Below are 115,343 nucleotides of genomic sequence, written 5' to 3' on the forward strand. Positions count from 1 at the left end.
AAGAGCAAGCGCTAGTAGGGAGAGGACGATAATGGGAAAAAGATTACTAGATAAGCTTTGGGAGAGACATGTAGTTGTAACGAATGAAAATGGATTGGATTTATTATATATCGATCTTCATCTCGTTCATGAAGTAACGTCACCGCAAGCCTTTGAAGGCTTGCGGCTGGCAAATCGAACTGTCCGCAGACCGGAATTAACGTTTGCAACGATGGATCATAATATTCCGACGATAGATGTTTGGAATATTACCGATCGTATTGCGAAGCAGCAATTGGATACACTTCGTGAGAACTGTAAACAATTTCAGGTGTCATTAGCTGATATTGGTGATGAAGAGCAAGGAATCGTTCACGTTATAGGACCAGAACTTGGGCTCACGCAGCCAGGGAAAACGATTGTTTGTGGTGATAGTCATACAGCCACCCACGGTGCTTTCGGAGCGTTAGCATTTGGTATTGGTACGAGTGAAGTAGAACATGTATTAGCAACGCAAACGTTGTGGCAACGAAAGCCGAAAGCGATGGGAATTGAATTAAAAGGAAAGTTACCAAAAGGCGTTTATGCAAAGGATATTATTTTGCATCTCCTTTCAAAGTACGGTGTAGCAGTTGGAACTGGATATGTAATGGAATTTTACGGTGAGACGATTCATGCTATGGAAATGGAAGAGAGGATGACACTTTGCAATATGGCAATTGAAGGGGGAGCGAAAGCTGGCATCATTGCACCAGATGAGAAAACATTTTCTTATGTAAAAGGGCGTGAATATGCACCGAAAGACTATGAAATGTTTACGGGAAAATGGTCGGAGCTTTATACAGATTCAGATGCAATTTATGATTTACATATTTCGGTAAATGTTACGGATTTAGCACCGTATGTCACTTGGGGAACAAATCCTAGTATGGGTGTTCGAATTGATGAAAAATTACCAGAAAAACATGATAAAAATGATGAAAGAGCATATTCGTATATGGGATTGAGTCCTGGACAAAGTACTTTTGAAATTCCAGTTCAGCATGTCTTCATTGGGTCTTGTACAAATTCTCGATTATCTGATTTGGAAATTGCAGCATCTGTTGTAAAAGGGAAAAAAGTGAAAGACGGTGTGCGAGCCCTCGTTGTGCCTGGTTCTAAAAGGATAAGAGAAGCAGCGATGCAAAAAGGATTACATCACATATTTGAAGAAGCGGGATTTGAATGGAGAGAGCCTGGATGTTCAATGTGTCTTGGAATGAATCCGGATCAAGTGCCTGAAGGGGAGCATTGTGCATCTACTTCAAATCGTAATTTTGAAGGAAGGCAAGGGAAAGGAGCACGAACACATTTAGTAAGCCCAGCTATGGCAGCAGCAGCTGCGTTATATGGTCATTTTGTTGATATTAGAAAGGAGAATTATGATGGAGCCATTTCGTATTCATAAAGGTACTGCCGCAGTACTTATGAATGATAACATTGATACAGATCAAATTATTCCGAAGCAATATTTAAAGAGAATTGAAAGGACGGGATTTGGAAAATATTTATTTGATGAGTGGCGTTACGATAATGAGCGCCATGAAAATCCTAATTTCCCTCTTAATGCGCAAGAACGGAAAGGAGCAAGTATATTAATTACGGGTGATAATTTTGGATGCGGTTCATCAAGAGAACATGCTCCGTGGGCGCTTGCTGATTATGGTTTTCGCGTTATTATCGCCGGGGGATTTGCAGATATTTTTTATATGAATTGCATGAAAAATGGTATGTTACCGATTGTAATGGATAAAGAAATGCGTGAACAACTTGCTAAAACGGATGCGAGAGAACAAATAGAAGTAGATTTAGAGAATGAGGTAATTACAACGAATACGCATAGGTTTCATTTTACAATCGAAAAAATGTGGAAAGAGAAATTATTAAATGGTCTAGATGAAATTAGCATTACGATGCAATACGAACGAGAAATTGGAGAGTATGAAAGAGAGATAGCCTTACATTAATAAATAACGGAATATTAAAAAATGTGTTTACATTCAGAATTAACTGTTATATACTATGTGAAAATCAGAGGAGAAAGGGAGTAAGTATTATGAATATCGTGCAATCTATTAAAATGCTTACACAACTACATCATCATACATGAAACCCTTGAACCTAACGTGAAAACGTGTAGGCACAAGGGTTATTCCCGTTGTACCTACACTCTACTAAAGAGCCTTGTAGGTATTTTTTCTACAAGGCTCTTTTTATTTTCGGTTTAGGTGAATGGAATGAGCATACATTAGAGAGGGAAAGGTGTGTGAAATGAGATGGCAAAGTGGAAGCGTGCAAATCCGAATGGAACGAGGGATTACTTATTCGAAGAATGTACGTTAATTGAAGAAGTGGAACAAAAATTAAGACGGACCTTTTTAGGCAGAGGTTATGAAGAAATAAGGACACCTACAATTGAATTTTACGATGTTTTTGCATTTCAAAATAGGCCAATAGATGAAGAAAAGATGTATAAATTTTTTGATGAAAAAGGGCGGATTATCGTTTTACGCCCAGATATGACAATTCCTTTAGCCAGAGTAATAGGAACGCAGAGATGGGACACTCCTCTTAAAGTGACATATAGTGGAAATGTATTTCGGGCAAATGAGTCGCTTTCTGGAAAATATAATGAAATGGTACAAAGTGGTATTGAAATTATCGGGATTGATAATGTAAGAGCGGAAATTGAGTGTGTCATAAGCGTAATTCAAGCACTTCAAAAATTGAAGGTACAATCTTTTACAATTGAGATTGGGCAAGTGCAGTTATATAAATGTATTGTAAAAAAACTCTCTATTCATGATGAAGAAGAGAAGTTACTTAGAACATATATTGAGAGTAAAAATTATGCCGGTCTCTCAAATTTTATCGAAGAAAAAAAATTAGATCGGTGTGATGAAACAGTAAGATTACTTGAGAAACTACCAAGGTTATTCGGGAGTTTAGATGTTATTGAGGAAGCAGAAAAACTCGCCTCAAGTAATGAAATGAAAATGGCCATTGCAAGAGTGAAAGAAATATATGAAACAATTGAACAGTTAGGATATGGCCCTTACATATCAATTGATTTAGGTATGGTTCAACATTTGGATTATTATACGGGTGTTATTTTCAAAGGGTATATATATGAAATTGGAGAAGAGATTGTTAGTGGCGGAAGGTATGATGAATTAATTGGAAATTTTGGAGAGATGATGCCAGCGGTTGGGCTCGCGGTGCAAGTAAATCAAATAGTTAAGGCACTTCAAGAGCAGCAAGAACCATATAAACGAAAGAGAATAGATATTATGATTCATTATGAGTTAAATAGATTAGCAGAAGCGGAAAGGTTACGAAATTTACTTCAAAAGGACGGGAAGAATGCCCAGTTATCTTTATTCTCTAATTTAAACGATACTTTTCAATTTGCAAACAAGAATAAAATAATGACAGTCGTTGAGGCGAAGAGTGAATCACTAGTGGAATATGTATGGAGAGAGAAATGGATCATCCAGAAAGAAGGAGAGGCTTCATGCGTAACATTCAAATTGCGTTAACGAAAGGAAGATTAGAAAAGCATGTTATTTCACTGTTTGAGAAAATTGGAATTGATTGTTCGGAGCTCAAAGATAAAGGAAGAAAACTTGTGTTTAAAAGTAAAAACACAAACATTTCATTTATTTTAGTGAAAGCGGTAGATGTTGCTACTTATGTAGAACATGGCGTAGCTGATATTGGAGTCGTTGGAAAAGATATATTAATGGAATTTGAGAAAGATATATATGAGATGGTGGATTTAGGAGTAGGCGTGTGTAAATTTTGTGTCGCTTCTATTCCTACGTATAATCCGAAGAGTTATCGAAAAAAACGAATTGCTACGAAATATCCGCACATTACTTCTACATATTTTCATGATAAAGGGGAGGATGTAGAAATTATTAAAATAGAAGGATCTGTAGAGATTGCTCCACTTCTAGGTTTGGCAGATGCAATTGTTGATATTGTTGAAACAGGAAAAACATTACAAGAAAACGGGTTAATTGTATTTGAGGAAATGTGCTCTATATCAGCTCGAATGATTGTGAATAAGGCTGCATTGAAAACTAAAAAAGACGAAATATTCGGTATTATAAATATGATGGAACAAGAAATTTTGTCAGGGAAATAGGGGGACTTTCAATGGAGATAGTTTGTGAAGATTTCCAAGAGGCTTTATCGAAAATAAAATTGCTACGAGAAAGCGCTAATTTAATAGAAGAAACTGTTCAAAGAAGTGTAAGCGAAATTGTTCAAAACGTAAGGGAGAGTAAAGATAAAGCTGTATCGTTCTATACAAAAAAGTTTGATGGTGTAGAGATAAAAGATTTTCGTGTAAGTGCAGAAGAAATAAAACAAGCAAGTAAGTTTGTAGAACAAGCTTTTTTAGAAGCGTTAGAAGAGGCAAAGAAAAACATTGTCTCGTATCACGAAAAGCAAACAAGACAATCTATGTTCGATTGCGTGAGTGAAGGGGTAATTAGAGGACAGCTCATTCGGCCGTTAGAAAATGTAGGTGTATATGTGCCGGGCGGGACAGCTTCGTATCCTTCATCAGTATTAATGAATGTATTGCCAGCAAAACTCGCAGGAGTGAAAAAAATTGTAATGGTAACACCGCCGAGGCAAGGAGGAATTGATCCGCATATTTTAGCTGCTGCAAGACTTGCAGGTGTAGATGAAATTTATATGGCCGGTGGTGCTCAAGCAATTGCTGCTCTAGCATATGGAACGGAATCGATTCCTAAAGTAGATAAAATAGTTGGACCTGGAAATTTATATGTTGCTCTAGCGAAGCGAGAAGTATATGGGATAGTCAATATCGATATGATTGCTGGACCATCAGAAATTGTAGTTATCGCAGATGAAACAGGAAATGCCGAATATATTGCTGCTGATTTATTATCACAAGCAGAGCATGATGAAAGAGCGACTGCTATTTGTATTACAACGAATGTACAGCTTGCTAAAGAAGTAGAAAGAGAAATAGAAAGACAGCTAGAGACGTTACCAAGAAGTGAAATAGCTCGTGAGTCAATAAAAAGAAATGGAGCAATTTTTATTGTCCCTTCTTTAGAAGAGGCGTTTCATTTATCAAATGAAATCGCTCCAGAACATTTAGAGTTACACATAAAAGAGCCAATGAATGCTCTAGCTTATGTAAAGCATGCTGGATCAATTTTTCTTGGGCCATATGCACCTGAACCGCTCGGAGATTATTTGGCGGGGCCGAATCACGTATTACCGACAAGTGGAACAGCAAGGTTTTTCTCTCCGTTATCCGTCGATGATTTTGTGAAAAAATCAAGCTTCGTTTCTTATACGGAAGAAGCGTTAAGAAGTGTACAGCATCATATTGTAGAACTTGCAAATAAAGAAGGTTTACATGCACACGCAAGAGCGATCCAAATTAGGTTTAAGGAGGAAGAATAATGCGCCAATCTAGTCAAGTACGTGAGACGACTGAAACAAAGATTAAATTAAGTTTGCAGCTCGATGAAAGTACGAATGTTTCTGTGCAAACGGGAGTTGGTTTTTTTGATCATATGCTAACTTTATTTGCTAGGCATGGAAGATTCGGTTTGCAAGTTGAAGCTGAAGGTGATGTATTCGTTGATGCGCATCATACGGTTGAAGATGTTGGAATTGTACTCGGAACTTGCTTGAAAGAAGCATTGCAAAATAAAGAAGGGATTAATCGTTACGGCTCAGCGTATGTACCGATGGATGAATCTTTAGGATTTGTCGCGATTGATATAAGCGGGCGCTCATATATTGTATTTCAAGGTGAATTAACAAATCCGAAGCTTGGAGATTTTGACACAGAATTAACGGAAGAATTTTTTAGAGCAGTTGCCCATGCTGCAAATATTACGTTACATGCTCGCATTTTATACGGAAGCAATACACATCACAAAATTGAAGCTCTATTTAAAGCATTTGGTCGAGCGCTTAGAGAGGCAGTCGATAAAAATGCCAACATTACTGGTGTAAATTCAACGAAAGGGATGTTGTAATTGATTACTATTATAGATTATGGAATGGGGAATATTCGCAGTGTGGAACAAGCATTAAAATATATTAGAGCAGAGTACATCGTAACGGATGACAAAGAAGAAATATTGAGAAGTGATGGCGTTATTTTACCGGGAGTAGGTGCATTTCCGAAGGCGATGGACATTTTAGAAGAAAAAGATTTAGTATGTGTGCTAAAAGAAGTTGGAAGTTCAGGAAAACCACTTCTAGGTATTTGCTTAGGAATGCAGCTTTTATTTGAAAAAAGTGAGGAACTACAAGACTGTAACGGATTAAATTTATTGCCAGGTGTCATTAGAAAGTTAAAAGTTCCTTATAAAATTCCACATATTGGGTGGAATAAGTTGAAGAAAGATGGAGAAATACCGCTTTGGAATGGAGTAGAGGACGGTTCTTTCGTATATTATGTCCACTCTTATTATGCAGATTGTCCAAATGAAATTGTGTATGGGGCAAGTGAGTATGGAGTGCAAGTACCTGGTTTTGTAGCAAAAGGAAATATATTTGGCGCACAGTTTCATCCTGAAAAAAGTGGTGAAATTGGAATGCAAATGTTAAAAAATTTCAAAGGAGTGGTAGAAGCATGGAAATCTTCCCAGCTATCGATGTAAAAGAAGGGCGATGCGTAAGGCTGTATCAAGGAGAGTTTAGTAAAGAAACGGTGATGAATGAAGACCCAGTCGCACAAGCAACAGTATTTGAAAAAATTGGAGCGAAAATACTACACGTTGTTGATTTAGATGGAGCAATTGCTGGGGAGTCAGTAAATTTACCTGTCATTGAAAAAATATGCAAGGCGGTATGTATTCCGGTGCAAGTTGGAGGAGGAGTTCGGTCACTCGCGGCAGTGGAGAAGTTGTTGTCAGTAGGTGTAGAAAAAGTGATATTAGGAACGGCTGCCCTTTACGATAAATCATTTTTAGAAGAAGCGGTTCGTCTATATAAGGAGAAAATCATAGTTGGAATTGATGCGAAAAATGGTTTCGTAGCAACAAGGGGGTGGCTCGATGTGTCTGAAATTTCGTACATCGATTTAGCGAAGCAAATGGAAAGTTTAGGTGTTCAAACGATTGTGTTTACGGACATTTCAAAAGATGGGACACTTGCAGGACCAAATTTTGAGCAATTGGAGTTACTGCAAAAAAGCGTGGGTATTCGTGTGATTGCATCTGGAGGTGTCGCATCTATTCAAGATGTGAAAAGATTAAATGATATGAATATATATGGTGTCATAATTGGAAAGGCACTTTACGAGAAAACGATTGATTTAGAAGAAGTGTTACAGGTAACAAAACTATGTTAGCGAAACGAATTATTCCATGTCTAGATGTGAAAGATGGGCGGGTCGTAAAGGGTGTAAATTTTATAGGGTTACAAGACGTCGGTGATCCTGTTGAAATAGCCGCATTATATAATGATGCGGGAGCAGATGAAATCGTATTTTTAGATATTACTGCGACGCATGAAGGGCGAAAAACGATTATAGATGTTGTAGAAAAAACTGCTTCAAAAGTATTCATTCCTCTCACAGTTGGCGGGGGGATTTCAAATGTGAGAGGAATGTACAATTTACTAAGAGCTGGAGCGGATAAAGTCTCAATAAACTCAGCGGCAGTGAGAAATCCGAAGTTAATCCAGGAAGGTGCAGAACATTTTGGCTCACAATGTATTGTCGTAGCAATTGATGCTAGAAAAGTAGCAGAAGATAAATGGAATGTATACGTAAATGGCGGAAGACTTAATACAGGGATGGATGCAATCGAATGGGCGAAGCGCGTTGTTGAGCTCGGAGCAGGAGAAATTTTGTTGACGAGTATGGATGCAGATGGAACGAAAAACGGATATGATCTTCGTTTAACAGAAGCAATTTCAAACAGCGTCTCTGTCCCAGTAATCGCATCAGGTGGATGTGGTCATGTGGATCACATTATAGAAGTATTTCAAAAGACAACAGTTGATGCAGCATTAGCAGCATCAATCTTTCATTATGGTGAAGCGACTGTACAGGATGTAAAGCGAAAATTAAGAGAAGCCAACGTTGAGGTGCGGTTATGAAACCTAACTTTGCAAAAGGGTTGATACCAGCTGTTGTTATCGAGGAAGATACGAAAGAAGTTTTAATGTTAGCTTATATGAATGAAGAAGCGTATGACAAGACGCTGGAAACGAAAAGAACATGGTTTTATTCCCGTTCGAGACAATCGTTATGGAATAAAGGAGGTACATCGGGAAATATCCAATATGTGCAATCACTTTATTTAGACTGTGATCAAGATTCAATCGTTGTTGTCGTAAAGCAAGTAGGGCCTGCTTGCCATACGGGAGAAAAAACGTGTTTTCACTATAAAATTATATAGGGGGATACATATGGAAGATATTCTTAAGTTATTATTTGAAACAATTGAAGAACGAAAGAAAAATCCACTTTCTGAATCATATACGAATTATTTATTTTCAAAAGGTGAAGATAAAATTTTAAAGAAAATTGGTGAGGAGTGCACAGAAGTAATTATCGCGTCTAAAAATAATGATAAAGAAGAACTAGTGAAAGAAATGGTTGATGTATTTTATCACTGTTTTGTTTTATTAGCCGAAAAAAATATATCATTAGAAGATGTTATGAAGGAAGTGAAAGAACGAAACGGAAAGCTTTCGAGAGTAGGGGACAGAAGAGAAATAGATACATTATAGGGGGGATATGTATGAAAGTGGACTATCATATTCATTTAGAAGAAGGACCGTATTCAATAGGTTGGCTTGCTAAAATAAATGAAGCACTACAATATTATGAACCGCTTAAAGAAGAAAAACATTCTATGGAGTGGCTTATAAAAACGCAAGAACGTTTGCAAAAACGTGTGAAGGAAGGGCCGTTTACAGCAAAATGGATTGATTTATATTTAGAAGAAGCTTTACGAAAAGGTATAAAAGAAGTTGGTATTGTTGATCATTTATATCGTTTTCGTGAGGCGCAAGGATATTATGAGAAATATGTAGATATTAGTCATTCAAAGCTTGGTCGTTTACAGAAGGAATGGTTAGATCAAGTAAGAGTAACGTCTATTTCTGAATTTACAAAGGCGATTGAAGATGCAAAAGAGCGATGGAGTAAACGGGGGATAACGCTTAAGCTTGGAATTGAAGCAGATTATTTTATCGGCGGGGAACAAGAGTTAAAAGGTTTGCTAGCACTAGGAGACTTTGATTATGTAATCGGTTCGGTCCATTTTATAGATGGATGGGGATTTGATAATCCAGATACGAAAGAGTATTTTGATACGCATGAGTTACATACTTTATATCATACGTTTTTCGCTACAGTTGAAAGTGCTGTTCGTTCTGAGCTCTTTGATATAATAGCTCATCTTGATAACATAAAAGTATTTAATTACCGATTAGATGAGAATGAACAGCTTTCTTATTATAAGGAAATTGCGCGTGCGTTAGTGGAAACAAATACCGCAACAGAAATAAATGCGGGATTGTACTATCGCTATCCTGTGCGCGAAATGTGTCCAAGTCCGCTTTATTTGCAAGTATTAGCTAAGTATGGAGTTCCGATTACTCTATCCTCAGATGCTCATTATCCGAATGATTTAGGAAAGTATGTGGAAGAGAATATAAAGACATTACGCAATCATGATATTTCTCACATAGCTACATTTACGAAACGAGTAAGAACGATGAGATTGCTTGAAGAAGAAGTAACAATTTCAAAATAAAACACGATTTTTTGATGAAAACGACCCTTTTTGTTCAAAATAAGAAAGAATGAAAAGGAGGGTGGAAAATGGCGAAACAACAAAATAAACAAAACGTACAAGCGGCAGATCAAGCTTATACTTCTGAAACGAATAATACAGCTAACTCAGTTATCGAGGAACAAATTAGTGATACAGTTGCAGAAGGAACAATAGATGCAAAGCTTGGGCAAGAATCGCAAGAGAAAGCGTAAGAAGAGGGGAGAGATGAATCTCCTCTTTTCTTATGGGTAAAAAAGTGTCGATTTTCAAAACTATAATCAAATTCCTTGGTTTTTACATGTGGATTTCTTACAATGAAATATAAGAGATATCTTATTTTGTATAGAAGAGGTGTTAGTAGTGGCGAAAATATTAGTTGCAGGGAAAATTCCAGAAATCGGATTAGAACTATTAAAAGATCATGATGTAGAAATGTACGATAAAGAGGAGTTAATTTCTTTAGATGAATTAACAGAGCGTGTAAAAGATAAAGATGCATTGTTAAGTTTACTTTCTACAAAGGTGCCGAAAGAAGTTATTGATGCAGCACCTAATTTAAAGATTGTTGCAAACTACGGTGCTGGTTACGACAATATTGATTTTACGTATGCAGGAGAAAAAGGAATTGCAGTATCGAATACACCGAAAGTATCAACTGAAGCGACAGCAGAATTAACATTTGCACTTCTTTTAGCAGCGGCACGTAGAATTCCTGAAGGGGATACGTTATGTCGTACAACTGGATTTAACGGCTGGGCACCATTATTTTTCTTGGGCCGCGAAGTGCACGGTAAGACAATTGGAATTATTGGCCTTGGAGAAATAGGGAAGGCAGTTGCAAAGCGTGCGAAAGCATTTGGAATGGATATTTTATATACAGGGCCAAATCGTAAGCCTGAAGCTGAAAGTGAACTGGGAGCAACATATGTAACATTGGAAGAATTATTACAAACAGCGGACTTTATTACAATTAACTGTGCTTATAATCCGAAATTACATCATATGATTGATGAAGAACAGTTTAAAATGATGAAGAAAACAGCATATATTATAAATGCTTCACGTGGACCAATTATGCATGAATTTGCACTTGCTCATGCACTAAAAACGAATGAAATTGAAGGTGCAGCTCTTGATGTATTTGAATTTGAACCGAAAATTACAGAAGAGCTAAAAGGATTAAAGAATGTGGTACTTGCGCCTCACGTAGGGAATGCAACGTTTGAAACGCGTGATGCGATGGCTGAAATGGCAGTAAGAAATATTTTAGCTGTATTAAACGGTGAAGAACCTGTAACACCTGTAAATCAAAAAGTATTGGTTACAAAATAAAAGAAACCTTCCAATTTCGGAAGGTTTCTTTTATTTTTCTTTATTTGCTTTTTTAGAAGGTCTTTGTCTAAGGAATTGAGATAGCATATACAAAATATATAGTGGAATGGCAATGAATAAGAAAACAGAAAAATTACCAAAACCTGTTTGGTACATTGTGATAATACTTCCAACTAAAAATAGTGTAATAATTATGCTATATCGTGGAATTGGTACATCTTTTAAACTTGGGATGCGAATTCGGCTCACCATTAAAAATGCGAACGTTACAAATACTGTAATAAGAACGATTTTTGGAATGGTATTTGAAAATAATGTTAGGAAAGCGACAAGCCCTCCAGCTGCAGTAATCGGAACTCCAGTGAAATATTTCATGGAAGTAGAAGATGGTGTTACATTAAATCGTGCTAAGCGATATGCTCCGAACAGTGGGAATAATCCCGCTATGTATAGTCCAATGATTCCGTAGTTGGAAAAAGATGTGTAATACATTAAAACAGCAGGTGCTGCGCCAAATGTTACAACATCTGCGAGTGAATCAAGCTCTTTTCCCATTTGTGAATCAACGCGTAATAAACGAGCAACACGACCATCAAGACTATCTAACATCATCCCGATAAGTACTAAAATAGCAGCTGATTTATAATATCCTAAAGATGCATAGCCGATTGACAAGAATCCGCTATATAAATTTCCGAGCGTAAATAAGTTTGGAATAGCTGCTCTATACAAAATCTGATCCCTTGCTTTCTGTTATAAATTCTTAATTAGTGTACGAAAGTTTACTTATTTTATCATACCATAAATTTCTTTTTCATACGAAAGAAATTCCCAATTTGTGAAAGATTTGAAGTGTAAGTAAAAAAGAAGCAACTTTTCACAAAGTTGCTTCCTACATTATTCAAATTTCGTTGTCATCGTTCCAGTTTTAAATCGATTGTTAGGATCGAATCGTAATAAATCTCCATAAATCAGTTTGTCAGAGAGTTTTAAATCTGTTTTTGCTTTTTCAATATACGGCTGACATAGTGCTACATCTGCCTCTTCACCTGAGCTTTTTTTGTAGCACATATTTTTTGTATACACATAATCCTCTGTTACAAAACTACCATCGCGCATTACCATAAGTGGATCTTTTTCTTTTATAAATAAGTCAGTTCCAAATTCAACTGATTGATTCGTTTTAATACCAAGTAAATGAAGCAGCGTTGGTTTAATATCAATTTGTCCTGATACTTTAGAGATAACTTTTCCTTCTTGACCAGGTACATGAATAATGAGGGGGACGCGTTGTAATTGCATAGAATCAAATGGTGTAATAGCGTCTTTCCCAAGGAACTGAGCCATAGCTGCATTATGGTTTTCGGAAATGCCGTAGTGATCCCCATAAATGACAATAACGGAATTGTCGTATAGTCCTTCTTCTTTTAATTGGTTAATGAATAATTTGAGAGCTTCATCCGTGTAGCGAACCGTTGGGAAATAGCGGTTTAGAACACCGCTTTCCGAATTAAACTCATCAACATATTGATCTTCTGGACTTAAGAGAAACGGAAAATGATTTGTTAAAGTAATAAATTTCGTATAGAACGGTTGCGGTAAAGATTTTAACTTTGGAATAGATTGTTCAAAGAACTCTTTATCTTTTAATCCCCAACCGACAGACATTTGTTCAGTGCCTACGTAATCATTTAAATTAAAATAACGATCATATCCAAGTGCAGGATACATTACATCACGATTCCAAAATGTTTTATCGTTTGAATGGAAGACAGCGGAAGAATATCCGTATTTCTTTAACTGTTCGGGTGTGGCAGTATATTCATTTGTTGCATGAGTAAAGAATACAGAACCACGGTCTAACGGATAAAGTGAGTTTTCAACGATAAATTCAGCATCGGAAGTTTTACCTTGTCCTGTTTGATGATAGAAGTTATCGAAGTAAAAACTATCTTTTATAAACTGATTTAAAAATGGAGTAATCTCTTTTCCATTTATTTTTTTATTAATAACAAAACTTTGTGTAGACTCCATTGAAATTAAAATTACATTTTTACCTTTTGCAGCTCCGAATAAGTTTTTATCAACTTGCTTATCTTTTGCGTCAGTATAATTTTTAATTTCGGAGAATCCGTCGCCACTTGCAAATACACGTTCAGCCGAAGATTTAGATTGAAGTGTAATATCGAATAGATGATATGTGTATAAACCTAAATTTTTCACGACAGTTTGACGATCAAATGAGCGTGAGAACATTTGTGGTTTATAAATAACTGAAACAGTAATTTGCAGTGCCAATAGCGCTGTTACACCACTAAAGAAAGTCCGTTTCTCAGAACGAGAAAGTGGCGTCCTGTCACAAAATGATGGGAATTTACGTGAAATAAACATTAAAATAATTGCATCTGCAAATAAAAGTAATGTCTTGTACGTAAAGAGCTCTTTAATGCTCGTTCCTAAGTCAGCCATATTATTTGTTTGGAATAAAACAGGAAAAGTAACAAAATCGTTATAGAACCCGTAAAACATTGCATTTCCAAATAAAATAAATGACAGTATAAAACTAATTCCAATAATAATTCGGTTTCGGTACTTAGATGCAAGTAAAGCTAAACCGAAAAATAAAAGTAATGAAGCTAGTGGATTAATAAAAAGCATAAATTCTTCAAAGAAATTATCAATTTTAATATCAAATGCTAGCTTGTACACAATATATGTTTTAATCCATAATAAAACGACTGCAACGAGTGCAAATCGTAATTTTGGAAACAGATGTTGTAGCATAATATACTCCTCTCTTAAAAGCATGACAGTTCCTGTGAGTTTGTTTGAAAATCGTCTCACTATATATATACGAACAGTCCTTTATTATTATGATTATTATACTATGAGTATCATTATACGAAAATAAAGGAGAGTTGTGGGCTTTTTTTGCAACAATTGAGTAGAAAAAGCGAAGTGGGAGACAATAAAATGGAATTTCTATGTATGATTATTATCATTCGTTAAACATGGAAAGTATCGCGTAATGATACGGAGGTTATGATGCGGAAATTATTATATTTTATAGTATGCATTAGTTTTATGCTTTTTGTTTCACCGAGTGTATCAGTAGCACAATATGATGCACCGCTCATGGAAGATGCTCTTTATTCTGTGTTATTTCCAAAAATGAATGAAGCGATTGAGAAACAATATGGAAAATTAAAACCGTTTGATTGTCCCAAAATTATTAGTCTAAAAAAACTTTATAGCGGTACATATTTATTTCAAGCAGTAATTGAAATAACGAAATATGAATCAGGAATAGGTGGAAAAGTACTTCCGCCGTTTGAGAAGATAAGTATGACGTTTAACAATGAAGAAGGAGAATGGACTGTTACAAAAATTTCTATAAAGCGCTTACCAAATGATACGAAATTAAACTGTAAAAAAACAATATAAAAAATTGTTTGACAAATAAAATGGTCCTTTGGTATTGTTAATAGCAACAATTAGATGTTTGAAAATTAAATAGACTTACCTCATCTACTCTCAAAGGTAGAGGCCGCGATAGGAAAGAGTAAGCTATGGGAGATTTAGTGGAATCTGTGATCATAGGTTGAAAGGGACTATTGCCGAAATATAAGAATGACCACGTTATTCATATATTGGGACTGCATTGAATAAATGTAGTACTGTCATAATATTTATTTTATGGAGAGCTATTTGGAGATGTTGATGCGGTTTCTTATTTTGAGAAGATAACAACTTGTTTATTTTTTCAATATATATTTTTCCTAATAAGAAACGCGTGTGAACATTGTTCCGCGCGTTTTTTGTCTATCTAAAAACGTGCTGCAATGAATAGAAGATTGGGGTTATGAGTTTTAGAGGAAATAAGGGAGGAATTCAAATGTATTTACACGGCACAAGCCGAATCAATGGGCAAGGACACTTAGAAATTGGAGGGTGCGATACGACGCAACTAGCAAAACAATACGGAACACCACTTTATGTATACGATGAAGAGTCTATTCGAGGGAAATGTCGTGCGTTTCATCGTGCTTTTAAAGAAAGTGGTTTCTCTTATCAAGTAGCATATGCTAGCAAGGCGTTCTTGTGCATGGAGATGTGCCGAGTAGCTCGTGAAGAAAATATGTCTTTAGACGTTGTCTCTGGAGGAGAATTATATACTGCACTCCAAGCAGGATTTCCGGCTTCGCGCATTCATTTTCACGGAAATAATAAAACAGAAGAAGAAATGATTATGGCTCTTCAGGCAAATATTGGTTGTTTTGTGGTAGATAATTTCTTAGAATTAGAAATTTTACATGATTTAGCAGTGCAACATGGGAAATTTGTGAACATATTAATCCGTGTAACGCCTGGAGTAGAGGCACATACACACGAATATATAACAACAGGTCAAGAGGATTCGAAGTTTGGATTTGGTGTTTCAAATGGTCAAGCGATGCAAGCAATTGAGCTAGCTTTGCAAAAATCAAATTATAATGTGCTAGGAATTCACTCGCACATCGGATCACAAATATTCGAAACGGCTGGTTTTGTTCGAGCAATTGAAGTACTACGTCAATTTTTAGAAGAAGTGAGAGAGCGAACAAACTATGTGGTGAAAGTATTAAATGTCGGCGGAGGTTTCGGTATACGTTATACGGAGTCTGATACACCGTTAACACTTGAAACGTATGTGCACGCTGTAACAAGTACGGTGAGAGAGCAGTTTACATTATGTGAATATCCGCTTCCTGAAATATGGATTGAGCCAGGACGTAGTATTGTAGGGGATGCGGGAACAACAATTTATACAGTCGGAGCGGTGAAAGAGATTCCAGGCATAAGAAAATATGTTTCAGTCGATGGTGGGATGACAGATAATTTAAGGCCGGCTCTATACGGAGCACGTTATGAGGCGATGTTGGCGAATCGAGGGAATGATGAAAATGAGGAACTTGTTTCGATTGCTGGGAAATGTTGTGAAAGTGGAGATATGCTGATTTGGGATATTAACCTCCCTAAAGTTGCTTCTTCTGATTTACTAGCGATTTCTTGTACAGGTGCATATGGGTACTCGATGGCTAATAATTATAATCGTATTCGTAGACCGGCTGTAGTCTTCGCAAAAGGCGGAACATCACAAATTGTTGTAGAACGTGAAACATATGAAAATATTATTGGGAACGATCGCATACGTATTAAAGAGCTGGTGTGAATGAGAAAGAAGGAGTTGTCTAGTAAAGGCAACTCCTTTCAAAAAAAGGAAAATAATTAAATATATCGGAAAACTAGGATTGAAAAAAATCTGAATTGTGATAAAATACAAATACAAAGCTTATCAAGAGAAGCTGAGGGAACTGGCCCTACGAAGCTCGGCAACCTGCTTATAGAAAGCAAGGTGCTAAATCCAGCAAAATGGAATCCATTTTGAAAGATAAGGTAAAATATATTACCGAACAGTCTTTTCGAAATGGGAAAGATTTTTTTTATGAATAAAAAGGGGGGCTGTTTGCGTGAGCGTACGGGAACATTTTGATGAAGTGTCCGAAAAAATTCAAACGATGCTTGCTGATATGAAATATGGTTCAATTACAATTGTGGTGCAAGATGGAAAAGTGATTCAATTAGAGAAAAGTGAAAAGGTCCGTTTAAAGTAAAAAGCGCTGACTAGAAAAACTAGAGGCGGTTTTAATCTATTTTATAGATTAAAACCGTCTTTTTGCTTTTACAGGGGGAAAAAACATGTTGACGTATGAAACGTGGGAAGAAAATGGTATTTCATTTTCAGAAGAAGATGAAACGAAAGGCGCGCTATCAGTATTAAGTTGGGCTTATAAAGAATATAAAGGTGAAATTGTATATGCATGTAGCTTTGGAGTGGAAGGGATGGTTTTATTGCATCTTATAAACCAAGTAAATCCATCTGCTAAAGTTGTATTTTTAGATACAAATGTTCACTTTCAAGAAACGTACGAATTAATTAAAAAGGTACGAGAGAGATTTCCTTCATTAAATATTATAGAAAAACAGCCAGCACTTACACTTGAAGAACAGGCGAAGCTTCATGGAGAAAAATTATGGGAAAGTAATCCGAATCTCTGTTGTAAGATCAGAAAAATTTTGCCGCTAGAAAAATCATTAGCAGCCGAAAAAGCGTGGATATCAGGCCTTAGAAGGGAACAATCAGAAACGCGTAAGCATACAAAATTTGTGAATCAAGATCATCGTTTTCGGTCTATTAAAATTTGTCCGCTCATTCATTGGACTTGGAAAGAAGTTTGGCGATATGTATACAAACATAGTTTGCCGTATAATCCGCTACATGATGTTGGCTATCCAAGTATTGGGTGTGAAAAATGTACATTGCCTGTAGGAGATGGTGGCGACTCAAGAGATGGAAGATGGGCTGGGAAAATGAAGACAGAATGCGGACTTCATTTTCAATAAGATAAATCTTGAAATAAAGCTAAGAGGGGATATAAAAAGATGAGTATAACAAATAAATTAGTAAACCGTATTGATGAAACATATGACATATCGAATATTGTAAAAGAAATTGAGCTAGACAAAATTGCGCTTAGTGATTTAGAACTTCTGGCGATAGGGGGATATAGTCCACTTACAGGATTTTTAGGGAAGAGAGATTATGACTCAGTTGTAGAAACACTGCGCTTAGTAAACGGTAGTGTTTGGAGTATACCGATTGCATTACCAGTAACAGAAGAAGAAGCGGATAGATTGAAAATTGGAGAAGAAGTAAAACTGGTTAAAGATGGAACTGTATATGGTGTTATTCAAATAGAAGATATTTTTGTACCGGATAAAGAAAAAGAAGCGTTACTCGTGTATAAAACGACGGATGAGGCTCATCCAGGTGTGAAAAAATTGTACGATCGACCGAACGTTTACGTTGGAGGAGCTATTATTCTAATACAACGCTCTGAAAATAATCAGTTTGCTTCTTATTATTTAGATCCAATCGAAACAAGAGAAGAATTTAAAAAACGGGGATGGAAAACAGTAGTTGGTTTCCAAACACGCAATCCTGTACATCGTGCACATGAATATATTCAAAAATCTGCACTTGAAATTGTAGATGGTCTCTTTTTAAACCCGCTCGTTGGTGAAACGAAATCAGATGATATTCCAGCTGATGTAAGGATGGAAAGTTATGAAGTATTACTGCAAAATTATTATCCAAAAGATCGCGTTTTTTTAGGGGTATTTCCCGCAGCGATGCGTTATGCAGGACCACGTGAAGCGATATTTCATGCGCTTGTAAGAAAAAATTTCGGCTGTACACATTTTATTGTAGGGCGGGATCACGCTGGAGTGGGAAATTATTACGGAACATATGAAGCGCAGGAAATCTTTACTGACTTTACGGTGGAAGAGTTAGGAATTACGCCGCTATTTTTTGAACATAGTTTTTATTGCGTTAAATGTGAGGCGATGGCTTCGACAAAAACGTGCCCACACGAGAAAGCGGACCATGTTATTTTGTCAGGTACGAAAGTAAGAGAAATGTTACGAAATGGAGAGATTCCACCAAGTGCATTTAGCCGTAAAGAAGTAGTGGAAGTGTTAATTAAAGGTTTGAAGAAAGAAGCAGTAACAGAATAGGGAGAGAACGAGATGGATACAAATATTACTTGGCATGCAGCGTCTGTTTCAAAGGAAGAGAGAAGAGTGAAGAATGGTCATCATAGTTTTGTAATTTGGTTTACAGGCTTATCAGCTTCGGGTAAATCAACAGTAGCAAATGCGGTGGCTCGGAAACTATTTGAAAACAATATCGGAAACTATGTATTAGATGGGGATAACATTCGTCACGGTTTAAATAAGGATTTAGGTTTTTCTGAAAGTGAACGTATGGAAAATATAAGGCGTATTGGTGAAGTGGCGAAGTTGTTTGTAGATGAAGGAACAGTTGTCCTTACAGCGTTTATTTCACCATATCGAGTAGATCGTAAACAAGTTAGAGACCTTTTGGCAGCAAATGAATTTATTGAAGTCTTTGTGAAGTGTCCGATTGAAGAATGTGAGAAACGTGATCCGAAAGGACTTTATAAAAAAGCGAGACAAGGTGATATTAAGCAGTTTACGGGCATTGATTCACCGTATGAGGAACCAGAACGAGAAGAATTAATTGTAGAAACGCACAAGTATTCTATTGAAGAATGTGCAGAACAAATTGTGAAGTACTTACAAGAGCGTAGTTTCATATAGGGGGATAAAAGATGAGTTATGAAAAAGTGTGGGCTAATACTGAAAAATTAAATCAAACAGAGAAAAAGAAATTAGAGAAAGACGGATTAGAAATCTTTAATGATATTCCTTACTATGCGGAGAATGGATTTGAATCTATTCCGAAAGAAGAGTGGGACGCCTTTAAATGGGCGGGATTGTATTTGCAACGACCGAAAGAAGCGGGCTATTTTATGATGCGTGTCAATATTCCTTCTGGGATTATTACAAATGCGCAGGCAGAGGTGCTAGCTTCCATCGCTGAAGATTATGGGCGTGATGTGTTAGATATTACGACAAGACAGGCGATTCAGTTTCATTGGTTAGAAATTGGGCAAATTCCGGATATTTTTAAAAGATTAGCGAGAGCTGGTTTATCTTCAGCAGGGGCATGCGGTGATATTACGCGTAATATTACAGGTAATCCACTTGCTGGAATTGATGCGAATGAACTATTTGATACAACATCGATTGTTAAAGAAATATACGATTACTTCCAACATAATGAAGAGTTTTCTAATCTACCACGTAAATTTAAAATGTCTATTAGTTCTAACATTTATAATTCAGCAAATGCAGAGATTAACTGTGTGGCATTTACACCTGCTACGAAAGAAATAGATGGTGAGAAAAAAGTTGGTTTTCACATAAAAGTAGGCGGAGGCTTATCAGCTCGTCCGTACTTAGCGGAAGAATTAGATGTATTCGTTTTACCAGAAGAAGTGAAGGCAGTATCGATTGCAATTGCTACTATATTCCGTGATTTTGGATATCGTGAAAAACGCCACTTAGCACGCTTGAAATTTCTTGTCGCTGACTGGGGCGCTGAGAAATTTAAAGAGAAATTAGTAGAATACACAGGCCTATTGCAAAGTAAAGGGGAAAGTGCTCTCAAAGGCTGGAATGCAGGATACTTTTATGGTGTTCAAGATCAAAAACAAGAAGGATTAAAGTATGTCGGCTTTAATGTACCAGTAGGACGTTTACATGCAGAGGAAATGTTTGAGATTGCTAGAATTGCAAAGCAATATGGAAACGGGCAAATTCGTACTTGTAACTCACAAAACTTCATTATTCCGAATGTTCCGCCAGAAAATGTTGCAGGATTATTAAGTGAACCTTTGTTTGAAGCAATTTCTGCAAATCCGAAATCATTTATTGGTCATGCGGTTTCATGTACTGGTATTGAGTATTGCAATCTTGCGTTAGTAGAAACGAAAGAAAGATTACGCAAAATCGCAGAGTACTTAGATACACAAATTGCACTCGATGTTCCAGTTCGAATTCATATGGTAGGATGCCCGAATTCCTGTGGTCAACGTCAAATTGCTGATATTGGTTTGCAAGGGATAAAACTGAAAACGAAGGAAAAGGGAATCGTTGAGGCGTTTGAAATATATGTGGGCGGAACGCTATTAGACGGAGGAGCATATAACGAAAAATTAAAAGGGAAAATAGATGGAGAAGATTTGCCGGATGTTCTCGTGTCCTTTTTAAGTTATTTCCAAAAGAATAAATTACTAGCCGAAACGTTTTATGATTTCGTAGGGCGTGTTGGAGTGGAAGAATTACAAATTGTACTAAATCGTGTATTAGAAGAAGTAATAGCGTCTTAGGAGGGACAATATGGATTTATATCGATTTGAAGCTGTAATAGCGAATAGTGTTGTTCCAATAGTCGTTGTTGCTCAAAGTGAAGAACAGGCATTTAAGCTTGCGGAGATTGAGCTTGAAAAGCATTTTTTACCGTTGCCAGAAGTAAAGGAGATTTCTTTGTTTGAAAAAAAGAAGATTCGAAAAGGTGCGGCATTTGTTGTTCATGAGTAAATAACATTGTAATACGAAAGTATTCTAACTTCCATTCATATAAAAGGATGGAAGTTTCACTTTAATAGTAGAAATGAGGAGAGATGATGGGGAAGGTTTATATCGTTGGAGCGGGTCCTGGCGATCCGGATTTAATCACTGTTAAAGGGTTGAAATGTATCGAGAAGGCAGATGTTATTTTATACGACCGCCTCGTGAATAAAGAGTTGCTTTCATACGCAAAGCCTGAAGCGGATTTAATTTATTGCGGGAAACTCCCGAATTATCACACGATGAAGCAAGAGACAATTAACACATTTCTTATTAAATATGCGAAGAAAGGAAAAGTTGTAACGAGACTAAAGGGCGGGGATCCATTTGTATTTGGAAGAGGTGGAGAAGAAGCCGAAGCGTTAGCCAAACAAGGTATCCCATTTGAAATTATTCCTGGTATTTCAGCTGGTATAGCCGCTCCTGCTTACGCTGGTATTCCAGTAACGCACCGCGATGCAAGTGCAAGTTTTGCTATTGTGACAGGACATAGAAAAGAGGATGCTGAAGAGGAAGTGAAGTGGGAAAATTTAGCGAAAGGTGTAGATACATTAGCTGTCTATATGGGGGTTAGTAATTTACCTTACATATGTGAACAACTAATAAAACATGGAAAAGATCAAAGCACACCTGCCGCTATTATTGAGTGGGGAACGACATCTATGCAGCGTACTGTTACAGCGACGTTAGGAACAATTGTAGATGTTGCTAAAAAAGAACAAATTCAAAATCCAAGTATGATTGTTATTGGAGAAGTTGTCCGTTTTAGAGAAAAGATACATTGGTTTGAGAAACAAGCGGAAAATGCATATCCAGTAAGCGGAGTATTGTAAAATGAAGGCTGTATTATATATATGTCATGGAAGCCGTTTGAAAGCAGCAAAAGAAGAAGCCGTTGCATTTATTACGTCATGTATGAACCGTGTAGAGGCAAATATTCAAGAAATTTGTTTTTTAGAGCTAGCGAGTCCTTCTATTGAAGAAGGATTTCGTACATGTGTGAAGCGTGGTGCTACAGAGATTGTCGCTATTCCTGTTTTTTTATTAGCGGCAGGACATGTAAAGAAAGATATTCCGCTTGAATTACGAAAGTTAAACGAGGAATATCCGGATATCAAAATAGTGTATGGTAATCCATTTGGTGTATCAGAAGTGCTTGTAAAAGCGGTATATAACGGAAGTGGCATTCAAGACTATGAAGAAGAAGTAACACTTTTGCTTGTTGCAAGAGGGAGTAGTGATCCGGAAACTTTACAAGACATAAATTGGATTTCTTCTTTATTTCAAAAAGAAGAGAACATTAAAGAGGTGGAAGTTTGTTATTTAGCAGCTGCAGAGCCGAAGTTTGATGAGAAGTTGAAAGAAATTGTAGAACAAAAAGAACGGAACATTGTTGTGTTACCTTACTTATTATTTACAGGCTTACTCATGAAACATGTTGAGAAAGAAGTGCGTCAATATGAGTCGGAAGAGATAAAAATAAGTCCATATTTAGGAAAGAATGTAGCGTTTCGAGAGATGTTAATTCAGAAAACAGAGGAAATATTGAAGGGAGATCAATATGTATCCACTTACAGTGCGAGTTGATAAGAAACGTGTTGTTGTCATTGGTGGAGGGAAAGTAGCAGGGTTTAAAATTATTCCTTTACTAAAACAAGGTGCGGATATTGTTGTGGTAAGTACAGAATTAGAAGCAAATTTAGTGAAACTTGTAGAAGAAAAGCAAATTCGTTGGTATCAAAGAGAGTATGAGAAAAGTGATATTAAAGATGCTTTTTTAGTAGTTGCAGCGACTAGCAATTCGGTACTAAATGAACAAATTGCTGAAGATGCCTCGGTAAATCAATTGGTAAATGTTATTACGAATCCGGAAAGTGGGAATGTTCATTTTCCAGCAGCGTTTCATCGTGGTTTGCTTAATGTAGCTGTTTCTACAGGAGGAGCAAGCCCGAAATTGGCGAAAAAAATTCGTGACGATATCGCAAATAAATATGATGAGACATATGAAACGTATCTTGATTTTTTATATGAAGTAAGAATAAAAGTGAAAGAATTACAAGTAGATAAGCGGCAGAGAAATATATTATTACAAGAAGTATTAAAGTCAGTATATGTTCTAAATGGAGAAAAAAGAGAATTGTTTTTACAAGAATTAGAGAGAAAGGTTCATATAGGATAATGAATAAATTGTGCTTTACAACTATAAGAATATAATTTATAATCACAAGTAACTTCAATAGATGAAATCGATGAGCAAGAAGAGTACGTATATTTGATGCGTTCAGAGAGCTGGGGTAAGGTGTGAGCCCGGTACGATAAAATATACAGAATGGGCTTGCGAGAGGTATGCTGAACATTGCAGTAGGCAACCCGGGTTCCGCCGTTAAAAGGATAGAGTATCGGAATTTTCCTGTACTTGAACAAGTGGGATTTATCAATCCAATTGAGGTGGTACCACGGTATTTATATTACATATATCGTCCTCTACATGCATATTTGCGTGTAGGGGACTTTTTTATTTTCTAAAGGAGGTGTGCGAGTATGAAATGAAAGTGTATAATTAATAAAAATCACAATATTCAGAAAAGGAGAAATTATAATGAAAGAAACACAGCAATGGACGTCGAAAATAGGCTTTGTACTCGCAGCAGCGGGAGCCGCAGTAGGTCTTGGGGCAATATGGAAGTTTCCATATGTTGCAGGTAATGGCGGGGGAGGCGCATTCTTCCTTGTATTCTTACTATTAACTATATTTATTGGTATGCCTCTTCTTGTAGCTGAATTTGTTATTGGCCGTAGTACTCAAAAAGAGGCAGTTACAGCTTATAAAGTATTAGTACCAAATAGCAAGTTATATCCTTGGATTGGTCGTATGGGGGTTGTTACTTGTTTTAGCGTACTATCTTTTTATAGTGTTGTAGGTGGATGGATTTTACTTTATTTATACTATAGTGTCACAGGTAGTTTCTGGAACGGAGTAGTCGATTATGGGCAATTGTTTGCTGAAACAATTGCAAATCCAGTAAGTGCGATTGGGGCGCAATTCATCTTTATGCTTTGTACCATTTTTGTTGTTAGTAAAGGTGTGGAAAAAGGCATAGAAAAGGCAAGTAAGTACATGATGCCGCTATTATTCATTTTATTTATTGCTATCATTATTCGTGCGTTAACACTTGATGGTGCTATGGCTGGGGTAGAGTTCTTCTTAAAACCAGATTTTTCAAAGCTTACAGCAGATACGATTTTATATGCGATGGGACAATCTTTCTTCTCACTAACGGTAGGTGCCTCGGTAATGGTAACGTATAGTTCGTATTTAAAGAAAGAAGAGCATTTAGCTAAATCAGCAACATCTATTGTAAGTTTAACTGTATTTGTTACAGTACTTGCAGGATTAGCGATTTTTCCGGCGATTTTCGCATTAGGAGTTAAACCGACAGAAGGACCAGGGCTACTGTTTATCGTTCTTCCTGCTGTCTTTGCGAAAATTCCATTTGGACAATTTTTCTTCATTATGTTTTTAGTTTTATTCTTCTTTGCGACTTTAACATCTGCGATTTCAATGCTTGAAATTGTAGTAGCATCTGTTGCGAAAGATAATGAGAAGAAGCGTCCGTCAGCTTCGTTATTAATTGGTATTCTTATTTTTGCAGTTGGAATTCCATCAGCGTTATCGTTTGGAATTATGAGTGATGTGAAAATATTTGGTAAGACATTCTTTGATTTCGTCGATTTTTCGGTGAGTAATGTGTTACTGCCGTTAGGGGTACTAGCCATTTCGCTATTCGTACCAAATAAAATGAGTAAAGAGTTATTAATGAAAGAATTAGAAGTTACGGAAACGAAAGGGAAAACATTATTTAACATTTGGTTCTTCTTACTTCGTTATGTTATTCCGGTAACTGTAATTATCGTATTTTTAAATGCGGTAGGCGTATTTAAAATGTTTGCATAATAAAAAGACGGAGATTTCTCCGTCTTTTTATTATGTTGTAGAAGTATTTAATAAGCGATTATATGCTTTATAAGCTGTGACAACTGCGATAAATGATCCAATTAAAAATAACGCTGAGCCGCCGAATGTAAATAACCGACCGATGTATGTTTCTCTAGCTTCTTCTATTTCTTCTTGTAATTGTGTATTCATATTTACCACCCCGCAAAATATAGGCATTTAGTTGTAGTTTATGTGAAATGCCTATAAAGTGTGAAATGGTAGTAAAAAAACTCGGTATGCACCGAGTTTTTATAGTCCGATATAAGGAGATGGATCGACAGCGTTTGTCTTACCGACATTCCATTCTCCAAGGTGAAGTTCGAAGTGTAAATGTTGTCCGAAAGATTGGCCAGTATTTCCCATAAACCCAAGTTGATCACCTTGTTTTACAGTTTGTCCATTAGATACAGAACGGCTACTCATATGTGCATATACAGTTGTATATGTTTTTCCGTTTATACGGTGAGATAAGTATACAACGTTTCCGTAACTAGATGATAATTCTGAACGGATAACGACGCCATCTGCAGCAGCCATGATTGGCACTGTCCCTGAAGCGGCAATATCGATTCCTTTATGGTTATCTAAAGAACGTGTACCAAATCCTGAAGTTTTCGATCCAGCTGCTGGTTTAATAAATCCACCTTTGTTCGTATCTTGTGGTGTTGGTGCGGATTGTGTGCTTTCTTTAGCAGAAGCGGCGGCTTGTTTTTTTGCTTCCTCAGCCTTGCGTGCCTCTTCAACTTTACGCGCTTCTTCTGCACGTTTTTCTTCTTCAATTGCTTTTTGAACAGCTTGACGCTGGTTTTCTAAAATGCCTTTTGACTCTTCTAATCCTTCAATCTCAGAATCTACTTTTGCTACTTTCGTATGTAGATCGTTAATAAAAGTTTGTTGCTGTTGTTGGTTATTTTGTAACTCTTGTTGTTTTTGTACTAATTTTTGCTCGGATTCTTTCAGTTGTTGCTCTTTTTTCTCAACAGCTTCTTTTTCTGTCGTCACAGCATTTTGATCACTTGTTTGCTTTTTCACAATATCTGTATCGTTATTTAAAATTAAACTTACAGAATACATATTATCAACAAGATCGGCAATATTTGCAGAACTTGTTATTACTTCTGTAATGATACTCGTACGAGGCTTTTCTTGCATAGATTGTAGTCGTTGTTTAATAACTTCCTGCCGTGTATCTATGTTCGTTTGTAATTGCTCTATATGTTTCTTTTTTTCAGTAATAACTTGTTGTGTGTTGCTAATTTCTTTTTTTGTATCGTTTAATTCAGCTTCGTTTTTATTAATAGAAGTAGTTAATTCGTCGATTTTCTTTTGTAATTCCTGGATTTCTTTTTCTATTTGTTCTTTCTCAGCTGATTTATTTTGTAAGTCATTTTGTTTGCCTTCTAATTCGGATTGAATATTAGATAATTTATTTTCATTCGTTTCAGCGTATACGGGTGAAAGTAACGGGGAAACGAAAATCGTTCCAGCTGCTAAAACACTAAATGCTGCAAATTTCTTTTTCATTGTTGTCTTGCTCCTTTCCCTATGAATGTATATATCATAAGAAGAAGAAGGGTGTCTATCGTTGTAATCATAATGTAAAGAAAACTTTATAAATTTGCTAAGTTTTGTCGGAATTTAGTATCTTTTCGTAGTGTTTGTCATAAAGTGAAATTTTTGCATGCATACAAAAATGCACCATTTTCTATTTTGTTCTAAAAAAAACATGGAAAATGATGGAGTTTTCGATGGTGAAACATTACTTTAAAAACCTATAAATCACTAGTGAGGAATCGTTCTCATGTTAGGTTTTCTGACATGGGTTTTATTTTTGTCAAGAAAATTATTTGCATTCGGGCAAACTTATTTTGTTGTCAGATTTTAAATTTTGATTTATGATTTTTAACAGGGACAAAATGTAGTGAATTGTCGAATAATATGTAATACTCTTAATTTCTTAGTTTTATAGAGATAGATAGAATGAGAGATAGATAGAGTGACACATCGAAGGGGGTTACAACAAGTATGAAAAGAATAGGACTTGCATGGCAAATATTAATTGGTCTTGCACTAGGTATTGCAGTTGGTGCGATTTTCTTTGATAATCCAGCAGTTGCGAAGTACTTACAACCAATTGGCGATATTTTCATCCGATTAATTAAAATGATCGTTGTGCCGATTGTTGTAGCAAGTATTGTTGTTGGGGTTGCTGGTGTTGGCGATGTTAAAAAACTAGGCCGACTAGGCGGAAAGACAATTCTTTACTTTGAAATTATTACAACAATTGCAATTGTTGTTGGTCTATTAATAGCGAACATTTTCCAACCTGGAAAAGGCGTTGATATGGAAAAATTAACAAAAACGGATATTTCTAAATATGCAGAAACAACAGAGCAAGTACAAAGTCATTCGTTTGCGGATACATTTGTAAATATTGTTCCGACGAACATTATGAAATCATTAGCTGAAGGTGATATGCTTGCTATTATCTTCTTCTCAGTATTATTTGGTTTAGGTGTAGCAGCAATTGGTGAGCGTGGTAAACCAGTGCTACAATTTTTCCAAGGTGTAGCAGACGCCATGTTTTACGTTACGAACCAAGTTATGAAATTTGCACCATTTGGTGTATTCGCATTAATTGGTGTTACAGTTTCTACATTTGGTCTTTCTTCATTAATTCCATTAGGAAAATTACTCATTGTAGTATACGGAGCAATGATCTTCTTCGTTGTAGTTGTATTAGGACTTACAGCGAAAATATTTGGAATTAACATTTTCCAATTCTTTAAGATTTTAAAAGACGAGCTGATCTTAGCGTACTCTACAGCAAGTTCAGAAACAGTTTTACCGAAAATCATGGAGAAAATGGAGAAATTTGGTTGCCCGAAAGCAATTACATCTTTCGTTATTCCGACAGGTTATTCATTTAACTTAGATGGATCAACTTTATATCAAGCAATTGCAGCAATTTTCTTAGCGCAAATGTACGGTATTGATTTATCCATTACGGAACAAATTACATTATTACTTGTATTAATGGTTACATCAAAAGGTATCGCGGGTGTACCGGGCGTATCATTCGTTGTATTATTAGCGACACTTGGTACAGTAGGTATTCCAGCTGAAGGTTTAGCGTTTATTGCAGGTATTGACCGTATTCTAGATATGGCTCGTACAGCAGTTAACGTTGTAGGTAACTCTTTAGCGGCTGTAGTTATGTCTAAGTGGGAAGGTCAATATGACGCTGAAAAAGGACAAGCCTATTTAAAAGAGATATCTGAAAAGGGTCAAGCGGCTTAATTAGGATTTGAAAAGCTCTCACATATTATGTGAGAGCTTTTCTGTATGTAGAAGAGGAGAGAAAGTTATGAAACGTAAGTACGGTGATGGTTCTACGTGGAAGCGATTAATAGAGAAGACATACACAGTAAAACAAGTTGAAGCAGGTATGTTAGGAATATTGGATATAAAAAAGGTGAGAGAGCCTAGTTATAAAGAATACAATAGTAAAGAGCTTTGCATTGCAGGTGATGGGTATACATGGATGCAATATTTTATAAACGGCAAAAACTTTGCAATTACAGCTATGTTAGACAATCAAAAACAATTAGTGCAATATTATATCGATGTGACGAAAGAATTTAAAATAGACGATCGTGGTTTACCTTATTTTGATGATTTATATTTAGATGTAGTATTGTTACCGAACGGTGAGGTCTATGTACTGGATGAAGACGAGTTAGAGGATGCTTACAAAATTGGTGATGTTACAAAGGAAGAATATGAGTTAGCATGGCATACAACAAAATGGATTATCGCGACGATAAAAAATAGAAAATTTTATTGGATCTCAATATTGGATAAAGAAGTTAAAAAGTTGAAATGATTGGTTTATTCACCTTTTTGTATAATTACCAAAAAAATCTATACAAAAAATAATTGACTTTTGTTTTGTAAGCGAGTAAAGTTAGGAAAGAAATTATTATTTAAAAATAAATATGAAACCTTCTTATAAAGAGAGGCGGAGGGACTGGCCCTACGATGCCTCGGCAGCGGACTCGATTTCAGAGTGCTGTGCCAAATCCAGCAAGCATGTGCTTGAAAGATGAGAAGAGTGTTTCTTATAGATGTATAAGACCTCTTCTCGTTGGAAGAGGTCTTTTGTTGTTCATTAGAAAAGGTTGAAAACTAGGGAGAGATGATACTTTGAAAGAAACGAGAGGAAATGGTTTAGCGTTATTACCACTTGGAATATTTTTGGCGCTATTTATTGGTTCTGGAATTATTACAGGTGATTTCTATAAATTACCGATACTTATAGCGATTTCAATTGCAGTAGGAATCGCATTAGCGATGAATCGTAAAGAAAGTTTTAATGTGAAAGTGGAACGATTTGCAAAAGGTGCAGGAAATCCAGATATTATGATTATGGTATTAATCTTTGTACTTGCAGGGGCGTTTTCTGAAACAGCAAAAGGAATGGGCGGAGTGGATTCAACTGTTAATTTAGCGTTATCTATTTTACCACAAGGATTTATCGTTGCTGGAATTTTTGTTATAGGGGCATTTATTTCATTAGCGATGGGAACCTCAATGGGAACTATTGCTGCATTAGCGCCAATTGCTGTAGGTATTAGTGGGCAAACTGATATTTCAATTGCACTAACGATGGCTACTGTTGTGGGCGGAGCGATGTTTGGTGATAATTTATCATTTATTTCTGATACAACAATTGCAGCTGTAAGGTCGCAAGGAACAGAAATGAAAGATAAGTTTAAAACGAACTTTTTAATTGTATTGCCAGCTGCAATCATTACAATTGTACTATTAGTAATGTTTACTTTAGGAAGTGATACAGAAATTAAAGCTCAAACATTTGATTGGGTGAAGATATTACCATATGCAGGTGTACTTGTTACAGCATTACTTGGCTGGAATGTACTCATTGTATTAACTGGTGGAACTGTACTATCTGGTGTTATCGGTCTTATAGATGGAAGTTATACGTTAGAGAGTTTCTTTAAAAGTGTAACGACTGGAATGGGCAGTATGATGGAATTAGTATTACTTGCCATTTTAATCGGTGGTATGGTTGAGCTTATTCAGTATAATGGTGGTATTCAATATTTAATGAATCTTTTAACACGTAATATTCGTTCGAAAAAAGGAGCAGAGTTCGGCATTGCTGGTTTAGTGAGTATGACGAATATCTGTACAGCGAATAATACGATTTCAATTATCTTTACAGGTCCGCTTGCAAAAAACATTGCAGATCAATATGAAATTGATCCCCGTAAATCAGCGAGTGTATTAGATCTTTTCTCTTGCTGTATACAAGGGTTAATCCCATATGGTGCTCAAATGTTAACAGCGGCAGGGTTTGCTGCGTTATCTCCGATCGAATTGTTACCATATGCATTTTATCCAATTTTAGTTGGCGTATGTGGAATCATTTCTATATTAATTGGTTTCCCCAGGTTTTCTAAAGTGGCGGAAAAGAAAGAGTATCATAAAACAGCATAATTAAATATGAATTTTATTCGTAGCAACAAAAAGCCGTACAGAGAATATTCTCTGTACGGCTTTTTCTGTGCGATAAAAGAGTGAGTTATCCTATCTTTCCTTATATTTTACAAAAGGCTGAATGGAACTCAGTCTTAAGTCTGAGTTAAAAACGGTTCTTAAGCTCGTTATGAAAAAATGAAAAAATAGTTAAGATAAGAGTATCAAATCGAAGGGAGGCAAGCACAAGATGAAACAATTTCTAGCGTTTATCGCAGCCGGTATTTTGGCTTTAATTGCTCTTGGTAGTCTTGCTGGTATTGTAGGATTCGCCATTGGAGCAGGAGTTGTGTACTGGAGCTATAAATCATTTGTGCGAGCTAAATCATTCTTTGGAAAGTTAGCTTGGGGTATTGTTGGTTTAATCGGTTTGTCCATTGCACTTTCTCATTCCCCAGCATTAATCGGTATCGCAGCATTAGTAGTTTTATACTACGGATACCGTGAGTGGAAAAAAGGAAAAAATGTAGTTGTTGATTCTGCTCCAGAAAGTGCTAAACCATATAGCAACTTTGAAGATGAGTGGAACAAGTTAATGAAAAACTAATATAAAATAAATCAAATTATAAAGTAGAAGAGAGGAAGATTATAATGAAACAATCTTTATTCGGACGTGTACGCGATGCAATTTTAGCTGATTTTCATAATGTGTTAGATGAGAAAGAAAGAAAAAATCCAATTGCTATGTTAAACCAATATTTACGCGATAGTGAGCGTGAAATAACAAAAATTGAGAAGTTAATTCAGCGTCATAAAACATTAAAATCTAACTTCGCTCGTGAGCTTGAGCAAGCACGTTATTTCGTTAATAAAAGATCAAAGCAAGCTATCATCGCACAAGAAGCAGGCGAATTGCAATTGCATGAACGTGCATTAGAAGAAGTGGCGTATTATGAAGGGCAAGTAACTCGCTTAGAAGAAATGTATGCTGGTGTTGTAGAGCAAATTGATGAGTTAGAGCGTCGTCTTTCAGAAATGAAAAATAAATTAAAAGAAATGAACGCAAAGCGTATGGAATTAATGGCACGCGAAAATATGGCGCATGCAAACCGCCGTATGAATACTGCTATGCATAAAATGGATGAAAATAATCCGTTCTTACGATTCGAAGAAATTGAAGATCACATTCGTGACATAGAGCTTCGTATAAATGAAGAGCATGAGCGTGATACATTTGATATGAAAATTGCAAAACTAGAGAGTGAAATGAAAGAGAAAAATGAAGTATCGTTAACGAAAGAAGTAACAAAATAATTGTAGTATATAATAAAACAGGCTTATGATATAGTGATAGGAGAAAAGGTGTTGGAAAGCAATGCCTTTTCTTCTATGTATATGTGACAAGGAGGGGGGAGCTGAAATGAAGAAGCAATTTTCAAAAACACAATTTATGGGGATGCTCCTCATCATATTTGGATTCGGTCTTTTTCTTGATATGATACTTGGACATTTTGAACCAGGTGGTCTAATATTTGCATTTATTATGATTATGTTTGGAAGACATTATCGAAAGAAGAACCGTTATGTAAGAGGGAATGTATTTTTATTTGTCGGTGGTATTGTCTTCTTATTCTTCTTATTTTCATCAGCGGCATTCGTACTTGTTGTGTTTGCTTGTTTAGCTTTAATTGGTTATCAACTTATTCAACAAGGACATCGGCAAAAAGCAATGAAAGTTGAAATTAAAGAAAAGGGATATATAAATGAAGAAAAACAAATATATCGTACAGAACCGTATATAAAAAATATGTTTGTAGGTAATGTACGAATGATGGATCATATTTATGAAATAGAGGATATTAACGTCCAATATGGTGCTTGTGACGTCGAGATTGATTTAACAACTGCTATGATTCCAGAGGGAGAAACGGTTATTGTGATTCGGGGCGTCATTGGTAATATTCGCTTATATGTACCATATGATATTGAATTGTCTTTAAATCATTCTGTTATTGTTGGGCGAGTGCTCCTGCCAGGACACGAAGAAACTGGATTTAACCGTAATGTTACGTTTAGAACAGAACAGTATAAAGAAGCCCCTCGTCGTATTAAAATTATTTCTTCGCTTGTCGTAGGCGATACGGAAGTGAGGAAAGTATAATGAAAAAACAAAGGAATATTTCGTGGATGTATATTCGTTATTCTATGTTGTCCTCTGTTAGTATCGCACTTATTTGTACAATTGTATATGTATGGAAAAGCGAGCAACAAGTTTATGATTTACTATGGAAAGAATCCATTGCTTCTGTTCCAATTGGCTTGTTTATTATGAGTACGAGTCTTCTTATCGGAGGAATTGTAGGATATGCAATCGGTTATTATATAGAACAGCGTATACAAGGATTAAATACTTTTCTATTTGAAGTAGAGCGAGGGAATTTTCCGAGTGATGTTTCATTTACTGCGGACGATGAATTTCATGAAGTGGAACGAAAAGTAATTGGTCTTGCTCGTCGCTTAGAGGAGCAAGCTGGGCTATTTCAAAAAGTAACGAATGAACGAGCCCATTGGAATGAAGAGATGAGACAAGAAGCGATTTCTCAAGAAAGGCATCGATTAGCGAGAGAGCTACATGATTCTGTAAGTCAGCAGCTTTTTGCAATGTCGATGATGATGTCAGCCATTAATGAGCAAGCAGCTGAAATTCCAGACACGACGAAAAAACAGTTGCAGCTTGTTGAGAATATGGTTGTAAATGCACAATCAGAAATGAGAGCATTGCTCCTTCATTTACGCCCAGTGCAGTTAGAAGGTAAGAAACTAACAGAGGGTATAGAAGAATTATTAACAGAACTGTCTAGAAAGCAACATATGAAAATTGAATGGTTAATTGAACCGATTCAATTAAAAAAAGGTGTAGAGGATCATTTATTCCGTATTGTACAAGAGGCGCTGTCTAATACTTTACGGCATGCGAAGGCAAAGAAAACCGAAGTACGCCTTCGGAAAATTGATCAATATGCGATTTTGAAAATTATTGATGACGGTGTTGGGTTTAAAGTTGGTGTTAATAAGGCTGGTTCATACGGTTTAAGGTCAATGCAAGAGCGAGTTCATGAAATTGGTGGTACATTAAAAGTTCTTAGTTTTCCGAATAAAGGTACGCAAATAGAAGTGAAAGTACCTATTATGATTGAGAGAGGGGGAGAATCATGATAAAAGTATTACTAGTTGATGATCATGAAATGGTTCGAATGGGTGTATCAGCATATTTATCAACGCAGCCAGATATTGAAGTAGTTGGAGAAGCTGAAAATGGAAGAAAAGGTTCAGAGTTAGCTTTGCAATTAAGACCGGATATTATTTTAATGGACCTTGTTATGGATGAGATGGATGGGGTTGAAGCGACACGTGCTATTATTCAAGAATGGCCAGAAGCGAAAATTGTAGTTGTCACGAGCTTTTTAGATGATGAAAAGTTATATCCTGTTATTGAGGCGGGGGCGACAAGTTATTTATTAAAAACATCAAGAGCGAGTGATATTGCAGATGCTGTAAGAGCTACTTATGATGGGGAAACGGTATTAGAGCCGAAAGTTACTGGAAAAATGATGTCTCGTATGCGTCAGAAGAAAGAACAACCTTTGCATGAGGAGTTAACAGAAAGAGAGTCTGAAATTTTGTTATTAATTGCAGAGGGGAAAAGTAATCAAGAGATTGCAGATGAGTTGTTTATTGCCCTTAAAACAGTAAAGACACATGTGAGTAATATATTAAATAAGCTAAATGTAAGTGACCGGACACAGGCGGTTATTTATGCGTTTAGACACCAATTGACGAAATAAGAAGGAAGCTTTGGCTATATATGGTCAAAGCTTTTTGTTGACGGTTAATTATGTAAGCGTTATCATTAAGGCGTTAACAGTACATACAAAGGGGAGAGAGTGTATGTTAGTTCAAACGATATTTGGAATGGATGAAACGAAAAAATTAGGTAACTATGTGAATGCGTTGCAAGCACTTTGTGAACAATATGATATTGAAACAGATCGTATTGCAATTATTGAGGCGACAGAAGAATATTATTTATTTCTAGTAAAACAAGAAGATTGCTATGATGTTGTAAAAGTAGAAACAGTGGATACGAATATTGATTACTATACGAAAGCTTATAAAGTAAGTAGCTTTAATCGTACTTCTTATCAAATGTAAAAAACTCCCAAAATGGGAGTTTTTTTATGATACTTTCGATTCAGGTGAATGATCCGTTAATGGTACTGCTTTGGCACCACTTAATTTTGCGATAGCAAAACCGATAATAGCCCCAATTAATGCTGGTACTAACCATCCAATTCCTTCATTATATAATGGAATAAACTCGAAATAAGATGTGATAGATGAAACAGGAATATTCCCTTGTTTTAAACCATCAAATACGCTCACAACTGCAGATCCAATTAACGCACCTACATAAACAGAACGATATCCACCGAAATATTTATGAAGTAATGATAGTAATACGAGTACAATCGCAATTGGATATACAACAAGTAAAATAGGAACAGAGATTGCGATAATTTTTGTTAAACCTAAGTTGGCAACTAATAATCCTAACGAGCAAATGACACTTGCTAACGTTTTATATGAAAATTTCGTTAATAATGTTGAGAAGTATTGACTGCATGCAGATACAAGTCCAATACATGTTGTTAAGCAAGCGAGTGTAACGATAAGAGATAATAGAATTAAACCATATGGACCGAGTAATTGTTGTACGATAACGGTAAGTAGCTGTCCGCCATTTGTTGCGTATCCGAGAGAGACACTAGTTGTACCGAGCCAGCCAAGTGCACCATATACAAGTACGAGACCGGTAGCGGCAATAAGTCCTGCTTTTGCTGTTGCGATGGCAATGGATTTACGGTCATTCACACCTTTTGAGCGAATTGTATTTACAACGATAATTCCAAATGCAAGTGCTGAAATGGTATCCATTGTTAAGTATCCTTCCATAAAACCTTTGAAAATTGGAGAAATTTGATACTCTTGCATTGCTGGTCCGGATTGCCCGAGGGGGGTAAATACACCCTTAACGAATAATAAGAAAATAGAGAGTAATAAAATAGGTGTTAATACGCTTCCGATACGATCGACGAGTTTAGAAGGATTTAAACTAAGCCAAAATACGATAGCAAAGAAGATGACTGTGTATAAAAATAGCGCTAGGCTGCTAGAGCGAATAGTTTCTGGTAAGAAAGAACTAACTCCCATTTCATAAGCGACATTAGCAACACGTGGGATGCCCATAGATGGACCGATTGCAATGTATACAACTACTGTAAAGAATATTCCGAATGATGGGTGAACATGACTTGCAAGTTGTTGCATTCCATTTCCTGATAGAGAAATGGCGATAACAGTAAGTAGCGGTAAGCCGACTCCTGTTAGTAAAAAACCAATCATTGCTGGCCAAAAGTTTTCACCAGCATTTTGTCCAAGCATTGGAGGGAAAATTAAATTACCTGCTCCAAAAAATAAAGAAAATAGCATAAGACCTGTGAAAAAAATATGTTTTTTTGATACAGTGTTCATTGTTTTTGCCTCCTTTTTTGTAAATTCATTGTAAGAACACAAAAAACTCGTCCCTTAAGAAAGGGACGAGTTATATTTACCCGCGATACCACCCTAATTTATACATGTAGAAATATATTTATATGTATACGGCTTACAACGTACAACATGATACGTGTTCCTTGTAACGGAGGACGACCGGTAAGAACTTACTTCAGCATTCGGTTCTACTTCTCGGAGATGATTTTCGGTTACGAACTGAGCATTGGCTTTCAGCAAAATACCAACTCTCTGGGGAACAGCCCTGTAACGTACTCGTTCTCGTCAATGAATTTTTATTTAAGTATTCTGACAATATTTTCACATGTTTTTTTTAGAAAGTCAACATATTTTTTGGGAAATACACTTTCCTGTAGAAATATAGCTGAGAATATAAGGGTTAATGCTGTTTGTAAAAATGCTGTAAAACATTATAGAGAATTGTAAAGTTTATGGAGAAAATCGATATTTATAGGAGTAAGGGAGGAATTATTTGAATTTACAGAGAATAATACAACAATCCACTTGCTGGAAAGAACAAACCAAAAGAGGTGACTGAAATGCTTGCGATGGGAGTATTATTTGGCATTATTGCTATAATTGGTTTTATGTGGTTATATTATTCGCGTTCGTTTAAACAAGCAGAAGTTTTACTCTTTCAAAAAGGTAGTTTGTTGACAAATCAGTCTAGATATTTAGTATGTCCGAAGTGTGGAAGTGCGCAGGCCAGGAGTGGAGGATATCAAGAGTGTTGCAAAACTAGATTATGAAAGAAGGAAGCCTCACATTATTTTGTGAGGCTTCCTTCCTTACAATTTCTTAGCGCTCCAAATTGTCCAATGATCTCTTTCGATGATAGGAGAGACGTTTTGTAATGCCGTTTGGATATGATGTAGAAGTTGAGAAAGTTCATTATCTGTTAATTCATATAGAATGGATCGTCCGGTTCGAGGAGATAAATCTTGCAGCAATGCTTCTACAGAATCATGTGTTTTTCGTACTTCCCAGTGTGCTTGAATGGGGAACACTTGAAGAGAATATTTTTGTAATTCTTGCTGTATAGTAGTGGTTTTTGGTCTTCTTTTTGATTCTATTTCAATGAGTTTTGGAAATACAGAGAAAAAGTATCCACGAATGTGTTCAGGACTTCCTGGAATTGTACAATCTTCAATAGTTCGGTCTTGTAAAATAAGTGTACCGTCCTGTTTTAATATGCGAGAAGCCTCTCGTATAAATGTAGGAACATCTTGTAAATGATGGATGACTGCGCGAGAAATGACAAGGTCGAATGATTCGTTAGGATATGGAATGTTATGCGCATCACCGTGAATGAATGAAATGTTTGGGAAGGCATTACAATTTTCTTTTGCGGCTTGTAATATTTCTTTTGAAAAATCAAGCCCAACAACATTTTTGGCTCCCATAAGAGCAAGTTCTTTCGTATAAATGCCTCCACCACAACCTATATCAATTACTTGTTTGTTTTGTACATCTACAATATTGTTTATTGTTTCCTGCCATGAAATATGTGCGTTACGATTTGCATACGTATACTTATTATTTGCATCATGAAAATTAATGGACATTGTAAAATCCTCCCTTCAGTGTATAGTATAGCTCATTCTATATAATGTAACGTTTTTGTTTTATGCATGAGGATTATAAGAATTTCTTATTGGAAAAGGAGAATCAATTTGAAAGGGAAATATTTAATGTTTTTATGTGTTATTTTACTCGCGTCGTGTGGTCAAGCCGAGCAAAAGAAGGAATCGAAACAAGTAGAGGAGACAGTGAATGAAGTGAAAGAACCATTACAAATAACTGTTATACAAAAAGGTAAAGAAGAAAAAAATTTAAAGAAAATGGATGCGGAGTTGGTGGTGGATATTATAAACAAAGCGGAAAAACAAGAAGTAACGGGTAGTTTTGGTGAACCGGAATATGAAATACAAATTAGTAGAGATGGGAAAATTGAAACATATTATGCATGGTTAAGAGGAGAAGATCGCCGAGGATGGATTCAATATAAGAAAGATATGTATATGCTGAACGAAAAAGATACTGAAAAACTTTTGGCTATATTTCCAAAGATTCCAGAACAAAAAGAAGATGAGATGCAAGTAGGGCCTTTAACGGAAGTAACGAAAAAAGATTTGCAGATTACCGCGTTTCATATTAAAGCAGGCGATCAAAAAATAAATTATACGGTACGTTATACGATTTCACAATCACTATATAATAAGTTAGCAAAGGAACAAGAATATTATTTGCAATTGATTTTCCCGGAAAAGGTTCAAAAATTAATTGGAGCAAAAGATAGTGAAATGATTTCAGCTGAAAAAGTAAAGGAAGGGTATAAACAGTATGAATTGAATGTTACTGTTCCGATAAAAGATGCTTCAGAATCACAATTAAAATCACTAGAAACCTATTATGATAATTACGATTTACAAATATTAAATAGTAAGAAAGAAAAAGTAGGAGCATTTCAAAACATTATTCAAATTGTTAAAGAGTATGGTGAAAAAATGAATTTACAAAGATAAAGTGAAACTTTAATCAATGGGGGGGAATCCCCCGCTGATTTTAGCACGACTCCCACCTAACTTCTTTGCTCCAGCTGAATTTTGAGGTGGGAGTCTTACTGCCCGCAAATAGCGGGATAAATATGAATCGTAAAGTCTATATGGCCTTTCCTAGGAAATGATAATAGAGGGGAAAGGTCCCCCTCTATTATTTTGCTTTTGCAGAGGGCTCATTCATTGATTTTCGTGTAATTAGAAAAGAAATCATAAGAGCAGAAAGAATAATAAGGGCTATAAATAAGTGATTTGGCAACCAATCTAATAACAATACGTAGCTGACGGTATAAAAAATAAGAGTTGAAGCTAAAAACGATAGAGCGCCTATCATAAGAGATTGTAATTTCATTTGTATTTACCTCCTTTTATTTTTATTTTTGGCTAAAAATGGATGAAATAAACATTATTTCTAACAATAGAAAAAAATATGTCATAATAGAGAAAAGAATAAGTTTTGATGAGTGTATATGACTCAGTAAAGCGAGATAAAGGAGAGGGAAATGAAAAATAATAAAAAAGGATTATGGGGAGTTATCGTTGCAATAGGGTTATTTTTACTGTCTAAGTTAAAATGGGTATTTGCCATTTTTAAGTTAGCAAAATTTTCAACTGTATTTAGTATGTTTTTATCGCTTGGTGCATACGCAGTCATATATGGTTGGAAGTTTGGGGTAGCACTCGTTTATTTGTTGTTTGTACATGAGATGGGGCATTTATGGGCAGCGCGAAAGAAAGGTATACCAACATCGCCAGCAATCTTCATACCTTTTATGGGGGCCCTTATTGGGATGAAAGAGATGCCGAAAAATGCAAAAGATGAAGCATACATTGCCTATATGGGACCTCTTTTCGGATTGCTTTCATTTTTACCCGCGATTCCACTTTATCTGGTAACGAAAGAGCCGTTTTGGGCGCTTATTATTTTACTTGGCAGTATGATTAATTTCTTTAACTTAATTCCAGTTTCTCCGTTAGATGGTGGACGAATAATTTCAGTTGTAAGTACGAAAATTTGGGGAGCAGGGCTAGTTTTACTACTCGGCTATTCTATTTACTATAAGAGTATTTTGGGAGGATTTATTGTTATTATCGGCTGCATGGAACTATATAGAGTAATAAAGAGAGATGAGCCGATTAAGGAATTAGGATATAGAATCGATGGAATGAAAGCATATGTTGCTAGGCTTGAAGAGGAATTAAAAGAAACTGGTGCGGTGCATCGAACGATTTATATGATTCACCATGAGATGAATGTATTAAGACAAAGAGAACGTGAAAAAGAATTAAAAACAGGAGAACTTCAAAAGATTGAAGTGCTAGAGTACCTTTTACCAAAGTTTGAGCCGCTTGATTATGTCCCATATGAAGATGAAAAAGAAATGCATACAATTCATATAAGAGAAGCATTTGAAATGTCAGAAAGAAAATTAAATGAATGGGAAACAGAAAAAGAACAACAAGAAAATTATTATAAAGTCGATACGAAAACGAAATGGACAGTATTTGCTTGTTATATCGGATTAATGGCTATACTCGGTTATACAGCTTATGAAGGTTATGTTGTTTTACAAGAGCATTTACCAAGGAGAAGTTTGTAGGGAAATAGTGTCGAAATGACAAGAAGGATTTAAACAGGAATTATATTTCTACGAGAGAATGTTACAAGTGTAACAGTACATTGTAATATTCATAGTAGAAAAGGGGTTCTGTATATGAAGAGATTGTTAAGTGTATTGGTAACTATTACTGTGATGGCAATAGCGAGCTATAGTCTTATGAAAGTACTATTATATTATGCGAATAAGTCTGCTGGAGTAAATACAGTAGCACAAATAGAAGAGGTACAAGAGAAGAAGAAGACACTCGATTTTGTTCGTACGACACATGAAAGTTATAATAATTTCTTGAATTATGGTAAGGCAGAGAAATATACAGATGGGGACTGGAAACATTTTAAACAATGGTTTCAAGAGCAAGAAGCCTCTTTAAAAAATATACATAAAGAAATAAAAAATGAAAAAATAAAACGCGATGTGAATAGAAGTTATGAAATTGTAAAAAAAGGTGTGGAGCTTCAGAATATGGAGTATGTAATCTATGCTCATCGCGTATACCATGACCTGGATATACTTGTGAATAAATATAAAGGTGAAACGAATATATGGGGGTATACAGAGTTTGGAGATGGGCAGAATATAAGAGTAATTGAACAAGCGATACAAACAAAGTAGTAGGCTAGCTAGAATTCTAGTTAGCTTTTTTTGAGCACAATTAATGAGGGCTAATTAAAATTTACTTAATATGTGCATTGTTCATATATTTTTCACAAAAACACCGTGTTAATAGTGATTAAAATCACAATATGTATTATACAATTCAGTTAAACTAAAAACAGTTAAGTAAATAGAGGAGTGGGATACAATGTTAAGTGCAAAAACAATTGAAATCGTAAAGTCAACAGTACCGTTATTACAGGAAAAAGGCGTTGAAATTACAACGAGATTTTATCAAATTTTATTTTCGGAACATCCGGAGTTATTGAATATTTTCAACCATACGAATCAGAAAAAGGGAAGACAACAACAAGCGTTAGCAAACGCTGTTTATGCAGCTGCAACGTACATTGATAATTTAGAAGCTATTATTCCAGTTGTAAAACAAATCGGTCATAAGCATAGAAGTTTAGGTATTAAAGCAGAGCATTATCCAATAGTAGGTACATGCTTACTACGAGCGATTAAAGAGGTCGCAGGAGCACCTGATGAAGTTTTAAATGCATGGGGAGAAGCGTATGGCGTCATTGCTGATGCATTCATTAGCATTGAAGCGGGTATGTATGAAGAAGCTGCACATAAAGAAGGTGGATGGAAAGATTTCCGCAACTTTGTGATTGTTAAAAAAGTGAAGGAAAGCGACGTTATTACATCATTTTATTTAAAACCTGAAGATGGCGGGAAAGTTTCTTCATTCATCCCAGGACAATATGTAACGATTCAAATAAATATTAAAGGTGAAACATATACACATAATCGTCAATATAGCTTGTCTGATGCTCCAGGAAAAGAATATTATCGTATTAGTGTAAAGAAAGAAAAAGGTGTAGATACACCAGATGGTAAAGTATCTAATTACTTACATGATCATGTAGGGGAAGGAGATGTCTTACCAGTAAGTGCACCAGCGGGAGATTTCGTATTAAATATGGATTCAACATTACCTGTTGTACTAATTAGTGGTGGGGTAGGGATTACACCGATGATGAGCATGTTAAATACGCTAATTGAACAAGAATCAAAGCGTAATGTATGCTTTGTTCATGCGGCGATAAATAGTAATACACATGCGATGAAAGAGCATGTTGAGACAGTAGAAAAAGAGTATGAACAAGTTAAAGCATATACTTGCTATTCTTCACCGACAGAGCAAGATGTGGAAATGAAGAATTTTGATAAAGAAGGATTCATTGAACGTGAATGGTTACAAACTATTATTCCAACAACTGAAGCAGAATTTTATTTCTGCGGTCCAGTACCATTTATGAAGCATATAAATGCTGCATTAATTGATTTGGGTGTTAAACAAGAGAACATTCATTATGAATTTTTCGGTCCCGCAGCAAGCTTACAATAGATTAATGTTGCCAAGCAAAAAACGAGGTATTATTTTACCTCGTTTTTTGCTTGTTCTCTTAATAAGCGATTAACTGTTTCGCGGCGTACACCTATGAGCTGACCAATTTCAGTTTGTGTTAATATTTCATAAATAGGGATGTCACCTAAATATAAGGTGAACCATTCTTGTAAACGATGAAGGCGCTCTTTAGGAGAGACAGTTGTCAATTGATCGATACGCTGTTGCATCATTCTTAACTTCGATTGTAATTGTATAGCGATATTTTCATATGATGCAGGATTTGCTTGAAGTTTGTCGTACCATTCATTGCTAATTATAGGCTCCACTTCTGTTTTCATTAAAGCGATAGCTGTACCATGATATTTCTTCGGTGAAATTAAAGAATGGTGAGGTATCGTTTCACCAGGAACGATAATATTAAATAAAAATGGTGTTCCGTTTTCTTCTAATCGAATAACTTTTAATAAACCTGTTTTTATAAAGTATAAAGGACCGTCCTCACCTTGACGGAATAATATATCTCCCTTATGTAGAATCAATGTTAGCCCCCCATTAAAATATTTCTATTTCTTATATTTTAGCGTATATGTATAAAGATAATATGCTTTTTAAACAGTAATTTCATTGACGAAATGTATGCTATTACAGTAGTATACTATTTAGTGTGTAATAGTACTAGCAATGAATACGCTGTAGGGGGTTTAGTATATTGTTAGATGCGATGAAGATGACGGATATGAGAATTCCGGCGAATGCTATCATTCATGTAGAAGAGATGAAAGGTGGAGTCGTTTTATCCGTTGAAATAGACGGCCAAATTATTTATACGATGGCTTATGATGAAGAAACAGATAGTTATGCTGAATTATATGATCGAAACGATAAGAGGGCGTGCCAAGTACATGAAGACTTTATGGGATGGTCACTTCTTCACTAAAAAGATGTCAATATGACATCTTTTTTTATTGAATCGATAGATTATACAAAGAAATGAAATATAAGGATAAAATTTGTAATAAATGATTTTGCATTGTTAGCACTTTGTAACTGTAAGATAACTGTTTTTTCGCTATCATAAAGATAACAGTCATAGCTATAGGAGTGATCAACTTGAAGAAAGTACATATTTCAAATTTTATGCTATTAAGTGTTTGTTTAGTTTTATTTGTTCTCCTAGGAGCCTTTTTATATTCATGTGTATAAGAAAAAACGCATTCTAGAAAGAACGCGTTATAAAAATGAAGTAATGATTAATCTAGTTCCAAGAATAATTAATGTGATACGTAATAAATTAATTACTGCATTACCACTTAATTTTGTGTTAATATAAGCCCCGATTTTTCCGCCAATCCATGCACCAGGAATAAGAATTAATGCATAAGCCCAGCTGACATTTCCTAGAGAGATGTGAGTTAAAGAACTTACAATTGCTGAGAGAAATACGATAAACATTGAAGTTGCTACAGCAATGTGTGCTGGGAACGCAAAAAGAAGCATCATCGCTGGCACAAGTAAGGCGCCACCACCGATTCCGAATAATCCGGATATAAATCCAACTATAAAGGCAATAAAGATAGCGAGAAATGGTGGGAATTGATAGTCTACAGTATTTCCTTCGTTATCTGTAAAAGATCGCTTAATTACAGTCATATTTGATAGGGAAAGAGGTTTCAATTTGTCTCGTAGTATAAGAAGAATGGAGACGAATATAAGAAAAATCCCAAAGTATAAAGAAAATGTATCTTGGTTTAAAAATTTGTTTGCCCATGATCCGATAATACCACCAGGGCCACTCCCGATAAATAAAATAAGTCCACTTTTATAATCTACCCGTTTATGTTTCATATAAGTAAGGGTAGAAGACAGCCCCGTAAAAACGACGGTTACCATAGAAGTTCCTACTGCGAGTTGTGGTGATAAACTGTGTAATCCAATTAATAACGGAACGATAATAATTCCGCCTCCAAGTCCGACTAGGCTCCCGACTGTCCCGGCGATTAATCCGATGAAAAGTAACATGATGTATTCCAAAATTGCCAACTCCTCTATATAACTTATCCATCAATCATTATACACGCTTTTTAATAAGAAATAGGCTTGTTCACAAAAAAGTCGTCTTCCTAGAAAAATAAGGAAGACGACTTTTGATTAAAAGATTAAGTGTAATAAGTAGTAAAATAATGCAGCTAAAGAAGCTGAAATAGGAAGTGTAATAACCCATGTAATTAACATGCGTTTTGCAGTTCCCCATTTTACACCTTTCACACGATGTGAAGCACCAACCCCTAAAATAGAAGAAGAGATAACGTGCGTTGTACTAACCGGTAAGTGAATGAATGTTGCACCGAAAATAACAAGTGATGATGATAAATCGGCAGCTACACCATTTACAGGACGAATTTTCATAATTTGTCCACCGACAGTTTTAATAATTTTCCATCCACCGACAGAAGTACCAAGACCCATTGCGATTGCACAACATAATTGTACCCAGAACGGGATGTCGTCAGAAGTATGATAGTTATTGGCCATAAGAGCCATCGTAATGATTCCCATTGCTTTTTGTGCATCATTCGTACCATGTGTGTAAGCTTGTAATGCTGCAGTGAAAATCTGGAATATACGGAAGTTCTTGTTCGTTTTCGTTAAGTTAAAGTTTTTAAAGACCACTTTAAAAATACTATATACGATGTAACCAATAACAAAAGCGATAATCGGTGAAATGATTAAAGCTTCAAGAATTTTTATAAACCCTTTATAGTTTAATGAGCTAATACCAGCAGCAGCAATTGCTGCACCAGCGATTGCGCCAATGATTGCATGCGAAGAACTACTTGGAATGCCATAGTACCAAGTGAGCAAATTCCAGACTATTGCCGCAAGCAAAGCAGCTAAAATTACAAGAGAACCATTTGGCAAGGCAAACGGGTCAACGATATCTTTTGTAATAGTTTTTGCTACACCTGTAAATGTCATCGCACCTAAAAAGTTCATAATAGCTGCCATAACAATTGCATGTCTAGGCTTTAGAGCTTTCGTTGAAACAGCCGTTGCAATAGCGTTTGCTGTATCGTGAAATCCATTGATAAAGTCAAAAGCTAAAGCGCAAATGACTACTAAAACGGTCAGTATCAAGAGTGTATCCATGATCAAACTCCTTACGCGTTCTTCATAATGATTGTTTCTAATACGTTTGCAACGCTTTGACAGCTATCAGCTACTTCTTCAAGCTCTTCGTAAATCTCTTTAAATTGAATAATCTTAATCGGATCTTTCTCACGAGAGAATAGATGCTTAATCGCATGACGGCGAATATCATCACATTGTGACTCGTAATCCTTAATCTTAATCGCATTTGTACGAATATCGACTAATTTCTTTTTAGACAGTAGTTCAACAGAATTTGCAATCTCAATTGCACATTGATTAATTGCTTCAACGAATTTAATCATGTATTCATCAGCTTCTGTAATAGAATACATTTCGAATAGACCAGCACTGTGATCTAATCCGTCTAATACATCATCCATACTCATTGCAAGCTGTAGGATGTCTTCACGTTCAATAGGAGTAATAAACGCTTTGTTTAGCTCCATAATGATTTCGTGAATGAATGAGTCACCTTTTGACTCATACTCTTTCATGCGCATAGAAAACTCTTTTAAATCGCTAGCATTTTTAATTTTATACTCCACGAAAAACTGCGCGCCTTCTTTTAAATTTTCGGAAACATTCATTAGCATTTCAGAAAATTTATCTTTCTTTGATTTAAAGACCATTATTGTTACCCCCACAAAAGTAATATATGTAAAATATATTGGCTAATCAATTCTAACAAAAAACTGTCGTTTTTTAAAACATTTTATCGAAAAGTTTACAAAAACTTAACATAACTCACATTGTTGTATTAATAATATTAATACTGAATAGTGAATATCTTACTTGTAGAATGTCCTTTTCTTGTGAAAAGTATGAATGTGAAAGAAAAGCTTTACACTATAGGAATGACTACGTTATTATAATAAATTTAAAAGGAGGTATATTCTTCCTTTTAAAAAAAAGAGTGTAAACAAATGAAGGAAGTGAACGAATGAAATTGAAGAACACTCATTTTAAAAAAATGCTTGAGTGGTTCAATAAGAGGAAGAAACTACGCAATTCATTAATTGTATTGGGAAGTTTACTTGCTACTCTATTTATTGTTGTAAATATAATAATTTCCATTCAAGATATATCTGAATTAAAACAAGCTGTTCCACAACCAACTTTAATTTATGATGCAAATAATGAAGTTGCGACTAAATTAGCTTCTTCTAAAACAGAAGGAGTTAAAAGGAAAGATATTCCTGATATTATGGTTCAAGCAATTGTTGCAGTAGAAGATAAGGAATTTTTTAGTCATCATGGTATTTACTATAGTGGAATCATAAGTGCTGTATTTAAGAACATTACAGCTGGTGAAGTTGTGGCAGGTGGTAGTACAATTACACAACAACTTGCAAAAAATGTATTTTTGACACAAGATCGCACATACTCACGTAAAATAAAGGAATACTTTTTAACAAAAAAAATAGAGCGTACTTATTCAAAAGATGAAATTATAGAAATGTATATGAATCAAATTTATTTTGGTGAAGGTGCTTGGGGGATAAAAAGAGCAGCTAAATCGTATTTTGATAAAGAGGTAAAAGACTTAACAATTTCAGAAGCTGCAACGATTGCAGGATTAATTAAAGCGCCATCTGCGTATTCGCCGTATAAAAACTTTAATAAATCAATTGAAAGACGTAATGTCGTATTAGGTTTAATGAAGGAGCAAGGGTATATTTCTGAAGAACAATATAGTCAGGAGAAAGAATCAGGTCTTGTATTACGACGTGGTGTTGACGATAAATATAAGGGGAAATATTCTCAATACGTAGATTATATTGTTAGAGAAGCGATGGACAAGTATGAATTAACACAAAATGAAATTTTAGCAGGTGGTTATCGTATTTATACGGAACTTGACCCGAAAAAACAACAAGCGGTTGAAGATGTTGTGAATAATGATAGTTATTTTAAAGATAGTGGTTCAGATCAGCTTATGCAAACTGGAGTGGTCCTTATGAATCCAAAAACTGGCGGTGTTCCGGCTTTAGTTGGAGGTAGAGGTCCTTATCAATTTTTACAGTTTAATCATGCAACACAATTAAAAAGACAGCCAGGTTCAACGTTAAAGCCTCTTGCAGTGTATGTACCAGCGTTAGAGCAAGGATATGAAGTATACGATGTCTTAAAAGATGAACCGTTTAATATTAAAGAATATGCACCACAAAATAGTGATCATACGTTCCATGGTAATGTAACGATGTATGAAGCAGTGGCAAAGTCATATAATGTTTCAGCAGTTTGGCTATTAGAGCAAATTGGATTAGATAAAGGATTGAAATCTTTAGAGCGGTTTGGTATTCCATTAGATCCTGAAGACCGTACGTATCCGATTGCTTTAGGGGGTATGCATGTAGGGACTTCACCATTTGTAATGGCTCAAGCGTATAGCGCATTTGCAAATGATGGTGTCCAAGTAGAAGCTCATGCCATTAGAGAAATCCAAAATGCTGAAGGGGAAACAATTGGAAAATGGTATAAGAAAGAAACTCGTGTGACGAATGAGAAAGTTGCCCAAAAGATGACATACTTATTAAAAGGTGTTATTGAAAGGGGAACAGGTGAAAAAGCGAAAGTTAATAATATCGATACCGCAGGCAAGACAGGGACTACCCAGCTTGTAAATGGACCAAGCACTGGTGCGAAGGATTCGTGGTTTGTTGGATACACACCGGATTTAGTAGGTGCGATTTGGGTAGGGTATGATAAAACGGATAGTGAGCATTATGTGCCAGGAGGCAGCCAAATTACAACGACAATGTTTCGGGACATTATGAAGAAAGCGAATGGAAATCCAACTCAAAAGGCATTTCAGTTATCACTAATACCTGAGGCGGATTATACAAAACAATTAAAAACGATTGAGGAAGAAAAACGAAGGAAAGAAGAAGAGAAAAAACGAAAAGAAGAGGAAGAACAAAGAAAAGAACAGCAAAATGAATGGATAGATAAAGTAAAAGAGTGGATTCCATTTTGGTAAAAAAAGAGGCGAATAACGAGTTCGCCTCTTTTTTATGAGAAATGAGTGATTTTATCTCGATTCAAAATGTGGCAACAGAAAAGAAGTTAGGTGAGAATCGAGCTGCCTATAAAAATTTGATTGGTTTAACTTAATAATAAGTGGGGATGGGAAAAGCTCCACTTATTAAAGCTTCAGTTTATTTATTTAGCGTAACATTGGTCCTGCCGAAGGATTGAGAATCAAACGTGACGGTTATTATTCCTTTACTAATAGGTTCATATGGTAATTCCTCTTCGAAACTTCCAGTATTTTCATTATGGATAGAGAGTGTTATTTCATCAACGTCTTTATTTTTATATTGATCTTTAATCGTTTCAGCGATTTGAAGTAGGTTTTCATAACTAGAAGCTTCTGTAATAAGCATTCCTTTTATAACTTTTTTTTCATTTTGTGTGGAAGAGGAATACGGGATGTTGTTTTGTTTTGTATACAGAAGTTCGTATGGAATTGTTTTTCTTTCTGCTTTTGAAACATTTGAATATTTTAGAGTTAAAAGAAACCCTATACATAAAATTATGCAAACCATAAGAACAAACCAAAAACGTGTCAGTGATATAATTCTCATTATCATCCCTCTTTCATGTCTTTGTCTTCACTATTTATCATACAAAAAGAGGATTAAGCTAGAGTAAATTTGAAGTAAAGAAACGTAAAGAAGGAGCACTTATCCTCCAAAATAAGTGCTCCTTTTTATTAAAAGAGAGATTTAACATGCAATCAAAATAATACAAATTACTATAAATTAAACATTCTTTGTCTTTCAAAAATAAGATAAAAACTAAAAGTTAGTAAATTCGGAAGACTGATAGTGTAGCTGTTGTGTCACCAGTGTTAGGGATGGAAATAGTATTTACTGTAGGTTGTACAGAGATTGTTGTACCAGCTGTTAAAGTAATAATTGTGGAGAAAGAAATCGCACTACCGATAACGTTAGTTGAAAAATTACGAGTAGGTGGTTGACCGTTGAATGAAATACCGAATCCAAAAGGTGAAGAACCCGGGAAGGTTGTAGATGCAGAGAAACTAATATCGTATACTCCTGTTTCAAAAATAGTTAAAGTATCTGAAGTGTCATTAAAAGAGAGATTATTTAGTTCGAAAACTTGATTGAATTGGATATTTGTTCCAGTTGATATGGTTTGTGGATTAGAATTTCCTATTGCTGCTATAGTTACAGTGAGTGGTGTGCCCGACGGTCCAGTAGCACCTTGGGATCCAGCCGGTCCTTGAATCCCTTGAGAACCTTGAGGTCCAGTAGCGCCTTGAGCCCCCGCTGGTCCTTGAATCCCTTGAGAACCTTGAGGTCCGGTAGCGCCTTGGGATCCAGCCGGTCCTTGAGAACCTTGAGATCTAGTAGCGCCTTGAGCGCCAGCCGGTCCCTGAGCCCCTTGAGGTCCAGTAGCGCCTTGAGCGCCAGCCGGTCCCTGAGCCCCTTGAGGTCCAGTAGCTCCCGTAGGACCTATTGTTCCTCCGCCAAGGCAACCTGATCCATATTGCACTAGAATAGCTTGAATTTCTGTAATGAGCTTAACGAGTTTATCGATAGTACAGCAATCGATTTTGAATAACTTAGCAATATACAATAAATAATTAAGCAGACTTTGTAGTTCAACGTATAATGCTCCGCATGAGAAAGGTGATGTCTTTAGGATAGTTAATAAGTTAGCAATAATAGAGTTTCCGACTTGTTCTTGTGCAGGTGATAAATCTAAGCAATTGAGGAATTTTTGAAGATTATTTAGGATATCAATTAGTTTATCAATATTATCTTGAGAAGGATTTTGAAATACAGCTTGAATATTTTGACCAAGAGCTTGAAGAAGTCTAACATACTCTTTAAGTTCGGACTTAGAGATATTAATATAACTGCAAGCTCTTACTTCGCAACAATCATTACCATAGAATACTTTCCCTTTATTCTTGTTGGACATTTGTTCATTCATTTCTTTTATAGAATAAATAGCCTTTACTATATAATAAAATGAAAATTAAACTGAATTCGTGATGGACAAACTACTATTTCAAAAAATAAGAAGTTTACCCATCTTGCGAAAACAAAGAAAAATTAAGAGGTAGAGAAAGATTTATATAAGTAAAAAAAAGAATAGGCTGTAATAAAAAAATTGCACGCCAATTGTTAGGTTATATCTAACAATTGGCGTGCAGTTCGTGGAACAGTCCAACATTGTTAATGATTAATTCTTTCATGGTTTGTTTTAGGCAAAATTGGGATAGAAATAGTGAAAGTTGTACCATTTTGATTACTAGTAACTTTTAATGTGCCATTATGATTTTGAATAATTTTCTTCGTTACTGATAATCCCAGTCCCGTTCCTGAGTCTTTTGTAGAGAAAAACGGATCAAATATATATTCTTGAATAGCTGGAGGAATGCCGGTTCCATTATCTTTGAAAGTAATACGAACAAAATTATCTAAGCGATAACTAGTAATTTGAATAGAAAGAGGTTCTTCACCTTGAGCGTCGACAGCATTTTGAAATAAATTTAAAAAAACTTGCACGAGTTCATGGCGATCAATATTGACGAGTACACCATCTAATTCGGTAGAAAAATCATAGTCAATAGAAATGTTGTGCAAAAAAACTTCACTAGCAAGTAGTTGTTGAATATACTCGCGTAAAAACGTATTGATTGGAAAATGTTCTCTAGTAAATTCACGCGTTTTTGAAATAGCTAAAAATTTTGTAATAATACTATTGGCACGATCTAATTCAGGGATGAGTAGACTTTTAAACAATTCTTTATTGGATGGAGAAACGCTATCTTGTAGAAATTGCAAGTACCCACGTACCGTTGTAAGGGGATTTCGTACTTCATGTGCAATCCCAGCTGCAATTCGCCCAGCTAGGGAAAACTTTTCGGCATCACGTTCTGTATTTAAATAATGAAATACACTAATAACTCGAAAAATCTCCCCATTATAATCACGAATAATACGGTTATTTACGATGCCATAGTTTTTGTCTAACACTTCCTCATTATATATTTCGGTTCCCGTTTTTAACGTTTCAATAGCTTTAATTTGTTCTTCAGATAAGTTTAGTAATTGTTGAATTGGTTTTCCAATTATAGAATTTCGTATTACACCAAAATCATCTGCTGCAGCTTGATTACATAATGTAATGTTACCTTTATTATCAATAAAAGTGACGTGATGCGAGAATGCATCGAAAATATGAACAAAATGTTTTTCTAGTTGTTCAAATAAAAATAGTGAATCGCAAATAAGCTGAAAGGTAGGCTCTTTATCTTTTTGTTGTATGTGTTGAATAGAATGAGATGTTCTCGTTTTTTTTATTTGCAAACCAATATGTGGATTTTTATATGTGAAATGATGTGGTAATTGATTTACAAGTTCTTCATATAACCGTACTTTATTTTCCAATTCTTTTATTCGATTTTCATGAGATAAAATAATATCGTCTTGAAGCATAAATAAATAACTCCTCAATTTAAAAATTCTTCCATCTAGTATATCATATTTTTATACGGATACTCTTAAAGAAAGAGCGACTTTATGAAAGTGATCGGATGGTATTTTTGTGAAGTAATATAGAATGAGTGTAAGCTGAAGTTGGGAAGGGAGGAATACGTTTGTTTTTTATTGGAGTGACGGGATGGGGAGATCATGATTCTTTATATAGTAATCCCTATGAAAATAGAAATAAATTGCGAACTTATAGTGAACATTTTCCCATTGTGGAAGTAGATAGTTCATTTTATGCGATACAACCTGCGCGGAATTATACAAAATGGGCGATGGAAACGCCGAAAGATTTTTCTTTTATAGTAAAAGCTTATCAAGGAATGACAGGACATATGAAAGGGGAAATCCCTTTTTCTACGTTCGATGAGATGTTTGATGTGTATAAACAATCAATTCTTCCTTTAATAGCAGCGAATAAATTAAAAATGATTTTATTTCAATATCCACCATGGTTCGATTGTAAAGTGAAAAATGTAGATTTACTTCGGTACACGAAAGAAAAAATGGAAGATTTCCCATGTGCAATAGAATTTCGAAATCAAACATGGTTTTATCCAGAGATGAGAGATAAGACGTTACAATTTTTAGAACAAGAAAAATGGATTCATACAATTTGCGATGAGCCTCAGGCAGGAATAGGATCAGTACCGCTTGTATTAGAGGCAACAAATTCAGACATGGCGTTAATACGTTTTCATGGCCGGAATGTTCATGGATGGCTTGACAAAGGAGAAAATTGGAGAGCGGTTCGTTGTTTATATCGCTACAATAATAATGAGTTGAAAGAATGGGTAAACCGATTAGAGCAATTGAAAAAAAAGACTAAGGACATATACGTTTTGTTTAACAATAATTCGGGTGGGGATGCGGCGGACAATGCGAAACAGTTGATGGAAATGGCGAATATTACATATGGCGAGCCGAAACCAGAGCAATTAAATTTATTTGAATAAATACAAACAAGAAAAGCACTGTACAAACAGGGGGAATGTACAATGCTTTTCTATATGAAAAAGAGGGGTAACAATGTTACTGAGCGTTTGGTTGATTCATCAATTGTTGGCTTCATAATAAATGATAATGGTTATCATTATCATAGTCAATAGTTTTTCGAAAAATAAATAAAAAACTTTTGATATTTTGAAAATAAATAAAAAAAGAACAGCGATTACTGCTGTTCTTTTCCATTGACGAATTGTTGTAAATCAAAAGGAGTTATCGCTTGGATAAATTCCTTTGAGATAAGTGTTTGAACAAGAGTGCTTTCAGAAATTGTAGCACCTGTTTTCTTTTCATAAGATTTCTTTAATAAATCAAGTTTTTCAGCCGTTTCTTTCGGTAATTCAATTGTTAATGTGTTCATAATTTCTCCCCCTTACTATTAGATTACCACTACAGTATAGGAGAGACAAGAAAAGAGAATATGAAACATAAAAAAGGTTACCAAATTTACAAATGGTAACCTTTTTTATGTATAAGAGTTATTAAGCAATACCGATATACTTTAAAGTTTTTGATGGAGTACTGTGATCAAAGAAGTGTTGTAAAAATGCAATATCAACACCTGATTTGTATGCACAATAGCCCCAAGTTTTTCGAAGTGTATGTGAGCTAATCCCTTCTAATCCAACTTCTTTTGCAGCTTTGTTTAAAATGTACCATGCATGTTGTCTCGTAATAGACTTTGTTCCTTTTTGAGACTTTAATAATGGTTCATTACGTTTCCAAGTTTTACGTTCTTTCATGTAGTCTTCGATTGCGTGCTGTAAGTCTTCATTTACAGCAAACCATTTATGTTTCTTTACTTTTTCATTGTAAAATAAAATGGAATGGCGAACATTTTCGTCTTCATCGATTACATCACTAACTTTTAATTGTAAGATTTCACTTACTTTTAAGCCAGAATTTACAGCTAATACGAATAATAAGCCATCACGTTTCGAAGATTGTAAAAGTATATTTTTGATAGTTTCTAATTGTTTTTCGTTTTGAATAGGTTGTCCTGCTTGTTTCATTTCACGCACTCTCCTCTTTTATATGTGTAAAGGAAAGGATTAACTTGTTTCTTACTATAAAGGGAGAGTGTGAATTTCATGTGAACTCCTAGTGAAATTAAGACAAATTATTTGACTTCTTTCACTTTTTGTAAATTAAAATAAAATACAACGCTATTAGTGGTATTATACACACCGTACTCGGCGTGATGGAGATCTAAAATGTTTTTTACAATGGATAACCCAAGGCCAGTACCTCCAGTATGACGGCTACGAGAAGCGTCTAAACGGTAGAAGCGATCCCAAATTTTTTCAAGGCTTTCCTCTGGAATAGGATTGCCTGTGTTTTCAATTTCGATTTTTACTGTATCTTCCGTTTCTACAACAGAGACGTGTATTTTTTCACCATCTGGAGTATATCGAATTGCATTGCTAAGTAAGTTTACAACTACTTGCTCAATACGGCTACGATTTGCTTTAACAAATAGAGAAGAGTCAGCATGGATGTCCACTTGTAAATGTTTTTCCTCCATACTAAATAATAATTTTGTATAGATTTGTTGAATTAATTCACCGATTGAGAATGTCGAAATTTCTAGTTTGTACGTACCAGATTCTAGTTTTGCTAATTCTAACATTTCAACAATGAGCCTGTTCATATTATCTGTCTCTTCCAAAATAACATTTGTATAATATGTCGTATCTTTACTTACGCCATCTTGAATACCCTCAGCGAAGCTACGAATAACACTAAGTGGTGTTTTTAATTCATGAGATACACCAGAAATGAATTCTTTTCTCGTTTTTTCTAATTGACGTTCGCGTTCAATATCTTGTTGTAATTTTGTATTGGCAACATTTAATCGGTCGATGCGATCTTTTAAATTTACAGAGAGTGTATTAATACTACTTGATAACCCGCCAATTTCATCGTCTGCTGTAACAGGTAACTTCTCGCTAAAATCAAAGTTGGCCATTTTTTTTGTAACGCGATTTATCTTAATTAATGGTTTAACAATGATTTTTGAGTAGTAGAAGGATAACAAAATAATAACGAGAAATACGATAATTAAGGCATAGACATAATAATCTTTTAAAACGAGCATCGCTTCATTAACAGGTTGTAAAGATGCTATCGCAAAAGCGTACTCCTTAATTTCTCCGTTTTTCATAATAGGCTTTACAAAGACACTGTTTTTTATATTTTCCCCACTATCTAAAATATACGTGTTTAATTGATTTGAATTAGAAGTACCTTGTCTAATAGTTCTTGCAAAATATTGAACAGCTTGTAATGTTTCAAAATCCTTTGCAAGACGAACCTCAGTCTTGGAAGGAAGCTGTAATTTAGATATTACCCCAGTAAAATGGATTGGAGAACCAGTATTATCATATCGATTTTTAAGTTTATTTTTAGATGGATTACCACTAATGGATTGAAAATCTGAATTGAATTGTTCATTTTCCCATCTAGTATTATTAGTTATTAATTCTTGAGGTGTTATTATATTATTCGGTTGGAGTAGTCCGTCTACATAAATTATTCCATCTTTTTTTAATCCTAAGTTTGCGAATTTATTATATTCTTCTGGTGTTAAAAGATTGTTAAGGGGGATGGAATAGGTTTTATTATTGTTAGGGTTAATCACATCAATGTAAAAACTGTTTTCACTTTTAATAATTCCGTTAGAATCTAAAAATTGGATTTCGGCATTTGTTTTATCATGAAATTCTTGTTTTAATTTTCTAGTTTCCTCAAATCCTTGATCACTTTTTTCATAATTATCTACGAATTTTTCAAAAGCCGTTTGAACGGTTTTTACTTTCTTATTAATATAGAACTTCTCTAAAAATAGAGATTGTCCAAGGAAAAAAAGGAGAAATATGATTGTAAATAAAGTTGATGTTAATAAAAATAGTTTAAAGACGATGCTTCTGTTCTTCACTGTTTCACCTCGTATGAAAAATACTGTAATATAAATGATTTCTTAATTATAACAAAGGTTACAAAAAAGTAGAGGGGATAAATCTGTCTCTCTCTAAAGTAGTTTTTTATAGAAAGTCACATAAAGAGAAGGTGCAGTGACTGTCGAAGTATTGTAGCATAAAAAAGAACTCGCCAGACGTATGACAAGTTCTTTAGTGTGCTATTGCTGAATTGCTGCATCTAAAGCGATTTCAATCATTTCGTTAAATGTAGTTTGACGCTCTTCAGATGTTGTTTCTTCACCAGTGAAGATATGGTCGCTTACTGTTAATACAGATAATGCATTTACACCATATTTAGCTGCTAATGTGTAAAGAGCAGTCGTTTCCATCTCTACTGCTAATACACCGTAATCTCCAAGTTTTTTAACCATGTCCATGCTCTCACGATAAAATACATCTGCTGTTAATACGTTACCAACACGAACGTGTAATCCTTTTTCTGTTCCAGCATCGTAAGCTTTCTTTAAAAGATCAAAGTTTGCAGCAGGAGCAAAATCAAAACCTGGGAATGTTAAGCGGTTCATATTAGAATCTGTACAAGCCGTCATCGCAATAATAATGTCACGTACCTTAACATCTTTTTGAATTGCACCACATGTCCCAACACGAATTAAATTTTTCACTCCGTAGCTTTGAATTAATTCGTTTACATAAATAGAAATAGAAGGAACACCCATACCTGTACCTTGAACAGATACACGCTTTCCTTTATAAGTTCCAGTGAAACCTAACATGCCACGCACGTTGTTATAACAAGTAACATCCTCTAAAAATGTTTCAGCAATATATTTTGCACGTAATGGATCGCCAGGTAATAGAATAGATTCAGCAATTTCGCCTTGTTTTGCTTCAATATGTACACTCATGAAAAATCCTCCTTATAATGTATTGATAGAAATCAATATCATTTGCATTATACACTACGACTCCTTTCAATTAAAATCTTTTTTATTTGTAATATGTGCAAAAGAGGAGGATTTCATAAATCATAATCTAGAATATATATTTAAGAGGTTTTGCATGGATAAAGACAATAAAAATGGTAGGTGATATTTTGAAAAATCTTGTCATTGGGCTTATTGCACTAGTACTTATTGTGGCAGGAGGATTTTACATAAAAAAATATCAAGAAACTGTAGAAACGACCGGAGATGTTCAAGAAGTGAAATGGGATGTGAAGAATAAAAAGGGAAATGAAAAAGTCGATATTTCGTTTCAATTGCTAAATAAAATGAATAATGAAGTTCGTGGTGTGAACGATCAAATTCGAGCAGTGATAGTGGATGGGAATTTGAAAAACATACAACAAACGAAGCCTATATTTGCTGGAAATGGATCGTATAAGCTATCTTCAGATGTAGCAAAAGGTGAAGAGTACACGATATTTTTGTATGAAGATGAAAACAAGTCCGTGGAATCATTTTCTAAGAAAGATTTTGGTGAAGAAAAAAAGGAGAAAAACAAGGACAAGAATAAAAAGAAACTACCTGTCGATACTGTACTTACAAAAAATATAGGAGAGCATCAAGTGTCTCTTTTATTTGGTGCATTACATCCGAATGAGGCAACGACATTAACATTTCAGTTTCAAGCGAAAAAGGGAGAAAAGTTGAAATTAAATTCAGGGAGAGGTGAAGTCAACGCTATATATATCGTTGATGAAACGAGGAAACATTTTTTATATGCCATTCCTGTTGATACGGATGAACAATTACAATATCGTATTACATTTCCAGAAGAAGGAACATATAAAATATGGGGGGATTTCTATATAAATGGTAAGAAGTATGAAAAGGAGTTTAGTATACAAGTGCAAAAACGAAAAAACAGCTAAGTACTTAGCTGTTTTTTCGTTTTCCTATTAATTTTGTTACAGAGAGCATTGTAATTGGTAAAGAATGATTCTTTCGAAATGCTAAATATTTTCCACTCCATGCAGGTTTGTATTTTTCTTTGAAATGTCGTAAACCGCTGAAGCTATATGTGTAACGAACGTTATTAAATATTGCAGCAGCAACTCGTTCAGACCAGAACGATTGCGTTGATAAACCGACATTTGAGAGTGGTGCCATACCAATATTAAAGGAATGGTATTCATTTTCTTTTGCCCAGTGGAATAAGTGGATAAAAATTGCATCCATAATTCCGCTAGGGGCATCTGGATAATAACGCATTAAATCAACAGATAATATGCCACTTTGATATACTGGCATAAAGGTTGTGAATGCAATGATTTTTCCCTCTGCATCAGATAATGTAGCGATAGGGGCACGACTAATATACTCACGATCGAAGTACCCAAGTGAAAATCCTTTCTCTTTTTTTCCGCCGAGCCAAGCATCAGACACTTTCTTTAATTCCTTGTATAATTCGTCTGAGAATGGTGGCTCATGAATAGAGAATGTATAACCTTCTCGTTCAAAACGGTTGAAAGTAGCTCGCATACCAGCACGTTTTTTTCCTGTTATTGTAAAGGTATTTAAATCAACGACAGCCTCTTCGCCAAGTTTAAAGAAGTTGTAGCCGAAATCGTGGTATAAGCTCATCCATTTGCTTTCAATTTGATAGAATACGCAAATATACCCAAATCGATCAGCTTCAGCTAAAAATTCTTGTAACACAGTGCGGTAGGAGGATGGATCACCAATTGGATCACCTAGTACAACAAGACGTTTTCCAGTAATTGAAAAGAGAAGAAGTGCTTTTCCGTCACTACTGAAGAAGAACTGTTTATCTCCTAAAAAACCTAAATGACTAAGTACGTTCCCACCATGTTCATCTAAGAAGTTTTCTAACCTTTTATCATTTGCTGGTTGCCCGGGAAATTGACTACGGTAACGATTGGCAATTAGTGAACCGATAAGTAAAAAAGTAGGAACGAAAAAGGCTGCTGCTAATGCACTTCGTTTAACTTGTGTAATATTTCGAACGACAAAATCAGGTTGGAACGCTTCTTTTGCACCCGCAAATAAAATACCTAAGTTTTTATATAAATATAACGTAAGTAATAAGAAGATAAACACTTTTACGATGTCAGAAAGAGAGACTTCCATTTTCTCGCGTACAAATCTTTTACGAAGCATATACAACACAGCAAGTACGATTAATAAAATAAAGGTTTCTTCAATATCAATTCCTTTTAGGGTATTAAAAATTGCTGCTCCAATTAAAGAAACAATCGTCATATAGTAAGAACGCTTTGTTCCATAATATATGCCTCGCGAAAGAATCAGGAGGAGAATACCGAATGTTAATGATAAGCTAAAAGAAAATTGAATAAGGTGCTTTGGAGCTAAAATATGTAAGGCGTGAGCTCGATTTATACTAGTCGGTAAAATTGTTGATAGAATAACCATTAAGCCAGCGAATACGGTTAAAGCGGCGGATGCCCATGAACCTAATTTCCCTAAAAAATCACGTTGTAAAGTCCAAATTACACCAGTTGTTTCTAATGCAGGTGCAATAAATGGTTTATCTTCAATTTTTTTTATGGCCGCTCCTGTCATTTCAAATGCTGCAAAAATGAGACCAAGGCAGAATGGTAAGATGTAATAGACAAGTCGATATAATAACATAGCGGGTAGTAATACGCCTGTATCAACTCCGTATTGTCCTAGTCCGGTTAAGAAAACAAGATCAAATGAACCAAGGCCACCAGGGACAAGACTTACGACACCAGCTAAAGCAGCAATTACATAAACACCTAAAAACTTTTGAAATTCGATATCAATTCCAAACAATATTAAAATGACGTACATAACGATACCAGCAGATACCCACTCGACTAATGAAACTAATGAATATAAAACAGTTGGATTTTTCTCTTCTTCTTCAGTCTCTTGTCCGTCTAGCTGTTTTGTTTTTCTATTTTTAATTTTAGAAAACCCAATATATATAGGAACGAAAAGAGCAAAGAAGATAAGAACAGGCCATAACCACGGTTTTTCGTGCAGAATAAAACTAGTGTCTAATATCCCAATAAGGCCGAGGAATGACAGAATGGCTAATCCGTTAATAAAAGCGGTTGTCATCCAAGCAATGCTTTTAATAAGTTTCCCATTCTCTTTTATATGTGGACGATAGAGCATTGTACGTACACCGGCACCAACAAGACCACCAAAACCGATAAATCCATTTAAAGTATTTGCAATCCATGAGATGCGGAAAATCTTTTGTACAGGTATATCTGCTTTTAAGTAACGAAGCATAACAAAGTCATAAAAGAACATTGTTGAAACAGCAAATGCACCGAGTGTAATCGCTAAAAATACCCCACCAGTTGGAATGTTTTTAATTGTTTCAATTGCTTCTAAAAAAGAAATGCCTGCTAATTCTTTTTTAGCTTGAAAGAAAACAATTGTTAAGACAACAAATGGGAAGATTATTTTCCCTATTTGTAAGAAACGTTTCCATGAAAACGACATAAATACAACTCTCCTTGTGTAAGAAAACTGAGACAATAATATTATTATGACAAACTTCAAGAAAAATAAAAAGGTAAATTCCTGTATAGGGAAGCTATTTTTTATATAGGTTATATTTAAAAGAATATTTCGTTTATCAGAAAATTAAGTTAAGATAAGATAAGATGAAAGAAGGAAGAGAGGGGAAGTAGATGATTATAATAGGTTATGCAGGATATGAGTTAGAAAAAGCAAAACCGAATACATCAGAAGATTTTTTCAATAGATCTGAAGTGACATATATATTAAATAATCAAGAAAAAACCTTTTCTGTCTTATATGTTCGATATTTTGAAGAAATTTTACAAGAAATTACCCCTTTTGAAGGAAATCCAGTTTATAAAGTAGAAGAACAAGACGTATATTTACGAGATATTGTAGCGATCGCTTGTTTAGTGAACAATAAAGAGCTACGCGCGCAGAAGCGCTTGTATCTCAATGAAGTAACAGACTTTCAACGATACTTTGACGAGGGAACAGTGGTGAAAGTACAAGAAATATTAGCTGAATTACATAAAAATAAAAGAGTAGAAATAGCGTAAAACGGCAAAGGAGAGAGAAGCCATGTCTAATTTGATGGTTGAAAATCAAACAGAACAAGTTTCTATATTTTTAGAAGATGTAATTTCCTTGATAACTAATTATGTGAATTATCATACGTTACCTTCTTTATTGGAGGAGACACCAACAGGAAACGAGCAATATTATAAAGGTATATTAGCATCAATAAGAAGACTTCTTGTTTTTTGTGAAGAAGGACTTGATGCATGTTTTGTTTTGTTGAATGGCCAACCATTTCGAAAGACCGCAGCTGAAAAAGTTTTATATAAGATTTACCATCAAGTAATTGCAGAGTTTTTTTCGCCAAAGAATGATCATTGGTATGAAAATAGTCGTTCTGCTTATACAGGGAAAAATTCTATTGTTTTTCAGCAAATCCCTCCTGTATCTATAGAACGAGTGATGAAGGAGTTAGAAGGGAAATTTCAATTGATGCGTGAAGAACTAGAATATTATGAGACAGATTACCAAACAAAAATGTTGCACAAATATTAATTAAGGAAAAGAAGCTAAGGACACTTAGCTTCTTTTCCTTTTGTACAGTTATATAAGGGATTTTCATTGAATATATTTAAGTGGATAGCAATAAGGAGGTGTAACATGAGTCAGCAAGGTGTATTTACAGATTACTTTCATGAAGTAGAAAGTTGGTGTGAAAGTGTTCTTCACGTATTAGATAGCCGTGCAATGGAAGTGTATGATGTCCATATGCTTGCTTATAAAATTCAGACGTTATTAGAGCGTATGAAAGAGCATGAATACGACACAGATGCCGAGTTTATGTATGAAATAAGTGAGGATGTAGAACATATTCAACACCATTTACAGGAAGTATTTATGCAAGAAGGAGAGGAATATGAACTATGTGAAAGAGGGGATAGCGAACGAGCTGTTCCGATTGGGGGGCATACCCTTCCGCCATTACCTTATCCATATAATGCGCTAGAACCGTACATTTCACGAGAAATTATGATGTTACACCATGATAAACATCATCGTAGTTACGTGGAAGGATTAAATAAAGCAGAGAAGATGATGGAAGAAGCGAGAAAAACAAATCAATTTGATTTAATTAAGCATTGGGAAAGAGAAGCGGCTTTTCATGGATCAGGTCATTACTTACACACGATATTTTGGAATAATATGAAAAAAGATGGGGGCGGGGGTCCACGAGGGGCATTATCACAAGAAATTGAGAAGGATTTTGGGAGTTACTTACGTTTCCAAAAACATTTTACAGAGGCGGCCTCGAAAGTTGAGGGGTCTGGATGGGCAATCCTTGTATGGGTGCCTCGGTCCGGAAGATTAGAAATTTTGCAAAGCACGCTTCATCAATTGTTTACACAGTGGGATACGATACCACTCCTTGTACTGGATGTATGGGAACATGCGTATTATTTACAATATCAAAATCGAAAAGATGAATATATTAAAAATTGGTGGAATGTTGTAAATTGGCCAGATGTAGAAAAGAGATTTGAAAGTGCGAAGCAAATTGAATGGACACCGTATTAGACGCATATCCCATGCGTCTTTTTTAGTGAAGGTGGAAGGAAGATTTCGTTCATATTTTAAAAGGCCAAGCATAAACTTGTACAAAAAGTGCCAAAAGGACGTGGGGGGGAAATATGAGACGGATTTGTATAATAATTACGCTAATTATAATGTACGCAAGCGTTATGCCGATTCCTGCATATGCAAAAATGAACGGTGGTGTCAGTGCTCGTAACGCAGTCTTAATGGAACAACAATCCGGTCGTGTGCTATATGGAAAATTAGAACATGAGCCACAAAAAATTGCTAGTATAACAAAAATTATGACAGCATTGTTAGCTGCTGAATCAGGAAAAATGAAAGAGTTAGTATCGGTTAGTAATGAAGCGGTACGAGTAGAAGGATCGGCAATTTATTTAAAACCTGGACAAAAAGTGAAGCTAGAAGATTTAGTTTACGGATTAATGCTTAGATCTGGTAATGATGCAGCACAAGTAATTGCTGAAAATGTGGGAGGGAGTATAGAAGGGTTCGTATATTTAATGAATGAAAAGGCGAAAGAAATCGGAATGAAAGATACACATTTCTCAAACCCGCATGGCTTGGATGGGGATGGATCGCATTATTCGTCGGCTTATGACATGGCATTATTAACGAAATATGCAATGGGGAACGAGACCTTTAAGAAAATTTTTGGAACAAAAACGTATAAATCAGATTCTTGGGATTATCCGTGGAAAAATAAACATAAGCTTGTGACATCTTATTATGAATTTGCAACAGGGGGAAAGACAGGTTTTACGAAGAAAGCAGGACGGACGCTTGTCACAACAGCTTCAAAAGATGGACTAGATTTAATTGTCGTAACTTTGAGTGCTTCTAGTGACTGGGATGATCATATGAATTTGTTTGATAAAGGCTTTGAACGCTATAAGCAAGCGAAAGTTTTAGGACAAGGCGCACTCGCTGAAATAAATGAAAAGAAATATGCCAATCATGTTTATACGAAAAATAGTTTTTCTGTACCTTTAACTGAAGAGGAAAGAAAGAGCGTGTTATTGAAAGTTGAGCTCGATAAAAGTGAAAAACTTACGGATGGAGTAAAGATTGGGAAGACAGAAATTTATGTAGGGAACGAGAAAGTTGGAGAACGAAATTTGTTTTACAGTAAACGAAAGTTAGTAGCTACAACGGGAATGTATTGGAATAACGTAAAAGAAATCTTCTCTTACATGATAGGTGTTGGGATAGATGGTTAATCTCGTATGGGCAGCGATGGCAGTTATAGGGATTGTGTATGCCATGATAAATGGAACGATGGAAGAAGTGACCAAAGCAGTGTTTGAAGGGTCAAAAGATGCTGTAACGATTTGTATTGGACTTATTAGTGTTTTAGTATTTTGGCTCGGTTTAATGAAAATTGCTGAGGAAGCTGGATTGTTAAAGAAGTTAGTATCACTTTTTATGCCGATAGTAAAAAGATTATTTCCAGAAATACCGAAGGATCACCCGTCAATGGGATTCATTTTATCAAATATGATGGCGAACTTTTTTGGGTTAGGTAATGCAGCAACACCTTTAGGTATTAAAGCAATGGAACAACTGAAAGAGTTAAATGGTGGAAAGGATTCAGCAAGTCGTTCTATGGTGACGTTTCTAGCATTAAATACTTCAGCAATTACATTAATTCCGACTACTGTCATTTCAATTCGAATGACTTATGAATCAGCAAACCCTACTGAAATCGTTGGCGTAACATTTATAGCACAAGTGTTATCGATGATTGGAGCGATTTGGATTGACCGCTATTTTTACCGGAGAAGGAGTAGAAAGGGGCGGAAAAAATGAGTATTGTAAATACAATTTCATTATGGGTAATTCCTTGTGTAATTGGTTTTATCCTTTTGTATGGCACGATAAAGAAAGTTCCAACGTATGAATCGTTCGTTGAGGGCGGAAAAGAAGGGATTCAAATTGCGGTTTCCATTTTGCCGTTTATGGTTGGAATGCTTGTATCTATTTCTATTTTCCGGGCATCAGGTGCTTTAGATGCGATGATATCGGTAATGAAGCCGATGTTAGACTTTATTCATGTACCAGCCGAAATCGTTCCACTTGCACTTATACGTCCGATTTCGGGATCTGCTGGTTTAAGTATTACGACCGATTTAATCGCTACATATGGGCCAGACTCGTTTATTGGTAGGTTAGCTTCAACGATGCAAGGTAGCACAGATACGACTTTTTATATATTAACAGTATACTTTGGGGCTGTCGGTATTAGAAAAATGGGAGATGCATTAAAGGTGGGACTTTTTGCGGATTTAATCGGAATTATTTGTTCGATTGTGTTTGTTTCCCTATTGTTTCGGTAATGCTATTCATTTTTTTCGCTATTTCGCTTATAATACGTATACGACCACTATTAACGTGTAGTTTAATAGTGGTTTTTTTATGCGGTATTTTTGACAAAATGGTGAACTTTTATCGTGGACAACATGAAAAAGTGTAAATAATAATAAAGGGTGAAAACGTGGTATAGCCTTTATACGTTTATTATCATTGCTATGTTGTTAAAGATAGGCGAAGTAAATGGCATAAAGCTTAGGCGGTTGCCAAGTCTTTCTAATGTAAGGTAAGATAAATTTGAGGTGAAAAAAAGAGATGGAACGATTACAAAAAGTGATTGCGCAAGCAGGTATTGCATCGAGAAGAAAGGCTGAGGAATTAATTCAGCAAGGGAAAGTGAAAGTTAATGGAAAAATAGTGAAGGAGTTAGGAACAAAAGTAACTCCTCAAGATAAAGTGGAAGTAAATAACATCCCTCTTGAAAAAGAAGAACCTGTTTATTTTTTACTATATAAACCAACTGGTGTAATTTCAAGTGTATCAGATGATAAAGGAAGAAATGTTGTAACAGACTTTTTCCCTGAAATTAGACAACGTTTATTCCCAATCGGACGCTTAGATTATGATACGTCTGGCGTATTATTGATGACAAATGATGGTGAATTTGCAAATGTATTAATGCATCCGAGATATAAGGTTGAAAAAACGTATGTTGCGAAAATTAAAGGGCCATTAACAGGTGATAAAATTCGCATGTTAGAACGAGGTGTTGCATTAGAAGATGGGAAAACAGCACCAGCACAAGTGAAAATTATTTCTTGGGACAAGCGTAAAGAGATGGCGATTGTACAATTAACGATTCATGAAGGACGTAACCGTCAAGTACGCCGCATGTTTGAAGCGTTAGATTGTAAAGTAATGAAACTAAAACGTGAACGTTATGCCTTTTTAGAAGTGGGTAGCTTGCGTCCTGGTGATGCAAGAGAATTGACACCACATGAGGTGAAACAATTACGTGCATTGGCTTCTACAAAGCCTCGCTAATTTATATTGTGAAACTTTCACCAGTGGAATGCTCCGCTGGTGATTTATTAAAAAATACATATATTTATCACTCGTCGAAGAGAGGGGAGACAATATGAAAAAAAATCGCTTATTATTTCGTGTTATCATTTTGCTCATTTTAAGCGGTGCGGTAGGGTTTACGCTATATCAAGGATTTTTTACTGATAAAGAGAAAATGCAAATTGGAAAAGAAGCACCTAACTTTGTTGTAACTGATTTAGAAGGAAAGAATATAGAATTAAAAGATTTAAAGGGAAAAGGTGTATTTTTAAATTTTTGGGGAACTTGGTGTAAACCTTGTGAAAAAGAAATGCCTTATATGAATGAGTTATATCCGAAATATAAAGAAAAAGGCGTTGAAATTATTGCCTTAGATGCAGATGAAACGGATATCGCAGTGAAGAACTTTGTGAAACAATATGATTTGAAATTCCCAGTTGCAATTGATAAAGGGCAAAAGATCATAGGTACATATGGAGTAGGCCCATTACCAACAACCTTTTTAATTGATAAAGAAGGCAAAGTAGTAGAGCAAATTATAGGTGAGCAAACGAAGGAACAATTGGAAGAGTACTTAAAGAAAATTACTCCATAATTAAGAAAGCCTTTACATAAGAGGTGCTTACGTATAGCGCCTTCGCTTTAAAAATTCTGAGTATTGCGGTAACTCTAAGCTGGAATATACAATAGTACATATAGATAAAAGGGCGGTGAGAGCTTTGAAAGAAATTAAGTGTGAATGTGGACATGTTAATCCGATAGGAACCATTTTTTGTGAAGCATGTGGGAAACCATTTGAAAGTAATGAAAATATGAAATTATTGGATATGAGATATGAGGGGAGTGCCCGGAGATCTCTCACACATACAAAAACGATAGTCGATAAAATTTGGAGTTTTTTCTCTTCTGTAAAAGTAGGTGTATGGTTAATCGTAATAACTTTAGCTGCATCGGCAATAGGAACTATCTTTCCCCAAGAAATGTACATAACTCCAGGAATCGAACCAGCTGAATATTATAAGACCGAGTATGGATTTTTAGGACAATTATACTATCAATTAGGATTTAATAATTTATATGGATCATGGTGGTACATGATTTTAATTGCTTCCATTGGTATTTCACTTGTTATATGTAGTTTAGACCGTGTCATTCCTCTTTATAAAGCTTTAAAAAAACAAGGGGTGAAAAGACACCCAAGTTTTTTAAAAAGACAGAGAGTGTACGGGACTGGTACGCCGCATGAAGGTGACTTAGAACGAGTTCAAATTAATTTAAAGAAACGTAATTATAATGTGAAAGAGGAAGACGGGAACGTTTTAGCGGAAAAGGGACGTTTTTCCCGTTGGGGTCCATATGTAAACCATATTGGTCTTATTATCTTTCTATTCGGTGCAATGCTACGTTTTTTACCGAGTATGTATGTAGATGAAGCACTTTGGTTACGTGACGGTGAAACGAAAGAAATACCAGGAACAGATGGTCAATACTATTTGAAAAACGAAAAGTTTATCAAGGAAGTTTATGATAAGAGTAAGGATAAAGAAGTTTTTGATGAAGCAATTGATCGTGTTGGTGATAAAATGATTGCGAAAAACTTCCAAACAAATGCTGTATTATATAAAGCGGTAGGAGAAAATATAGCGGGTCAAAAACCAAAGTTAGAAAAGGTAAAAGAAGCTGAAATTCGAGTGAATGAGCCACTGAAATTTGATCAATTTGCTGTTTATCAAGTGGATTACAAAGAAAGTGAATTTAAAAGCATGTCTTTCCATTTGCAAAACAAAGAAAATAATCAAAAGTGGGGACCGATTAAAGTAGATTTAGCGAATCCTACAGAAAAATATGATTTAGGAAATGGGCATTCTCTAGAACTATTAAGCTATTTTCCTGATTTTTATTTTGATGAGAACGGAAGGCCGAATACGAAAACAAAATTACCGAATAATCCTGCATTCGTCTTTAAAATGTTTACCCCGGAAACACCAGATGGTGAAGTTAGTTTCGTCGGTATTCAGCAAAACATAGAGCCTGACGGGAATAATAAATATAAAATGTCATTTGCAGGTGTGGAAATGCAAAATGCAACAGCTCTTACAGTAAGAAAAGATTTGACGCTTTGGATTCTCGGTATTGGAGGATTTATATTTATGGTTGGTGTGATTCAAGGTATGTATTGGAACCATCGCCGTATTTGGATACAACGTGTTAATGATGAATGGTGGGTTGCAGGCCATACGAATAAAAATTGGTTCGGCTTAAAGAAAGATATTGAAAGAGTACTAGAAGGAACAGCGATTCCACAACCACACGATAAAATGAATGATAAAAAAATTAGTTAAGGTGGGGAAACGATATGGTACAAATAAGTAGTAATTTTCTGTTCGCCGCGTTCATCTTATATTTAATTGCAACTTTATTTTTTGGAGGATCAATTAAAGAAAAAGGTCATAAGTGGGCAAATATAGGTATAACTATAGCAATTTTAGGATTTATTGCGCAAATAGTATATTTTATTACAAGATGGATTGCATCAGGACATGCACCCGTTAGTAATTTCTTCGAGTTTGGTACCTTCTTCGGTATGATGCTTGTGGGAGCTTTTATCATTATGTACTTTGTATATCGTGTAAGTATTATTGGTTTATTTGCTTTACCGGTAGCTCTTTTATTAATCGCTTATGCAAGTATGTTCCCGAGAGAAATTTCGCCGCTTATTCCATCTTTAAAGAGTAATTGGCTACATATTCATGTAACGACAGCGGCAGCGGGACAAGCAATATTAGCAATTAGTTTTATTACAGGCGTAATGTATTTACTGAAAAATGTAGATCAATCAACAAGAAGTAAGCGTACATTTTGGTTAGAGACAGTAGTTTTCACACTTGTTTGTACAGTTGGATTTATTGGAGTAACAACGGTATTTTCTAGTATGAAATACGAAGCGAAGTTTCAATGGATTGATAAAAATGAACAACAAGTTGAGATGAAGTATAATCTCCCTGCTTTAGTTGGACCGCATGAAGGGAAATTAATGACGGAAAATAAATTAGAGCCAACAGTTGAAGTCCCAGCGATTGTAAATGCGAAAAAATTAAATACTGTTATTTGGTCAGTGTTAGTCGGAACACTACTTTATATTGTATTAAGACTTGTTTTACGTAAGCGAGTGTCAGCTGCACTTCAGCCGTTAGTAAAGAATACGAATAGTGATTTATTAGATGAAATCGGATATCGTTCTATTGCGATAGGATTCCCAGTGTTTACATTAGGAGCGTTAATCTTTGCAATGATCTGGGCTCAAATCGCTTGGACGCGCTTTTGGGGGTGGGATCCAAAAGAAGTTTGGGCGCTTATTACTTGGCTCTTTTATGCTGCAGTATTGCATTTACGTTTATCTAAAGGATGGCATGGAGAAAAATCCGCCTGGCTTGCAGTAATTGGTTTTGCAATCATTATGTTTAACTTTATTGTAGTAAACTTAATTATCGCGGGTTTACATTCATATGCATAGAGAAATAAAATAGGAGAGTGTATGTCACTTTCCTATTTTATTTTTGTCAATTTTTCTTCTTTTTTGAGAAAAACATGACAAAGTAGTGGTTGATTCTGTAAAATGATGTCGAGGACCAAATATACTGTTCAAAAAAAATACATAGTTTTGGAAAAAAAATGAACAAACTTTATTATTCTTGTGAAGCATAATATGGGAAGTGGAACGTTAAAAAATGCTTAATTAAACGAGGATAGGTGCAACATTATATTGTAGAAGGGTAGGTGTAAACCGTTGTGGTAAAAATACGCAGCGGGTAGAAATGGAAAATGAATCAAGAATTTTAATTGTAGACGATGAGGATCGTATTCGTCGTTTATTAAAGATGTATTTAGAAAGAGAGCAATACACAATTGAAGAAGCGGATAATGGTGATACAGCTTTAGAAATGGCATTACAAAATGATTATGATTTAATCCTATTGGATATTATGATGCCTGGTAAAGATGGTATCGAAGTGTGTAAAGGGATTCGTGAGAAGAAAGCGACGCCAATTATTATGCTGACAGCAAAAGGTGAGGAAGTAAATAGGGTACAAGGGTTTGAAGTTGGAACTGATGATTATATTGTAAAACCGTTTAGCCCGCGTGAAGTAGTACTTCGTGTGAAAGCGGTATTACGCCGCGCTGTACCAACGACATTCTTTACACAAGATACAACGACGAAAGATGTTACTGTGTTCCCTCATTTAACAATTGATAATGATGCACACCGTGTTACAGCGGATGGCAATGAAGTAAACTTAACACCGAAAGAATATGAATTACTATTATTCTTAGCGAAAGCTCCGGATAAAGTTTTTGACCGTGAGCAATTGTTAAAAGAAGTATGGCAATATGAGTTCTTCGGAGATTTACGTACAGTTGATACACATGTAAAGCGTTTACGTGAAAAGTTAAGTAAACAATCACCAGATGCAGCGAAGATGATTGTTACCGTTTGGGGCGTTGGTTACAAGTTTGAGGTTGTGAACGACTGATGCTTTGGAGAAGTGTAGTAGGGAAGTTATGGATGACCATATTACTTCTCGTTTCGTTTGTTCTTGGATTTGTTGCTATTTTACTTTCACAGTTTTTTAGAACGTATTATGTTGATATGAGTGAAGCTAGGCTTCAGAAAGTTGCAACAAGTGTCACGGAATTAATTGAAGAAGGTGCCGATGTAAAAACGATTGAGGATATTGCTTACAAATTTTCTGATCCACTTTCAAGGATTATCATTGTAGAAGATGGTAAGGAAATTTCTTCTTCGCCGAAACAAGAAGGATTAGTTACTCTTACAATAGATGATTTGAAAAATGATAAAGAATTAGCAGCTGTTTTTACAGATAAAAAGGATATTAAGAATAATATTAGAAAAGCTTCTAATAGTAGGAAGAATAAGAACACTGAAAATGATATTATGATCGTCGGGAAACCAGTACAGTCAAAAAATCAAAGTGCGGTGTTTGTATATGAATCATTGCAAGTTCCAATACAAGGTATGGAGAGAACGACTGATTTTATTTTCTTATCAGCCGGGATTGCGATTATTTTAACAACTTTCTTTGCATTTTTCTTATCTACTCGAATTACGGCACCGCTTCGTAAAATGCGTGAGGTTGCATTTGAGGTAGCGCGCGGGAAATTTGATACGAAAGCCCCTATGGTGTCGCAGGACGAAATTGGTGAGCTTGCAACTGCTTTAAATCAAATGGGGAAACAGTTGAAGTTTAATATGAATGCCCTACAGCAAGAAAAAGAGCAGTTAGCTAGCATTTTGAGTAGTATGGCAGATGGTGTTATTACGTTAAATCAAGAAGGTGAAGTTGTTGTTATCAACCCACCGGCAGAGCATTTCTTACAAGTTTGGCAAGAAGAAAAAGAAGTGGAGTTAAGTAAAAAACTGCCTTCTGAACTTGTTGAACTATTCCATCTCGTTGTAGAAAGTGAGCAACAACAAGTTGTTGAAATTAATTTGCAAAAAGGTAACTACGTAGTTCTTATGACACCGCTTTACAATCAAACAAAAATTCGCGGAGCTGTAGCAGTATTGCGAGATATGACAGAGGAGCGTCGTCTTGAGAAAATGCGTCAAGACTTTATTGCGAATGTATCACATGAACTCCGTACACCGATGGTAATGCTTCAAGGATATAGTGAAGCAATTTTAGATGATATTGTGCAAACGAAAGAAGAAATTAATGAGTTTGTTCAAATTATTTATGATGAATCTGTTCGTTTAGGTAAACTTGTAAATGAGCTATTAGATTTAGCCCGTATGGAAAGTGGGCATGTAGAGTTACATATAGGTGAAGTAGATATTCACCCATTTGTCGAAAAAATTGGCCGTAAATTCCAGGGGATTGCAAAGGATAAAGAAGTCCAATTAACAGTGGATTTCCAAAGTCCAATTGAACAATATCCGTTTGATGCAGACCGTATGGAACAGGTATTGACGAATTTAATTGATAATGCAATCCGTCATACAAATGCAGGTGGACATGTTACACTTGTAATTAATACGAAAAATAGTGGCCTTACTTTCGAAGTGCAAGATTCAGGTGCTGGTATTCCAGAAGAAGATATTCCGTTCTTGTTCGATCGATTCTATAAAGCTGATAAAGCGAGAACGCGCGGGAAAAAAGTTGGAACTGGACTCGGGCTTGCGATTGCTAAAAATATTGTTCAAGGTCATGACGGGAAGATTTCTGTATCAAGTGTCATTGGAGAAGGAACTATATTCTCTGTATATTTACCAAATCGTATAATTTAGATATGTATGTTTTTTAAAGGTGATCATGAATATAAGCTCTACTGTTTTTTATTTTTTTGTAAGTGCAATTAAATAAAGAATGGTAGAGTTTTTTTCTTTAATAATCAGAATGAAAATAAAAAGAGAGGTGCCATAATGAAATGAAACTTTATACAAAAACAGGTGATAAAGGGGAAACGAGTGTCATAGGTGGCCGAGTGGATAAAGATCATATACGTGTAGAAGCTTATGGCACAATTGATGAGGCGAATTCTCATATCGGATATGCTATGTCTAAATTACAAGAGGAATGTTTTCGTAACATTTATAACGAACTTGAAAATATTCAACATGAACTATTTGATTGTGGAGGGGATTTAGCAATAGTAGAGAAGAAAATTCCCTATAAAGTAACGATAGAGATGGTCGAGTATTTAGAGAGACGAATTGATTCGTATACAGAAGAAGCGCCGCCGTTAGAGCGTTTTATTTTACCAGGCGGTAGCGAGGTATCGGCTGCACTACACATTGCACGTACAGTTATACGAAGAGCAGAACGTTGTATAGTGTCATTGCAAAAAGAAGGAGAAACCAATGAAATTGTTCTAAAGTATGTAAATAGGTTATCTGATTATTTATTTGCGCTTGCTAGAGTAATAAATGCACGTTTACAAGTGAAAGATGTGGAATATAACCGCAGTGCACTTGTTTTTTGTAATAAAGAAGAGAAGGAAGTGGAGTAATACACTTTCTTTTTTTTGTATACTTTTTTCTGTAATATCCCACAATAGAGAAGGTATGACGGTTATTAGAAAACGGAGGATGTATATGAAAGCGCTAAAATGTGGCGTGGTGATATTGAGTGTATTATTTTTATCTCAATTACATGTTTACGCTGAAGGGAATCAGTGGATATGGCCTGTTGATGGGCAGATAAGTGATTATTTTGGGACAAGACATGGGAAACACTATGGTATTGATATAGCTGCGCCTATTGGAACGCCTGTTGCAGCTATTCAAAATGGTAAGGTGACAAAGTCTTATTTTTCAAGTAGTTATGGAAATGTTGTGTTTATTAAACATGGAGAATATGAGGCTGTTTATGCGCATTTAAATAAGAGATATGTAGTTCAAGGGGACACCATTTCAAAAGGAAAGCTAATTGGAGAGGTAGGGAATACAGGAGAATCGCGAGGAGCGCATTTACATTTAGAAGTGCATCAAGGGAGATGGACGATGGAGAAAAGGACTGCGATGAATCCATTGCTTGTTTTAAATGAACAAAAAAATCAAGTCGTGTCATCATCACTATATGTTGTACAAAAAGGTGATACTTTAGTTGGCATTGCTCGGAAATTTAGTATGACAGTTGAGGAAATTAAAGTGAGGAATGGATTGCGACAAGAGCAAATCTATCCGAATCAACAACTATACGTTAAGTAAAGGAAACATCCCCAAAGCATAACTTTTGAATAGATTTTATTTGCTTTTTAGTTAAGATTGCGATAGTAAATGAAATTATATCGACTTAATAACAAAATGCGACAATAAGAGCAACCTATTCTTAACGAAAAACCGTCCCAAAAGATCTTTTGGGACGGCTTCTTTTACCAAAAAATAAAGACACATATAAATCCAGAAATAGCTAAGTAGCTATATAAGTAAAAGACTTTTGTTCTTGTTTTTTCTTTTGTCCGAAATAGTACGATAGTTGGTTCGATTAGACCAATTGTAAGACAAAGTAAACCAAGAAGCATAAAGCCAATTGAAAGAGAATACAGGGCGATTTGTGGTGCTTGAAATGGAATCATCCATTTTAATAAAAATGCAATAAGTGCAGTGTAACAAATGCTACCGATGTATTTATTCAATGGTGTATCAGAACGGAAACCAGGAAGTTTCTTGGAAAACGGACGGGAAACAACTTCCGTTTGTAAAGATGTATGTTCTTCAATTATTTTTTGAGCTTCTTTTCCTTTTTGGAAAAGGGATAAAATCCAATTTCGCTCACCTTGGAAAATAAATTGAGAAGTTGTTAAATAGTGATCAACTTTTACCTTATTCCAACTCTTCCATGGATGACGCTCACACAATTTTAATTTACTTTCTGTTTTTTTATCATACTGATAAATACTTATGCCATCTTGGTCAAAAGTAGCGTAGTATGTCTCTCTTGAGAATGTGCCTAGATCAATTGGACAGTAGAAAAGTAATTCTTTTTTCAAATAAAAGTATTCTTTTCTTAAGTTCTTTTTCATTGCTTCTCGAATAGAGTGTCTTTTATCTTTCTTCATGACATTTCCTCCATAACTCAGAAAATGTTCTTATCTTAACAATTCAACATCTTATCACTTTTGACGACATATGACTAGGGGATTCATAAGAGAAATACCGAATTATAAAAAATATGGGTTGTATTGTAAAATATAGTGATTGCTTCTTTAATAATATAAAATAAATAACTTATTTTTAATAAGTTACACTTTTTTTGTTCACAATACGATCATGTTGTTGTATAATGAAATGGAAAATAGAATATCGGTCTATCTTCGGGGCAGGGTGAAAATCCCGACCGGCGGTGATGAACAGTTAATAATTTCGTTCTAAGCCCGCGAGCCGTTAAGGCAGGATTTGGTGTGATTCCAAAGCCGACAGTACAGTCTGGATGGGAGAAGATGGAGGTTCAAGCGTTCAAAAAAGATAAGTATTTGAACGTCTGTTTGATGTGCCTTAAAATTCTCCCTTTGTGTAAATCACAAAGGGTTTTTTCGTTCTATGAAAAAATAGGCATAGCAGAACCTTTCCACTTTCCATGAGAAGATCGATGGAAAAGGAGAGAGAAAGATGAAACAAAAAAACAGTGTAGTGCAGATGGTGAGTGTAGCGATGCTAAGTAGTATTGCGTATTTACTAATGATGTTGGATTTTCCATTCCCAGGGCTTCCGCCATTTTTAAAAATTGATTTTAGTGATGTGCCAGCTTTAATTGCGGCGATAATTTTTAGTCCAATTGCAGGTGTAATTGTAGAAGCGATAAAAAATATTTTGCATTACGGGATTCAAGGAAGTTTAACGGGAGTACCAGTAGGAGAAGTAGCAAACTTTATAGCGGGATGTTTATTTATTGGTCCAGCAGCATTCTTATTCCGAAAGTATCGCACAGTAAAAAGTTTAACGACAGGATTAATGCTAGGCACAATTACTATGACAGTTATTATGAGTGTGTTAAACTACTTTATTATTTTACCAGCGTACACTTGGTTTTTAAATTCACCAGCTATGTCTAGTGATATTATGCGACAAACTATTGTAACGGCGATATTACCGTTTAATGTAATTAAAGGAATTGTTGTAACAATTGTATTTGTAGCATTATTTTCACGCTTGAAAGTATGGGTATTTGCAAAAATGAAAAATGCTTAAAAATATTAAACCATTAGCAGTTACGCTGCCAATGGTTTTTTTGTTAGTGAGAATGAAAAAGAGAGCAAAAACCCCCCTCATACTTATGAGGGGGGTTTGAAGTTAATAAAAGACTATTCGAATTTTAAAGAGTCGCCATCAAATGATTCGTCAGCAACTTTAATTGAGTCAGTTGGACAACCTTCGAATGCATCCATCATATCTTCAATTAATACATCTGGAATTTCAACGATACCTTGGTTATCGTCTAATGTTACAAATGCAATACCTTCATCATCATAGTCATAAATGTCTGGTGCAGCAGCACCACAAGCACCGCATGCGATACAAGTATCTTTGTCAACGATTGTATATTTTGCCATCTTTTTTCCCTCCTGGTAATATGTATGTGAAAAGTTCGCCAAAAAATTATAACCTTATTGTAAAACGGTTTTTAAAACTTTTCAACATAAAATTATAATGATAATGCTTATCAATTAGGGTGTCAACTTATTTTTGAATTATTTCATAAGATTTTCAAAATACTTAAATGTTATTTCGTTTGATACAATAGAATATATACAAGCATGTAGTGTGAATATGATAAGTTAAATGAATAGCAGTTAATGTGCAATCATATTGAAAAAGGAATGAAGCTAGACAGAGAGGTGGAAGCGGTAATGCAGCTACAATATACTTTATTGTATTGTTTAAAACAATTGAATGGTGAAAGAACCGTTTCTTCGATTTATTATTTATTAAAAGGAAAGAGATCGTCGCAAACATTACAAGATGGGAATATGTTTCAAATTTCTTTTTTGTTTGGGATTTATAAGTCATTAAATAGAGCTGATTATGATCAAGAAGTTGCAAGGTTGTTACGAACGGATTTAGTTCAAGGTATACATGATAATACATATGTGTTAACGACTGCTGGTAACATGCAATTAAACAAATGGGAAAGTGACTTTGCCTTTCCGACGTATTTAAATGGTTTACACTATGGTGAAATAGGTGAAACGTTTTGGAGGAGATTATCATTGATCGTTCAAACCATTTCGAATTTACAACAGGCGAATACGAAATTTATTCCAATTCAACAGGATACAGAAATAATGATGTGGGTGAAACGCTTCCTCACTGGAATACCATATATGAGAAGTGAATTGGCTAAAAGATTATGGAAGGAAATGCATACTCTTTTACAAAAAAATAATCCAGTAGAGGCGACAATCGTAACATATCGGTTAACTGGGTATGAACGTATTGGGTGTACTTTACAACAATTAGCGGAAATTACGAAACAAGATATATTTCGAGTTTATTTTTTATTTTGGGGTACAATTCATTTCCTTATTCAAGAAGTTCGCAATAAAGAAAATGAGTTTCCATTATTAGCTGAAATTATATCTTATCCAAATGAGAAAGCTGATTTATTTAGCTTATCAACGAAAAAAACATATAATCTTTGGAAACAAGGACGCTCTTTAGAAGAAATAGCAACAATTCGGAATTTGAAGGTTGCCACGATAGAAGACCATTTTGTAGAAATTGCTTTACGAGAAAAAGAATTTTCTATTGAGATGTTTATGGAAAAAGAAAAAATAGAAAAAGTAACAAAAGTAATTGAAGCATTACAAACACGTAAATTGCGTGTGTTGAAGCAAGCGGTTGGAGAGGAAATCTCTTATTTTGAAGTCCGTCTTGTATTGGCGCGGATGGAGGGTATAAATGAAGCTTGAGGAATATTTATATAAGTGGTTTGGATATTCTGAATTTCGTCCGGGGCAAAAAGGAGTTATTACGGACTTATTGGAAGGGAAAGATGTTGTAGCAATGCTTCCGACTGGAAGGGGAAAGTCAATGTGTTATCAACTTCCGGGGCTTCTGCAAGAGGGTACGGTGCTTGTTGTATCACCATTATTATCTTTAATGGAAGACCAAGTTACGCAATTAAAGTATGTCGTGAAAAATCGAGTTATTGCATTGAATAGTTTTCGGACGTTAAGTGAAAAAAGAGAAGCAATGAAAAAGCTATCTTTTTATAAATTTGTTTTCGTATCGCCAGAGATGTTGCAGTCGGAACTTCTAATAAGAGAATTGAAAAAAATTCATATTTCATTATTTGTCGTAGATGAAGCGCATTGTATTTCACAATGGGGCTATGATTTTCGGCCAGATTATAAAAAATTAGATAAAGTAATTGAGAGTATCGGATCTCCGACAGTACTAGCATTAACAGCAACTGCGACAAAGGATGTACTGCGAGATATAGCGGAAAGTTTAAATCTAAAAAATATCGCTGAGCATGTGTACTCAATTGATCGTCCAAATATTGCGATGGAAGTGCAATTTGTGGAAACAATAGAAGAAAAAAAAGAGGCGCTTTTTGAGCATGTAATGTATTTGCAAGGGCCTGGTATTGTTTATTGTTCAAGTAGGGCCTGGACCGAGCGTTTAACCGAGTATTTAAGAGGAAAAGGAATTACAGGTGTAGCTTTTTATCATGGTGGTATGGAACATGAAGAGCGTATGTTAATTCAACAACAGTTTATGAATGACCAGTTGCAAATTGTAATATGTACAAGTGCTTTTGGGATGGGGGTAAATAAGGCGAATACAAGATATATTATTCATTTTCAATATCCGACAAATGTAGCTTCCTATTTACAAGAAATTGGAAGAGGGGGAAGAGATGGAGAATTGAGTATAGCCATTTTATTATGTAGTCCATTGGATCACGATTTGCCGATTTCAATCATTGAAGATGAATTACCAAGTAAATCGCAAATACAATTTTTATTTTCGTTACTACAAAAAAGAATGTTTCAAACGAAAGTATTACCATTAGAAGATGTCGAAGAAATTTGTTATAATGCAGCAAGATTTAATGAACAGTATTGGCGTTTTACACGTTATCATCTCGAACATCTTGGAATCATACAACAGCGAAATCTCATGCTAGAGAGCTTGTCAGATGAAATAATGCACAGATTAATAGCGGAAGTGGAAGTGAGACTGCGTAATAAATATAGTGAGCTAGAAAATATGAAGTCATGGATACAAGTTCAAGGATGTAGACGTGAATATTTATTACAACAATTCGGTTATAGAAAAGAAAAAGAGATAGAAAACTGTTGTGATTACTGTGGTATTACAAAAACGGATTATAAAAAAAGACGAGCGCAACAGTTAGTTTTCGACTATAATTGGGAAACAGAGTTACAAAAGCTTTTCGGCCTAGGGAAGATGGAGGAATGATGAACATTCAAAGGCATAATGTTGAAGATATGAGTCCAAGAGAAATAAGACTGAATCTCTACATAACACAACTAATCATTCTTGGTATCGGTTGTTTACTAGCATATATATTATTTCAAGATAAAAGAGAAGTTTATAGTTTGTGGAAATGGGAACCGGTTTCTATACTTGTAATAGGTAGTTTGTTAGCGATCTGTATTGTGTTATTAGATTATGTTGCAATGCGAGTGTTTCCAGAATCTTGGTTTGATGATGGTGGCATTAACGATAGAATGTTTCAAGGAATTTCTGTCATGCATTTACTCTTTATCACGTTTATTATTGGCTTTGCGGAAGAGTTTTTATTTAGAGGTGTAGTGCAGACTCATTTCGGAATTGTAATAGCGAGTTTAATTTTTGCTGTGTTACATATTCGGTATATAACGAAGCCTTTTTTATTTTGTTTCGTCTGCTTTATTAGTTTTGTTTTTGGTTATGTATTCGAGTGGACAGGAAATTTGTTTATAACAATCTTTGCACACTTTCTTGTTGATTTTATAATGGGGCTCCAATTAAGAAAATAAATGGAAGGTGGTGGTGAACAACATGAGAAAACGAATTCCTGATTTTGAAGAGGAGTTAGAAGTTGAGCAAGTGGAAGAAGATGAAGGTTTACCGCCGCGTAGTGAAATTCATAGAAATAAAGAGAAAAAACCAAAGTTTAAAATGAATCACATTTTCGTCCGAGTGTTAACATTTTTGTTCATATTGTTACCTATTAGTATCCTATGGTATACGGATAAGTATATACAGGTAAAAAGTGATAGTAATAATGCTGAGAAAAGTGCGTTTGAAGTGATTTTCTTTGATTCAGCTCAGACTGAATCAAAGAAGCAGTCTGAGAAAGTAGCAACTCATGTTGTGAAAGATGGAGAAACTTTAGAAAGTATAGCGAAGCAATATTTCTCAGATGAAAATGGGATAGAAATAATAAAAAAGTATAATGATTTACAAGAAGATGAAGTGAAAGTAGGCCAAGAATTGAAAATTCCTATAAAAGATAAGTCCACGAAGTATGAGAGCTAGCTAAATGAGTGATATAGCTTCACATAAAATTAAGGACTATACTTTACGAGGAGGGAGAGTAAAAAATATATGTCATGGATTATATTATTATGTACTCTCATATGCATTGGTTTTGTATGTCTTCTTGGAATGTATAAAGAAGCGATGCGTAATACAGTGTTGGAACATACTTTAGTATTCGAAGAATTTCCGGAAAGTTTTCAAAAAGTTAAAGTTTTTTTTATTTCGGATATTCATAGAAGGATCGTTTCTAGCTCGCTAATTGAACGAGTGAAAGGAAAAGCAGATATCGTAATTATTGGCGGCGATTTAGCTGAAAAAGGAGTACCTTTATCGCAAATCTCTTTAAATATTCAAAAGTTAAGAGAAATAGCCCCTGTATATTTTGTATGGGGAAATAATGATTATGAAATTGAATATCACGAATTAGATGCTTTATTAATAGAAAATAATGTGAAGGTATTAGATAATACAAGAGTTGTATTTGAGTCTGAATTAGGAGAGAAAATTTGCTTACTCGGTATCGATGATGTTGGATTAGAACGAGATCGTTTAGATTTAGCGTTGTCTGATTGTAAAGAAGAAGGTTTTCGCATTTTAATTAGTCACAACCCAGATATAATAAAGAAAATGTCTGGTAAAGAACAAATTTCGCTCGTATTAAGTGGACATACACATGGAGGTCAGATTCGGTTGTTTCCATCTGAAAAGCATTTAAAGGGTGGTGTATATAAGCATTCTAATACGACTCTCTTTGTTAGTAATGGGTATGGAACAACATTACTCCCTCTTCGTTTTCGGGCACCTTCCCAAACACATATCATTACGTTATGCGGAGGAAAATAATGCCGACTTTAAATGGGACATATAATATAAAAGCTGTTTCGAATATACTCGGAATTCAACCGAGTACACTTCGCGCATGGGAAAGACGCTATCATATTATTGCCCCAAAGAGAAATCGTGCGGGGCATCGTTTATATACAGAAGAGCATATTCATATTTTGAAATGGTTAATGAATAAAGTTTCTGAGGGGATGATGATTGGACAAGCAGTTCAGTTATTAGAAGGGAATCGGTTGCAGAACAACATTCAAAAAGAAAAAATTACAGATACAGAAGTTGTTTTAGTGGACGATATACTACAAGCTTTGTTAAAATTTGATGAAATTACAACTTCTGCATTATTAAACGAGGTTTTTAGTATATATTCAACGGAAAAGGTTGTTACAAGCATCATCCTTCAAGTGGCAAACAAGTTGTTATCTTTAAAAAATAATAATGAGATTACAATGTCACAATTCAAATATGTTGTATCATTCTTACAAACACGTCTAGGAATGATATATCATAATGCGTCAGTGTATTCTTCCGTTAACAAAGTTTTCGTTTTAGGAAATAATATATTAAAAGGATTTATTTTCGCGACGTATTTACGACTAAAAGGATATCAAGCAATGTATATGGGGACAAGTTTAGATGAAGAAGGTATTTTACTAGCTATTGAACAATTACAACCTAAATATTTGTTTATATCTTTTGATGATGAACGAGAACTTGAAGAGGCAGTAGAATTTATTGACTTATTGCAAGAAAAAAATGAAAACCTCTCAGGTGGTTTTATAGGAAGAAAAGGCATTGGAGATCAATTAAATCTTCAAAATATCCTAATTGGTAACACGAAAGAAGAATGGGATGGATGGTTAAAAATGTCAGAATAGTCATTCGAAAAGAACCATCTATTTTCTATTTCATATAATAAAAATTAGATGCAATGGTTACGTAGGGAGGGTATGAGATGAGACTGGAACGTTTAAATTATAATAAGATTAAAATTTTCCTAACATTTGATGATTTATCTGAACGAGGATTAACGAAAGAAGATTTGTGGAGAAATGCACCGAAAGTACAGCAACTATTCCGTGATATGATGCAAGAAGCGAATAAAGAATTAGGGTTTGAAGCGGATGGACCGATTGCTGTTGAAGTATTTTCTCTACAAGCTCAAGGTATGGTTGTAATTGTAACAAAAGAAAATCACGAAGTAGATACAGAAGATGAGTTCCGTGACGAGTTTATTGAAATGCAAGTGACTCTTGATGAAAGTGAACATATACTTTACGAGTTTGCTACATTAGATGATGTAATCAATTTGTCAAATCGCTTATATAACCTTGGTGTAACTGATGGGAAGTTGTATACGTGGGATGATCGTTTTTATCTTTGGATAGAAGAAGAAGAGCAATTTCAATTATTGAAGGCGGATTTTATAGCTATTTTAGCGGAATACGGTAATCCGTCAACAGCAACAATTTACCGCATAATGGAATATGGTAAAGAATTAATGGATTCTCAAGCAATTGAACAAATATACAATTACTTTGTAAAAAAACAAAACCTCAGCTAATGTAACGTAGCTTGAGGTTTTATTTTTATTCAGCTGAAGATTGGAAAATCTAAAATCTATAAAGCGAAGTATAGGAAACAAGACTAGCCGATCTATATTTAAAAATATAACCAGTATTTTTTGATGAAATAATTGTTTTATCGAACGTATTTTGATGAAAATAAAAAATATTTAAATATTTAAGTATTTTACTTTTCTAAAAGCAATAAAAGGACTATAATAATAGTGAAAACGCTTGCAATGCAAAATAGTTTGTATATATTTGTTAGCGTTTTCTATTGCATTCCAAATTTAACGGTGTATACTAGGCAATGAAGGTTTACTAAACAAGTGAAATTACAGGGGGTTTACTTACTATGGTAGCCGAAAAGGGAACTCAAACGAAAACACAACAACAAGGGGAACAACATTTTGAATTGTTAAATTCAACACAAATTGTAATTAATGAAGCATTAGAAAAATTGGGTTATCCAAACGAAGTATATGAATTATTGAAAGAACCAATTCGTATGATGACAGTGAAAATTCCAGTTCGTATGGATGACGGGACTGTTAAAATATTTACAGGATATCGTGCGCAACACAATGATGCTGTTGGTCCAACGAAAGGTGGAATTCGCTTCCATCCAAACGTAACAGAAAATGAAGTGAAAGCACTTTCTATTTGGATGAGTTTAAAATGTGGTATTGTTGATTTACCATATGGTGGAGGTAAAGGTGGAATCATTTGTGACCCACGTGAGATGTCTTTCCGTGAATTAGAAAGATTAAGCCGCGGTTATGTACGAGCAATTAGCCAAATTGTTGGTCCGACAAAAGATATTCCAGCTCCAGATGTATTTACAAACTCACAAATTATGGCATGGATGATGGATGAGTATAGCCGTATCGATGAATTTAATTCACCAGGATTTATTACAGGTAAACCACTTGTATTAGGTGGATCACACGGACGTGAAACAGCGACTGCAAAAGGTGTAACAATTTGTATTCGTGAAGCTGCGAAAAAACGTGACATTGATATTAAAGGTGCACGCGTTGTTGTTCAAGGATTTGGGAATGCGGGTAGCTTCTTAGCTAAATTTATGCATGATGCAGGCGCGAAAGTAATTGCAATTTCAGATGCGTACGGTGCACTACATGATCCGAATGGATTAGATATTGACTACTTACTAGATCGTCGCGATAGCTTCGGTACTGTAACAAAACTATTTAATAATACAATTTCAAACACAGAATTGTTAGAACTTGATTGCGATATTTTAGTTCCAGCTGCAATTGAGAACCAAATTACAGAAGAAAATGCTGATAAGATTAAAGCGAAAATTGTAGTTGAAGCTGCAAATGGTCCAACTACATTAGAAGCAACAAAAATCTTAACAGATCGTGGTATCTTACTTGTTCCAGACGTATTAGCAAGTGCTGGTGGCGTTACGGTATCTTACTTTGAGTGGGTACAAAATAACCAAGGTTACTACTGGACTGAGGAAGAAGTAGAACAACGTTTAGAAAAAGTAATGGTAAAATCATTCGATTCAATCTATGAAACATCACAAGTTCGTAAAGTAAACATGCGCTTAGCTGCATACATGATTGGTGTTCGTAAAATGGCTGAGGCTAGTCGCTTCAGAGGTTGGGTATAATATATAATGTTTTGAGAAAACGTGATTTCCTTTTGAGGGAATCGCGTTTTTTGTTGAAGTTACTAGTTAGAGGTGTTGGATATGAATAATGAAATGATGAATCGAGTAGATTGATTAGAAGAAAGGGTAAACCAAACTAGAAAGTAAAATAGTAAGGATTGAAAATACTCAGAAAACAAGTATTTTTAGAATGTTTGGAGAGGGTTTATTGCATCTGGTTGTTGGAGGGCTGATTATCGCAGTAGTAATTGGAATTATTACGTAGCTTGGTGAAAAATAAAATAAAAACAAAAAGAACGCTTGTTCTACACGAACAAACGTGCTATACTTTCCTTAGATAAGCAAACGGAAACGATTTTAAGGAGAGATAAATGATGAAAATGACAGTAGACCAAAGATTTATGATGCCAGCAGATGTTGTGGAACGAGTGGAAGTTTTACGAAATAATCATAGTAAGCGTGGATCATTATTACAATCAGTAAATAAGTTTTTCGGTTTAGATACGAAAGAAGATTGTGTTTGGTTTTACGGTTTTTACGGAGTGGCTGTAAGTATTGTATTATTTATGGTATTCACATCAAATATTTTCGATTTTCTCTTCGCATAAGAAATAATGCCATAAGGACATTGCCACCGAATACATATATAAGGAAGTAAGGTAATTTTTTAGAGCGGGAGTTGGTAGTAATGGCGATGTTCCCTATTGAGCGTAATTATATTGGGTATGGAAATTCACGACCAGGAATTCCTCTTTCAAAAGTAAGATTTATTGTAAGTCATGACACGGGGAACCCTGGTAGCAATGCGATAGGAAATCGGGATTACTTTAATGAAATACAACCGAAAGCTTCAGCGCATACATTTATTGATGATAAAACAATATTAGAAATTGTCCCTATAAATGAAGTTGCGTACCATGTTCGATACAATGTGCCAACGGATAATGATTTATTCGGTTATGATGCGAATAAGGCTGCAATTGGGGTTGAACTTTGCTATGGTGGCGACGTAAACTTTTGGGAGGCGTATACTCGTTTTACGTGGTATCACGCTTATTTATGTCAAAATTTCGGTTTAAATCCTAAAAAGGCTATTGTGTCACACAAAACGTTGGATCCTACTCGGAAAATCGATCCTGAAAATGTATTAGGGCAACAAGGAATTAAATTTCAGCAGTTTTTAGCAGATGTCTATCGGATGTATGTTTCGTTTAGATGACAAATATATGAAAAATGAATACAATAAAGATAGGTGCCTACTGCTGTAAGTAGGTTTTTTCTTGTTTATATAAATAAAGCAGAGGTAGAAGACTAGGAGTGAACCGAGTATGCAAAAAGAAACAGTTATTATTATCGGAGGCGGTCCATGCGGATTAGCAGCGGCGATTTCGTTGCAAAAAGTGGGGTTAAATCCGTTAGTGATCGAAAAAGGGAACATTGTAAATGCGATTTATAATTATCCAACTCATCAAACATTTTTCTCCTCTAGTGAAAAATTAGAAATTGGTGAAGTTGCTTTTATTACAGAAAATCGTAAGCCATTTCGTAATCAAGCGCTCGCGTATTATCGTGAAGTAGTAAAGCGTAAATCTATACGTGTAAACGCATTTGAACGAGTGGAACAAGTTCAAAAAGATGGTGATGTTTTTAAAGTTGAAACGACGAAGCGTGACGGAAACAAAGAAATATATGTGGCGAAATACATTGTTGTCGCAACTGGATATTATGATAATCCGAATTATATGAATGTACCTGGTGAGAAACTTGAGAAAGTAGCTCATTATTTCAAAGAAGGACATCCTTATTTTGATCGAGATGTCGTTGTAATAGGTGGTAAAAATTCAAGTATAGATGCGGCGTTAGAGCTTGTTAAATCGGGTGCACGTGTAACAGTTCTATACCGTGGCGGGGAATACTCGCCAAGTATTAAGCCGTGGATTTTGCCGGAATTTGAGGCGTTAGTACGAAATGGGACAGTTCAAATGCATTTCGGGGCTCATGTGAAAGAAATTACTGAACATACATTAACATATACGGTTGATGGTGAATCATTTACAATCAAAAATGATTTTGTATTTGCGATGACTGGTTACCATCCTGATCATAGCTTCTTAACGAAGATGGGTGTTCGGATTGATGAAGAAACAGGGCGTCCGATTTATACAGAGGATAGAATGGAAACAAACGCTGAAAATAGTTTCATTGCAGGTGTAATTGCTGCTGGGAATAACGCAAATGAAATATTTATCGAGAACGGTAGATTCCATGGAGATGCGATTGCGCAAACCATTGCATCAAGAGAAGAATAAAAAGAAGCTGTCGAAATTCGACAGCTTCTTTTTTAATCGTGCATATACATATTTTGGATTGCTACATGAGAATTTGTATTCTCTAATGCGACTAATAATTTAATACGCGCCTTTTGAGCATTTAAACCGTATGTGAATATAACGCCCATATCTTTTAATTGCTTGCCGCCACCTTCATACGAATATACATCTTGAACGATACCGTTGAAACAGCGAGACACTAATACGACAGGAATTCCTTTGCCTATTAATCGTTCTAGACTTGGAAGTGTTCTTGGAGGTAAATTACCTTGTCCAAGTGCTTCGATAACAATTCCGTCTACTGGTAGTGTTTCGATTGCTGATAATAATGTATCATCCATACCTGCGTATGCTTTTAGAACGACAACGTTTTTAGAAATCTGTCGCACTGTGCATGTTTCGTGATGCACTAAAGCATGATGGAAAACAACACCACGTTTTGTTACCATGCCAATTGGTCCGTACTGTGGACTTTGGAATGTCGCGACATTACTTGTGTGCGTTTTTGTTACATTTGTAGCACAATGTATTTCGTCGTTTAATACGACTAGAACGCCTTTTTCAGCAGCTTCATTACTACTAGCAACTTTTACAGCTGATAAGAAATTATATAGACCATCAGCACCTAATTCATTACTAGAGCGCATTGCTCCTGTCACAACGATTGGGATCGTTGCTTGAACTGTTAAATCAAGAAAATAAGCTGTCTCTTCTAATGTATCGGTACCATGCGTAATGACTACGCCGTGAATATCGTCTTGTTTTACTCTTTCGTCAATGATGACTTGTAATTGTAGCATTTCGCTAGGAGTCATGTGAGGAGATGGAAGATGGAACACATCTTCGACAATTAAATCAACATCGCCTTCTAAATCAGGAATAAATTTTAAAAGAGGATTCTTTTCACCTGGTTGTACGACCCCAGTTTCTTTATCTTCCTCCATTGCAATTGTTCCACCTGTGTGTAAAACTAGGATTCTTTTCAATGCTTATACCCCTTTCAAGTTGAAAAATACATTTAGAACATAACATGTTTTGAGTAAATTCGACAATGAAAATGTATAAAAGTATGGTTAGAAAATGACAATAAAATAAATTACTTTAAGTGTGCTTCGATAAGTGGTTATTAGGTTAGGTTTTGTTTATGGAAATTTATGAGAGGAGATGTGTAAGTGTAGAGAGGGAAGGAGTGAGTTTTTTGAAAAAAATGGAGAAAATTATAATTCGTATATTACTGATTCAATTTATTTGTCTTTCTTTCGTCCAACTGCTTTTTATACATAAATCTTCAGTGAAATATTTATCGAAAATTGTTTATTACGAAGGTGTCGTCACGCAAAATAAGGCGGAAATCTTACAGGTGAATAAGTAGTTTTCATTTTCTTCTATGATGGATTATGCTACAATAATTGAGGATTTAATGACGTGAGGCAAATGAGAAGAAGCAGGGGGAGAATACCTGCTTTTCGTTTTGTTTTTATAAGTGAAAAATGAGGTGTTACAATGGATAAACGAATTTCGATTGCTATAGATGGTCCAGCGGCTGCTGGGAAAAGTACAGTTGCAAAAGTTGTTGCGAAAAAACTTTCATATGTTTACATTGATACAGGCGCAATGTACCGTGCTATTACATATGCAGCCCTTGAACAAAAAGTGGATATTGAAAATGAAGAAAAGTTAATGGAAGTTGTAAAAAATGTAAATATTGAATTTCAGCAAGGGGAAAATACACAACTTGTATTTTTAAATGGACAAGATGTTTCCGAAGTGATTCGTACGCCAGATGTGACGAATCGCGTATCTATTGTAGCAAAGCATCGCCTTGTTCGTGAAGAAATGGTACGTCGTCAACAAGAATTAGCTGAAAAAGGCGGCGTAGTAATGGATGGCCGTGATATTGGTACACATGTACTACCAGATGCTGAAGTGAAAATCTTTATGCTTGCTTCTGTAGAAGAAAGAGCGGAAAGAAGATATTTAGAAAATATGAATAAAGGTTTCGATTCTAATTTAGAGCAGTTAAAAGAAGACATTGCTAGGCGTGATAAATTAGATTCAGAACGCGAAGTTTCTCCTTTGAAAAAAGCTGATGATGCATTGGAATTAGATACAACTTCTTTATCAATTGAAGAAGTTGTCCAAAAAATTATGGGTATTGTTTCAGGAGTATTTGCGAAATAAAGAAAGAGGACTATCCTCTTTCTTTTTTTTTTGAAATGTAAAGGATAAGTGAATTATAAGTCTCTTTTCTTGACAAATGGGCTAATTTGTAAGAAGTTAGTTACAGAGGGGAAAAACTGTCAGAATATATTCGCTATTATATTTCAAATCATACTTTCTTCAAGATGATTTTGCTGTATACTATTTATATAGGTTTAATATAGTTTCTTGTGAACTGTATTGAACCAGAATATGTGATGATAAATTCTTAAACATGCAAATGAAAACATTTTTTTTCATTTCGTATATACATAAAAATGCTTTGTCAATTCTGTAGGGAGGTATTTCCATGGTAGAGAAAATGAATGAAGAAGTTATGAATTCAAAAGAATTACAAGTTGGTGACGTTGTTACAGGTTCTGTAACGAAAGTTGAAGAGAAACAAGTGCTTGTAAATGTTGGATACAAAACAGATGGCGTAATTCCGATTAGTGAGTTAGCTAACGTTCATATTGAAAAAGCAAGCGATGTTGTAGAATTAGATCAAACACTTGAATTGAAAATTATTAAATTAGAAGAAGATGATCTTGTTTTATCTAAGAGAGCTGTTGACGCAGAAAAAGCGTGGGTAGAATTACAAGAGAAATTTAATTCTGGTCATGTATTTGATGTTACTGTAAAAGATATCGTGAATGGTGGGTTAGTTGTGGACCTTGGTGTTCGTGGTTTTATCCCAGCTTCACTTGTAGAGGTACATTATGTAGAAGATTTTGCTGACTATAAAGGAAAAACATTAGCGGTGAAAATTGTTGAATTAGACCGTGAAAAAAATCGTGTTATTCTTTCACATAAAGCGGTAGTAGAACTAGAACTAGATTCTAAGAAAAAAGAAGCAATCTCTTCGTTAAAAGAAGGGGATATTGTTGAAGGAACAGTACAACGATTAACGGATTTTGGTGCTTTCGTTAACGTTGGTGGTGTGGACGGTTTAGTACACATTTCACAAATTTCACACGAACGTGTAGAGCAACCTTCTGAGGTATTAGAGCAAGGTCAAAAGGTAAAGGTAAAAGTGTTATCTGTTGATGCTGATACGCAACGTATTTCTTTATCAATTAAAGCAGCTCAGCCGGGACCTTGGGAAAATGTTGCTGGCGAAATAAAGGCTGGAGATATTCGTGAGGGCGTAGTAAAACGCCTTGTTACATTCGGTGCATTTGTTGAAATTTCACCTGGTGTTGAAGGGCTTGTGCATGTATCTCAAATTGCAAATCGTCACGTGAAAAATCCAAATGAAGTATTGGAAATGGGACAAGAAGTAAAAGTGAAAGTACTTGAAGTCCATGTAGCAGAAAAACGTATTTCTTTAAGCATAAAAGAAACGCTTGAAGAAAATAATGTAACAGAAGATTATAGCCAATATGAGCCAAATGCTGATTCTGCTACTTTCCAGTTAAGTGATATTATTGGTGAACAACTGAAAAAATTAAAGAAATAAAGAGGGGTACAAGTGGTAAGGGCAAAACGTAAATTAGATCATATTGAATATGCTCTTTCTACTGGTCAGTCTCGTACGCATGGCTTTCATGATATTGATTTTGTGCATCAAAGCTTGCCAAATTCAAGTTATGATACTGTAACATGTGAAACAAAAATCGGCGAACTTTCACTAAGTTCGCCGATTTTTATCAATGCGATGACTGGTGGTGGAGGAGAGCAAACATTACATATTAATGAGCAATTAGCATATGTAGCGAAACATCATAACCTTGCTATGGCTGTAGGATCGCAAATGGCAGCTTTAAAAAATGAAAGCGAGGCGGCTTCTTATAAAATCGTCAGAAAGGTAAACCCAAATGGTATTTTCTTTGCTAATTTGGGGAGTGAGGCAACTGTCGAACAGGCAGAGCGTGCCGTTGATATGATTGAAGCGAATGCACTGCAAATTCATTTAAATGTCATACAAGAGTTAACGATGCCAGAAGGAGACCGTGATTTTACTGGTGTACTTCGGCGAATTGAACAAATTGTTTTAAACAGTAAAGTTCCTGTCATTGTAAAAGAAGTGGGATTTGGAATGAGTAAGGAAACAGTACAACAGTTAGCGAGTATAGGTATAACAGCAATTGATATTGGCGGCCAAGGTGGTACGAATTTTGCTGCTGTTGAAAATGAAAGAAGACAGCGAATGCTTTCTTATTTTAATAACTGGGGCATACAAACAGCTACCTCGATTATTGAAGCAACCTCTACAAATAATAACCTCTCTTTTATTGCATCTGGGGGTATACAAACAGCACTTGACGTGGCAAAGGCAATTGCATTAGGGGCGAATACAACTGCGTTTGCTGGATACTTTTTACGTATTTTAATGCAAGATGGTGTTGAGAAGTTAGTGGATGAAATTGATCTTTTACATACAGATTTAAAATTTATTATGACAGCTCTTGGCGTGAAGACGATAGAAGAGTTGCAATCTGTACCTCTTGTTGTAAAAGGCGAAACATATCATTGGTTAGCGCAGCGAGGGATTGACACTGCGCATTATAGTAGGCGATAAAAAATCAACTGTCCGGTTGATTTTTTTCAGAGTGTTGAGAAACCCTTTATGGTTTCCAACACTCTGATATCTTTTAAATTTTATTAAATGAAAACAATAATAAATGATAGAAACTAAGAAAATAGCCCTTCACCTGACCCTTTTGGGTCAGGTGAAGGGCTATTTTTTCATGTTGACACAGAACGGAAAAAGAGGTTAAGACACAGTCTGTAAAAAATCAACGGTCCGGGTGGGAAGTTATCATTATATATAATTCTATAAATGGAAAAAAAGAGAGAGCTTACATTATAATAAATAAATATAAGAATATTATACGAAAAAGCTATGATTGAAAAAGGGGTTATAAAAATGAAGAAATGAAGAAAATGTGCTGCTGAATTATTGGAGGATTCTTACTTTTGCCATGTTTGTGGAGAGAAATATGGCAAAAGTAAGAAAGTATTCCTCTCTATATAGCTGGTTAGCGATAAAACAAGATAAGAGATTGTTATTTAAGAATCAAAATAAACAAGAAAAAATTTACGGTAATTTAGGGGATGAGGATGTTAATAAAAAAGGAGATAATGTATCTTCAAATAGTAAAAATACGATAGGACGCATTACATATAATAGTGAAGATGTTAATATCCATGCACGAAATATAAGAGAAGATACAGCGATTTCTGCATATAATAAAAAGATTGAAATTTCATTAACTTCAAATGTAAGAGAAGGGGATTCTAGTTCAACAACAGTACAATCAACAATTAAAACGGCGAATATTGCAATCGCAGTCGGGAATAAATTGTATAGGAATCCAATGGTGAATGCAGGAAGTGGAATAGAAGCACTAATTTTGCCAAGGGAATTAGGAGAAGACAAAAATCCATCGGAAGATTCGCATGTGAATTACTATTTTAATATACCAAATGAAGTGGGTTTAAGTAATGCTGAAGTAGTATTACTTTCTGATCAAGGAAATACCATTGTGAGTAGGGAAATTAAAGAGGAAAAAGAAGGTATTGTAGGCGTGAAAAAAGAGGTTGAGCGAAAGTTAAATGAAATAGGAGAGACGGATTATGTACGTGTTGAGGTAAAGAGTAAAAATCCTTCTCTTCATACGTATTATGTTCTTACATATTCTAAAAAACCAACAGGTATAGTTACGATTGATGCCTCATCAAGTGATAGGGTTTATAATGCGAAAACAAAAGAATTATATGACGAGTAGAAATAAAATAATTGTGTAAAAAGACGGTTTCGTACATTATCGAAACCGTCTTTTTGTATTGCCCGTAAAAGCCCGATTGCTGTGGGCTAATAATCAGTGTGGATGGATACCCCCGCTGAAGTTTCACTTTATTTAATGCTGATTCTGTTTTCGAGCTTGCTCCGGTGTATCAAGACTTGTTGCACCGGGATATTGAAGTGATTGGTCGCGATCAGATTCAACGCGGCGTGATTCTCTTAGTTTTCGTTCTTGGCGATCTTTACCCATTGTGAGTTACACCTCCTTATTAAAAGTTTTGCTGTTATGAGAAAAACTATGCACAAAGAAAAGGGGGATTAACTTTCATAAAAAGTTCCCATAATGGAAAACATAGGAGGTGAAGTGATGGATGGGAGTACTTTTTATTTTGTTGCTTGGATAGGGTGGATTGTCGTGACCTTTTTTATGAAAAAAGAATCTATTCGTTGGAAGATAAGTGCTTGTATATTAATTTTTATTATTTGTTCTCCGTTAAATGTGACGATTGCGTCTTTCACGATATCGGTAAATGCCCTTTTGCTTTGTATTATTTCTTTTGTAGGCATCACGTTATATTCTATTTGGAAAAAATTATATACCTTACTTTCGGCACTTATTATTGCAATGTTATATACAAGCTTTCATTTGTTAGAAGTATATGATCCAATTTGGATTGTGGTTGATAGGTTGTTGCTGTTAAGTGGTGCACTTGTGTATGCATCGGTTTTATTGCACGGGGATCGCATATTACGATTATGCTCCTTATATATAGGGATGTTACAAGGTGAATTGTTGGTGACGCTTATTTTTCGTAAATTACATTTTCCTTATGAATATGGCAGTTTAGCTTTTTTAGATGTTGCTGCTGTTTCCACTTTATTTATGGCGATTTTACTTTGGATTACGAAAGCATCAGTATATATGGAACAATTTAAGAGGAAAACACGTAAAAGAAAGGCGAGGGTAATGCATGACTGAATATACACCAGCTATTTTATGTGGCGTAATTGCAGGTACAATAACTAGGTTGTTAATGCTTCGTACCGATACGAGGCAATATCCGACGAGGCTTCACGGGAAAATTATTCATATCGCGATGGGATTAATTGCGGCTGCCTTAGGAGCAATTGCGATTCCGTCTGTTTTGAAAAAAGATTTCTCTGCAATTACATTTCTTACGTTAGCAGCGACGCAATTTCGTGATGTGCGCAATATGGAAAGAAATACGCTTCAACAATTAGATGGATATGAGCTCGTACCACGTGGTAATACATACATTGAAGGAATTGCATTAGTATTTGAAAGTCGTAACTACTTGGCGATGTTAACGTCGTTTGTAACAACGTTTGCGTATATAGGATTCGATTCATGGATTGCCGGGGTAATTACTGGTATAGTAAGTTTTTTCATTGCGAAAAAATTAATGTCAGGTAAAAGACTTCATGACCTTGTAGAAATAGAGCACGTTCCACTTCGTTTTGAAGGAGCGGGACTTTATATTGATAATATTTACATTATGAATATTGGATTGCCAGCAAGGCAAGAAGAAATTATGAAATATGGAATGGGATTTATTTTAAAACCGAAATCGATAGATGCGATGGTTACAATCTCAAACTTAGGACAACGGCAAGCTATTTTACATGATGTTTCGGTTGCTTTAGGAATATATAGAGATTCTGGAACGCCGGCACTTGTACCGTTAGCGAAGCGTGATTTAGAGGATGGGAGAGTTGGGATTTTTGTTCTGCCGCAAGATCAAGATGCAGAAAAAGCGATAGGGGTAATCGGAAATGTACCAACATTAGAGAGTGCTGTTCATATGTCATCAGAAGCTCCGAAAGGAAGGGGAGATAAGAGATGATGTTAGAAAGTGTTATTCTCGCAGTCATTACAACAACGCCAGAGAAATTTGCAGGTGGTGCCCCTTTATTTATTTGCGAGTCGACAGAGGAACTGGAATTTGTTGCAAATAATTTAGAGGCTATTTTAGATGGTATTGCACATCGCTTACAAGATAATGTATATATTATTGTGAAACATTAGTAACGTGTGGTATAATGTGAGGTGTTTTGATACGTTGAGAAATATTCTGGAATGCAAATCCCTTCTTGCACAAAGAAGGGTTTTTTACATAATAAACAGAAGCAAGTTGAAAGGATGAAAGTATATGCCGAAACCAGTAATAGCGATAGTAGGCCGCCCGAACGTGGGGAAATCTACTATTTTCAATAGAATTGTTGGAGAAAGAGTTTCAATCGTAGAAGATATACCAGGTATAACGCGAGACCGTATTTATAGTGCGGGAGAATGGTTAAATCATGAGTTTAACATTATTGATACAGGTGGAATTGATATTGGAGACGAGCCGTTCTTGACACAAATTCGTCAACAGGCGGAAGTAGCGATTGATGAAGCGGATGTTATCATTTTTATGACGAATGGTCGCGATGGTGTAACTGCAGCAGATGAAGAAGTTGCTAAAATTTTATACCGTTCTAAAAAACCAATTGTACTTGCGGTAAATAAGGTTGATAATCCAGACATGCGTAGTGATATTTATGATTTTTATGCATTAGGATTTGGCGAGCCATTCCCGATTTCAGGTACACACGGTTTAGGACTTGGTGATTTGTTAGATGAAGCTGCAAATCATTTTCCAAAGATTGAAGAAGAAGCGTATGACGATGAAACAATCCGTTTCTCTTTAATTGGACGTCCAAACGTAGGGAAATCATCACTTGTAAATGCACTTCTTGGTCAAGAACGTGTAATTGTAAGTAATATAGCGGGAACGACACGTGATGCTGTTGATACACCATATAGTAAAGATGATCAAGATTATGTAATCATCGATACAGCTGGTATGCGTAAAAAAGGGAAAGTATACGAAAGTACAGAAAAGTATAGTGTACTTCGTGCACTTAGAGCGATTGAACGTTCTGACGTTGTTTTAGTCGTTTTAGACGGAGAAGAAGGAATTATTGAGCAAGATAAAAAAATCGCTGGATATGCTCATGATTCAGGACGAGCTGTTATTATCGTTGTAAACAAATGGGATGCAGTGAAAAAAGATGAAAAAACAATGAAAGCATTTGAAGAAAACATCCGTGCTCATTTCCAATTTTTAGAGTATGCACCGATTGTATTCTTATCTGCGAAAACGAAAAAGCGTACACAAACGTTATTACCGGTTATCAATGAGGTAAATGAAAGCCATAGCATCCGTGTACAAACGAATGTATTAAATGATGTAATTATGGATGCGGTAGCGATGAATCCAACGCCGACACATAATGGTAGCCGTCTGAAAATCTTCTATGCGACACAAGTTGCGGTAAAACCACCAACATTTGTTATATTTGTAAACGATACAGAATTAATGCACTTTTCATATGAGCGCTTCTTAAAGAACCGTTTACGTGAAGCGTTCGGTTTTGTAGGAACGCCGATTCACATTATCGCTAGAGCAAGAGACTAATGGAGAGGATGTGATTTTATGACAAAAATCACAGTAATAGGAGCAGGTAGCTGGGGAACAGCGTTAGCGATGGTATTAGCTGACAATGGGCATGATGTACGTATTTGGGGAAACCGTCCTGAACTCATGAATGAAATTAATACGAAGCGTGAGAACAGTAGATATCTTCCAGGGATTACATTGCCAAGCACAATCGTAGCCTACTCTTCTTTAGAAGAAGCATTAGTAGATGTAAATACAGTACTGCTAGTAGTACCGACGAAAGCGTACCGAGACGTATTGCAAGAGATGAAAGAAATTGTTACAGAGCCAATTACTTGGATTCATGCAAGTAAAGGAATCGAACCAGGTACGTCAAAACGTATTTCGGAAGTGATTGAGGAAGAAATTCCAGAGAGCTTGATTAAGGATGTTGTTGTACTATCTGGGCCGAGTCACGCTGAAGAAGTTGGATTGCGTCAAGCGACAACTGTTACGTCTGCAGCAAAGCGTATGGAAGCGGCTGAGGGAGTACAAGATTTGTTTATGAATAGCTATTTCCGTGTATATACAAACCCAGATATCGTTGGAGTTGAACTTGGTGGTGCTTTAAAAAATATTATTGCACTAGCTGCGGGGATATCTGACGGGCTTGGATTAGGTGATAATGCGAAAGCGGCATTAATGACACGTGGTTTAACAGAGATTGCTCGTTTAGGAAGAAAAATGGGCGGAAATCCGTTAACGTTTGCTGGTCTAACTGGTATGGGAGACTTAATTGTAACTTGTACAAGTGTGCATAGCCGAAATTGGCGCGCTGGAAATATGCTTGGAAAAGGGCACTCTTTAGAAGAAGTGCTAGAAAGTATGGGTATGGTTGTAGAAGGTGTAAGAACAACGAAAGCTGCTCATGAATTGGCAGAGAAAATGGAAGTTGAAATGCCGATTACAGCTGCTTTATATGACGTGCTGTTCAATGGGAATAATGTGAAAGATGCAGTAGGCTCATTGATGGGACGTGTTCGAAAACATGAAGTTGAAGCGATACCTGATTTGTTATAAAGAAAGCGGTAGAAGTACATTTCGTACTTCTACCGTTTTTTATTTTTTATGGGTCTTTTCACCAATTTTTCATCTCTGCATAGGATGAAGAGTAACTTGAGGAGAGGGTGAAAAGAATGGATAACAACATTTTTAATAACATTGAAAAAGAAGCGAAAGTGAACAAAGAAGATATTTTTAAATTAGCGTCGTCTGTTCAAAATGCGAACTTACGTGACGAGACAGTGCTTCGCCAATTGATTCATCAAGTTGCTCTAATGGCAGGACGCGAAGTGCCGAAAGAGCAAGAGGATCAAATTGTAAAAGCGATTATTAATAATAATATGCCGGCGGATTTTGGTTCGTTAAGTAAAATGTTTAAAAAATAAATTATGAGAAACAAAGAGTTTAGAGAATGCATATGATAGTTATGAAAGAATGGGAATAGAGCTGTTAAGGGCATATTTGGTCAACCGAAGCGCATCATTTCGTGCTTCGGTTTTATTATTTTAAATAAAAATCATCAATTCACGGAAAAATGATGATTTTTATTTGTTTAAAGATTTTAATTTGTTAAAATAGTATAAAAATAGATTGAAAGTAAAGGGGTGTATATATGTCGGAAGGACTTATGAAAATGTGGTTTGCTTTAGGGGCAATTGGATTTATGTTTCTTGCAGTAAGTTTTATTTTATTGAGTAGGCATAAAATGAAGAATAAATTTTTGAAAGGGATTACAGCTTTAGTAGCGTACACCCTCATGATTGTATCGGGAATTGTTATTTTCCTTGTTGTATTTAGTGGCCCTATTGAGCAATAAAGGATGTGTAGTCGGTAAATGTTACAAAAGCAACAGTCCATACTAGCATGAAAAGGTGATTGTCAGTGAAAAAAATCCATATTATTTTAATATTTTGTTGCATGAGCATTTTAACAGGGTGTATGTATCCAAGAGAAAATATGAAACAAAGTGCTATTCCTTATGAAGACCAGTTGCAAGTTGTACAAAAAGCCATTAATACATATAAGGAGCAAACGGATGGTTTATTACCAATTAAGACGCGTGATATGAGTACGCCGATTTATCAGAAGTATCCAATTGATTTTCAAAAAATTGCTCCAAGGTACATACAAGAGGCGCCAGGGAATGCGTATGAAAGTGGTGGAGTATATCAATATGTATTAATAGATGTTGAAAAAAATCCGACAGTAAAGTTAATTGATGTGAGAATGGCGGAACAAATTCAAGAAGTGGCATTGAAGCTAAGGATGTATCGGGATGAACATCAATATCCACCTTTTAAAAAAGTGATTACAGATGGTGTTTATGAATTAGACTTCAAAAAACTAGGATATAAAGATGTACCACAAGTGACAAGTCCGTACTCAGGAAAAGGTCTCCCTCTTGTAATCAATGAAAAAGGAGAATTGTTTGTTGATTATAGAATCGACTTATATGAAGTGTTGAAAAAAAATGAAGGGCAATTTAAAGAAGGCGAAGATATCCGGAGTATACTATCGAAGGATTCCCCGTTTGTTCCTGCATATTCTTTGCCGTACACAGTAAAAAATGGAGAACCAATTTTTTTAAAATCATAAGTCATGAACCTTTCTTTTAGTGAATAAGTTCTAGAAGAAAGGTTTTTTATGTTATACAACTTGCGATGCAAACAAAAGGTATTTTTAAATAGTCATATGAAATTGGACAAAATTATATGATATATTGTCCGAACTTCTAGAATACCATTATATTATATCAGATATTATAGGCAACGTTAGAGAAGGTATTAGTTGACTATAAACGTGGAATTATTCCCAAAAATATTGAGGGAGGGAATCACTTGGAAAAGGTAGATATTTTTAAAGATATTGCGGAACGCACAGGCGGTGATATTTATTTTGGAGTTGTAGGAGCTGTTCGAACAGGGAAATCAACATTTATTAAAAAGTTTATGGAACTTGTTGTTATTCCCAATATTGAAAATGAGTCAGACCGTCAAAGAGCGCAGGATGAACTGCCTCAAAGTGCTGCTGGTCGTACAATAATGACGACGGAACCGAAGTTTGTTCCAAACCAAGCGGTTTCTATCGAAGTAGATGAAGGTCTTGAAGTGAATATTCGATTAGTAGATTGTGTTGGATATACGGTTCCAGGAGCAAAAGGATATGAAGATGAGAATGGTCCGCGCATGATTAATACTCCTTGGTATGAAGAGCCTATTCCATTCCATGAAGCTGCAGAAATCGGAACACGTAAAGTAATTCAAGAGCATTCAACAATAGGTGTCGTTATTACAACAGATGGAACAATTGGTGAAATTCCAAGAAGAGATTATATAGAGGCAGAAGAACGCGTTGTAAATGAGTTAAAAGAAGTAGGAAAGCCTTTCATTATGATTATCAATACTGTACAGCCATATCATCCAGATACGGAGCAGTTACGTCAAAGTTTATCAGAAGAATATGATATCCCAGTAATTGCGATGAGTGTAGAGAGTTTAAGAGAAACAGATGTGTATAACGTACTTCGAGAAGCGTTATTCGAGTTCCCGGTTTTAGAAGTGAATGTAAACCTTCCGAGCTGGGTAATGGTGCTAAATGAAGGACATTGGTTACGCCAAAGTTATCAGGAAGCGGTTCAAGAGACTGTAAAGGATATAAAACGTCTTCGTGATGTGGACCGTGTCGTTTGGCAGTTTAGTCAATATGAATTTATTGATCGAGCAAGTCTAGCTGGCATTGATATGGGGCAAGGTGTGGCAGAGATTGATTTATATGCGCCAGATGAATTGTATGATCAAATTTTAAAAGAAGTAGTAGGAGTAGAGATTCGAGGGAAAGATCATTTATTGAAGCTTATGCTCGATTTATCTCATGCGAAAACAGAGTATGACCAAGTGGCGGATGCCCTGCGGATGGTAAAACAAACCGGATATGGAGTAGCAGCGCCTGCATTAGCTGATATGAGCTTAGATGAACCGGAAATTATTCGTCACGGTTCAAGGTTCGGTGTTAAATTAAAAGCGGTTGCGCCGTCTATTCATATGATTAAAGTGGATGTAGAATCAACATTTGAACCGATTATCGGTACTGAAAAACAAAGTGAAGAACTAGTTCGTTACTTGATGCAAGATTTTGAAGATGACCCGCTATCAATTTGGAATTCTGATATATTTGGGCGCTCTCTTAGCTCTATTGTTAGAGAAGGAATTCAAGCGAAGTTATCACTAATGCCAGAAAACGCTCGTTATAAGTTAAAAGAAACGCTAGAAAGAATTATTAATGAAGGATCTGGCGGATTAATTGCGATTATATTATAAGAAAAAAATCCCTCTAATTGCAGAGGGATTTTTTTCTTTTTGAGTTCGTAATAGAAAAATAAACAGCCATTATCTAATATTTTGTTGTAAATTGTCAAGTTTCATCAGAAATTCACATTTTAAGAGTAACAATTTCCTTAAAAATATTGAATTATAAAGGAGAATCGTATAATATAGGCGTTGATAATGATTTATCTACATCTTTGTAGTATAGAATTTGCAAAAATTGCCTACAAATGAAAGTAAGACTCATTTTATGATCATTATACAGTCTTATCTTTGGGAGGAGGTGAATGGCATGAACAAGACAGATTTAATCAATGCTGTTGCAGAAGCAAGTTCCCTTTCTAAAAAGGACGCAACAAAAGCAGTGGACGCTGTTTTTGATTCTATCTTAGAAGCTTTAAAACAAGGTGATAAAGTACAACTAATCGGATTCGGTAACTTCGAAGTTCGTGAGCGTGCGGCTCGTAAAGGTCGTAACCCACAAACAGGTGAGGAGATTGAAATCGCTGCAAGTAAAGTACCTGCATTCAAACCTGGTAAAGCGTTAAAAGATGCGGTTAAATAATCCTTACATATTAACAGGGAAGAAGAGTTTCCTTTTTGGAAACTCTTCTTTTTGCTTTTAAAAACATAAATATGCTAGAATGTGTTCGTATCACTTTTAGGTTTTTCGGGAGGGCTAGCGGATGGCAAAAGTTAATTTAGAACAAATTGAACATGCAGTACGTCTTATTTTAGAGGCAATCGGAGATGACCCAAATCGCGAGGGAGTACTTGATACACCGAAACGTGTTGCGAAAATGTACGCAGAAGTATTCTCAGGGATGCATGAGGATCCGAAAGAGCATTTACACAAAGTATTCGGAGAAGACCACGAAGAGCTTGTATTAGTAAAAGATATACCATTCTATTCGATGTGTGAGCATCATCTTGTTCCGTTTTATGGAGTTGCTCACGTTGCATATATTCCGCAAGGTGGAAAAGTAACAGGGCTAAGTAAATTAGCCCGTACTGTAGACACAATTGCGCGTCGTCCGCAACTACAGGAACGAATTACATCAACAGTAGCTAACTCTATTATGGAAGTACTAGAGCCGCATGGTGTAATGGTAGTAGTAGAAGCAGAGCATATGTGTATGACGATGCGTGGTGTGAAAAAGCCTGGTGCGAAAACAATAACGACTGCGGTGCGCGGCGTGTTAGAAAATGATGCAGCAGCACGTAGTGAAATTTTATCGTTTATTAAGACGAAGTAAAGAAAAGCGGGAAACTGCTTTTCTTTTTTTTATATACAAAAAAATGATATAGTTTTAGTGTTAAAGAGCAAGAATATAAAGGGTGAAAATTACTTCTGCCTTTTGTGGAAATGAATGTTTGTAGTTGTTAGAGACGAAGATAACTCGTATGAATGAAAGGTGAGGCTTTATTCGGGGGCAGTTTGGCAGAAGTAGCCAAGTTTTGATTATAGAAAATAGAATGTATGTGTTATAATAAATTTTATGAATTAGAAAACAAGGGTGATTTTTTGTGTGTGACATCTACGGAGGGTATGCGGGTATTAAAGAGAAATTGATGGAGAAATTACGCCATCCTTATTTTATAAACTATATTGAAGAACCATTTATTGATGAAGAAAAAATAGCGCTGTTATACGGTGCATTAAAAAGTGCAAATATACATAAAGAACAAATTGATCATTATGTAGTAACGATTATGCTTGTACAAATTGCTCTTGATACACATGAAAAAGTATCAAATAAAGCAAACGAAGAGACGAGTGGATTCCATAAGCGTCGTCAATTGACAGTTCTTGCAGGGGATTATTATAGTGGTCTATACTATTACTTATTGTCAATGAATTGTGATATTATCTTAATTCGTGCACTTGCTGAAGGAATTAAGGAGATTAATGAACATAAAATTATGCTATATCAAAAAGCACATGTGGCGATTCAAGACATAATGGAAAGTGTAGTAATAATTGAATCTGCGCTTTTGCAAAAAACATGTGATCATTTTCATTTATCTAATTGGAAACCATATATAACTTATGTGTTAGGAAAAAATCGTCTTCAAAAAGAGTGTCAATTGTATGCGGATAAACAAAATTCACCTGTTTTTCAAGCGGTCCAAAAAATTTCATTGGATGACGATAAAAATCTAGAAACAGTTATTAATGAATGGCTTATGGAAATGAGAAAGCAGGAAGAAAATTTTTTAGAGAATCATACAGAAGTTAATGAGATAATTTCTATGTTAAGAGATAAATCAAGGACATAAGCAACTTTACATTGGAAGAAGGTACGAGCATGCAACAATCAAAAGAAGAAAGAGTACATGACGTATTTGAGAAAATTTCTGATAAATACGATGTGATGAATTCTGTAATTAGTTTTCAAAGGCATAAGGCATGGCGTAAAGAAACGATGCGAATTATGGATGTGAAACCTGGGAGTAAAGCACTTGATGTATGCTGCGGGACGGCAGATTGGACAATTGCACTAGCGGGAGCTGTAGGGGAAGATGGGAAGGTTTACGGTTTAGACTTTAGCGAAAATATGCTAGCTGTCGGTAAACAAAAGGTAGAAGCTTTAGAATTAAAGCAAGTAGAACTTATGCATGGAAATGCAATGGAACTTCCTTATGAAGATAATACATTTGATTATGTAACGATTGGTTTTGGGTTACGTAACGTTCCGGATTACATGCAAGTATTAAAAGAAATGACGCGTGTAGTAAAGCCTGGTGGAAAAGTAATTTGCCTGGAAACATCCCAACCAACGATGATAGGTTTTCGTCAAGGATATGTCTTATACTTTAAATATATCATGCCGTTATTTGGAAAGATGTTTGCGAAAAGTTATAAAGAATATTCATGGCTTCAGGAATCTGCTAGTACATTCCCAGGGATGAAAGAGTTAGCAAATATGTTTGAAGAAGCTGGGCTTAAGAATGTGCAAGTGAAACCATTTACTTTTGGTGTAGCAGCTATGCATTTAGGTATTAAACCAGAATCAAAAAAGAAAAAAGACGTTTTAGGTTAAGGTGAACAATATGAAGTTACAACTTATGTACTCTTTTTTACGATCGGATATTAATGTTATAGAAAAAGAATTGAAGAAGACAGTTGCTTCTGAGCAGCCGTTAGTAGAAGAAGCGGCATTACAGCTGATTGAAGCAGGTGGGAAGCGGATTCGCCCTGTTTTTGTTTTGCTTGCAGGGAAATTTGGGGATTATAAGTTAGATGCAATTAAGCATGTTGCGGTTGCATTAGAACTTATTCATATGGCTTCGCTTGTTCACGATGATGTCATTGATGCTGCGTTTTTACGACGCGGTAGCGCAACAGTGAATGCGAAATGGGGAGATCGTATTGCAATGTATACAGGAGACTACTTGTTTGCGAAGTCTCTTGAATGTATAACAAATATAGAAATTCCAGATGCACATCAAGCGTTGTCTCATACAATTTTAGAAGTTTGTAAAGGTGAAATCGAACAAATTAAAGATAAGTATAACTATGATCAAAATTTAAGAACGTATTTAAGAAGGATAAAACGAAAAACAGCATTGTTAATCGCCGCGAGTTGTCAGTTGGGAGCGATTGCTGCTGGTGCTAATCGTGATACTGTAAATCGTCTATTTTGGTATGGATATTTTGTTGGTATGTCTTATCAAATTATTGATGATATTTTAGATTTCGTATCGACAGAAGAGAAGCTTGGAAAGCCTGCTGGTGGTGATTTATTACAAGGTAACATTACATTACCTGTTTTGTATGCCATGGAAGATCCAGTTCTTCGTCAGAAAATTACATCTGTGCATGAAAATACAACAGCAAGTGAAATGAAAGAAATTATTGATGATATTAAAGCGAGCGAAGCTATTGATAAAGCATTTTCGTTTAGTGAACGTTATTTACATAAAGCATTAGAAATAATAAAACCACTCCCTCGTGGACAGGCGAAGTACGCGTTGCAAAATGTTGCAAAGTATATTGGAAAACGAAAATTTTAGTGATTTTTCTAAAAAATAAAATAATCTCTCTATTTCAAAACTATTGCACAATTGTGATAAGGGTGTTACTATGTGTGTGGGGATATACAATTACATACATAATTCAGAAGTGGAGAGATTTTTTATGGAAAAAACATTTCTAATGGTAAAACCAGACGGTGTACAACGTGCATTCATTGGGGAAATCGTAGCTCGTTTTGAGAAAAAGGGCTTTCAATTAGTTGGTGCAAAATTAATGCAAGTTACTCCGGAAATTGCTGAACAACACTACGGTGAGCATAAAGAAAGACCTTTCTTTGGTGAATTAGTAGACTTTATTACATCTGGACCTGTATTCGCAATGGTATGGCAAGGTGAAAATGTAGTAGATACAGCACGCAATATGATGGGTAAAACACGCCCACATGAAGCTGATATGGGAACAATTCGCGGAGATTTCGGTGTAACTGTTGCGAAAAACATTATCCACGGTTCGGATTCTTTAGAAAGTGCAGAGCGCGAGATTGCTATTTTCTTTAAGGAAGAAGAATTAGTAGACTACTCAAAATTAATGAATCAATGGATTTACTAATTATTTTGAAATAATTTGTAAACGCTTTAATAACTGTGATAATAGTAAAAAGTGCAAGAAGAATAGGGGTATTCTTCTTGCACTTTTTTTATTTCGATCAGTTACGAAGTTAGGACTGTTATGATATATTGGTATGTAAAGTAAAAGGTCTATTATTATGAAAATAATAGAATAATTACAAGTAGGGAAAGCAAATACTCGATTTACTATATAATTTCTTTGTATTTTAAAGAGTGATGGAAGATAATATAGTTACTTTATGTAGCGGGATAAATACATATGCGAAAAGAGGAATAACGTATGCGATATATTACAGCTGGTGAATCCCACGGTCCGCAACTTACGACAATTTTAGAAGGTGTTCCGGCAGGATTATCTTTAGTAGCGAATGATATAAATGAAGAATTAGCTAGAAGACAAAAAGGATATGGACGCGGTAGACGCATGCAAATTGAGAAAGACCAAGTGCAAATTGTAAGTGGTGTTAGGCATGGGAAGACTATGGGGTCCCCGATTGCACTTGTTGTTGAAAATCGTGATTTTACACATTGGACAAAGGTTATGGGTGCAGAGCCGTTAACTGAGCAGGAAGAGAAAGAAATGAAAAGGCAAGTTACGAAACCTAGACCTGGACACGCAGATTTAAATGGTGCGATTAAATATGGTCATAGAGATATGAGGAATGTATTAGAGCGTTCTTCCGCACGTGAAACGACAGTTCGTGTTGCAGCTGGTGCAGTTGCAAAAAAAATATTAGCGGAATTAGGTGTACAAGTAGCGGGACATGTTGTCGAGATTGGTGGTGTACAGGCAGAAAATATCACATATAACTCTATTGAGGAATTACAAAGTACTACAGAAGTATCTCCTGTACGTTGTTTAGATGAAAAGGCCGGTAAAAAGATGATGCAAGCAATTGATGATGCGAAGGCAAATGGTGATTCTATCGGTGGTATTGTTGAAGTAGTTGTAGAAGGAATGCCAATCGGAGTAGGTAGCTATGTACATTATGATAGAAAATTAGATGCAAAATTAGCAGCGGCAATTATGAGTATTAACGCTTTTAAAGGTGTTGAAATTGGAATTGGTTTTGAAGCAGCACATAGACCCGGAAGTGAAGTACATGATGAAGTCCTTTGGGATGAAGTGCAAGGATACAGAAGAAAAACGAACAATGCAGGTGGATTAGAAGGTGGCATGACAACTGGTATGCCGGTTGTTGTGCGCGGTGTTATGAAACCGATACCGACATTGTATAAACCGCTTCAAAGTATTGATATTGATACGAAAGAACCTTTTACAGCGAGTATTGAACGTTCAGATAGTTGTGCAGTACCGGCAGCTAGCGTTGTGGCTGAAGCTGTTGTCGCTTGGGAGCTCGCGACAGCTTTAATTGAACAATTTGGATTGGATCGTATCGATCTTATACGTGAAAATATTGAGAAACATAATGAATATGCGAGGGGATTTTAATGGAGAACATACATATTCAAACGAAATCAAAAGAATATGATGTACATGTTGGAAGGGAGGCGTTGTTACATTTAACAACGCTTATTCAAAAAATGAATCCTGCTGTATCTAACATAATGATTATTTCTGATGAAGCTGTTGCATCACTGCATTTACAGACAGTTGTTGATGCATTGCAAGTAGAGCAAAAAGTATTTTCGTTTGTTGTACCGAGTGGCGAAAAAGAGAAGTCTTTTGAAAATTTCTATGAGGCTCACACTTCGGCTCTTGAAAATAAATTAGATAGAAATTCTTTAATCATCGCACTTGGAGGCGGAATGATTGGAGATTTGGCTGGATTTGTTGCCGCGTCGTTTATGCGTGGTATTCGCTTTGTTCAAGTTCCAACGACTTTATTAGCTCATGATAGCGCAGTAGGCGGGAAAGTAGCAATTAATCATCCACTAGGAAAAAATATGATTGGAGCGTTTCATCAGCCAGAAGCTGTTGTATATCATACGCCATTTTTACATTCACTTCCTGAAAAAGAGTGGCGATCAGGTTATGCAGAAGTGATAAAGCATGCTCTTATTGGTGATGTAGAGCTATATCATTGGTTAAAAGCAGAAGTGCAAACATTAACGGATCTTCGTGATGAAAAGTTAATTCATATATTAACGAAGGCGATTCCTGTGAAAGCGAATATTGTGTCGCAAGACGAAACAGAAAAAGGTGTACGTGCCCATTTAAATTTTGGGCATACGTTAGGACATGCTCTTGAAAAAGAGTTAGGATATGGAAATATTACTCACGGTGATGGAGTAGCGGTTGGTATGCTATTTGCCATGTTTTTAAGTGAGCAAGTGTACAAAATTGATCTTTCTTATGAAGAAATGAAGCAGTGGTTCTTGAAATACGGTTATCCAAAAATGCCAAGTGACTTGAATGTAGAACGTCTCGTTCAGTTGATGAAACAAGATAAAAAAGCAAATGCTGGAACAATTCATATGGTGCTTATGCAGGAATATGGGGGAGTGAATGTCGTATCTATTTCAGATGAGACTGTTCATATTGCGTTAGAAGCATTTCAAAAGGATATGGTCTAAAAAAGTTGGTAGAACAGGCATGAAATGCATATTTAAAGGTATTCTCGTAATGGTGACGGTTATGATGAAAGATGACAGTAAGGAATTATAAATCATATCAATGACTGGGGGAATAAAAGTGAGAGTAAAAGAGCAATTGTTAACTTTGAGAGCATATGTACCTGGGAAAAATATTGAAGAAGTAAAAAGAGAATATGGATTGTCAAAAATTGTGAAGTTAGCATCGAATGAAAATCCGTTTGGCTGCTCTGCGCGTGTGACAGAAGCATTAACTTCGTTAGCCAATCAATATGCACTCTACCCGGACGGGGCGGCTTTTGAGCTTCGTGAGAAAGTAGCAGAGCATTTAAGTGTAAAAGCGGAACAACTTTTATTTGGTAGCGGGTTAGATGAAGTCATTCAAATGATTAGTCGCGCTTTGCTACATAACGGAACAAATGTTGTAATGGCGAATCCTACGTTCTCACAATATTATCATCATGCTGTTATTGAAGGAGCGGAAGTTCGGGAAGTACCACTTGAAAATGGTATTCACAATTTAGATGCAATGTTACAGCAAGTAGATGAGAAAACGAAGATTGTATGGATTTGTAATCCGAATAATCCGACAGGTACATATGTAGAAAAACAAAAATTACTTTCATTTTTAGAATCAGTTCCAAAGTCAGCGCTCGTTATTATGGACGAAGCATATTATGAATATGCTGGGGCAGAAGATTATCCGCAAACATTACCCCTTCTTGAAAAGTACGAAAATCTTATGGTGCTACGCACATTCTCAAAAGCATATGGATTAGCTGCTTTTCGTATTGGATATGCGATTGGGGATGCAAAGCTTATTGGGCAGCTAGAGGTAGCAAGACTACCATTTAACACATCAACTATCGCCCAAGCGGTAGCAGTAGCGGCAATAGAGGATCAACAGTTTTTACAAGAGTGTGTGAAGAAAAATGCCGAAGGATTAAATCAATATTATGCATTTTGTAAGGAATATAACGTATTCTACTATCCATCTCAAACGAATTTCATTTTCTTGAAACTCGGTATACCTGGTAATGAAGCTTTCGAACGATTAATGAAAAAAGGATATATCGTTCGTTCTGGTGCAGCATTTGGTATGCATGATGGTATTCGTATTACTGTTGGATTAAAAGAAGAAAATGATGAGATTATTGAATTACTTACGGAACTTGTAAAAGAACAAGTGAAGAAAGAAGAAACGTATTCTTAAGAAATGGTGAAGGCTCCTGTAACAGGAGCCTTTTTCATTTGAACTGCAATAAGGGGAGTTGTTTGCACGTTCAAGAAAGAAAACGTTACAATAGAAGTAGACGTATAAGAAGAACTATTGTACATATAAACTATTTAAAATGTGAGGAGGATACAGTTTGAAACTAGTAGGAAGAAAAAATAGTTTGAATGGGAAAATTGTTGTTCCAGGAGATAAATCTATTTCACATCGCTCTGTTATGTTTGGAGCGATAGCGGAAGGGACGACGAAAGTATCAAATTTTTTATTAGGAGAAGATTGTTTAAGTACAATTGCATGTTTTCAAAAACTAGGTGTCCAGATTGAACAGAGTGGGAACGATGTCACGATTTATGGTAAAGGATTAGCAAATTTGCAAGAACCGAAAGAAGTATTAGATGTGGGAAATTCAGGGACGACTATTCGTCTGATGCTTGGAATTTTAGCAAATACGCCGTTCCATAGTACGATAATTGGGGATGCATCAATTGGAAAACGTCCTATGAAACGTGTTACAGACCCGCTTAGTAAGATGAATGCTCAAATTGATGGTCGAGAAAACGGACAATATACACCTTTATCTATTCGCGGTGGTAAGGTAAAAGGTATGCATTATCATTCACCAGTAGCGAGTGCACAAGTGAAGTCAGCAGTTTTACTTGCGGGTTTGCAAGGGGAAGGCGTAACTACAGTAACAGAGCCTATGCAATCTCGTGATCATACGGAAAGAATGTTACGTGCATTTGGTTGTACCGTAGATGTTAATGGACGGACCGTTTCATTACAAGGCGGACAACAACTTAAAGGTGCAGACATAGAAGTTCCAGGAGATGTTTCTTCGGCGGCATTTTTCTTAGTAGCTGGTGCAATTGTCCAAAATAGTAAGCTTGTATTGGAAAACGTTGGTTTAAATCCGACGAGAACAGGGATTTTAGATGTATTAACAAAGATGGGTGCACTTATTTCTATCAATCATATTAGAAATGAAGAGTTTGAGCCGTGCGGAGATATTACGATTGAAACATCTAAACTAAAAGGAATAGAAATTGGTGGAACTCTTATTCCAAGATTAATTGATGAAATTCCTGTAATTGCTTTATTGGCAACGCAGGCAGAAGGAATTACTGTTATTAAAAACGCTGAGGAGTTAAAAGTAAAAGAAACAAACCGTATCGATACGGTTGTAGATGAATTAGGCAAATTAGGCGCGAAGATTGAACCTACACCAGATGGTATGATTATATATGGTAAACAAAGTTTAAAAGGAAATACTGTTAATAGTCACGGCGATCATCGTATTGGGATGATGCTTGCAATTGCATCGTGTATTATAGATGGAGAAGTGAAAATAGAGAATAGTGATGCGGTCGCTGTATCGTATCCGAAATTTTTCGAACAATTAGCTGCGCTATAAGAGCAAATATAGGAAGAGGTAGTTCACTCAAAAGGTTGCGTTCTTACACCTAGTTGCTTATGATAAATGAACAGAAGAGAATATTTTTTGAATTAAAGGAGACGTTTATGCAAAAGTTTGAACAAGCTGTTTCTTATATTGAAAACGGTGAAGCCGAAAAAGGATTACAATTATTAAAAGAACAACTACGAGTTGCTAATGATGAAGAGAAGTATGATATCGCTCGTTACTATCATACACTTGGGTTTATGGATGAGGCGTTAGCAATTATTGATGATTTACGCTTGTTATATCCAGAAGAAAGTGAATTTACATTATTTTTAGCAGAATTATATATTGATTTAGATAAAGAAGATGAAGCGATTGAAGTGCTTCATGATATTCCAGAAAATGATGATCTATATGTTCAATCGCTATTACTTGTTGCAGATTTATTCCAAATGCAAGGTTTTGATGATGTAGCAGAACAAAAACTATTAAAGGCGAAAGAAATGATGCCAGACGAACCTGTTATTACGTTTGGGTTAGCAGAATTATATAGTAGTAAAGGTGAAGAGAAAAAGGCGATCACTTATTATGAATCGTTACTAGCAGAACATAAAGTTATGGGCGGTGTTGTCATTGCGCTTCGTCTAGCAGAAACTTTAAGTGCTATTGGAAACTGGGAAGAGGCAATCTCTTACTATGAGGCGGGGTTAGAAGAGCAAAAAGATATTCACTCACTATTTGGATATGCCTTCACATTATACCAAGGGGAAGAATATCAAAGAGCAATTGGTGCTTGGCAAGAATTAAAAGAATTAGATCCTGAGTACGCATCGTTATACATGTATTTAGCGAAAAGCTATGAAAAAGAAGGCATGCTTCAAGAAAGCTATGAAACACTTCAAGAAGGAATTAAAGTAGATGAGCTTTCTGTTCCTTTCTATGTAGAATTAGCGAATATTGCGGCGAAATTAGGTAAAATAGCGGAGGCAGAAGAAGTGCTTCAAAAAGCGCTGGAGCTAGATCCGGGACATTTAGGTGCGACATTAAAATATGCGTATATCTTAAAAGAACAAGAGAAATACGAAGAGCTAATTGCAGTTGTAGAGCGTACAATTGACAGTGGAGAACCAGATACACAACTACTTTGGGATCTTGCATTTGCAAAAAAACAATTAGAAATGTATTCGGATGCATTAAAACACTATGAAAGTGCATATACTTCTTTTAAGAATCATCCAGATTTCTTGGAAGAGTACGGTTATTTCTTATTAGAAGAAGGAATGCGAAAAGAGGCGAAAGAAGTATTTACGCAGTTAATACAACTAGACCCGACACAAATTCATATTGAAGAATTGTTATATAATTTAGAGGATTTTTCGTAAGTTGGAAGGAAACTGAATGCCGCTTCTTGAATCTAAAAAGAAAAGAGCAAGACAGAGGAGGGACTTAATCGCTATGAATACCCCTGTTTCTGTAAACGAGAAGAAGGATTTTGTAAAATGGTTTTTGAATAATTACCAACTGAAACAGCGTGAATGTGTATGGATTTTGAATTATTTAATGAGTCACGATCAATTAATGCATAAAGTCCACTTCGTAGAACATGCAAAATATTGTCCGCGTGGCTTAGTAATGTCAGCGAATTGTGTGAAAGACACACCGTTTCACTTTTTTAAACAAAATGTAATGACAACAGATGCAGAAAAGTCGTTTCATGATATTCGTTTGAATCGAGATGAGGATATTTATATTCAGCTTAATTTTAAATCATCGTTCCAAAATGCAAACTATGTAGCTGTATTAGAAGAAAATCCATATTTGCCAAAGCATATTGAAGTGAATGAAAAAGATCGATTGCTTGCAGAACGATTTTTAGAAGAAAGTGTATTCTCATTTAGAAGAGAGCGTCTTTTGAAACAAATTGATGAAGCTTTGGATAAGCAAGATAAGGAAGCATTTCATAGGTTAACAGCAGAGTTAAAAATTTTATAGAATTCATTTTGATTATGTAATCTTTACGAATTTCAGACTTTTTAAGAAAAACTACTTAATAATAGGTAGTTTTTCTTTTTTTACCTCTTTTAGTATGGTTTAATATATATAAAGTGAAAGTTCTGTCATTTATGGTGAAGGAGGGGAGAAAAGGTGAAATGGATTGTAAAAGATGTGGAACAGTTTGAGCAAGCGAGGGAGTATGTAGATACAGGGATTATCCCCCTTTTGTCTATTTCGGCAGCAAAAGAAATGAAAATGGTTGTAGAGCAAGGTGAATTTATTGAGGCTTTGAGTATGGAGTTGGAAAGGGAGTATAAAGGAAGAGTGCTTTTACTGCCCGCATTTACGTATTTGGTAGAGAGCCAAAAGAATGAAAAAGACCGTTTGCAAGAATGGACAGATCATTTGCAAAGGCAAGGTTTTAAGCATATTGCCTATGTGACAAGTGATTTTTCATGGAAAGAAGATATGCAAGAGTTGCAGGGTGATTTATTTTGGTTTCCATCGTTATCATTAGAGCAATTTAGTGATCAAGCGAAAAGGGAAGTTATTCGTGCTCACATAAAAAATATTATGGTAATGTTGGAAGAAAGATGGATAAGGTAACAATAAACAGAAAGTTCTTATTATTATGAGTAGTATGATATTGACCTATACAAGAGGGTATTATATCATGATAGTGTCCTAGTATTTATTTTTTATATAATTTTTTCACGAGGGGACAATTTCTGATAGAGGGGGGAAATTTTCGTGAGCGAGAAAGAACATCGTGTGTCAAGAAGACAGTTTTTAAATTACACACTTACAGGGGTAGGAGGCTTTATGGCGGCGGGTATTTTAATGCCGATGACGCGGTTTGCGCTTGATCCGGTGTTAAGAAAAGAAGCGGGAACAGATATGGTTGCTGTTGGACAAGTAAAGGATATTACAACAGAGCCGAAGCGCTTCGATTTTAAGGTGAAGCAGGTTGACGGATGGTACAAGTCTGAAGAGCCAAAATCTGCTTGGGTGCATAAAGATGAAAGCGGAGACATTGTTGCATTTTCTCCAGTGTGTAAACATTTAGGTTGCACAGTGAACTGGAATTCGGACAAAGCACATCCTAATCAATTCTTTTGCCCGTGTCACGGGGGACGTTACACAAAAGATGGGATGAACATTAAAGGCACACCGCCTCTTGCTCCACTTGACGTATACGAATCCAAAGTAAAAGATGGAACACTTTATTTAGGAAAAGCGAAGCCAAAAGGGGGTGCAAAGTAGATGCTAAATAAAATTTATGATTGGGTGGACGAACGTTTAGATATTACACCGATATGGCGTGATATCGCTGATCATGAAGTACCTGAGCATGTTAACCCGGCGCATCACTTTTCTGCATTCGTCTACTGCTTCGGAGGACTTACCTTTTTCGTTACTGTAATTCAAATTTTGTCTGGAATGTTTTTAACGATGTATTATGTGCCTGATATTAAAAATGCTTGGGAGTCGGTTTACTATTTACAAAATGAAGTGGCGTATGGACAAATTGTTCGTGGTATGCACCACTGGGGTGCCAGTCTCGTAATTGTAATGATGTTTTTACATACACTCAGAGTTTTCTTCCAAGGTGCGTATAAAAAGCCTCGTGAGTTAAACTGGATTGTTGGTGTTCTTATTTTCTTTGTTATGTTAGGTCTTGGTTTTACCGGATATTTATTACCGTGGGATATGAAAGCTTTATTTGCTACGAAAGTAGGGATTCAAATCGCAGAGCAAACGCCGCTCATTGGTCCTTATATTAAAACATTACTCGCTGGTCATTCTGAAATTGTCGGCGCTCAAACATTAACTCGCTTCTTTGCTATTCACGTCTTCTTCTTACCAGCAGCACTTCTAGGTTTAATGGCCTTCCACTTCATCATGATTCGCAAACAAGGTATTTCCGGTCCGCTATAAGAGATTGCTAAATTAAAGGGGAAAGAACAAAAGGAGGGAGATTATGCATCGCGGCAAAGGGATGAAGTTTGTAGGAGATTCTCGGGTACCGGTAGCTCGGAACCCAAATATTCCAAAAGATTATTCTGAATATCCAGGGAAAACAGAAGCGTTTTGGCCGAATTTCTTGTTAAAAGAATGGATGGTTGGTGCAGTTTTTTTAATCGGTTATTTATGTTTAACAGTGGCGCATCCGTCACCGCTTGAGAGAATGGCGGATCCTACAGATGCAGGATATATACCACTTCCAGATTGGTATTTCTTATTCTTGTATCAGTTATTAAAGTATTCGTACGCTTCAGGCTCATTTACTGTAATTGGTGCGTTTATTATGCCGGGGATTGCGTTTGGAGCGTTACTATTAGCTCCGTTTCTAGATCGAGGCCCAGAAAGAGCGCCATTGAAGCGTCCTGTAGCAACAGGGTTTATGCTTTTAGCAATTGCATCGATTATTTTTTTAACTTGGGAATCTGTAGCACACCACGACTGGGAAGCTGCAAAAAAACAAGGAGCAATTGTAAAAACAGCACCAGTTGATAAAAATGATGACGGCTACAAGTTAATGCAAAAAAATACTTGTTTAACGTGTCATGGTGACAATTTACAGGGCGGGGCGGCAGCACCGGCTTTGCAAAACTTAACTTTAAAACCAGAAGAAATCGCTAAAATTGCGAAAGATGGAAAAGGTTCAATGCCTAAAGGGGTATTTAAAGGTACAGATGAGGAACTGAAAAAGCTTTCGGAATTCGTTGCAAAGTATAATAAAAAATAATAGAAAAGCTGACTACAAAATCTGTAGTCAGCTTTTTATTTTGATGACGGAAAGTTTGCTATATAATAGAGTAGAGTTCGATGAAAGAATTACTTTGTTTGAAAGGTGTTGGACATACAGCTTGGTTTACTTGTATGCAATGTTAAGGCAACGTTCGGTACTATTATTTTTATTGGTTGTTAACATATTAGGTACAATTTACGGATTCATATGGTATGGAAATCAATTAAAAGAAACCTCACCTATATTTTGGCCGTTTGTACCAGATAGCCCTATAGCGACTCTCTTTTTTGTCTTTGTTTTAATTGCTTTTTTGATGAAGAAGAACTGGGGGTTAATAGAAGCGTTAGCGATAGTTACTTTAATAAAATATGGTGTTTGGGCTGTTGTTGTAAATGCAATTACGATTTATGTAAAAGGTCCTATTGGCCTTATGGGATATATGTTAATGTTATCTCATTTTGCG

125 protein-coding genes, 4 riboswitches and 2 other annotated features (2 of these 131 cut by a window edge) are annotated in these 115,343 nt (G+C 35.6%); of the genes, 102 read left to right on the top strand and 23 right to left on the bottom strand.

All coding sequences use genetic code 11. The annotated features are described in order from the left end of the window. The 15 genes from leuB to MHB76_RS07070 form a co-directional block, all read left to right on the top strand. On the top strand, positions 1-32 hold the final stretch of the coding sequence (gene leuB, locus MHB76_RS07000) for a 3-isopropylmalate dehydrogenase (protein WP_078174452.1). 1,033 nt of this gene lie to the left of the window's left edge; the window shows 32 of its 1,065 coding nt (coding positions 1,034-1,065); the start codon falls outside the window, past its left edge; the stop codon is at positions 30-32. After that, positions 32-1,426: a 3-isopropylmalate dehydratase large subunit gene (leuC, locus tag MHB76_RS07005; RefSeq protein ID WP_078174451.1), complete on the top strand. Its 1,395-nt coding sequence runs from the start codon at positions 32-34 to the stop codon at positions 1,424-1,426. The genes leuB and leuC overlap by 1 nt, the downstream gene beginning before the upstream one ends. Then, on the top strand, positions 1,404-1,985 hold the full coding sequence (gene leuD / locus MHB76_RS07010; protein ID WP_078174450.1) for a 3-isopropylmalate dehydratase small subunit: 582 nt from the start codon (positions 1,404-1,406) through the stop codon (positions 1,983-1,985). Before leuC ends, leuD begins: the two co-directional genes overlap by 23 nt. A 309-nt stretch (positions 1,986-2,294) precedes the next feature. Further along, positions 2,295-3,557 carry an ATP phosphoribosyltransferase regulatory subunit gene (locus MHB76_RS07015; protein ID WP_002201203.1) on the top strand — a complete coding sequence of 421 codons (1,263 nt, stop codon included), beginning with the start codon at positions 2,295-2,297 and terminating at the stop codon, positions 3,555-3,557. After that, the gene (gene hisG, locus MHB76_RS07020) at positions 3,533-4,168 is read left to right on the top strand and encodes an ATP phosphoribosyltransferase (RefSeq protein WP_078174449.1); all 636 of its coding nucleotides are present in this window, start codon (positions 3,533-3,535) and stop codon (positions 4,166-4,168) included. Before MHB76_RS07015 ends, hisG begins: the two co-directional genes overlap by 25 nt. An 11-nt stretch (positions 4,169-4,179) precedes the next feature. Next, positions 4,180-5,469, top strand: coding sequence for a histidinol dehydrogenase (gene hisD / locus MHB76_RS07025; protein ID WP_078174448.1), 1,290 nt, complete (start codon positions 4,180-4,182; stop codon positions 5,467-5,469). Then, positions 5,469-6,053 carry an imidazoleglycerol-phosphate dehydratase HisB gene (gene hisB / locus MHB76_RS07030; RefSeq protein ID WP_002158670.1) on the top strand — a complete coding sequence of 195 codons (585 nt, stop codon included), beginning with the start codon at positions 5,469-5,471 and terminating at the stop codon, positions 6,051-6,053. Before hisD ends, hisB begins: the two co-directional genes overlap by 1 nt. Next, a complete protein-coding gene (gene hisH / locus MHB76_RS07035) occupies positions 6,054-6,683 on the top strand; it encodes an imidazole glycerol phosphate synthase subunit HisH (protein ID WP_078174447.1) in 630 nt (209 codons plus the stop codon). Beyond that, complete coding sequence (hisA, locus tag MHB76_RS07040; RefSeq protein ID WP_078174446.1) at positions 6,656-7,375, top strand: 1-(5-phosphoribosyl)-5-[(5-phosphoribosylamino)methylideneamino]imidazole-4-carboxamide isomerase; 720 nt, start codon at positions 6,656-6,658, stop codon at positions 7,373-7,375. The genes hisH and hisA overlap by 28 nt, the downstream gene beginning before the upstream one ends. After that, on the top strand, positions 7,369-8,127 hold the full coding sequence (hisF, locus tag MHB76_RS07045) for an imidazole glycerol phosphate synthase subunit HisF (protein WP_078174445.1): 759 nt from the start codon (positions 7,369-7,371) through the stop codon (positions 8,125-8,127). Before hisA ends, hisF begins: the two co-directional genes overlap by 7 nt. Next, on the top strand, positions 8,124-8,429 hold the full coding sequence (gene hisI, locus MHB76_RS07050; RefSeq protein ID WP_002158666.1) for a phosphoribosyl-AMP cyclohydrolase: 306 nt from the start codon (positions 8,124-8,126) through the stop codon (positions 8,427-8,429). Before hisF ends, hisI begins: the two co-directional genes overlap by 4 nt. Before the next feature lie 10 nt (positions 8,430-8,439). After that, a complete protein-coding gene (gene hisE, locus MHB76_RS07055; protein ID WP_002158665.1) occupies positions 8,440-8,763 on the top strand; it encodes a phosphoribosyl-ATP diphosphatase in 324 nt (107 codons plus the stop codon). An 11-nt stretch (positions 8,764-8,774) separates the two neighbouring features. Further along, positions 8,775-9,794 (top strand): histidinol phosphate phosphatase domain-containing protein, encoded by a 1,020-nt coding sequence (locus MHB76_RS07060; protein WP_078174444.1) that lies wholly within the window; start codon positions 8,775-8,777, stop codon positions 9,792-9,794. Positions 9,795-9,862: 68 nt separating this feature from the next. Next, the gene (locus tag MHB76_RS07065; RefSeq protein WP_002158663.1) at positions 9,863-10,027 is read left to right on the top strand and encodes a YozQ family protein; all 165 of its coding nucleotides are present in this window, start codon (positions 9,863-9,865) and stop codon (positions 10,025-10,027) included. A 148-nt stretch (positions 10,028-10,175) separates the two neighbouring features. Continuing rightward, complete coding sequence (locus MHB76_RS07070) at positions 10,176-11,147, top strand: NAD(P)-dependent oxidoreductase (protein WP_002201194.1); 972 nt, start codon at positions 10,176-10,178, stop codon at positions 11,145-11,147. Between the two features lie 30 nt (positions 11,148-11,177). Here the strand turns inward: MHB76_RS07070 and pssA are convergent, their stop codons facing one another. Together pssA and MHB76_RS07080 are read right to left on the bottom strand one after the other, a co-directional pair. Continuing rightward, positions 11,178-11,879: a CDP-diacylglycerol--serine O-phosphatidyltransferase gene (gene pssA, locus MHB76_RS07075; protein WP_002158661.1), complete on the bottom strand. Its 702-nt coding sequence runs from the start codon at positions 11,877-11,879 to the stop codon at positions 11,178-11,180. Between the two features lie 165 nt (positions 11,880-12,044). Next, positions 12,045-13,931 carry an LTA synthase family protein gene (locus tag MHB76_RS07080; RefSeq protein ID WP_033716758.1) on the bottom strand — a complete coding sequence of 629 codons (1,887 nt, stop codon included), beginning with the start codon at positions 13,929-13,931 and terminating at the stop codon, positions 12,045-12,047. Between the two features lie 261 nt (positions 13,932-14,192). On the opposite strand from MHB76_RS07080, the gene MHB76_RS07085 reads away from it, so the two are divergent. From MHB76_RS07085 to MHB76_RS07140, 12 genes are all read left to right on the top strand, one after another. Next, positions 14,193-14,591, top strand: coding sequence for a DUF3888 domain-containing protein (locus MHB76_RS07085; RefSeq protein ID WP_002158658.1), 399 nt, complete (start codon positions 14,193-14,195; stop codon positions 14,589-14,591). 89 nt (positions 14,592-14,680) lie between these two features. Continuing rightward, positions 14,681-14,862, top strand: a riboswitch (Lysine riboswitch). A 180-nt stretch (positions 14,863-15,042) separates the two neighbouring features. After that, positions 15,043-16,359 (top strand): diaminopimelate decarboxylase, encoded by a 1,317-nt coding sequence (gene lysA, locus MHB76_RS07090; RefSeq protein ID WP_002158657.1) that lies wholly within the window; start codon positions 15,043-15,045, stop codon positions 16,357-16,359. Between the two features lie 117 nt (positions 16,360-16,476). Next, positions 16,477-16,585, top strand: a riboswitch (SAM riboswitch). A gap of 72 nt (positions 16,586-16,657) precedes the next feature. After that, positions 16,658-16,801 (top strand): YezD family protein, encoded by a 144-nt coding sequence (locus tag MHB76_RS07095; RefSeq protein WP_002149491.1) that lies wholly within the window; start codon positions 16,658-16,660, stop codon positions 16,799-16,801. 85 nt (positions 16,802-16,886) lie between these two features. Continuing rightward, entirely contained in the window at positions 16,887-17,591 is a 705-nt protein-coding gene (locus tag MHB76_RS07100) for a phosphoadenylyl-sulfate reductase (RefSeq protein ID WP_002158656.1), read from the top strand. A 39-nt stretch (positions 17,592-17,630) separates the two neighbouring features. Then, a complete protein-coding gene (sat, locus tag MHB76_RS07105; protein WP_078174443.1) occupies positions 17,631-18,767 on the top strand; it encodes a sulfate adenylyltransferase in 1,137 nt (378 codons plus the stop codon). Between the two features lie 12 nt (positions 18,768-18,779). After that, positions 18,780-19,373, top strand: a complete 594-nt coding sequence (cysC, locus tag MHB76_RS07110; protein WP_002158654.1) for an adenylyl-sulfate kinase — start codon at positions 18,780-18,782, stop codon at positions 19,371-19,373. A gap of 11 nt (positions 19,374-19,384) precedes the next feature. Continuing rightward, positions 19,385-21,007, top strand: coding sequence for a nitrite/sulfite reductase (locus MHB76_RS07115; RefSeq protein WP_078174442.1), 1,623 nt, complete (start codon positions 19,385-19,387; stop codon positions 21,005-21,007). Positions 21,008-21,017: 10 nt separating this feature from the next. Beyond that, entirely contained in the window at positions 21,018-21,218 is a 201-nt protein-coding gene (locus MHB76_RS07120) for a DUF3906 family protein (RefSeq protein ID WP_002158652.1), read from the top strand. 86 nt (positions 21,219-21,304) lie between these two features. Continuing rightward, complete coding sequence (cobA, locus tag MHB76_RS07125; protein ID WP_078174441.1) at positions 21,305-22,081, top strand: uroporphyrinogen-III C-methyltransferase; 777 nt, start codon at positions 21,305-21,307, stop codon at positions 22,079-22,081. 1 nt (position 22,082) lies between these two features. After that, positions 22,083-22,835: a sirohydrochlorin chelatase gene (locus MHB76_RS07130; RefSeq protein ID WP_002158650.1), complete on the top strand. Its 753-nt coding sequence runs from the start codon at positions 22,083-22,085 to the stop codon at positions 22,833-22,835. After that, positions 22,810-23,427, top strand: a complete 618-nt coding sequence (locus tag MHB76_RS07135; RefSeq protein WP_078174440.1) for an NAD(P)-binding protein — start codon at positions 22,810-22,812, stop codon at positions 23,425-23,427. The genes MHB76_RS07130 and MHB76_RS07135 overlap by 26 nt, the downstream gene beginning before the upstream one ends. A 61-nt stretch (positions 23,428-23,488) precedes the next feature. Next, positions 23,489-23,736: a binding site (T-box leader), on the top strand. A 111-nt stretch (positions 23,737-23,847) separates the two neighbouring features. Next, positions 23,848-25,203 (top strand): sodium-dependent transporter, encoded by a 1,356-nt coding sequence (locus MHB76_RS07140; protein ID WP_002158648.1) that lies wholly within the window; start codon positions 23,848-23,850, stop codon positions 25,201-25,203. 30 nt (positions 25,204-25,233) lie between these two features. Here the strand turns inward: MHB76_RS07140 and MHB76_RS07145 are convergent, their stop codons facing one another. Both MHB76_RS07145 and MHB76_RS07150 read right to left on the bottom strand, forming a co-directional pair. Then, positions 25,234-25,395 (bottom strand): hypothetical protein, encoded by a 162-nt coding sequence (locus MHB76_RS07145; protein WP_002158647.1) that lies wholly within the window; start codon positions 25,393-25,395, stop codon positions 25,234-25,236. A gap of 99 nt (positions 25,396-25,494) precedes the next feature. Continuing rightward, positions 25,495-26,769 (bottom strand): murein hydrolase activator EnvC family protein, encoded by a 1,275-nt coding sequence (locus tag MHB76_RS07150; RefSeq protein ID WP_340986085.1) that lies wholly within the window; start codon positions 26,767-26,769, stop codon positions 25,495-25,497. A gap of 501 nt (positions 26,770-27,270) precedes the next feature. On the opposite strand from MHB76_RS07150, the gene gltP reads away from it, so the two are divergent. From gltP to MHB76_RS07195, 9 genes are all read left to right on the top strand, one after another. After that, entirely contained in the window at positions 27,271-28,545 is a 1,275-nt protein-coding gene (gene gltP / locus MHB76_RS07155; protein WP_002202649.1) for a glutamate/aspartate:proton symporter GltP, read from the top strand. Between the two features lie 67 nt (positions 28,546-28,612). Then, a complete protein-coding gene (locus MHB76_RS07160) occupies positions 28,613-29,131 on the top strand; it encodes a DUF402 domain-containing protein (protein ID WP_078174437.1) in 519 nt (172 codons plus the stop codon). Positions 29,132-29,251: 120 nt separating this feature from the next. After that, positions 29,252-29,357, top strand: a riboswitch (SAM riboswitch). A gap of 94 nt (positions 29,358-29,451) precedes the next feature. Then, positions 29,452-30,768 (top strand): Na+/H+ antiporter NhaC family protein, encoded by a 1,317-nt coding sequence (locus MHB76_RS07165; RefSeq protein ID WP_078174436.1) that lies wholly within the window; start codon positions 29,452-29,454, stop codon positions 30,766-30,768. Positions 30,769-30,997: 229 nt separating this feature from the next. Then, positions 30,998-31,354: a lmo0954 family membrane protein gene (locus MHB76_RS07170; RefSeq protein WP_002011676.1), complete on the top strand. Its 357-nt coding sequence runs from the start codon at positions 30,998-31,000 to the stop codon at positions 31,352-31,354. 44 nt (positions 31,355-31,398) lie between these two features. Beyond that, the gene (locus MHB76_RS07175; RefSeq protein ID WP_002011675.1) at positions 31,399-32,061 is read left to right on the top strand and encodes a PspA/IM30 family protein; all 663 of its coding nucleotides are present in this window, start codon (positions 31,399-31,401) and stop codon (positions 32,059-32,061) included. Between the two features lie 106 nt (positions 32,062-32,167). Further along, the gene (gene liaF / locus MHB76_RS07180) at positions 32,168-32,908 is read left to right on the top strand and encodes a cell wall-active antibiotics response protein LiaF (RefSeq protein WP_002126337.1); all 741 of its coding nucleotides are present in this window, start codon (positions 32,168-32,170) and stop codon (positions 32,906-32,908) included. After that, positions 32,908-33,963 carry a sensor histidine kinase gene (locus tag MHB76_RS07185; RefSeq protein ID WP_002011673.1) on the top strand — a complete coding sequence of 352 codons (1,056 nt, stop codon included), beginning with the start codon at positions 32,908-32,910 and terminating at the stop codon, positions 33,961-33,963. Before liaF ends, MHB76_RS07185 begins: the two co-directional genes overlap by 1 nt. Continuing rightward, positions 33,960-34,592, top strand: coding sequence for a response regulator (locus MHB76_RS07190; RefSeq protein WP_000598709.1), 633 nt, complete (start codon positions 33,960-33,962; stop codon positions 34,590-34,592). The genes MHB76_RS07185 and MHB76_RS07190 overlap by 4 nt, the downstream gene beginning before the upstream one ends. A 10-nt stretch (positions 34,593-34,602) precedes the next feature. Beyond that, complete coding sequence (locus MHB76_RS07195) at positions 34,603-34,959, top strand: DUF3992 domain-containing protein (protein ID WP_078174435.1); 357 nt, start codon at positions 34,603-34,605, stop codon at positions 34,957-34,959. Between the two features lie 24 nt (positions 34,960-34,983). Here MHB76_RS07195 and brnQ3 read toward each other — a convergent pair whose 3' ends face one another. Beyond that, the gene (gene brnQ3, locus MHB76_RS07200; protein WP_078174434.1) at positions 34,984-36,339 is read right to left on the bottom strand and encodes a branched-chain amino acid transport system II carrier protein BrnQ3; all 1,356 of its coding nucleotides are present in this window, start codon (positions 36,337-36,339) and stop codon (positions 34,984-34,986) included. Positions 36,340-36,397: 58 nt separating this feature from the next. Next, positions 36,398-36,655 (bottom strand) — a binding site (T-box leader). A gap of 262 nt (positions 36,656-36,917) precedes the next feature. On the opposite strand from brnQ3, the gene MHB76_RS07205 reads away from it, so the two are divergent. After that, positions 36,918-37,127 (top strand): hypothetical protein, encoded by a 210-nt coding sequence (locus MHB76_RS07205; protein WP_000880631.1) that lies wholly within the window; start codon positions 36,918-36,920, stop codon positions 37,125-37,127. A 39-nt stretch (positions 37,128-37,166) separates the two neighbouring features. Here the strand turns inward: MHB76_RS07205 and MHB76_RS07210 are convergent, their stop codons facing one another. Next, positions 37,167-37,943 carry a class I SAM-dependent methyltransferase gene (locus MHB76_RS07210; protein WP_078174433.1) on the bottom strand — a complete coding sequence of 259 codons (777 nt, stop codon included), beginning with the start codon at positions 37,941-37,943 and terminating at the stop codon, positions 37,167-37,169. A 108-nt stretch (positions 37,944-38,051) separates the two neighbouring features. On the opposite strand from MHB76_RS07210, the gene MHB76_RS07215 reads away from it, so the two are divergent. Further along, positions 38,052-38,903 (top strand): hypothetical protein, encoded by an 852-nt coding sequence (locus MHB76_RS07215; protein ID WP_078174432.1) that lies wholly within the window; start codon positions 38,052-38,054, stop codon positions 38,901-38,903. A gap of 187 nt (positions 38,904-39,090) precedes the next feature. Here the strand turns inward: MHB76_RS07215 and MHB76_RS07220 are convergent, their stop codons facing one another. Next, positions 39,091-39,288, bottom strand: a complete 198-nt coding sequence (locus MHB76_RS07220; protein WP_000776287.1) for a hypothetical protein — start codon at positions 39,286-39,288, stop codon at positions 39,091-39,093. 151 nt (positions 39,289-39,439) lie between these two features. Here MHB76_RS07220 and MHB76_RS07225 point away from each other — a divergent pair, with 151 nt between their 5' ends. The 3 genes from MHB76_RS07225 (at position 39,440) to hmpA (ending at position 42,569) form a co-directional block, all read left to right on the top strand. Beyond that, positions 39,440-40,537, top strand: a complete 1,098-nt coding sequence (locus MHB76_RS07225; protein WP_002158635.1) for a site-2 protease family protein — start codon at positions 39,440-39,442, stop codon at positions 40,535-40,537. A gap of 114 nt (positions 40,538-40,651) precedes the next feature. Further along, positions 40,652-41,170 carry a hypothetical protein gene (locus tag MHB76_RS07230; RefSeq protein WP_078174431.1) on the top strand — a complete coding sequence of 173 codons (519 nt, stop codon included), beginning with the start codon at positions 40,652-40,654 and terminating at the stop codon, positions 41,168-41,170. Positions 41,171-41,360: 190 nt separating this feature from the next. Then, positions 41,361-42,569, top strand: coding sequence for an NO-inducible flavohemoprotein (gene hmpA, locus MHB76_RS07235; RefSeq protein ID WP_002201174.1), 1,209 nt, complete (start codon positions 41,361-41,363; stop codon positions 42,567-42,569). 29 nt (positions 42,570-42,598) lie between these two features. On the opposite strand, the gene MHB76_RS07240 is transcribed toward hmpA, so the two are convergent. Beyond that, positions 42,599-43,111 (bottom strand): Crp/Fnr family transcriptional regulator, encoded by a 513-nt coding sequence (locus tag MHB76_RS07240; protein WP_340986095.1) that lies wholly within the window; start codon positions 43,109-43,111, stop codon positions 42,599-42,601. A 170-nt stretch (positions 43,112-43,281) separates the two neighbouring features. Here MHB76_RS07240 and MHB76_RS07245 point away from each other — a divergent pair, with 170 nt between their 5' ends. Further along, on the top strand, positions 43,282-43,509 hold the full coding sequence (locus tag MHB76_RS07245; protein ID WP_000883004.1) for a hypothetical protein: 228 nt from the start codon (positions 43,282-43,284) through the stop codon (positions 43,507-43,509). 293 nt (positions 43,510-43,802) lie between these two features. On the opposite strand, the gene MHB76_RS07250 is transcribed toward MHB76_RS07245, so the two are convergent. From MHB76_RS07250 to MHB76_RS07260, 3 genes are all read right to left on the bottom strand, one after another. Beyond that, entirely contained in the window at positions 43,803-44,603 is an 801-nt protein-coding gene (locus MHB76_RS07250; RefSeq protein WP_002158631.1) for a sulfite exporter TauE/SafE family protein, read from the bottom strand. 117 nt (positions 44,604-44,720) lie between these two features. Then, positions 44,721-45,719: an inorganic phosphate transporter gene (locus MHB76_RS07255; protein WP_002149443.1), complete on the bottom strand. Its 999-nt coding sequence runs from the start codon at positions 45,717-45,719 to the stop codon at positions 44,721-44,723. 11 nt (positions 45,720-45,730) lie between these two features. Beyond that, on the bottom strand, positions 45,731-46,351 hold the full coding sequence (locus MHB76_RS07260; RefSeq protein ID WP_000231445.1) for a DUF47 domain-containing protein: 621 nt from the start codon (positions 46,349-46,351) through the stop codon (positions 45,731-45,733). Between the two features lie 311 nt (positions 46,352-46,662). Between MHB76_RS07260 and MHB76_RS07265 the strand changes: the two genes are divergently transcribed. Further along, a complete protein-coding gene (locus tag MHB76_RS07265) occupies positions 46,663-48,702 on the top strand; it encodes a transglycosylase domain-containing protein (protein WP_002158630.1) in 2,040 nt (679 codons plus the stop codon). A 178-nt stretch (positions 48,703-48,880) separates the two neighbouring features. Here the strand turns inward: MHB76_RS07265 and MHB76_RS07270 are convergent, their stop codons facing one another. The 3 genes from MHB76_RS07270 to MHB76_RS07280 all read right to left on the bottom strand — a co-directional run bounded on the left by MHB76_RS07270 (position 48,881) and on the right by MHB76_RS07280 (position 52,198). Beyond that, the gene (locus MHB76_RS07270) at positions 48,881-49,309 is read right to left on the bottom strand and encodes a hypothetical protein (RefSeq protein ID WP_002158629.1); all 429 of its coding nucleotides are present in this window, start codon (positions 49,307-49,309) and stop codon (positions 48,881-48,883) included. 220 nt (positions 49,310-49,529) lie between these two features. Beyond that, positions 49,530-50,675, bottom strand: a complete 1,146-nt coding sequence (locus MHB76_RS07275) for a Gly-Xaa-Xaa repeat protein (RefSeq protein WP_078174429.1) — start codon at positions 50,673-50,675, stop codon at positions 49,530-49,532. A 257-nt stretch (positions 50,676-50,932) separates the two neighbouring features. After that, entirely contained in the window at positions 50,933-52,198 is a 1,266-nt protein-coding gene (locus MHB76_RS07280; RefSeq protein ID WP_078174428.1) for a PAS domain-containing sensor histidine kinase, read from the bottom strand. 161 nt (positions 52,199-52,359) lie between these two features. Here MHB76_RS07280 and MHB76_RS07285 point away from each other — a divergent pair, with 161 nt between their 5' ends. After that, positions 52,360-53,205 carry a DUF72 domain-containing protein gene (locus MHB76_RS07285; protein ID WP_078174427.1) on the top strand — a complete coding sequence of 282 codons (846 nt, stop codon included), beginning with the start codon at positions 52,360-52,362 and terminating at the stop codon, positions 53,203-53,205. Between the two features lie 215 nt (positions 53,206-53,420). Here MHB76_RS07285 and MHB76_RS07290 read toward each other — a convergent pair whose 3' ends face one another. The 4 genes from MHB76_RS07290 to deoD all read right to left on the bottom strand — a co-directional run bounded on the left by MHB76_RS07290 (position 53,421) and on the right by deoD (position 57,101). Then, positions 53,421-53,615: a DUF3924 family protein gene (locus MHB76_RS07290; RefSeq protein ID WP_002149425.1), complete on the bottom strand. Its 195-nt coding sequence runs from the start codon at positions 53,613-53,615 to the stop codon at positions 53,421-53,423. A gap of 121 nt (positions 53,616-53,736) precedes the next feature. Continuing rightward, complete coding sequence (locus tag MHB76_RS07295; RefSeq protein ID WP_000806230.1) at positions 53,737-54,267, bottom strand: tyrosine-type recombinase/integrase; 531 nt, start codon at positions 54,265-54,267, stop codon at positions 53,737-53,739. A gap of 107 nt (positions 54,268-54,374) precedes the next feature. Next, positions 54,375-56,192, bottom strand: a complete 1,818-nt coding sequence (locus MHB76_RS07300) for a sensor histidine kinase (RefSeq protein WP_078174426.1) — start codon at positions 56,190-56,192, stop codon at positions 54,375-54,377. A 201-nt stretch (positions 56,193-56,393) separates the two neighbouring features. Next, a complete protein-coding gene (gene deoD, locus MHB76_RS07305) occupies positions 56,394-57,101 on the bottom strand; it encodes a purine-nucleoside phosphorylase (RefSeq protein WP_002158622.1) in 708 nt (235 codons plus the stop codon). A gap of 173 nt (positions 57,102-57,274) precedes the next feature. Here deoD and MHB76_RS07310 point away from each other — a divergent pair, with 173 nt between their 5' ends. Then, on the top strand, positions 57,275-58,069 hold the full coding sequence (locus MHB76_RS07310; RefSeq protein ID WP_078174425.1) for a hypothetical protein: 795 nt from the start codon (positions 57,275-57,277) through the stop codon (positions 58,067-58,069). A gap of 4 nt (positions 58,070-58,073) precedes the next feature. On the opposite strand, the gene mprF is transcribed toward MHB76_RS07310, so the two are convergent. Further along, positions 58,074-60,659 carry a bifunctional lysylphosphatidylglycerol flippase/synthetase MprF gene (gene mprF, locus MHB76_RS07315; RefSeq protein ID WP_002202630.1) on the bottom strand — a complete coding sequence of 862 codons (2,586 nt, stop codon included), beginning with the start codon at positions 60,657-60,659 and terminating at the stop codon, positions 58,074-58,076. A 191-nt stretch (positions 60,660-60,850) separates the two neighbouring features. Between mprF and MHB76_RS07320 the strand changes: the two genes are divergently transcribed. The 14 genes from MHB76_RS07320 to MHB76_RS07385 all read left to right on the top strand — a co-directional run bounded on the left by MHB76_RS07320 (position 60,851) and on the right by MHB76_RS07385 (position 73,896). Further along, entirely contained in the window at positions 60,851-61,240 is a 390-nt protein-coding gene (locus tag MHB76_RS07320) for a hypothetical protein (RefSeq protein ID WP_002149420.1), read from the top strand. A gap of 22 nt (positions 61,241-61,262) precedes the next feature. Then, entirely contained in the window at positions 61,263-61,754 is a 492-nt protein-coding gene (locus MHB76_RS07325) for a YpuI family protein (protein ID WP_002149419.1), read from the top strand. Between the two features lie 105 nt (positions 61,755-61,859). Continuing rightward, entirely contained in the window at positions 61,860-62,774 is a 915-nt protein-coding gene (locus tag MHB76_RS07330) for a superoxide dismutase (RefSeq protein ID WP_016104311.1), read from the top strand. Between the two features lie 113 nt (positions 62,775-62,887). Beyond that, positions 62,888-64,012: a D-alanyl-D-alanine carboxypeptidase family protein gene (locus MHB76_RS07335; RefSeq protein WP_002158617.1), complete on the top strand. Its 1,125-nt coding sequence runs from the start codon at positions 62,888-62,890 to the stop codon at positions 64,010-64,012. Then, positions 64,005-64,601, top strand: coding sequence for a spore maturation protein SpmA (gene spmA / locus MHB76_RS07340; protein ID WP_002086662.1), 597 nt, complete (start codon positions 64,005-64,007; stop codon positions 64,599-64,601). Before MHB76_RS07335 ends, spmA begins: the two co-directional genes overlap by 8 nt. After that, positions 64,598-65,128, top strand: a complete 531-nt coding sequence (gene spmB, locus MHB76_RS07345; RefSeq protein ID WP_002086660.1) for a spore maturation protein SpmB — start codon at positions 64,598-64,600, stop codon at positions 65,126-65,128. Before spmA ends, spmB begins: the two co-directional genes overlap by 4 nt. A 289-nt stretch (positions 65,129-65,417) precedes the next feature. Next, entirely contained in the window at positions 65,418-66,146 is a 729-nt protein-coding gene (rluB, locus tag MHB76_RS07350) for a 23S rRNA pseudouridine(2605) synthase RluB (protein ID WP_002064494.1), read from the top strand. A gap of 94 nt (positions 66,147-66,240) precedes the next feature. Beyond that, complete coding sequence (resA, locus tag MHB76_RS07355; protein ID WP_002064495.1) at positions 66,241-66,762, top strand: thiol-disulfide oxidoreductase ResA; 522 nt, start codon at positions 66,241-66,243, stop codon at positions 66,760-66,762. A 124-nt stretch (positions 66,763-66,886) separates the two neighbouring features. Beyond that, complete coding sequence (resB, locus tag MHB76_RS07360) at positions 66,887-68,509, top strand: cytochrome c biogenesis protein ResB (protein WP_078174424.1); 1,623 nt, start codon at positions 66,887-66,889, stop codon at positions 68,507-68,509. Between the two features lie 14 nt (positions 68,510-68,523). Then, the gene (gene resC, locus MHB76_RS07365) at positions 68,524-69,681 is read left to right on the top strand and encodes a cytochrome c biogenesis protein ResC (RefSeq protein WP_002158615.1); all 1,158 of its coding nucleotides are present in this window, start codon (positions 68,524-68,526) and stop codon (positions 69,679-69,681) included. Between the two features lie 301 nt (positions 69,682-69,982). Beyond that, on the top strand, positions 69,983-70,699 hold the full coding sequence (gene resD / locus MHB76_RS07370; RefSeq protein WP_002158614.1) for a DNA-binding response regulator ResD: 717 nt from the start codon (positions 69,983-69,985) through the stop codon (positions 70,697-70,699). Further along, positions 70,699-72,474, top strand: coding sequence for a sensor histidine kinase ResE (gene resE, locus MHB76_RS07375; RefSeq protein WP_087947258.1), 1,776 nt, complete (start codon positions 70,699-70,701; stop codon positions 72,472-72,474). The genes resD and resE overlap by 1 nt, the downstream gene beginning before the upstream one ends. A gap of 140 nt (positions 72,475-72,614) precedes the next feature. After that, the gene (locus tag MHB76_RS07380) at positions 72,615-73,196 is read left to right on the top strand and encodes a cob(I)yrinic acid a,c-diamide adenosyltransferase (RefSeq protein WP_088078167.1); all 582 of its coding nucleotides are present in this window, start codon (positions 72,615-72,617) and stop codon (positions 73,194-73,196) included. A gap of 85 nt (positions 73,197-73,281) precedes the next feature. After that, positions 73,282-73,896 carry a peptidoglycan DD-metalloendopeptidase family protein gene (locus MHB76_RS07385; RefSeq protein WP_078174422.1) on the top strand — a complete coding sequence of 205 codons (615 nt, stop codon included), beginning with the start codon at positions 73,282-73,284 and terminating at the stop codon, positions 73,894-73,896. Between the two features lie 164 nt (positions 73,897-74,060). On the opposite strand, the gene MHB76_RS07390 is transcribed toward MHB76_RS07385, so the two are convergent. Continuing rightward, positions 74,061-74,747 (bottom strand): hypothetical protein, encoded by a 687-nt coding sequence (locus tag MHB76_RS07390; protein WP_002149409.1) that lies wholly within the window; start codon positions 74,745-74,747, stop codon positions 74,061-74,063. A 247-nt stretch (positions 74,748-74,994) separates the two neighbouring features. Further along, positions 74,995-75,134, top strand: a riboswitch (FMN riboswitch). A 163-nt stretch (positions 75,135-75,297) separates the two neighbouring features. Between MHB76_RS07390 and MHB76_RS07395 the strand changes: the two genes are divergently transcribed. Then, on the top strand, positions 75,298-75,876 hold the full coding sequence (locus MHB76_RS07395; protein WP_002011769.1) for an ECF transporter S component: 579 nt from the start codon (positions 75,298-75,300) through the stop codon (positions 75,874-75,876). Positions 75,877-75,989: 113 nt separating this feature from the next. Here the strand turns inward: MHB76_RS07395 and MHB76_RS07400 are convergent, their stop codons facing one another. After that, the gene (locus MHB76_RS07400; protein ID WP_001151994.1) at positions 75,990-76,238 is read right to left on the bottom strand and encodes a ferredoxin; all 249 of its coding nucleotides are present in this window, start codon (positions 76,236-76,238) and stop codon (positions 75,990-75,992) included. 297 nt (positions 76,239-76,535) lie between these two features. Between MHB76_RS07400 and MHB76_RS07405 the strand changes: the two genes are divergently transcribed. From MHB76_RS07405 to MHB76_RS07455, 11 genes are all read left to right on the top strand, one after another. Beyond that, positions 76,536-77,597, top strand: coding sequence for a helix-turn-helix domain-containing protein (locus MHB76_RS07405; RefSeq protein ID WP_078174420.1), 1,062 nt, complete (start codon positions 76,536-76,538; stop codon positions 77,595-77,597). Continuing rightward, on the top strand, positions 77,587-79,116 hold the full coding sequence (locus MHB76_RS07410; RefSeq protein ID WP_078174419.1) for a RecQ family ATP-dependent DNA helicase: 1,530 nt from the start codon (positions 77,587-77,589) through the stop codon (positions 79,114-79,116). The genes MHB76_RS07405 and MHB76_RS07410 overlap by 11 nt, the downstream gene beginning before the upstream one ends. Further along, entirely contained in the window at positions 79,116-79,679 is a 564-nt protein-coding gene (locus MHB76_RS07415; protein WP_002201153.1) for a CPBP family intramembrane glutamic endopeptidase, read from the top strand. The genes MHB76_RS07410 and MHB76_RS07415 overlap by 1 nt, the downstream gene beginning before the upstream one ends. A gap of 22 nt (positions 79,680-79,701) precedes the next feature. Next, entirely contained in the window at positions 79,702-80,181 is a 480-nt protein-coding gene (locus tag MHB76_RS07420; RefSeq protein WP_002201152.1) for a LysM peptidoglycan-binding domain-containing protein, read from the top strand. A gap of 69 nt (positions 80,182-80,250) precedes the next feature. Continuing rightward, complete coding sequence (locus MHB76_RS07425) at positions 80,251-81,027, top strand: metallophosphoesterase (protein ID WP_016104317.1); 777 nt, start codon at positions 80,251-80,253, stop codon at positions 81,025-81,027. Then, on the top strand, positions 81,027-81,902 hold the full coding sequence (locus MHB76_RS07430; protein WP_016104318.1) for a MerR family transcriptional regulator: 876 nt from the start codon (positions 81,027-81,029) through the stop codon (positions 81,900-81,902). Before MHB76_RS07425 ends, MHB76_RS07430 begins: the two co-directional genes overlap by 1 nt. Positions 81,903-81,979: 77 nt before the next feature. Continuing rightward, positions 81,980-82,588: a genetic competence negative regulator gene (locus MHB76_RS07435; RefSeq protein ID WP_002158605.1), complete on the top strand. Its 609-nt coding sequence runs from the start codon at positions 81,980-81,982 to the stop codon at positions 82,586-82,588. A gap of 356 nt (positions 82,589-82,944) precedes the next feature. Then, the gene (gene gudB / locus MHB76_RS07440) at positions 82,945-84,231 is read left to right on the top strand and encodes an NAD-specific glutamate dehydrogenase (RefSeq protein ID WP_000225168.1); all 1,287 of its coding nucleotides are present in this window, start codon (positions 82,945-82,947) and stop codon (positions 84,229-84,231) included. Positions 84,232-84,602: 371 nt separating this feature from the next. Further along, a complete protein-coding gene (locus MHB76_RS07445) occupies positions 84,603-84,839 on the top strand; it encodes a DUF3961 domain-containing protein (protein WP_002149379.1) in 237 nt (78 codons plus the stop codon). A gap of 80 nt (positions 84,840-84,919) precedes the next feature. Beyond that, positions 84,920-85,450: a peptidoglycan recognition protein family protein gene (locus tag MHB76_RS07450; RefSeq protein WP_002149378.1), complete on the top strand. Its 531-nt coding sequence runs from the start codon at positions 84,920-84,922 to the stop codon at positions 85,448-85,450. 109 nt (positions 85,451-85,559) lie between these two features. Further along, complete coding sequence (locus MHB76_RS07455) at positions 85,560-86,540, top strand: YpdA family putative bacillithiol disulfide reductase (RefSeq protein WP_340986109.1); 981 nt, start codon at positions 85,560-85,562, stop codon at positions 86,538-86,540. 32 nt (positions 86,541-86,572) lie between these two features. Here the strand turns inward: MHB76_RS07455 and ansA are convergent, their stop codons facing one another. Continuing rightward, on the bottom strand, positions 86,573-87,547 hold the full coding sequence (ansA, locus tag MHB76_RS07460) for an asparaginase (RefSeq protein ID WP_078174418.1): 975 nt from the start codon (positions 87,545-87,547) through the stop codon (positions 86,573-86,575). Positions 87,548-87,759: 212 nt separating this feature from the next. Here ansA and MHB76_RS07465 point away from each other — a divergent pair, with 212 nt between their 5' ends. The 5 genes from MHB76_RS07465 (at position 87,760) to MHB76_RS07485 (ending at position 92,491) form a co-directional block, all read left to right on the top strand. Then, positions 87,760-87,933, top strand: coding sequence for a DUF5359 family protein (locus MHB76_RS07465; protein ID WP_176108014.1), 174 nt, complete (start codon positions 87,760-87,762; stop codon positions 87,931-87,933). Positions 87,934-88,064: 131 nt separating this feature from the next. Further along, positions 88,065-88,742, top strand: coding sequence for a (d)CMP kinase (cmk, locus tag MHB76_RS07470; protein ID WP_002158601.1), 678 nt, complete (start codon positions 88,065-88,067; stop codon positions 88,740-88,742). Positions 88,743-89,070: 328 nt separating this feature from the next. After that, complete coding sequence (rpsA, locus tag MHB76_RS07475) at positions 89,071-90,219, top strand: 30S ribosomal protein S1 (protein WP_340986113.1); 1,149 nt, start codon at positions 89,071-89,073, stop codon at positions 90,217-90,219. Between the two features lie 12 nt (positions 90,220-90,231). Next, the gene (locus MHB76_RS07480) at positions 90,232-91,281 is read left to right on the top strand and encodes a type 2 isopentenyl-diphosphate Delta-isomerase (protein ID WP_016104322.1); all 1,050 of its coding nucleotides are present in this window, start codon (positions 90,232-90,234) and stop codon (positions 91,279-91,281) included. A gap of 421 nt (positions 91,282-91,702) precedes the next feature. Continuing rightward, positions 91,703-92,491, top strand: a complete 789-nt coding sequence (locus MHB76_RS07485; RefSeq protein ID WP_078174416.1) for a hypothetical protein — start codon at positions 91,703-91,705, stop codon at positions 92,489-92,491. Positions 92,492-92,623: 132 nt separating this feature from the next. Here the strand turns inward: MHB76_RS07485 and MHB76_RS07490 are convergent, their stop codons facing one another. Beyond that, a complete protein-coding gene (locus MHB76_RS07490) occupies positions 92,624-92,758 on the bottom strand; it encodes a YpzI family protein (RefSeq protein WP_000513901.1) in 135 nt (44 codons plus the stop codon). 117 nt (positions 92,759-92,875) lie between these two features. Between MHB76_RS07490 and MHB76_RS07495 the strand changes: the two genes are divergently transcribed. From MHB76_RS07495 to MHB76_RS07620, 26 genes are all read left to right on the top strand, one after another. Then, a complete protein-coding gene (locus MHB76_RS07495; protein WP_002158597.1) occupies positions 92,876-93,487 on the top strand; it encodes a YphA family membrane protein in 612 nt (203 codons plus the stop codon). Then, positions 93,480-94,373 (top strand): YIEGIA family protein, encoded by an 894-nt coding sequence (locus MHB76_RS07500; RefSeq protein ID WP_002086625.1) that lies wholly within the window; start codon positions 93,480-93,482, stop codon positions 94,371-94,373. Before MHB76_RS07495 ends, MHB76_RS07500 begins: the two co-directional genes overlap by 8 nt. Next, positions 94,370-94,555 (top strand): capping complex subunit for YIEGIA, encoded by a 186-nt coding sequence (locus tag MHB76_RS07505; protein WP_002086624.1) that lies wholly within the window; start codon positions 94,370-94,372, stop codon positions 94,553-94,555. The genes MHB76_RS07500 and MHB76_RS07505 overlap by 4 nt, the downstream gene beginning before the upstream one ends. A 124-nt stretch (positions 94,556-94,679) precedes the next feature. Next, positions 94,680-95,990, top strand: coding sequence for a ribosome biogenesis GTPase Der (gene der / locus MHB76_RS07510; RefSeq protein ID WP_002011811.1), 1,311 nt, complete (start codon positions 94,680-94,682; stop codon positions 95,988-95,990). An 18-nt stretch (positions 95,991-96,008) separates the two neighbouring features. Beyond that, positions 96,009-97,031, top strand: coding sequence for an NAD(P)H-dependent glycerol-3-phosphate dehydrogenase (locus MHB76_RS07515; RefSeq protein ID WP_002011813.1), 1,023 nt, complete (start codon positions 96,009-96,011; stop codon positions 97,029-97,031). 116 nt (positions 97,032-97,147) lie between these two features. Then, positions 97,148-97,399 (top strand): stage VI sporulation protein F, encoded by a 252-nt coding sequence (locus MHB76_RS07520; protein ID WP_000369753.1) that lies wholly within the window; start codon positions 97,148-97,150, stop codon positions 97,397-97,399. 227 nt (positions 97,400-97,626) lie between these two features. Continuing rightward, entirely contained in the window at positions 97,627-97,830 is a 204-nt protein-coding gene (locus MHB76_RS07525) for a DUF2768 domain-containing protein (protein WP_002011815.1), read from the top strand. A 65-nt stretch (positions 97,831-97,895) separates the two neighbouring features. Further along, complete coding sequence (locus MHB76_RS07530) at positions 97,896-98,609, top strand: hypothetical protein (RefSeq protein WP_002158592.1); 714 nt, start codon at positions 97,896-97,898, stop codon at positions 98,607-98,609. 242 nt (positions 98,610-98,851) lie between these two features. Next, positions 98,852-100,330, top strand: coding sequence for a stage IV sporulation protein A (spoIVA, locus tag MHB76_RS07535; protein ID WP_000416521.1), 1,479 nt, complete (start codon positions 98,852-98,854; stop codon positions 100,328-100,330). A 298-nt stretch (positions 100,331-100,628) separates the two neighbouring features. Beyond that, positions 100,629-100,901, top strand: coding sequence for an HU family DNA-binding protein (locus MHB76_RS07540; RefSeq protein ID WP_001043860.1), 273 nt, complete (start codon positions 100,629-100,631; stop codon positions 100,899-100,901). Positions 100,902-101,022: 121 nt separating this feature from the next. Continuing rightward, positions 101,023-101,592 carry a GTP cyclohydrolase I FolE gene (gene folE / locus MHB76_RS07545; protein ID WP_001151479.1) on the top strand — a complete coding sequence of 190 codons (570 nt, stop codon included), beginning with the start codon at positions 101,023-101,025 and terminating at the stop codon, positions 101,590-101,592. Positions 101,593-101,863: 271 nt separating this feature from the next. After that, positions 101,864-102,616, top strand: a complete 753-nt coding sequence (locus MHB76_RS07550; RefSeq protein WP_002117667.1) for a heptaprenyl diphosphate synthase component 1 — start codon at positions 101,864-101,866, stop codon at positions 102,614-102,616. A gap of 29 nt (positions 102,617-102,645) precedes the next feature. Continuing rightward, positions 102,646-103,380 (top strand): 2-heptaprenyl-1,4-naphthoquinone methyltransferase, encoded by a 735-nt coding sequence (menG, locus tag MHB76_RS07555; protein WP_078174415.1) that lies wholly within the window; start codon positions 102,646-102,648, stop codon positions 103,378-103,380. 10 nt (positions 103,381-103,390) lie between these two features. Beyond that, on the top strand, positions 103,391-104,353 hold the full coding sequence (gene hepT, locus MHB76_RS07560; protein WP_002011823.1) for a heptaprenyl diphosphate synthase component II: 963 nt from the start codon (positions 103,391-103,393) through the stop codon (positions 104,351-104,353). A 124-nt stretch (positions 104,354-104,477) separates the two neighbouring features. After that, the gene (gene ndk / locus MHB76_RS07565; RefSeq protein WP_002064527.1) at positions 104,478-104,924 is read left to right on the top strand and encodes a nucleoside-diphosphate kinase; all 447 of its coding nucleotides are present in this window, start codon (positions 104,478-104,480) and stop codon (positions 104,922-104,924) included. 300 nt (positions 104,925-105,224) lie between these two features. Beyond that, complete coding sequence (aroC, locus tag MHB76_RS07570) at positions 105,225-106,397, top strand: chorismate synthase (RefSeq protein ID WP_078174414.1); 1,173 nt, start codon at positions 105,225-105,227, stop codon at positions 106,395-106,397. Beyond that, the gene (gene aroB / locus MHB76_RS07575; RefSeq protein WP_340986115.1) at positions 106,397-107,482 is read left to right on the top strand and encodes a 3-dehydroquinate synthase; all 1,086 of its coding nucleotides are present in this window, start codon (positions 106,397-106,399) and stop codon (positions 107,480-107,482) included. The genes aroC and aroB overlap by 1 nt, the downstream gene beginning before the upstream one ends. Positions 107,483-107,600: 118 nt before the next feature. Further along, the gene (hisC, locus tag MHB76_RS07580) at positions 107,601-108,713 is read left to right on the top strand and encodes a histidinol-phosphate transaminase (protein WP_016104331.1); all 1,113 of its coding nucleotides are present in this window, start codon (positions 107,601-107,603) and stop codon (positions 108,711-108,713) included. A 157-nt stretch (positions 108,714-108,870) separates the two neighbouring features. After that, the gene (aroA, locus tag MHB76_RS07585; RefSeq protein ID WP_002158587.1) at positions 108,871-110,145 is read left to right on the top strand and encodes a 3-phosphoshikimate 1-carboxyvinyltransferase; all 1,275 of its coding nucleotides are present in this window, start codon (positions 108,871-108,873) and stop codon (positions 110,143-110,145) included. 107 nt (positions 110,146-110,252) lie between these two features. Continuing rightward, complete coding sequence (locus tag MHB76_RS07590; RefSeq protein WP_002202607.1) at positions 110,253-111,515, top strand: tetratricopeptide repeat protein; 1,263 nt, start codon at positions 110,253-110,255, stop codon at positions 111,513-111,515. Positions 111,516-111,588: 73 nt separating this feature from the next. Then, on the top strand, positions 111,589-112,125 hold the full coding sequence (locus MHB76_RS07595; RefSeq protein ID WP_002086615.1) for a ReoY family proteolytic degradation factor: 537 nt from the start codon (positions 111,589-111,591) through the stop codon (positions 112,123-112,125). 153 nt (positions 112,126-112,278) lie between these two features. Next, positions 112,279-112,734: a YpiF family protein gene (locus MHB76_RS07600; protein WP_002158585.1), complete on the top strand. Its 456-nt coding sequence runs from the start codon at positions 112,279-112,281 to the stop codon at positions 112,732-112,734. A 144-nt stretch (positions 112,735-112,878) separates the two neighbouring features. Continuing rightward, entirely contained in the window at positions 112,879-113,391 is a 513-nt protein-coding gene (gene qcrA / locus MHB76_RS07605) for a menaquinol-cytochrome c reductase iron-sulfur subunit (protein WP_002158584.1), read from the top strand. After that, entirely contained in the window at positions 113,392-114,066 is a 675-nt protein-coding gene (qcrB, locus tag MHB76_RS07610) for a menaquinol-cytochrome c reductase cytochrome b subunit (protein ID WP_000932700.1), read from the top strand. It abuts the gene before it with no gap. 43 nt (positions 114,067-114,109) lie between these two features. Further along, positions 114,110-114,877: a menaquinol-cytochrome c reductase cytochrome b/c subunit gene (qcrC, locus tag MHB76_RS07615; protein ID WP_002158583.1), complete on the top strand. Its 768-nt coding sequence runs from the start codon at positions 114,110-114,112 to the stop codon at positions 114,875-114,877. A gap of 121 nt (positions 114,878-114,998) precedes the next feature. Further along, positions 114,999-115,343: the 5' portion of a DUF1405 domain-containing protein gene (locus tag MHB76_RS07620; protein ID WP_078174412.1), read on the top strand. The gene runs 246 nt beyond the window's last position; the window shows 345 of its 591 coding nt (coding positions 1-345); the start codon lies at positions 114,999-115,001; the stop codon falls past the right edge of the window.

It is taken from the genome of Bacillus sp. FSL M7-1345 (genome assembly GCF_038006985.1).
In the GTDB taxonomy this organism is placed as follows: domain Bacteria; phylum Bacillota; class Bacilli; order Bacillales; family Bacillaceae_G; genus Bacillus_A; species Bacillus_A cereus_U.

Excerpts from the sequence above, each read along its gene's own strand:
- leuC (WP_078174451.1), top strand. The coding sequence starts at position 32 with ATGGGAAAAAGATTACTAGATAAGCTTTGGGAGAGACATGTAGTTGTA.
- leuD (WP_078174450.1), top strand. The coding sequence starts at position 1,404 with ATGGAGCCATTTCGTATTCATAAAGGTACTGCCGCAGTACTTATGAAT.
- MHB76_RS07015 (WP_002201203.1), top strand. The coding sequence starts at position 2,295 with ATGGCAAAGTGGAAGCGTGCAAATCCGAATGGAACGAGGGATTACTTA.
- hisG (WP_078174449.1), top strand. The coding sequence starts at position 3,533 with ATGCGTAACATTCAAATTGCGTTAACGAAAGGAAGATTAGAAAAGCAT.
- hisD (WP_078174448.1), top strand. The coding sequence starts at position 4,180 with ATGGAGATAGTTTGTGAAGATTTCCAAGAGGCTTTATCGAAAATAAAA.
- hisB (WP_002158670.1), top strand. The coding sequence starts at position 5,469 with ATGCGCCAATCTAGTCAAGTACGTGAGACGACTGAAACAAAGATTAAA.
- hisA (WP_078174446.1), top strand. The coding sequence starts at position 6,656 with ATGGAAATCTTCCCAGCTATCGATGTAAAAGAAGGGCGATGCGTAAGG.
- hisF (WP_078174445.1), top strand. The coding sequence starts at position 7,369 with ATGTTAGCGAAACGAATTATTCCATGTCTAGATGTGAAAGATGGGCGG.
- hisI (WP_002158666.1), top strand. The coding sequence starts at position 8,124 with ATGAAACCTAACTTTGCAAAAGGGTTGATACCAGCTGTTGTTATCGAG.
- hisE (WP_002158665.1), top strand. The coding sequence starts at position 8,440 with ATGGAAGATATTCTTAAGTTATTATTTGAAACAATTGAAGAACGAAAG.
- MHB76_RS07060 (WP_078174444.1), top strand. The coding sequence starts at position 8,775 with ATGAAAGTGGACTATCATATTCATTTAGAAGAAGGACCGTATTCAATA.
- MHB76_RS07065 (WP_002158663.1), top strand. The coding sequence starts at position 9,863 with ATGGCGAAACAACAAAATAAACAAAACGTACAAGCGGCAGATCAAGCT.
- MHB76_RS07080 (WP_033716758.1), bottom strand. The coding sequence starts at position 13,931 with ATGCTACAACATCTGTTTCCAAAATTACGATTTGCACTCGTTGCAGTC.
- MHB76_RS07085 (WP_002158658.1), top strand. The coding sequence starts at position 14,193 with ATGCGGAAATTATTATATTTTATAGTATGCATTAGTTTTATGCTTTTT.
- lysA (WP_002158657.1), top strand. The coding sequence starts at position 15,043 with ATGTATTTACACGGCACAAGCCGAATCAATGGGCAAGGACACTTAGAA.
- MHB76_RS07100 (WP_002158656.1), top strand. The coding sequence starts at position 16,887 with ATGTTGACGTATGAAACGTGGGAAGAAAATGGTATTTCATTTTCAGAA.
- sat (WP_078174443.1), top strand. The coding sequence starts at position 17,631 with ATGAGTATAACAAATAAATTAGTAAACCGTATTGATGAAACATATGAC.
- cysC (WP_002158654.1), top strand. The coding sequence starts at position 18,780 with ATGGATACAAATATTACTTGGCATGCAGCGTCTGTTTCAAAGGAAGAG.
- MHB76_RS07115 (WP_078174442.1), top strand. The coding sequence starts at position 19,385 with ATGAGTTATGAAAAAGTGTGGGCTAATACTGAAAAATTAAATCAAACA.
- MHB76_RS07120 (WP_002158652.1), top strand. The coding sequence starts at position 21,018 with ATGGATTTATATCGATTTGAAGCTGTAATAGCGAATAGTGTTGTTCCA.
- cobA (WP_078174441.1), top strand. The coding sequence starts at position 21,305 with ATGGGGAAGGTTTATATCGTTGGAGCGGGTCCTGGCGATCCGGATTTA.
- MHB76_RS07130 (WP_002158650.1), top strand. The coding sequence starts at position 22,083 with ATGAAGGCTGTATTATATATATGTCATGGAAGCCGTTTGAAAGCAGCA.
- MHB76_RS07135 (WP_078174440.1), top strand. The coding sequence starts at position 22,810 with ATGTATCCACTTACAGTGCGAGTTGATAAGAAACGTGTTGTTGTCATT.
- MHB76_RS07140 (WP_002158648.1), top strand. The coding sequence starts at position 23,848 with ATGAAAGAAACACAGCAATGGACGTCGAAAATAGGCTTTGTACTCGCA.
- MHB76_RS07145 (WP_002158647.1), bottom strand. The coding sequence starts at position 25,395 with ATGAATACACAATTACAAGAAGAAATAGAAGAAGCTAGAGAAACATAC.
- MHB76_RS07150 (WP_340986085.1), bottom strand. The coding sequence starts at position 26,769 with ATGAAAAAGAAATTTGCAGCATTTAGTGTTTTAGCAGCTGGAACGATT.
- gltP (WP_002202649.1), top strand. The coding sequence starts at position 27,271 with ATGAAAAGAATAGGACTTGCATGGCAAATATTAATTGGTCTTGCACTA.
- MHB76_RS07160 (WP_078174437.1), top strand. The coding sequence starts at position 28,613 with ATGAAACGTAAGTACGGTGATGGTTCTACGTGGAAGCGATTAATAGAG.
- MHB76_RS07170 (WP_002011676.1), top strand. The coding sequence starts at position 30,998 with ATGAAACAATTTCTAGCGTTTATCGCAGCCGGTATTTTGGCTTTAATT.
- MHB76_RS07175 (WP_002011675.1), top strand. The coding sequence starts at position 31,399 with ATGAAACAATCTTTATTCGGACGTGTACGCGATGCAATTTTAGCTGAT.
- liaF (WP_002126337.1), top strand. The coding sequence starts at position 32,168 with ATGAAGAAGCAATTTTCAAAAACACAATTTATGGGGATGCTCCTCATC.
- MHB76_RS07185 (WP_002011673.1), top strand. The coding sequence starts at position 32,908 with ATGAAAAAACAAAGGAATATTTCGTGGATGTATATTCGTTATTCTATG.
- MHB76_RS07190 (WP_000598709.1), top strand. The coding sequence starts at position 33,960 with ATGATAAAAGTATTACTAGTTGATGATCATGAAATGGTTCGAATGGGT.
- brnQ3 (WP_078174434.1), bottom strand. The coding sequence starts at position 36,339 with ATGAACACTGTATCAAAAAAACATATTTTTTTCACAGGTCTTATGCTA.
- MHB76_RS07205 (WP_000880631.1), top strand. The coding sequence starts at position 36,918 with ATGCTTGCGATGGGAGTATTATTTGGCATTATTGCTATAATTGGTTTT.
- MHB76_RS07210 (WP_078174433.1), bottom strand. The coding sequence starts at position 37,943 with ATGTCCATTAATTTTCATGATGCAAATAATAAGTATACGTATGCAAAT.
- MHB76_RS07220 (WP_000776287.1), bottom strand. The coding sequence starts at position 39,288 with ATGAAATTACAATCTCTTATGATAGGCGCTCTATCGTTTTTAGCTTCA.
- MHB76_RS07225 (WP_002158635.1), top strand. The coding sequence starts at position 39,440 with ATGAAAAATAATAAAAAAGGATTATGGGGAGTTATCGTTGCAATAGGG.
- MHB76_RS07230 (WP_078174431.1), top strand. The coding sequence starts at position 40,652 with ATGAAGAGATTGTTAAGTGTATTGGTAACTATTACTGTGATGGCAATA.
- hmpA (WP_002201174.1), top strand. The coding sequence starts at position 41,361 with ATGTTAAGTGCAAAAACAATTGAAATCGTAAAGTCAACAGTACCGTTA.
- MHB76_RS07255 (WP_002149443.1), bottom strand. The coding sequence starts at position 45,719 with ATGGATACACTCTTGATACTGACCGTTTTAGTAGTCATTTGCGCTTTA.
- MHB76_RS07260 (WP_000231445.1), bottom strand. The coding sequence starts at position 46,351 with ATGGTCTTTAAATCAAAGAAAGATAAATTTTCTGAAATGCTAATGAAT.
- MHB76_RS07265 (WP_002158630.1), top strand. The coding sequence starts at position 46,663 with ATGAAATTGAAGAACACTCATTTTAAAAAAATGCTTGAGTGGTTCAAT.
- MHB76_RS07270 (WP_002158629.1), bottom strand. The coding sequence starts at position 49,309 with ATGAGAATTATATCACTGACACGTTTTTGGTTTGTTCTTATGGTTTGC.
- MHB76_RS07275 (WP_078174429.1), bottom strand. The coding sequence starts at position 50,675 with ATGTCCAACAAGAATAAAGGGAAAGTATTCTATGGTAATGATTGTTGC.
- MHB76_RS07280 (WP_078174428.1), bottom strand. The coding sequence starts at position 52,198 with ATGCTTCAAGACGATATTATTTTATCTCATGAAAATCGAATAAAAGAA.
- MHB76_RS07290 (WP_002149425.1), bottom strand. The coding sequence starts at position 53,615 with ATGAACACATTAACAATTGAATTACCGAAAGAAACGGCTGAAAAACTT.
- MHB76_RS07295 (WP_000806230.1), bottom strand. The coding sequence starts at position 54,267 with ATGAAACAAGCAGGACAACCTATTCAAAACGAAAAACAATTAGAAACT.
- deoD (WP_002158622.1), bottom strand. The coding sequence starts at position 57,101 with ATGAGTGTACATATTGAAGCAAAACAAGGCGAAATTGCTGAATCTATT.
- MHB76_RS07310 (WP_078174425.1), top strand. The coding sequence starts at position 57,275 with ATGGTAGGTGATATTTTGAAAAATCTTGTCATTGGGCTTATTGCACTA.
- mprF (WP_002202630.1), bottom strand. The coding sequence starts at position 60,659 with ATGTCGTTTTCATGGAAACGTTTCTTACAAATAGGGAAAATAATCTTC.
- MHB76_RS07320 (WP_002149420.1), top strand. The coding sequence starts at position 60,851 with ATGATTATAATAGGTTATGCAGGATATGAGTTAGAAAAAGCAAAACCG.
- MHB76_RS07325 (WP_002149419.1), top strand. The coding sequence starts at position 61,263 with ATGTCTAATTTGATGGTTGAAAATCAAACAGAACAAGTTTCTATATTT.
- MHB76_RS07330 (WP_016104311.1), top strand. The coding sequence starts at position 61,860 with ATGAGTCAGCAAGGTGTATTTACAGATTACTTTCATGAAGTAGAAAGT.
- MHB76_RS07335 (WP_002158617.1), top strand. The coding sequence starts at position 62,888 with ATGAGACGGATTTGTATAATAATTACGCTAATTATAATGTACGCAAGC.
- spmA (WP_002086662.1), top strand. The coding sequence starts at position 64,005 with ATGGTTAATCTCGTATGGGCAGCGATGGCAGTTATAGGGATTGTGTAT.
- spmB (WP_002086660.1), top strand. The coding sequence starts at position 64,598 with ATGAGTATTGTAAATACAATTTCATTATGGGTAATTCCTTGTGTAATT.
- rluB (WP_002064494.1), top strand. The coding sequence starts at position 65,418 with ATGGAACGATTACAAAAAGTGATTGCGCAAGCAGGTATTGCATCGAGA.
- resA (WP_002064495.1), top strand. The coding sequence starts at position 66,241 with ATGAAAAAAAATCGCTTATTATTTCGTGTTATCATTTTGCTCATTTTA.
- resC (WP_002158615.1), top strand. The coding sequence starts at position 68,524 with ATGGTACAAATAAGTAGTAATTTTCTGTTCGCCGCGTTCATCTTATAT.
- resD (WP_002158614.1), top strand. The coding sequence starts at position 69,983 with ATGGAAAATGAATCAAGAATTTTAATTGTAGACGATGAGGATCGTATT.
- resE (WP_087947258.1), top strand. The coding sequence starts at position 70,699 with ATGCTTTGGAGAAGTGTAGTAGGGAAGTTATGGATGACCATATTACTT.
- MHB76_RS07380 (WP_088078167.1), top strand. The coding sequence starts at position 72,615 with ATGAAACTTTATACAAAAACAGGTGATAAAGGGGAAACGAGTGTCATA.
- MHB76_RS07385 (WP_078174422.1), top strand. The coding sequence starts at position 73,282 with ATGAAAGCGCTAAAATGTGGCGTGGTGATATTGAGTGTATTATTTTTA.
- MHB76_RS07390 (WP_002149409.1), bottom strand. The coding sequence starts at position 74,747 with ATGAAGAAAGATAAAAGACACTCTATTCGAGAAGCAATGAAAAAGAAC.
- MHB76_RS07395 (WP_002011769.1), top strand. The coding sequence starts at position 75,298 with ATGAAACAAAAAAACAGTGTAGTGCAGATGGTGAGTGTAGCGATGCTA.
- MHB76_RS07400 (WP_001151994.1), bottom strand. The coding sequence starts at position 76,238 with ATGGCAAAATATACAATCGTTGACAAAGATACTTGTATCGCATGCGGT.
- MHB76_RS07405 (WP_078174420.1), top strand. The coding sequence starts at position 76,536 with ATGCAGCTACAATATACTTTATTGTATTGTTTAAAACAATTGAATGGT.
- MHB76_RS07410 (WP_078174419.1), top strand. The coding sequence starts at position 77,587 with ATGAAGCTTGAGGAATATTTATATAAGTGGTTTGGATATTCTGAATTT.
- MHB76_RS07415 (WP_002201153.1), top strand. The coding sequence starts at position 79,116 with ATGAACATTCAAAGGCATAATGTTGAAGATATGAGTCCAAGAGAAATA.
- MHB76_RS07420 (WP_002201152.1), top strand. The coding sequence starts at position 79,702 with ATGAGAAAACGAATTCCTGATTTTGAAGAGGAGTTAGAAGTTGAGCAA.
- MHB76_RS07425 (WP_016104317.1), top strand. The coding sequence starts at position 80,251 with ATGTCATGGATTATATTATTATGTACTCTCATATGCATTGGTTTTGTA.
- MHB76_RS07430 (WP_016104318.1), top strand. The coding sequence starts at position 81,027 with ATGCCGACTTTAAATGGGACATATAATATAAAAGCTGTTTCGAATATA.
- MHB76_RS07435 (WP_002158605.1), top strand. The coding sequence starts at position 81,980 with ATGAGACTGGAACGTTTAAATTATAATAAGATTAAAATTTTCCTAACA.
- gudB (WP_000225168.1), top strand. The coding sequence starts at position 82,945 with ATGGTAGCCGAAAAGGGAACTCAAACGAAAACACAACAACAAGGGGAA.
- MHB76_RS07445 (WP_002149379.1), top strand. The coding sequence starts at position 84,603 with ATGATGAAAATGACAGTAGACCAAAGATTTATGATGCCAGCAGATGTT.
- MHB76_RS07450 (WP_002149378.1), top strand. The coding sequence starts at position 84,920 with ATGGCGATGTTCCCTATTGAGCGTAATTATATTGGGTATGGAAATTCA.
- MHB76_RS07455 (WP_340986109.1), top strand. The coding sequence starts at position 85,560 with ATGCAAAAAGAAACAGTTATTATTATCGGAGGCGGTCCATGCGGATTA.
- cmk (WP_002158601.1), top strand. The coding sequence starts at position 88,065 with ATGGATAAACGAATTTCGATTGCTATAGATGGTCCAGCGGCTGCTGGG.
- rpsA (WP_340986113.1), top strand. The coding sequence starts at position 89,071 with ATGGTAGAGAAAATGAATGAAGAAGTTATGAATTCAAAAGAATTACAA.
- MHB76_RS07485 (WP_078174416.1), top strand. The coding sequence starts at position 91,703 with ATGGCAAAAGTAAGAAAGTATTCCTCTCTATATAGCTGGTTAGCGATA.
- MHB76_RS07490 (WP_000513901.1), bottom strand. The coding sequence starts at position 92,758 with ATGGGTAAAGATCGCCAAGAACGAAAACTAAGAGAATCACGCCGCGTT.
- MHB76_RS07495 (WP_002158597.1), top strand. The coding sequence starts at position 92,876 with ATGGATGGGAGTACTTTTTATTTTGTTGCTTGGATAGGGTGGATTGTC.
- MHB76_RS07500 (WP_002086625.1), top strand. The coding sequence starts at position 93,480 with ATGACTGAATATACACCAGCTATTTTATGTGGCGTAATTGCAGGTACA.
- MHB76_RS07505 (WP_002086624.1), top strand. The coding sequence starts at position 94,370 with ATGATGTTAGAAAGTGTTATTCTCGCAGTCATTACAACAACGCCAGAG.
- der (WP_002011811.1), top strand. The coding sequence starts at position 94,680 with ATGCCGAAACCAGTAATAGCGATAGTAGGCCGCCCGAACGTGGGGAAA.
- MHB76_RS07515 (WP_002011813.1), top strand. The coding sequence starts at position 96,009 with ATGACAAAAATCACAGTAATAGGAGCAGGTAGCTGGGGAACAGCGTTA.
- MHB76_RS07520 (WP_000369753.1), top strand. The coding sequence starts at position 97,148 with ATGGATAACAACATTTTTAATAACATTGAAAAAGAAGCGAAAGTGAAC.
- MHB76_RS07525 (WP_002011815.1), top strand. The coding sequence starts at position 97,627 with ATGTCGGAAGGACTTATGAAAATGTGGTTTGCTTTAGGGGCAATTGGA.
- MHB76_RS07540 (WP_001043860.1), top strand. The coding sequence starts at position 100,629 with ATGAACAAGACAGATTTAATCAATGCTGTTGCAGAAGCAAGTTCCCTT.
- folE (WP_001151479.1), top strand. The coding sequence starts at position 101,023 with ATGGCAAAAGTTAATTTAGAACAAATTGAACATGCAGTACGTCTTATT.
- menG (WP_078174415.1), top strand. The coding sequence starts at position 102,646 with ATGCAACAATCAAAAGAAGAAAGAGTACATGACGTATTTGAGAAAATT.
- hepT (WP_002011823.1), top strand. The coding sequence starts at position 103,391 with ATGAAGTTACAACTTATGTACTCTTTTTTACGATCGGATATTAATGTT.
- ndk (WP_002064527.1), top strand. The coding sequence starts at position 104,478 with ATGGAAAAAACATTTCTAATGGTAAAACCAGACGGTGTACAACGTGCA.
- aroC (WP_078174414.1), top strand. The coding sequence starts at position 105,225 with ATGCGATATATTACAGCTGGTGAATCCCACGGTCCGCAACTTACGACA.
- aroB (WP_340986115.1), top strand. The coding sequence starts at position 106,397 with ATGGAGAACATACATATTCAAACGAAATCAAAAGAATATGATGTACAT.
- MHB76_RS07590 (WP_002202607.1), top strand. The coding sequence starts at position 110,253 with ATGCAAAAGTTTGAACAAGCTGTTTCTTATATTGAAAACGGTGAAGCC.
- MHB76_RS07595 (WP_002086615.1), top strand. The coding sequence starts at position 111,589 with ATGAATACCCCTGTTTCTGTAAACGAGAAGAAGGATTTTGTAAAATGG.
- qcrB (WP_000932700.1), top strand. The coding sequence starts at position 113,392 with ATGCTAAATAAAATTTATGATTGGGTGGACGAACGTTTAGATATTACA.
- qcrC (WP_002158583.1), top strand. The coding sequence starts at position 114,110 with ATGCATCGCGGCAAAGGGATGAAGTTTGTAGGAGATTCTCGGGTACCG.